The 113,269-nt window shown below is 66.4% G+C and carries 107 protein-coding genes and 11 tRNA genes (2 of these 118 cut by a window edge); 45 read left to right on the top strand and 73 right to left on the bottom strand.

Translation table 11 applies throughout. The features are described from left to right. The 4 genes from L6Q67_RS04845 to L6Q67_RS04830 all read right to left on the bottom strand — a co-directional run. Positions 1–3,498, bottom strand: partial view of a PAS domain S-box protein gene (locus L6Q67_RS04845; protein WP_296566112.1) — the 5' portion only. It extends 765 nt beyond the left edge of the window; only the first 3,498 of its 4,263 coding nucleotides appear in the window; its start codon is at positions 3,496–3,498; its stop codon lies off the left edge, out of view. A gap of 3 nt (positions 3,499–3,501) precedes the next feature. After that, positions 3,502–4,134: a histidine phosphatase family protein gene (locus L6Q67_RS04840; protein WP_296566110.1), complete on the bottom strand. Its 633-nt coding sequence runs from the start codon at positions 4,132–4,134 to the stop codon at positions 3,502–3,504. An 8-nt stretch (positions 4,135–4,142) separates the two neighbouring features. After that, positions 4,143–5,294: an HD domain-containing phosphohydrolase gene (locus L6Q67_RS04835; RefSeq protein ID WP_296566108.1), complete on the bottom strand. Its 1,152-nt coding sequence runs from the start codon at positions 5,292–5,294 to the stop codon at positions 4,143–4,145. 279 nt (positions 5,295–5,573) lie between these two features. Further along, positions 5,574–6,593 (bottom strand): AraC family transcriptional regulator, encoded by a 1,020-nt coding sequence (locus L6Q67_RS04830; protein WP_296566202.1) that lies wholly within the window; start codon positions 6,591–6,593, stop codon positions 5,574–5,576. Between the two features lie 140 nt (positions 6,594–6,733). Here L6Q67_RS04830 and L6Q67_RS04825 point away from each other — a divergent pair, with 140 nt between their 5' ends. From L6Q67_RS04825 to L6Q67_RS04815, 3 genes are all read left to right on the top strand, one after another. Beyond that, complete coding sequence (locus L6Q67_RS04825) at positions 6,734–7,912, top strand: acetyl-CoA C-acyltransferase (RefSeq protein WP_296566107.1); 1,179 nt, start codon at positions 6,734–6,736, stop codon at positions 7,910–7,912. Positions 7,913–7,925: 13 nt separating this feature from the next. After that, on the top strand, positions 7,926–9,062 hold the full coding sequence (locus L6Q67_RS04820) for an acyl-CoA dehydrogenase family protein (protein WP_296566105.1): 1,137 nt from the start codon (positions 7,926–7,928) through the stop codon (positions 9,060–9,062). Between the two features lie 96 nt (positions 9,063–9,158). Beyond that, positions 9,159–10,307 carry a glycerophosphodiester phosphodiesterase gene (locus L6Q67_RS04815; RefSeq protein WP_296566102.1) on the top strand — a complete coding sequence of 383 codons (1,149 nt, stop codon included), beginning with the start codon at positions 9,159–9,161 and terminating at the stop codon, positions 10,305–10,307. An 81-nt stretch (positions 10,308–10,388) separates the two neighbouring features. Here the strand turns inward: L6Q67_RS04815 and L6Q67_RS04810 are convergent. Both L6Q67_RS04810 and L6Q67_RS04805 read right to left on the bottom strand, forming a co-directional pair. Beyond that, a tRNA-Met gene (locus tag L6Q67_RS04810) sits at positions 10,389–10,465 on the bottom strand. 122 nt (positions 10,466–10,587) lie between these two features. Continuing rightward, positions 10,588–10,661: transfer RNA gene (locus L6Q67_RS04805), tRNA-Thr, on the bottom strand. Positions 10,662–10,806: 145 nt separating this feature from the next. Here L6Q67_RS04805 and L6Q67_RS04800 point away from each other — a divergent pair. From L6Q67_RS04800 to L6Q67_RS04770, 7 genes are all read left to right on the top strand, one after another. Then, positions 10,807–12,369: a histidine kinase gene (locus L6Q67_RS04800; protein ID WP_296566099.1), complete on the top strand. Its 1,563-nt coding sequence runs from the start codon at positions 10,807–10,809 to the stop codon at positions 12,367–12,369. Continuing rightward, a complete protein-coding gene (locus tag L6Q67_RS04795; protein ID WP_296566096.1) occupies positions 12,366–13,007 on the top strand; it encodes a response regulator transcription factor in 642 nt (213 codons plus the stop codon). The genes L6Q67_RS04800 and L6Q67_RS04795 overlap by 4 nt, the downstream gene beginning before the upstream one ends. 213 nt (positions 13,008–13,220) lie before the next feature. Beyond that, a complete protein-coding gene (locus L6Q67_RS04790) occupies positions 13,221–14,966 on the top strand; it encodes a diguanylate cyclase (protein WP_296566081.1) in 1,746 nt (581 codons plus the stop codon). Between the two features lie 45 nt (positions 14,967–15,011). Continuing rightward, the gene (locus tag L6Q67_RS04785) at positions 15,012–15,347 is read left to right on the top strand and encodes a hypothetical protein (RefSeq protein ID WP_296566079.1); all 336 of its coding nucleotides are present in this window, start codon (positions 15,012–15,014) and stop codon (positions 15,345–15,347) included. After that, the gene (locus tag L6Q67_RS04780; protein ID WP_296566076.1) at positions 15,344–16,537 is read left to right on the top strand and encodes a hypothetical protein; all 1,194 of its coding nucleotides are present in this window, start codon (positions 15,344–15,346) and stop codon (positions 16,535–16,537) included. Before L6Q67_RS04785 ends, L6Q67_RS04780 begins: the two co-directional genes overlap by 4 nt. Positions 16,538–16,566: 29 nt before the next feature. After that, positions 16,567–17,277 carry a type II secretion system protein gene (locus tag L6Q67_RS04775; RefSeq protein WP_296566073.1) on the top strand — a complete coding sequence of 237 codons (711 nt, stop codon included), beginning with the start codon at positions 16,567–16,569 and terminating at the stop codon, positions 17,275–17,277. A 96-nt stretch (positions 17,278–17,373) separates the two neighbouring features. Then, positions 17,374–18,651 (top strand): adenylate/guanylate cyclase domain-containing protein, encoded by a 1,278-nt coding sequence (locus L6Q67_RS04770; protein ID WP_296566071.1) that lies wholly within the window; start codon positions 17,374–17,376, stop codon positions 18,649–18,651. Positions 18,652–18,663: 12 nt separating this feature from the next. On the opposite strand, the gene L6Q67_RS04765 is transcribed toward L6Q67_RS04770, so the two are convergent. Continuing rightward, positions 18,664–18,867, bottom strand: coding sequence for a SlyX family protein (locus L6Q67_RS04765; protein WP_296566068.1), 204 nt, complete (start codon positions 18,865–18,867; stop codon positions 18,664–18,666). Positions 18,868–19,027: 160 nt separating this feature from the next. Between L6Q67_RS04765 and L6Q67_RS04760 the strand changes: the two genes are divergently transcribed. The 7 genes from L6Q67_RS04760 (at position 19,028) to L6Q67_RS04730 (ending at position 25,377) form a co-directional block, all read left to right on the top strand. After that, on the top strand, positions 19,028–20,965 hold the full coding sequence (locus L6Q67_RS04760; protein ID WP_296566066.1) for a U32 family peptidase: 1,938 nt from the start codon (positions 19,028–19,030) through the stop codon (positions 20,963–20,965). 4 nt (positions 20,966–20,969) lie between these two features. Beyond that, the gene (locus L6Q67_RS04755) at positions 20,970–21,629 is read left to right on the top strand and encodes a hypothetical protein (protein WP_296566063.1); all 660 of its coding nucleotides are present in this window, start codon (positions 20,970–20,972) and stop codon (positions 21,627–21,629) included. 4 nt (positions 21,630–21,633) lie between these two features. After that, positions 21,634–21,891 carry a hypothetical protein gene (locus tag L6Q67_RS04750; protein WP_296566061.1) on the top strand — a complete coding sequence of 86 codons (258 nt, stop codon included), beginning with the start codon at positions 21,634–21,636 and terminating at the stop codon, positions 21,889–21,891. After that, the gene (locus L6Q67_RS04745; protein ID WP_296566060.1) at positions 21,888–22,271 is read left to right on the top strand and encodes a thioredoxin family protein; all 384 of its coding nucleotides are present in this window, start codon (positions 21,888–21,890) and stop codon (positions 22,269–22,271) included. Before L6Q67_RS04750 ends, L6Q67_RS04745 begins: the two co-directional genes overlap by 4 nt. Positions 22,272–22,292: 21 nt before the next feature. Beyond that, the gene (locus L6Q67_RS04740; RefSeq protein ID WP_296566058.1) at positions 22,293–22,703 is read left to right on the top strand and encodes an HIT family protein; all 411 of its coding nucleotides are present in this window, start codon (positions 22,293–22,295) and stop codon (positions 22,701–22,703) included. 106 nt (positions 22,704–22,809) lie between these two features. Continuing rightward, positions 22,810–24,324 (top strand): mechanosensitive ion channel family protein, encoded by a 1,515-nt coding sequence (locus tag L6Q67_RS04735; RefSeq protein ID WP_296566055.1) that lies wholly within the window; start codon positions 22,810–22,812, stop codon positions 24,322–24,324. Between the two features lie 30 nt (positions 24,325–24,354). Further along, complete coding sequence (locus L6Q67_RS04730) at positions 24,355–25,377, top strand: class I SAM-dependent methyltransferase (protein WP_296566054.1); 1,023 nt, start codon at positions 24,355–24,357, stop codon at positions 25,375–25,377. A 9-nt stretch (positions 25,378–25,386) separates the two neighbouring features. Here L6Q67_RS04730 and ylqF read toward each other — a convergent pair whose 3' ends face one another. Continuing rightward, on the bottom strand, positions 25,387–26,328 hold the full coding sequence (gene ylqF / locus L6Q67_RS04725) for a ribosome biogenesis GTPase YlqF (protein WP_296566053.1): 942 nt from the start codon (positions 26,326–26,328) through the stop codon (positions 25,387–25,389). An 86-nt stretch (positions 26,329–26,414) separates the two neighbouring features. Between ylqF and L6Q67_RS04720 the strand changes: the two genes are divergently transcribed. From L6Q67_RS04720 to L6Q67_RS04710, 3 genes are read left to right on the top strand one after another with little or no spacing between them, the layout of a single operon-like run. Continuing rightward, on the top strand, positions 26,415–26,987 hold the full coding sequence (locus L6Q67_RS04720; RefSeq protein WP_296566051.1) for a DUF1415 domain-containing protein: 573 nt from the start codon (positions 26,415–26,417) through the stop codon (positions 26,985–26,987). Further along, entirely contained in the window at positions 26,974–27,840 is an 867-nt protein-coding gene (locus L6Q67_RS04715) for an SAM-dependent methyltransferase (RefSeq protein ID WP_296566048.1), read from the top strand. The genes L6Q67_RS04720 and L6Q67_RS04715 overlap by 14 nt, the downstream gene beginning before the upstream one ends. Further along, positions 27,834–28,454, top strand: a complete 621-nt coding sequence (locus L6Q67_RS04710) for a hypothetical protein (protein WP_296566046.1) — start codon at positions 27,834–27,836, stop codon at positions 28,452–28,454. Before L6Q67_RS04715 ends, L6Q67_RS04710 begins: the two co-directional genes overlap by 7 nt. Here the strand turns inward: L6Q67_RS04710 and L6Q67_RS04705 are convergent. Next, on the bottom strand, positions 28,451–28,897 hold the full coding sequence (locus tag L6Q67_RS04705) for a DUF4124 domain-containing protein (RefSeq protein WP_296566044.1): 447 nt from the start codon (positions 28,895–28,897) through the stop codon (positions 28,451–28,453). The two genes, L6Q67_RS04710 and L6Q67_RS04705, sit on opposite strands and share 4 nt — an antisense overlap. A gap of 252 nt (positions 28,898–29,149) precedes the next feature. Between L6Q67_RS04705 and L6Q67_RS04700 the strand changes: the two genes are divergently transcribed. Further along, on the top strand, positions 29,150–29,686 hold the full coding sequence (locus L6Q67_RS04700) for an LPP20 family lipoprotein (RefSeq protein WP_296566041.1): 537 nt from the start codon (positions 29,150–29,152) through the stop codon (positions 29,684–29,686). 3 nt (positions 29,687–29,689) lie between these two features. Then, positions 29,690–30,859, top strand: coding sequence for a flagellar assembly protein T N-terminal domain-containing protein (locus tag L6Q67_RS04695; RefSeq protein WP_296566037.1), 1,170 nt, complete (start codon positions 29,690–29,692; stop codon positions 30,857–30,859). A 60-nt stretch (positions 30,860–30,919) separates the two neighbouring features. On the opposite strand, the gene L6Q67_RS04690 is transcribed toward L6Q67_RS04695, so the two are convergent. From L6Q67_RS04690 to L6Q67_RS04680, 3 genes are all read right to left on the bottom strand, one after another. Next, positions 30,920–30,995: transfer RNA gene (locus tag L6Q67_RS04690), tRNA-His, on the bottom strand. 52 nt (positions 30,996–31,047) lie between these two features. Next, positions 31,048–31,121: transfer RNA gene (locus tag L6Q67_RS04685), tRNA-Arg, on the bottom strand. Between the two features lie 27 nt (positions 31,122–31,148). Next, positions 31,149–31,225: transfer RNA gene (locus tag L6Q67_RS04680), tRNA-Pro, on the bottom strand. 227 nt (positions 31,226–31,452) lie between these two features. Here L6Q67_RS04680 and L6Q67_RS04675 point away from each other — a divergent pair. The 4 genes from L6Q67_RS04675 (at position 31,453) to L6Q67_RS04660 (ending at position 38,640) form a co-directional block, all read left to right on the top strand. After that, positions 31,453–34,257, top strand: coding sequence for a PAS domain S-box protein (locus L6Q67_RS04675; protein WP_296566034.1), 2,805 nt, complete (start codon positions 31,453–31,455; stop codon positions 34,255–34,257). A gap of 222 nt (positions 34,258–34,479) precedes the next feature. After that, positions 34,480–37,167, top strand: coding sequence for a bifunctional acetate--CoA ligase family protein/GNAT family N-acetyltransferase (locus L6Q67_RS04670; protein WP_296566032.1), 2,688 nt, complete (start codon positions 34,480–34,482; stop codon positions 37,165–37,167). A 2-nt stretch (positions 37,168–37,169) separates the two neighbouring features. After that, positions 37,170–37,772, top strand: coding sequence for a DNA-3-methyladenine glycosylase I (locus L6Q67_RS04665; RefSeq protein ID WP_296566030.1), 603 nt, complete (start codon positions 37,170–37,172; stop codon positions 37,770–37,772). Positions 37,773–37,791: 19 nt separating this feature from the next. Further along, entirely contained in the window at positions 37,792–38,640 is an 849-nt protein-coding gene (locus L6Q67_RS04660) for a D-hexose-6-phosphate mutarotase (protein WP_296566027.1), read from the top strand. A 7-nt stretch (positions 38,641–38,647) separates the two neighbouring features. On the opposite strand, the gene L6Q67_RS04655 is transcribed toward L6Q67_RS04660, so the two are convergent. Beyond that, the gene (locus tag L6Q67_RS04655; RefSeq protein WP_296566024.1) at positions 38,648–39,904 is read right to left on the bottom strand and encodes a hypothetical protein; all 1,257 of its coding nucleotides are present in this window, start codon (positions 39,902–39,904) and stop codon (positions 38,648–38,650) included. Then, positions 39,901–40,059, bottom strand: a complete 159-nt coding sequence (locus tag L6Q67_RS04650) for a hypothetical protein (protein ID WP_296566023.1) — start codon at positions 40,057–40,059, stop codon at positions 39,901–39,903. The genes L6Q67_RS04655 and L6Q67_RS04650 overlap by 4 nt, the downstream gene beginning before the upstream one ends. A 26-nt stretch (positions 40,060–40,085) precedes the next feature. Here L6Q67_RS04650 and L6Q67_RS04645 point away from each other — a divergent pair, with 26 nt between their 5' ends. The 10 genes from L6Q67_RS04645 to L6Q67_RS04600 all read left to right on the top strand — a co-directional run bounded on the left by L6Q67_RS04645 (position 40,086) and on the right by L6Q67_RS04600 (position 48,522). Continuing rightward, the gene (locus L6Q67_RS04645; protein WP_296566019.1) at positions 40,086–42,413 is read left to right on the top strand and encodes a Tex family protein; all 2,328 of its coding nucleotides are present in this window, start codon (positions 40,086–40,088) and stop codon (positions 42,411–42,413) included. 90 nt (positions 42,414–42,503) lie between these two features. Further along, positions 42,504–42,869, top strand: a complete 366-nt coding sequence (locus tag L6Q67_RS04640) for an ArsC family reductase (protein ID WP_296566017.1) — start codon at positions 42,504–42,506, stop codon at positions 42,867–42,869. Next, positions 42,866–43,735, top strand: a complete 870-nt coding sequence (locus L6Q67_RS04635) for an Hsp33 family molecular chaperone HslO (RefSeq protein WP_296566014.1) — start codon at positions 42,866–42,868, stop codon at positions 43,733–43,735. The genes L6Q67_RS04640 and L6Q67_RS04635 overlap by 4 nt, the downstream gene beginning before the upstream one ends. A gap of 91 nt (positions 43,736–43,826) precedes the next feature. Next, positions 43,827–44,615 carry a septum site-determining protein MinC gene (minC, locus tag L6Q67_RS04630; RefSeq protein WP_296566011.1) on the top strand — a complete coding sequence of 263 codons (789 nt, stop codon included), beginning with the start codon at positions 43,827–43,829 and terminating at the stop codon, positions 44,613–44,615. Positions 44,616–44,645: 30 nt separating this feature from the next. Then, positions 44,646–45,461: a septum site-determining protein MinD gene (gene minD, locus L6Q67_RS04625; RefSeq protein WP_296566008.1), complete on the top strand. Its 816-nt coding sequence runs from the start codon at positions 44,646–44,648 to the stop codon at positions 45,459–45,461. A gap of 1 nt (position 45,462) precedes the next feature. Then, positions 45,463–45,723, top strand: a complete 261-nt coding sequence (minE, locus tag L6Q67_RS04620) for a cell division topological specificity factor MinE (RefSeq protein WP_296411854.1) — start codon at positions 45,463–45,465, stop codon at positions 45,721–45,723. A gap of 10 nt (positions 45,724–45,733) precedes the next feature. Next, positions 45,734–45,818: transfer RNA gene (locus tag L6Q67_RS04615), tRNA-Leu, on the top strand. A gap of 214 nt (positions 45,819–46,032) precedes the next feature. After that, positions 46,033–46,281: a type II toxin-antitoxin system Phd/YefM family antitoxin gene (locus L6Q67_RS04610; RefSeq protein ID WP_296566005.1), complete on the top strand. Its 249-nt coding sequence runs from the start codon at positions 46,033–46,035 to the stop codon at positions 46,279–46,281. Next, entirely contained in the window at positions 46,278–46,664 is a 387-nt protein-coding gene (locus L6Q67_RS04605; protein ID WP_296566003.1) for a type II toxin-antitoxin system VapC family toxin, read from the top strand. Before L6Q67_RS04610 ends, L6Q67_RS04605 begins: the two co-directional genes overlap by 4 nt. Before the next feature lie 313 nt (positions 46,665–46,977). Then, positions 46,978–48,522: a serine/threonine protein kinase gene (locus tag L6Q67_RS04600; protein ID WP_296565997.1), complete on the top strand. Its 1,545-nt coding sequence runs from the start codon at positions 46,978–46,980 to the stop codon at positions 48,520–48,522. A 379-nt stretch (positions 48,523–48,901) separates the two neighbouring features. On the opposite strand, the gene L6Q67_RS04595 is transcribed toward L6Q67_RS04600, so the two are convergent. The 5 genes from L6Q67_RS04595 to L6Q67_RS04575 form a co-directional block, all read right to left on the bottom strand. Next, a complete protein-coding gene (locus L6Q67_RS04595; RefSeq protein WP_296565993.1) occupies positions 48,902–49,912 on the bottom strand; it encodes a porin in 1,011 nt (336 codons plus the stop codon). Positions 49,913–49,969: 57 nt separating this feature from the next. Continuing rightward, positions 49,970–50,377, bottom strand: coding sequence for a JDVT-CTERM system glutamic-type intramembrane protease (gene mrtJ, locus L6Q67_RS04590; RefSeq protein WP_296565990.1), 408 nt, complete (start codon positions 50,375–50,377; stop codon positions 49,970–49,972). Beyond that, the gene (locus L6Q67_RS04585) at positions 50,374–52,377 is read right to left on the bottom strand and encodes a choice-of-anchor D domain-containing protein (protein WP_296565988.1); all 2,004 of its coding nucleotides are present in this window, start codon (positions 52,375–52,377) and stop codon (positions 50,374–50,376) included. Before L6Q67_RS04585 ends, mrtJ begins: the two co-directional genes overlap by 4 nt. Positions 52,378–52,617: 240 nt before the next feature. Then, the gene (locus tag L6Q67_RS04580) at positions 52,618–53,937 is read right to left on the bottom strand and encodes an OmpA family protein (protein WP_296565986.1); all 1,320 of its coding nucleotides are present in this window, start codon (positions 53,935–53,937) and stop codon (positions 52,618–52,620) included. A gap of 35 nt (positions 53,938–53,972) precedes the next feature. Next, positions 53,973–56,207: a hypothetical protein gene (locus L6Q67_RS04575; protein ID WP_296565984.1), complete on the bottom strand. Its 2,235-nt coding sequence runs from the start codon at positions 56,205–56,207 to the stop codon at positions 53,973–53,975. Positions 56,208–56,402: 195 nt separating this feature from the next. Between L6Q67_RS04575 and tssJ the strand changes: the two genes are divergently transcribed. The 5 genes from tssJ (at position 56,403) to tagF (ending at position 63,922) form a co-directional block, all read left to right on the top strand. Next, a complete protein-coding gene (gene tssJ / locus L6Q67_RS04570; protein WP_296565981.1) occupies positions 56,403–56,882 on the top strand; it encodes a type VI secretion system lipoprotein TssJ in 480 nt (159 codons plus the stop codon). A gap of 28 nt (positions 56,883–56,910) precedes the next feature. Next, positions 56,911–58,251, top strand: a complete 1,341-nt coding sequence (tssK, locus tag L6Q67_RS04565) for a type VI secretion system baseplate subunit TssK (RefSeq protein ID WP_296565978.1) — start codon at positions 56,911–56,913, stop codon at positions 58,249–58,251. A 65-nt stretch (positions 58,252–58,316) separates the two neighbouring features. Further along, positions 58,317–59,630 carry a type IVB secretion system protein IcmH/DotU gene (gene icmH / locus L6Q67_RS04560; protein ID WP_296565976.1) on the top strand — a complete coding sequence of 438 codons (1,314 nt, stop codon included), beginning with the start codon at positions 58,317–58,319 and terminating at the stop codon, positions 59,628–59,630. Positions 59,631–59,646: 16 nt separating this feature from the next. Beyond that, a complete protein-coding gene (gene tssM / locus L6Q67_RS04555; protein WP_296565973.1) occupies positions 59,647–63,204 on the top strand; it encodes a type VI secretion system membrane subunit TssM in 3,558 nt (1,185 codons plus the stop codon). 46 nt (positions 63,205–63,250) lie between these two features. After that, the gene (tagF, locus tag L6Q67_RS04550) at positions 63,251–63,922 is read left to right on the top strand and encodes a type VI secretion system-associated protein TagF (protein ID WP_296565969.1); all 672 of its coding nucleotides are present in this window, start codon (positions 63,251–63,253) and stop codon (positions 63,920–63,922) included. Between the two features lie 36 nt (positions 63,923–63,958). Here tagF and L6Q67_RS04545 read toward each other — a convergent pair whose 3' ends face one another. From L6Q67_RS04545 to tssA, 21 genes are all read right to left on the bottom strand, one after another. Next, positions 63,959–64,753: a protein phosphatase 2C domain-containing protein gene (locus tag L6Q67_RS04545; protein WP_296565967.1), complete on the bottom strand. Its 795-nt coding sequence runs from the start codon at positions 64,751–64,753 to the stop codon at positions 63,959–63,961. After that, entirely contained in the window at positions 64,753–66,579 is a 1,827-nt protein-coding gene (gene tagH / locus L6Q67_RS04540; protein WP_296565964.1) for a type VI secretion system-associated FHA domain protein TagH, read from the bottom strand. Before tagH ends, L6Q67_RS04545 begins: the two co-directional genes overlap by 1 nt. A 38-nt stretch (positions 66,580–66,617) precedes the next feature. Beyond that, complete coding sequence (locus tag L6Q67_RS04535) at positions 66,618–67,838, bottom strand: hypothetical protein (RefSeq protein WP_296565956.1); 1,221 nt, start codon at positions 67,836–67,838, stop codon at positions 66,618–66,620. A gap of 3 nt (positions 67,839–67,841) precedes the next feature. Beyond that, a complete protein-coding gene (locus tag L6Q67_RS04530) occupies positions 67,842–68,270 on the bottom strand; it encodes a hypothetical protein (RefSeq protein WP_296565953.1) in 429 nt (142 codons plus the stop codon). A gap of 45 nt (positions 68,271–68,315) precedes the next feature. Then, positions 68,316–68,891 (bottom strand): DUF1629 domain-containing protein, encoded by a 576-nt coding sequence (locus tag L6Q67_RS04525; RefSeq protein ID WP_296565951.1) that lies wholly within the window; start codon positions 68,889–68,891, stop codon positions 68,316–68,318. Between the two features lie 22 nt (positions 68,892–68,913). Further along, positions 68,914–69,816: an AHH domain-containing protein gene (locus L6Q67_RS04520; RefSeq protein ID WP_296565949.1), complete on the bottom strand. Its 903-nt coding sequence runs from the start codon at positions 69,814–69,816 to the stop codon at positions 68,914–68,916. 4 nt (positions 69,817–69,820) lie between these two features. Beyond that, positions 69,821–70,147, bottom strand: a complete 327-nt coding sequence (locus L6Q67_RS04515; protein ID WP_296565946.1) for a DUF4150 domain-containing protein — start codon at positions 70,145–70,147, stop codon at positions 69,821–69,823. A gap of 64 nt (positions 70,148–70,211) precedes the next feature. Continuing rightward, complete coding sequence (locus tag L6Q67_RS04510; RefSeq protein WP_296565944.1) at positions 70,212–71,267, bottom strand: beta-ketoacyl synthase N-terminal-like domain-containing protein; 1,056 nt, start codon at positions 71,265–71,267, stop codon at positions 70,212–70,214. Beyond that, positions 71,264–72,280, bottom strand: coding sequence for a DUF2169 domain-containing protein (locus tag L6Q67_RS04505; protein WP_296565941.1), 1,017 nt, complete (start codon positions 72,278–72,280; stop codon positions 71,264–71,266). Before L6Q67_RS04505 ends, L6Q67_RS04510 begins: the two co-directional genes overlap by 4 nt. A 5-nt stretch (positions 72,281–72,285) precedes the next feature. Then, positions 72,286–74,349, bottom strand: coding sequence for a type VI secretion system Vgr family protein (locus L6Q67_RS04500; RefSeq protein ID WP_296565939.1), 2,064 nt, complete (start codon positions 74,347–74,349; stop codon positions 72,286–72,288). A 10-nt stretch (positions 74,350–74,359) separates the two neighbouring features. Beyond that, a complete protein-coding gene (locus L6Q67_RS04495; protein WP_296565936.1) occupies positions 74,360–75,700 on the bottom strand; it encodes a tetratricopeptide repeat protein in 1,341 nt (446 codons plus the stop codon). A gap of 28 nt (positions 75,701–75,728) precedes the next feature. Next, positions 75,729–78,455 carry a type VI secretion system ATPase TssH gene (gene tssH, locus L6Q67_RS04490; protein ID WP_296565933.1) on the bottom strand — a complete coding sequence of 909 codons (2,727 nt, stop codon included), beginning with the start codon at positions 78,453–78,455 and terminating at the stop codon, positions 75,729–75,731. 13 nt (positions 78,456–78,468) lie between these two features. Further along, positions 78,469–79,557, bottom strand: a complete 1,089-nt coding sequence (gene tssG / locus L6Q67_RS04485) for a type VI secretion system baseplate subunit TssG (protein WP_296565930.1) — start codon at positions 79,555–79,557, stop codon at positions 78,469–78,471. Next, positions 79,533–81,407 (bottom strand): type VI secretion system baseplate subunit TssF, encoded by a 1,875-nt coding sequence (gene tssF / locus L6Q67_RS04480; protein ID WP_296565927.1) that lies wholly within the window; start codon positions 81,405–81,407, stop codon positions 79,533–79,535. Before tssF ends, tssG begins: the two co-directional genes overlap by 25 nt. Before the next feature lie 7 nt (positions 81,408–81,414). After that, positions 81,415–81,924: a type VI secretion system baseplate subunit TssE gene (gene tssE / locus L6Q67_RS04475; RefSeq protein WP_296565925.1), complete on the bottom strand. Its 510-nt coding sequence runs from the start codon at positions 81,922–81,924 to the stop codon at positions 81,415–81,417. Further along, positions 81,917–82,750, bottom strand: a complete 834-nt coding sequence (locus L6Q67_RS04470; RefSeq protein ID WP_296565921.1) for a type VI secretion system accessory protein TagJ — start codon at positions 82,748–82,750, stop codon at positions 81,917–81,919. Before L6Q67_RS04470 ends, tssE begins: the two co-directional genes overlap by 8 nt. 59 nt (positions 82,751–82,809) lie before the next feature. Then, positions 82,810–83,304 (bottom strand): type VI secretion system tube protein Hcp, encoded by a 495-nt coding sequence (locus L6Q67_RS04465; RefSeq protein ID WP_296565918.1) that lies wholly within the window; start codon positions 83,302–83,304, stop codon positions 82,810–82,812. A 96-nt stretch (positions 83,305–83,400) separates the two neighbouring features. Next, positions 83,401–83,886 (bottom strand): type VI secretion system tube protein Hcp, encoded by a 486-nt coding sequence (locus tag L6Q67_RS04460; protein WP_296565915.1) that lies wholly within the window; start codon positions 83,884–83,886, stop codon positions 83,401–83,403. A gap of 134 nt (positions 83,887–84,020) precedes the next feature. Then, entirely contained in the window at positions 84,021–85,514 is a 1,494-nt protein-coding gene (gene tssC, locus L6Q67_RS04455; protein ID WP_296565913.1) for a type VI secretion system contractile sheath large subunit, read from the bottom strand. A gap of 54 nt (positions 85,515–85,568) precedes the next feature. Further along, positions 85,569–86,069: a type VI secretion system contractile sheath small subunit gene (gene tssB, locus L6Q67_RS04450; RefSeq protein WP_296565910.1), complete on the bottom strand. Its 501-nt coding sequence runs from the start codon at positions 86,067–86,069 to the stop codon at positions 85,569–85,571. A gap of 51 nt (positions 86,070–86,120) precedes the next feature. Continuing rightward, positions 86,121–87,170 carry a type VI secretion system protein TssA gene (gene tssA, locus L6Q67_RS04445; RefSeq protein WP_296565908.1) on the bottom strand — a complete coding sequence of 350 codons (1,050 nt, stop codon included), beginning with the start codon at positions 87,168–87,170 and terminating at the stop codon, positions 86,121–86,123. 296 nt (positions 87,171–87,466) lie between these two features. On the opposite strand from tssA, the gene L6Q67_RS04440 reads away from it, so the two are divergent. Continuing rightward, positions 87,467–87,889, top strand: a complete 423-nt coding sequence (locus L6Q67_RS04440; protein ID WP_296565902.1) for a DUF1178 family protein — start codon at positions 87,467–87,469, stop codon at positions 87,887–87,889. Between the two features lie 19 nt (positions 87,890–87,908). Here the strand turns inward: L6Q67_RS04440 and L6Q67_RS04435 are convergent, their stop codons facing one another. The 24 genes from L6Q67_RS04435 to rpoE all read right to left on the bottom strand — a co-directional run bounded on the left by L6Q67_RS04435 (position 87,909) and on the right by rpoE (position 104,171). Continuing rightward, the gene (locus L6Q67_RS04435) at positions 87,909–88,718 is read right to left on the bottom strand and encodes a glycosyltransferase (protein WP_296565899.1); all 810 of its coding nucleotides are present in this window, start codon (positions 88,716–88,718) and stop codon (positions 87,909–87,911) included. Between the two features lie 254 nt (positions 88,719–88,972). Continuing rightward, positions 88,973–89,164, bottom strand: a complete 192-nt coding sequence (locus tag L6Q67_RS04430) for a hypothetical protein (RefSeq protein ID WP_296565897.1) — start codon at positions 89,162–89,164, stop codon at positions 88,973–88,975. Positions 89,165–89,430: 266 nt separating this feature from the next. Next, positions 89,431–89,506 (bottom strand) — tRNA-Gly (locus tag L6Q67_RS04425). Between the two features lie 13 nt (positions 89,507–89,519). Continuing rightward, positions 89,520–89,593 (bottom strand) — tRNA-Cys (locus L6Q67_RS04420). 41 nt (positions 89,594–89,634) lie between these two features. Continuing rightward, positions 89,635–89,710 (bottom strand) — tRNA-Gly (locus tag L6Q67_RS04415). A 13-nt stretch (positions 89,711–89,723) separates the two neighbouring features. Continuing rightward, positions 89,724–89,797 (bottom strand) — tRNA-Cys (locus L6Q67_RS04410). Between the two features lie 41 nt (positions 89,798–89,838). Beyond that, positions 89,839–89,914 (bottom strand) — tRNA-Gly (locus L6Q67_RS04405). 57 nt (positions 89,915–89,971) lie between these two features. Then, entirely contained in the window at positions 89,972–90,544 is a 573-nt protein-coding gene (gene pgsA, locus L6Q67_RS04400; RefSeq protein WP_296565895.1) for a CDP-diacylglycerol--glycerol-3-phosphate 3-phosphatidyltransferase, read from the bottom strand. A 15-nt stretch (positions 90,545–90,559) separates the two neighbouring features. Next, the gene (gene uvrC / locus L6Q67_RS04395) at positions 90,560–92,356 is read right to left on the bottom strand and encodes an excinuclease ABC subunit UvrC (protein ID WP_296565892.1); all 1,797 of its coding nucleotides are present in this window, start codon (positions 92,354–92,356) and stop codon (positions 90,560–90,562) included. Between the two features lie 16 nt (positions 92,357–92,372). Continuing rightward, on the bottom strand, positions 92,373–93,410 hold the full coding sequence (nagZ, locus tag L6Q67_RS04390; RefSeq protein ID WP_296565888.1) for a beta-N-acetylhexosaminidase: 1,038 nt from the start codon (positions 93,408–93,410) through the stop codon (positions 92,373–92,375). Further along, positions 93,407–93,784: a holo-ACP synthase gene (gene acpS, locus L6Q67_RS04385; protein ID WP_296565885.1), complete on the bottom strand. Its 378-nt coding sequence runs from the start codon at positions 93,782–93,784 to the stop codon at positions 93,407–93,409. The genes nagZ and acpS overlap by 4 nt, the downstream gene beginning before the upstream one ends. After that, a complete protein-coding gene (locus L6Q67_RS04380; protein WP_296565882.1) occupies positions 93,781–94,542 on the bottom strand; it encodes a pyridoxine 5'-phosphate synthase in 762 nt (253 codons plus the stop codon). The genes acpS and L6Q67_RS04380 overlap by 4 nt, the downstream gene beginning before the upstream one ends. Next, positions 94,539–95,276, bottom strand: coding sequence for a DNA repair protein RecO (gene recO / locus L6Q67_RS04375; RefSeq protein WP_296565880.1), 738 nt, complete (start codon positions 95,274–95,276; stop codon positions 94,539–94,541). The genes L6Q67_RS04380 and recO overlap by 4 nt, the downstream gene beginning before the upstream one ends. Before the next feature lie 21 nt (positions 95,277–95,297). Then, a complete protein-coding gene (era, locus tag L6Q67_RS04370) occupies positions 95,298–96,206 on the bottom strand; it encodes a GTPase Era (RefSeq protein WP_296565877.1) in 909 nt (302 codons plus the stop codon). Further along, a complete protein-coding gene (gene rnc, locus L6Q67_RS04365; protein ID WP_296565874.1) occupies positions 96,203–96,874 on the bottom strand; it encodes a ribonuclease III in 672 nt (223 codons plus the stop codon). The genes era and rnc overlap by 4 nt, the downstream gene beginning before the upstream one ends. 10 nt (positions 96,875–96,884) lie before the next feature. Then, the gene (locus L6Q67_RS04360) at positions 96,885–97,253 is read right to left on the bottom strand and encodes a DUF4845 domain-containing protein (RefSeq protein WP_296565872.1); all 369 of its coding nucleotides are present in this window, start codon (positions 97,251–97,253) and stop codon (positions 96,885–96,887) included. A 2-nt stretch (positions 97,254–97,255) separates the two neighbouring features. Further along, positions 97,256–98,044 (bottom strand): signal peptidase I, encoded by a 789-nt coding sequence (gene lepB, locus L6Q67_RS04355; RefSeq protein ID WP_296565868.1) that lies wholly within the window; start codon positions 98,042–98,044, stop codon positions 97,256–97,258. A gap of 30 nt (positions 98,045–98,074) precedes the next feature. Beyond that, positions 98,075–99,871, bottom strand: a complete 1,797-nt coding sequence (gene lepA / locus L6Q67_RS04350; RefSeq protein ID WP_296565864.1) for a translation elongation factor 4 — start codon at positions 99,869–99,871, stop codon at positions 98,075–98,077. Positions 99,872–99,939: 68 nt separating this feature from the next. Beyond that, on the bottom strand, positions 99,940–100,191 hold the full coding sequence (locus L6Q67_RS04345) for a glutaredoxin family protein (RefSeq protein ID WP_296565860.1): 252 nt from the start codon (positions 100,189–100,191) through the stop codon (positions 99,940–99,942). Then, positions 100,181–101,620, bottom strand: a complete 1,440-nt coding sequence (locus L6Q67_RS04340; RefSeq protein ID WP_296565858.1) for a DegQ family serine endoprotease — start codon at positions 101,618–101,620, stop codon at positions 100,181–100,183. Before L6Q67_RS04340 ends, L6Q67_RS04345 begins: the two co-directional genes overlap by 11 nt. After that, a complete protein-coding gene (locus L6Q67_RS04335; RefSeq protein WP_296565854.1) occupies positions 101,617–102,069 on the bottom strand; it encodes a SoxR reducing system RseC family protein in 453 nt (150 codons plus the stop codon). Before L6Q67_RS04335 ends, L6Q67_RS04340 begins: the two co-directional genes overlap by 4 nt. Further along, positions 102,069–103,034 (bottom strand): MucB/RseB C-terminal domain-containing protein, encoded by a 966-nt coding sequence (locus L6Q67_RS04330; protein WP_296565851.1) that lies wholly within the window; start codon positions 103,032–103,034, stop codon positions 102,069–102,071. The genes L6Q67_RS04335 and L6Q67_RS04330 overlap by 1 nt, the downstream gene beginning before the upstream one ends. Continuing rightward, complete coding sequence (locus L6Q67_RS04325; protein WP_296565848.1) at positions 103,034–103,567, bottom strand: sigma-E factor negative regulatory protein; 534 nt, start codon at positions 103,565–103,567, stop codon at positions 103,034–103,036. The genes L6Q67_RS04330 and L6Q67_RS04325 overlap by 1 nt, the downstream gene beginning before the upstream one ends. A 4-nt stretch (positions 103,568–103,571) precedes the next feature. Further along, entirely contained in the window at positions 103,572–104,171 is a 600-nt protein-coding gene (gene rpoE, locus L6Q67_RS04320; RefSeq protein WP_296565846.1) for an RNA polymerase sigma factor RpoE, read from the bottom strand. A 213-nt stretch (positions 104,172–104,384) separates the two neighbouring features. Here rpoE and nadB point away from each other — a divergent pair, with 213 nt between their 5' ends. After that, complete coding sequence (gene nadB / locus L6Q67_RS04315; protein WP_296565842.1) at positions 104,385–105,971, top strand: L-aspartate oxidase; 1,587 nt, start codon at positions 104,385–104,387, stop codon at positions 105,969–105,971. Between the two features lie 3 nt (positions 105,972–105,974). On the opposite strand, the gene L6Q67_RS04310 is transcribed toward nadB, so the two are convergent. The 9 genes from L6Q67_RS04310 to L6Q67_RS04270 all read right to left on the bottom strand — a co-directional run bounded on the left by L6Q67_RS04310 (position 105,975) and on the right by L6Q67_RS04270 (position 112,477). Further along, positions 105,975–106,406, bottom strand: coding sequence for a protein YgfX (locus L6Q67_RS04310; protein WP_296565832.1), 432 nt, complete (start codon positions 106,404–106,406; stop codon positions 105,975–105,977). Positions 106,407–106,436: 30 nt separating this feature from the next. Beyond that, positions 106,437–107,672 carry a beta-ketoacyl-ACP synthase II gene (gene fabF / locus L6Q67_RS04305; RefSeq protein WP_296565830.1) on the bottom strand — a complete coding sequence of 412 codons (1,236 nt, stop codon included), beginning with the start codon at positions 107,670–107,672 and terminating at the stop codon, positions 106,437–106,439. Between the two features lie 16 nt (positions 107,673–107,688). Further along, positions 107,689–107,928, bottom strand: coding sequence for an acyl carrier protein (acpP, locus tag L6Q67_RS04300; RefSeq protein ID WP_079435598.1), 240 nt, complete (start codon positions 107,926–107,928; stop codon positions 107,689–107,691). An 87-nt stretch (positions 107,929–108,015) separates the two neighbouring features. After that, entirely contained in the window at positions 108,016–108,765 is a 750-nt protein-coding gene (gene fabG, locus L6Q67_RS04295) for a 3-oxoacyl-ACP reductase FabG (protein ID WP_296565827.1), read from the bottom strand. Then, a complete protein-coding gene (gene fabD, locus L6Q67_RS04290) occupies positions 108,762–109,697 on the bottom strand; it encodes an ACP S-malonyltransferase (protein ID WP_296565824.1) in 936 nt (311 codons plus the stop codon). Before fabD ends, fabG begins: the two co-directional genes overlap by 4 nt. 48 nt (positions 109,698–109,745) lie before the next feature. After that, entirely contained in the window at positions 109,746–110,711 is a 966-nt protein-coding gene (locus L6Q67_RS04285) for a beta-ketoacyl-ACP synthase III (RefSeq protein WP_296565821.1), read from the bottom strand. Continuing rightward, positions 110,708–111,721 carry a phosphate acyltransferase PlsX gene (gene plsX, locus L6Q67_RS04280; protein WP_296565819.1) on the bottom strand — a complete coding sequence of 338 codons (1,014 nt, stop codon included), beginning with the start codon at positions 111,719–111,721 and terminating at the stop codon, positions 110,708–110,710. Before plsX ends, L6Q67_RS04285 begins: the two co-directional genes overlap by 4 nt. Positions 111,722–111,799: 78 nt before the next feature. Then, positions 111,800–111,979, bottom strand: coding sequence for a 50S ribosomal protein L32 (gene rpmF, locus L6Q67_RS04275; RefSeq protein WP_079435603.1), 180 nt, complete (start codon positions 111,977–111,979; stop codon positions 111,800–111,802). 21 nt (positions 111,980–112,000) lie between these two features. After that, complete coding sequence (locus L6Q67_RS04270) at positions 112,001–112,477, bottom strand: YceD family protein (RefSeq protein ID WP_296565816.1); 477 nt, start codon at positions 112,475–112,477, stop codon at positions 112,001–112,003. Positions 112,478–112,582: 105 nt separating this feature from the next. Here L6Q67_RS04270 and L6Q67_RS04265 point away from each other — a divergent pair, with 105 nt between their 5' ends. Both L6Q67_RS04265 and L6Q67_RS04260 read left to right on the top strand, forming a co-directional pair. Continuing rightward, complete coding sequence (locus L6Q67_RS04265; RefSeq protein ID WP_296565813.1) at positions 112,583–113,158, top strand: Maf family nucleotide pyrophosphatase; 576 nt, start codon at positions 112,583–112,585, stop codon at positions 113,156–113,158. Positions 113,159–113,160: 2 nt separating this feature from the next. Continuing rightward, positions 113,161–113,269, top strand: the start of a protein-coding gene (locus L6Q67_RS04260) for an SAM-dependent methyltransferase (protein ID WP_296565810.1). The gene runs 605 nt beyond the window's last position; 109 of the gene's 714 nt are visible here — the first part of the coding sequence; its start codon is at positions 113,161–113,163; the stop codon falls past the right edge of the window.

Here is a 113,269-nt window from a genome sequence, read left to right as displayed (position 1 = left end):
GCCGCGGTCTTCCTCGAAGGCGTTGGCGGTCATGGCGAGGATGGGCAGGCTTTCGTGGCCGGGCAAGGCGCGGATCAGGGCAGTGGCTTCCAGGCCGTCCATCTCGGGCATCTGGATGTCCATCAGGATCAGCGCGTAGGTGTTGTGGGTGGCCAGCTCGACGGCTTCGCGGCCGTTGTTCGCCACATCGATCTCCAGGCCCACGTGGCGCAGCAGGTCCAGGGTCACCTCCTGGTTGAGGAGGTTGTCTTCGGCCAGCAGGAGCCGGGTGCCGCGGTGCAGGGCCAGGGCATCTTCGAGTTCGATGGACGGGGGCGCGTCAGTGCTCACAAGGGCATCGCCGAGCACGTTCTCGAGGGCGGTGAGCAAGGCCATGGGGGTGACGGGCTTGGGGAGGAAGGCGCTGAAGCCTGCCGCCCGGAAGCGGTCTTCCGGCGGATCACCGACCGCGCTGATCATGATCATGATGGGCGGCTTGTGCTGGAAGAGCTCGCGGATGCGGATGCCCGCCTCGATGCCGTCCATGCCGGGCATGGCCCAGTCGACGAGGAGGATCTGGTAGGGGTCGCCCTCGGCGTCGGCCTCGCTGACCGCGGCGATGGCGGCGCTGCCGCTCTGGCAGGTGTCGGCCCGGGCACCGAGGCTGCTGAGCATGTCGGCGATGGCTTCGCAGGCGTCGGCGATGTCGTCCACGATCAGCACGCGGGTGCCGTTCCTGAGCTGGTCGGGAATGCTGCGGATGGGGAAGTCCGGCACCTGCTCGAAGGGCGCTTCGATCCAGAAGGTGCTGCCTTCGCCCAGGGTGGAGCTGACGCCGATACGCCCGCCCATCAGCTGCACGAGCTTCTTGGAGATCGCCAGGCCGAGCCCGGTGCCGCCGTATTTGCGGGTGGTGGAGATGTCGGCCTGCTCGAAGGCGTTGAACAGGCGCTCCCGCTGGGCCTCGCTCAGGCCGATGCCGGTGTCGCTGACCTGGAAGCGCACCCACAGGGTCGCGCCCTCCCGCGCCACCACCGATGCACTGAGGAGGATGCGCCCTTTCTCGGTGAACTTGATGGCGTTGCCGGTGAAATTGAGCAGGATCTGGCCGAGGCGCAGCCCGTCGCCGTGGAGCGCCGCGGGCAGGTCGTGAATGTCGACGATGAACTCCAGCCCCTTGGCGTCGGCCTTGTCGCTGCACAGGTCGCAGACGTTGCGGATGACCCGGTCCACCTCGAAGTTGACGGGCTCCATGGAGATCTTGCCGGCCTCGATCTTGGAGAAGTCGAGGATGTCGTTGATGACGCCGAGCAGGTGGTGTGCGGCACCGGCCACCTTGTCGATCTGCTGGATCTGGCCGGGGGTGGTAAGGCCGCGCCGGAGGATGTAGCTCAGGCCGATGATGGCGTTCATCGGGGTGCGGATCTCGTGGCTCATGTTGGCCAGAAAGGCACTCTTGGAGCGGTTGGCGGCCTCGGCGGCGTCCCGGGCGGCGGCGAGCTCGGCGGTGCGCTCGGCGACGATGTCTTCCAGATGGTCCTGATAGCGCAGCAGGTTGCGCTCGCTCTCCTTCTGCACCGAGATGTCGTTGATGACCTCGGCCAGATAGTCACGCCCTTTGAGGTTGATGTGGGCCACGGTGAGCCAGATGTCCACCACCGATCCGTCCTTGCGGCGGTGCTGGTGTTCGAAGGCGACCCGTCCGGATTGCAGGATCTCGCCGATGCGGGCGTCCACCTCGTCACGGGTGTACGCCGCCTGGACGTCGTACAGGGTGATCGCTGCGAACTCCTCGCGGGTGTAGCCGAGCACCGCGCAGGCGGCGTCGTTGAACTCCACGTAGCGCTTGGTCTCCAGGTCGATCAGGACGACGCCGCTGGCGGCCATCTCGACGATGGCGGTGTAGATCTTTTCGCGCTCGCGCAGGGCTTCGGAGGTTTCGTGCAGGTCGTGCACATCCTGCACGATGCCGAAGGCCTTGACGGGCGCTCCGGTGGCGTCCACCTCGATCTCGGCACGCTGGCGGATCCAGCGTTCGGCGCCGTCGATGAAGATGCGGTGCTCGATGTCGAAGGGGCGCTCCGGCCCGGCGGCCCGCCACATCTCCTGAAAGTAGGCGCGGTCGTCGGGGTGCACCAGCGCCAGCAGCCCTTCCAGGCCAACCGTGTGACCCGAGGGCAGCTGAAGCAGGCGGCAGGCCTCCTCGGACCACATCACCAGGTCGAAGCCGAAGCTGTAGCTCCAGCTGCCGATGCGTGCCAGCACCTGGGTACGGCGCAGGGTCGCCTCGCTCTCGCGCAGGGTTTCCTGGGAAAAATGCAGGGGGGTGATGTCGCGCCCGACCCCGAGCACGCCGATCAGCTTGCCGGCGTCATCACGGATCGGCGTCTCGATGGTCTCGACCAGCTCCCGATGGCCGTCACCGGCAAAGGTGACCCACTCCTCGACCACCTGGATCTGCCCGGTTTCCAGAGCAAGCAGGTCATTGGTGCGACGCACGGCCGCCACGTCGGGCGTAGTGAGCTCATGATCCAGACGCCCCATCAGCGCCGCCTCGCTCATGCCGGTGAGGCGCTCGAAGCGGGTATTGCACTGGATGTAACGGCCTTCCACGTCCTTCAGCCAGACCAGGTCGGGCATGCCGCGGATGATGTTCTTGAGGCGCTCCCGCTGGGCGGCGAGGGCCTGCTGGGTTTCCTGCCGCTCGACCAGCGCAGCGTGGAAGCGCAGCACCGACTGGGCCAGGTCGCGGAGCACGCTGTTGCCCGACGCGGACAGGCGCTGGACCTTGTGCAGGTCCGGGTCCGGCGTGCCCGCGTCGCCCAGGCGGGTCAGCGCATCGCTGACCAGGGCGATCTGCCGGGTCATCTGGCGGGCGAGGTAGAACCAGATCAGCGCCACCACGATGAAACCGGCGAGCTGGATCAGGAGTGAATGCCGGACATGGGCGGCCAGCTCGGCCTCCTGCTCGTCCACGTGGGCGGCGGTCTGGCCGGCGAGGTCACCGGAGATGGCCTGGATGTGCTCGGCAAAGGCGATGTAGCGCTCGGCGGCCTGGTTGATGTAGGAGCTCGCCACCTTCACATCGACCGCAATGCTGTCGGTGGCGGTGATGATGGCGCTGCGGTAGCTGAGGAAGTCTTCGAGCGCGCCCTCCACGTTACCTGCCGCGGCAGGGTAAGCGCCCAACTGGGCGCGCAGTGCCTCCAGCACGCGCTGCTGGGCGGCCAGGCTGTCGATGACCCGGGTGTGGATGAAGTAGGCCTGGGCCTCGTCAATCCGGCCAGCGCGGGCATCGTCGAGGGTCTGCGCCACCAGACGCTGCAGCTTGAGCATGTCGTTGCTGACGCGGCTGGCCTGCAGCATGGCGTCCACGTCGGCCTTCTGGGTCTGGTTGGCCTTGTGCTGGGTATCCAGCAGGGACACCTGGATGGCCACGTTGCTCAGGCCGGCCACCAGGGTGGCCAGCACCACCGGCACGAAGAGGACCAAAAAGAAGATGCGTCCGCGCGCCGACATGATCTATCGCAGCAGTTCAGGCCACATGTCGGGGCGGATGCTGCCCACGTATTCAAAGCCGCTGCCCTGGGGAATGAAGATCACCACGGTGCCCTCCATCTTCGGGAAGTAGCCCATGGTGTCGGCCAGGTTGGGCGCATGGGCCAGGATGAAGCGGTTCCTGCCCGGGGAGACGGGGGCGGACATGAGCCGGCGGGTGGCCTCGATGATCGGCTTCTTCTGCTCGCTGGTCTGGTTGGTGGACGAGAAGAGCTCATCCACCACGATCACCCGGGCCTCACGCCCGAACACCAGCTGCGCGGACTCCCGGGTACGGCACATGGGGCTGACGTAGATGTCGGCAATGGGGATCCGCGCCTGGCGGAGGGATCTGCCGATGTCGGCGGCCATCTTGCGGCCTTCGTCGTTGAGCGGACGCTGGGTGCTGCAGTCGTCGAACTTCGGCTCGGGCTGATCGGGGCGGGTCGGGTCGGTCTTGCCGTGGCGCATGTAGATCACGAAACCGCCATCGTCGAGCTTTCTGAACTGCTCGCGGGTGAGCAGCCGCTCTACAAAGGGTGCGGATGTCTGGGCCCGGGCAGCCGGCAGGCATACCAGCAGGGCCACCAGCAGGGAGGCGAAGGTTCTCATCGTCATTTTTTGGTCTAGTCCCGATATTGCTCCGCAATGCCCAGAAATACATCCTCAAGCTGAAGAAAGGCATCCAGCAGACGGGGGTCGAAATGGCTGCCCCGCCCTTCCACCATCATCGCCCGCACCCGCTCGGGGGCAAAGGCCTCCTTGTAATGGCGCTTGCATGAAAGGGCATCGTAGACGTCGGCGATCGCCATGAGGCGGCCCGGCAGGGGGATGGCCTCACCCACAATGCCATCCGGGTATCCCGTGCCGTCCCATCGTTCGTGATGGCAGAGCGCAATCTGCCGGGCAGTTTCCAGAAAGGCCAGCGAACGGCCCGAGGCCTCACGGGCATCGGGGCGGGCGGCCTCCCGGCCCAGCACCCGCTCGATGGCGTCGCCCAGGGCATCGGCGCCGATCTGGCTGTGGGTCTTCATGATCTCGAACTCTGCCGGCGTCAGCCGGCCGGGCTTGAGGAGGATGGCATCGGGGATGCCGACCTTGCCGATGTCGTGGAGGGGCGCGGCCTTGGCGATCAGTTCCTGGGTCAGCGGATCGAGCTGCGGACTAAAGTCGGGGTGACGCTCGAGGTGGTGCATCAGGGCTTCGATATAGGCTTGGGTGCGATGCAGGTGGTTGCCGGTTTCGTTGTCGCGCTTCTCGGCCAGGGCAGCAAGGGCATTCAGGCTGATGGCCTTGATCAGCTCGTTCTCGCGCATGCGCCTTTGCACCTCGCATTCGAGGTAGGCGTTCTGATTCGAGAGCACGTCACGGGCCCCCTTCAGCTCAAGGTGGGTGCGCACCCGCGCCTGCAGGATGGCCGCCCGGATGGGCTTGGTGACGTAGTCCACGGCGCCCAGCGCCAGGCCGAACTCCTCGTCCTCGTCGGCACTCATGGCGGTCACGAAAATCACCGGGATGTCCCGCGTGGCGGGGTCGTCGCGCAGGGCCTTGAGCACGGCATAGCCGTCCATCTCGGGCATCATCACGTCCAGCAGGATCAGGTCGGGCACCGGTGCCATGTGCACCGATTTCAGCGCCCGCTCGCCGGAGTTCGCCACCCGCACCCGAAACTCGGCCCCCAGCACCGCCGACAGGACGGTGAGGTTCTCCTTCGTATCGTCGACGATCAGGATGGTCTTGCGTTCGTCCCGATGGCCTGCGGCCGCCTGCTCATTCATGAATCCCATGTCCGCTCTGTCCGGCCCCCGTTCCACACCGCCACCGGGCACCGTCTCCTGCAAGCCCCCGAATCCGGGAGCGGGGTCTCATCAACCATTACGACCTGCCGCCCCGCACCATTTAGCGCCCCGGAGGCGGCCCTCGGCGCCCCAGATGGCGCGTAACAACTTATAACACTCTCCCGCCCGTCCGTGGGAGCAGCAGACGTGAGCACGAGCAAGGATCGGCGCGCCTTTCCGGGGATTTCCCGGACACCCTGGCCGACCTCCCCGGGCTCATCACCCCGATCGGCCGCCAGGGCGTGACGCTTTGCCGCGATACTCCCCCGGGCTGGCCCCCGTCCAGCGGCGAAAGGCCCGGTAAAAGGCGCTGTGCTCGGCAAAACCGAGGGCAAAGCCGATGTCATCGACAGAGCGGGTCGAGTTGCACAGCAGGTCGATGGCCATGTCACGGCGCAGATCGTCCTTGATGACCTGAAACGACGAACCCTCGCGCTCGAGGCGCCGGCGCAGGGTGGACGGCGCGGTCTGCAGCTCTGCCGCCAGCGCGTCGAAGCCCGGCCAGTCGGCCAGGGGGCGCTCCGACAGCAGCCCCCGGATCCGCGCCACGCCCCCGGCCTGGGTGCGGTATTTGACCAGGAAGTTGGCCGGCGCCTGGCGCAGGAAGGTGCGCAGGGCGGCGGCGTCGCGGATCACCGGGAGGCTCAGCAGCCTGGCGTCGAAGGCCAGCGCGCTGGCGGCCTCACCGAAGCGCAGCGTGGTGCCGAAGACCAGCCGGTACTCGGCCAGATTGGGCGGGCAGGCCTGGCAGAAGCGCACCTCGATCAGCGGCAGACGGCGCCCGGCCAGCCAGCACGCCACCCCGTACAGGATCACGAACAGGGTGCCATGGGCGAACAGGCGGCCAGGTGGCGCCCGGTCGGCCAGCACCACCTCGGCGCGGCCTCCGCTCACCCGGAGCTGGCCGGAAAGCTCATCCAGAACGAGGGCAAAGAAGCCCAGGGCACGCTCGATGGCCCGACCGACCGTCGGGCAGTCGATCAGCGCATGGCACAGGATGGCGAAGCTCCCCCGCCGCATGGGGTGGGCGTCCATGCCGAAGAACTCGTCGTTCATGGCGTCGGCAACGGCGTGCCAGAGCGCACCGTACTGCTCGGGCGTGACCCGCGCCTGGGGCATCTCCAGCAGTTCCGGCGCCAGGCCGGTGCCGGCCACCAGGGCGTCGATGTCCAGCCCGCGCTGCCGGGCAACCCACAGCGCCTCCTGTACGAAATCGATCGATATGGTGCCCTTCTCCATCGTCACATGCCGCCTCCTGGTCGGCCGGGGTGGTAAATCCGCTCACTTATTTTGGGAGTTTTTGGCGTGGGAAGACAGGCGCCGGGTTTCTAGACTACGCCGCGTCACGCCCTTCATAACAAATGCACCAGGAGAACACCATGACAGATCCCGTCGTGATCGTAGCGGCCCGCCGTACCCCCATCGGCGCCTTCCAGGGCTGCCTCACGCCCCTCAGCGCCCCCCAGCTGGCCAGCGCGGCCATCCGTGGTGCTCTCAGCGGCCTCGAAGGCCTCGGCCAGGATGTGGATGAGGCCGTGTTCGGCTGCTGCCTGATGGCCGGCCTCAAGCAGGCGCCGGCCCGCCAGGCCGTGCTCGGCGCCGGCCTGCCGGAATCGGTGCCGGCCACCACGCTGACCAAGATGTGCGGCTCGGGCATGAAGGCCACCATGCTCGTCCATGACATGCTGCTGGCCGGCAGCTGCAGCGTGGGCCTGGCTGGCGGCATGGAGTCCATGTCCAACGCCCCCTACGTGCTGACCCGCGCCCGGAGCGGCTACCGCCTGGGCCACGGCCAGGCCTTCGACCACATGTTCCTGGATGGTCTGGAGGACGCCTACGAAGGCAAGCTGATGGGCTACTTTGCCGACCAGGCGGCAGCCGAGTTCGGCATCGCCCGGGAACGCCAGGACGCCTACGCCGCCGAATCGGTGCGCCGGGCCCAGCATGCGGTGGCCAGCGGGGCCTTTCGCGACGAGATCGTGCCGGTGAGCATCGCCGGCCGCCAGGGCGAGCAGCGCATCAGCGACGACGAGACGCCCGGCACCTGCGACATCGCCAAGATCCCCAAACTCAAGCCGGCCTTCACCAGGGACGGCTCGATCACCCCGGCCAACGCCTCGTCCATCTCCGATGGCGCCGCAGCCCTGGTGATGATGCGTGAATCGGAAGCGCGGCGGCGGGGCATCGCGCCCCTGGCCCGCATCCTCTCCCACGCCACCCACGCCCAGGCACCCAGCCGCTTTCCCACTGCGCCGGCGCCGGCCATCCGCCGTGCCCTCGAACGGGCCGGCTGGGCAGTCGGTGACGTGGATCTGTTCGAGATCAACGAGGCCTTCGCCGTGGTGACCCTGCTGGCCATGGACGAGCTGGGGCTGCCGGCCGAGGTGGTCAATGTGAACGGCGGGGCCTGTGCCATGGGCCATCCGGTGGGCGCCACCGGCGCGCGCATCCTCGTCACCCTGATCCACGCCCTGCGCGCCCGGGGCCTGCGACGCGGGCTGGCCAGCCTGTGCATCGGCGGTGGCGAGGCCACGGCCATGGCCATCGAAGTCCTGTGACGGGAGCCCGGCCATGATCCTCACCCCGGAACAGGAAATGATCCGGCGCACCCTGCGCGATTTCGCGCAGGCGCGCCTGGCCCCCTTCGCCGGCGAATGGGACCGGACCCGGCGCTTCCCGGCCGAAGCACTCAAGGAACTCGCCGCCCTTGGCGGCCTGGGAATCGTGGTGCCCGAGGAATGGGACGGGGCCGGACTGGACTACGTCTCGCTGGTGCTCATCATCGAGGAGATCGCCGCCGGCGATTCGGCCACCTCCACCGTGGCCTGCGTACAGAACTCCCTGCCCTGCGGCATCACGCTGAACTACGGCACGCAGGCGCAGAAGGAGCGCTACCTGCGGCGCCTGGCCAGCGGCGAATGGCTGGGCTGCTTCTGCCTCACCGAACCCCACGTGGGCTCCGATGCCGCGGCCATCCGCACCACGGCCACCCGCGACGGCGACCACTGGGTGCTCAACGGGGTCAAGCAGTTCATCACCACGGGCAAGAACGCCCAGCTCGCCATCGTCATCGCCGTCACCGACAAAGCAGCCGGCAAGAGGGGCATCTCGGCCTTCCTGGTGCCCACCTCCACCCCGGGCTACATCGTCGGGCGGGTGGAGGACAAGATGGGACAGCACGCCTCGGACACCGCGCAGGTCCTCTTTGAGGACTGCCGCATCCCCGCAGACCACCTCCTGGGCAAGGAAGGCGACGGCTACCGCATCGCCCTCTCCAGCCTGGAGCCCGGACGCATCGGCGTCGCCGCCCAGGCCATCGGCATGGCCCGGGCTGCACTGGAGGCAGCCACTGCCTATGCAAAGGAGCGCCAGTCCTTCGGCCAGGCCCTGATCGAACACCAGGCAGTGGCCTTCCGTCTGGCCGACATGGCCACCCGCGTCGAAGCCGCCCGCCAGCTCACGCTGCACGCCGCTAGCCTGAAGGACGCCGGACAGCCCTGCCTGAAGGAAGCGTCGATGGCCAAGCTGTTCGCCACCGAGATGGCCGAGAAGGTGTGCTCCGACGCCATCCAGATCCACGGCGGTGCTGGCTACATCGCCGACTACCCGGTGGAGCGCCTCTACCGGGACGTGCGGGTCTGCCAGATCTACGAGGGGACCTCCGACATCCAGCGCATGGTGATCGCCCGGGCCCTTGAACAGGCCTGAAACCCTCCAGGAACGGTCATGCCAGCTTAATGGCCGGGGAATACAGTGCGGGGCATTCCGCAACACGCCACCCGCATTCTTTCCCTGGAGCCCTCCATGAAGATCAAAGCCCTCGTCCCGCTGCTGTCGCTCGCCCTCCTCCAGGCCTGCGGCGGCAGCGACAACGACGACCCCGCATTCAAGACCCTGTCCGGCGACGCCCCGCTGGTGATCGGGCACCGGGGCTCATCGGGCACCCTGCCCGAACACACCCTGGAATCCTACAAGGCCGCCATCGAACAGGGCGCCGACTACATCGAGCCCGACCTGGTGCTGACCAGGGACGGCGTGATGATCGCCCGCCACGAGCCCATGCTCGACGGCACCACCGACGTGGCCATCAAGTTCCCCGAATCCCGCAAGACAACCCGCAACGTGGACGGCATACCCACCACCGCGTTCTTCGCCAGCGACTTCACCCTGGCCGAGATCCGAACCCTGCGCGCCGTCCAGGCCCGCGCCGACCGCTCCCAGGCCTACAACGGCTTGTTCGGCATCCCGACCCTGGACGAGGTCATAGCCCTGACCAAGACAGAGGGCAGCCGACTGGGCCGCAGCGTCGGCATCTACCCGGAGATCAAGCACTCCAGCTTCCACGCCAACGAACTGCAGTTCGGCGCCAACGTGTTCGAAAACAAGCTGCTCACCACCCTCCACGCCGCCTATGGCAACGTGGCCAGCGCCCCGGTGTTCATCCAGTCCTTCGAGGTCAGCAACCTGCAATACCTCAACACCAAAACCAACATCAAGCTGGTCCAGCTGATCGACGCCGACGACGTCAAGAACGACGGCAGCATGTCCCTGGTCGCCCCGTACCACAAGCCCTACGACTTCGTGCTCAAGAACGACAGCCGCAGCTTCGCCGACCTGCTCACCTCCTCGGGCCTGGATTTCATCAAGACCTACGCCGACGCAGTCGGCCCGTGGAAGCCCTACCTGGTGAAGACCGTGAATGACAATGTCGAGCGCACCGGCGACACCACCCTGAGCATCAACGACCGCCGGGTGGACGGCAGCACCGGCGTCATCGAACTGGCCCACCAGAAAGGCCTGCTGGTGCATACCTGGACCTTCCGCGACGACGCCAGCGGCTACGGCTTCAAGGACCCGAAGGAGGAGATGCAGTACTACATGCGCCTGGGTATCGACGGCGTGTTCACCGACTTCCCGGCCACCGGCGTGGCGGCGGTTCGCGGGATGCGCTGAGCACTTGCCGGCGTGCGCCCATGCTGGGCGCAGAGGAAAAAAGGCCCGATCACCTGAGTGATCGGGCCTTTTTTCTGAATCTGGTTGCGGGGGCAGGATTTGAACCTGCGACCTTCGGGTTATGAGCCCGACGAGCTGCCAGACTGCTCCACCCCGCGTCTGGAGGGGGCGAATACTATGCGCAATTTGCAGAAACACCAAGCTCTTTTTTCGGATCCGGCTGCAGACACTCAAAGCATGAGGGCCAACCCTTGCGGGTTGGCCCTCATGCTGATCATTCTGGTGCCCCCTGACGGAATCGAACCGCCAACTGATGATTACAAGTCAACTGTTATACCACTTAACTAAGGGGGCCTTGCCGGGGTGCTGGCGGCCTTTGACGTGATGCATGCGCATGGACGGAAAAGGCTTGCCTGCACTATCCTTGAAGGAGGCGCAGGCCCGAGCGAGGGCCGGATTATAAACAAACCGACCCTTTCACGCAGCCTTCCTGACGCGCATGCCCCCTGCCATCAAGCCGGACGCCCCCCTGGAGAGCCCGGAAAGCCCCGGCAAACCGCCGATCCGCCTGCTTTTCATCGAGGACTCGGAGAACGATGTCCTGTTGATCCTGCATCACTTCCGCAATGCGGGCTATGCGCCCACCTTCCGTCGGGTGGCCTCCGCGGCCGATATGCGCGAAGCGCTGGAGCGGGAGCCCTGGGATCTGATCCTGTGCGATCACAATCTGCCGGGTTTCAGCGCCCAGGGTGCCCTTTGCCTGACCCGTGAGCTGGCCCTCGACCTGCCCTTCATCATTGTCTCGGGGGTCATGCAGGAAGACGAGGCGATCGCAGCCATGCGTGCCGGCGCCCACGACTACCTCAGCAAGAACAAGCTGGAGCGCCTGATCCCGGCCGTAGAGCGGGAGCTGCGTGAAGTCTGCAACCGCCGCGAGAAACGCCGCGCCGAACACACCCTGCGCCAGAGCGAGGCGCGCCTGCGGGCGCTCACCGACAACATTCCCGGGGTGGTCTTCCAGATGGGTTACACCCCGGAGCGCACCCTGGGTTTCCAGTATCTCAGCGAAGCCGCAGCGATGCTCTTCGGCGCGCCGGCCGAGGAGCTCATCGGCGGCTCGGCCGGCTGGCTCACCTGGCTGCTCGACGAGGACCTGCCCGGCTTCATCGATGCGGCCACCAGCTCGGCCGACAACCTGTCCACCCTCAACTGGGAAGGGCGCATCCAGCTGCCCACCGGCGAGCAGAAATGGATCAACCTGCGCAGCTCTCCCCGCCTGTCCGAGTGCGGCAAGGTGGTGTGGGAAGGCGTGATGTGGAACATCACCCACAGCAAGCACGTGGAGGCCGACTTGCGTGAATCCCGCAGCCAGCTGGCGGCCCTCTCCAACCACCTGCAGCGCATCAAGGAGGACGAGCGGGAGCGCATCGCCCGGGACGTTCACGATGTGCTCGGCGGCACCCTGGTGGCCATGAAGTTCGAGATGTCCCTGCTCGAATCCAAGCTCGACACCCAGCTCGCCCAGGCCCGGGAGCGGGCCCGCAACGTGGGTCGCATGGTGGACGATGCCATTGCCACCGTCGGCCGCGTGACCCGCGAACTGCGCCCCGGCATCCTCAAGGATTTCGGCCTTGCCGCGGCGATCGAAAGCCAGGGGGAGGACTTCGCCCAGCGCACCGGCATCACTTGTAACATTCTCTGCACCGATCACGACCTCGACCCGGACTACGATACGGCTCTGGCCCTGTTCCGCATCTTTCAGGAAGCCCTGACCAATGTCAGCAAGCATGCCCGGGCAAGCGAGGTGAATGTGCGGCTGATGCAGGAGGGCGACGAGGTGGTGCTGGAGATTGCCGACGATGGTTGCGGCCTGGCTGCCGCCGACCTGCAGAAGCCCCGCTCCTTCGGCCTCAGGGGAATCCGGGAGCGCATGAGCAGCCTGAGCGGACGCCTGGAGCTGAGCCCGGTCGAACCCCACGGTACCCGGCTCATGCTACGTGCGCCGGTTCTGCCGGCCCAGGCCGAAGAGCCTTATAACAACAACAGGAGTAGCCCACGATGAGCAAGCCCATCCGCGTCCTGATCGCCGACGACCACGCCATCGTCCGGCAGGGCCTGCGCCAGATCCTCTCCGACACCCCCGACCTTACCGTCTCCGGCGAGGCCGAGAACGGCGTCCAGGCCGTCCAGATGGTGCGCGGCGGCGAATGGGACGTGGTATTGATGGACGTCTCCATGCCCGACCGCAACGGCATCGACGCCCTCAAGCTGATCAAGAAGGAATTCCCGCGCCTGCCCGTGCTGATCCTCAGCATGTACCCCGAGGAACAGTACGCCATCCGCGCCCTCAAGGCCGGCGCGGCGGGCTATCTGACCAAGCAGAGCGCCCCCGACCTGCTCGTCACCGCCATCCGCCAGGTGGCCAGCGGCAAGAAATACGTCAGCCCCTCCCTGGCCGAGGAGCTGGCCAATGCCATCGGCGAGGACACCGAGCGCCCGGCCCACGAGAAGCTCTCCGACCGGGAATACCAGACCCTGTGCATGATCGCCTCGGGCAAGACGCCCACCGAGATCGCCGAGGCCCTGAACCTGAGCGTCAAGACGGTCAGCGTCTATCGCGCCCGGCTGCTCGAAAAGATGCACCTGCGCAACAACGCCGAGCTGACCCATTACGGTCTCAAGCACGGCCTTGCCGAGTAGGCCCCACCGGACACTTCCTCGCCGGGGCCTCTTCCCCCTGCAATGCGTACCAGGCATTTTTTTCCGCTTTGGCCGGCCGTGGGGCTCAAGCCGGGAGCCGAATCGCCGATATCCAGAAGGATTTTCCCAAGAGCCGTTTGTGAGCCTGCACGGCATCGTTTCACAGCAGGACGCCGGATGATTCAACGCTTCCCAGCCCCGCGCCGCCCCAAAATGACCGACACCAGCCAGCCTTCGGAAGTCGCACGCGAAACCCTGCGCCAGCTCGCGCTGCGGCGGATCGCGCCGACCCCGGACAACTATCGTGCGCTCTACCACGAGATTGCCGGCTCGGTGGCCGAAGACGTCTTTCCCGAACGCGCGCTCAAGCTGATCGCCGCCGCCCTGCCCCGCAACAACCACGAATCCCTGCGCCTCGTCCGCGACTTCGAAAGCGCCGTCGCCCAGTCCGACTGGGCCGGGCTGCGCAGCGTGCTCGCCGACGGCTTCACCCGCAGCGAGCAGCTGGATCTCAACTGGGGAACGCTGCTGCGCGACCTGATCGCCGAGTGGGACCGACGCCAGGCTGGCCTGACCCAGGCCCGCAAACGGGACATGCTCGATCGCGTCCTCAGCGCCTCCGGCAACAACCCGGAGAAACTCCATGAACGCCTGCAGGGCCTGCTCCGCGCCTGGTCCCGCAACAGTGAAGAGGAGCTTCCCGGCAACGCGCCCACCGCGGCCCCTGCCGAAGCCACCGAGACCAGTGCTACCGCTGGCAACGCCAGCGTCGATCATGCCTTTGCCGACATGCTGGCCACGCTGCTGGCCAGCCTTGCCGCCCAGATCCGGACCAGCGACCCCGAACTCGCCGGCGAAGCCGAAGCCCTGGCCGATGCGATCCGCTCCAGCCAGATGCCCGCGCCCCTGCGCGAGCGCCTCGACCGCCTGCGTGCCAGCCTCGACTGGGCCGCGGAAGATCAGCATGCCCTGCGTGAGGCCTTGCAGCGGGTACTGCACCTGATCCTCGAGAACATCAGCGAGCTCGTGGTGGACGACCGCTGGCTGCACGGCCAGATCGTGCTGATGGGAGAGATGTTTGACCACCCCCTGGATGTGCGCATCCTCGGCGAACTCGAGAGCAGACTGCGCGACGTGATCAGCCGGCAGGGAGCCCTCAAGTCCGAGCTCAGCGATGCCCAGGCCCGCCTGAAGGAAATGCTGGCCCGCTTCGTGGACCGCCTGGGCGATTTCTCGGAATCCACCGGGGATTATCACGACAAGATCGAGAAGTGCGCCGAACGCATCGTCGGCGCAGCCGACATCACCGAGCTGACCGACGTGATTGCGGAAGTCATGCGCGAAACCCGCACCGTGCAGGAATCCACCCGGCGCTCCCGCGAACAGCTCCATGAGCTGCAGGCCCGGGTCCACGATGCCAACAGCGAGATCAGCAGACTGCAGTCCGAACTCGAGCAGACCAGCGAGCTGATCCGCCACGACCCCCTCACCGGCGTTCTCAACCGCAAGGGGCTGGACGAAGCCCTGTCCCGCGAGACAGCCCTGGCCCGGCGCCGGGGCACCGGCCTGTGCCTGGGTCTGCTCGACGTGGACAACTTCAAGCAGATCAACGACAACCACGGCCACCAGACCGGTGACGAAGCCCTCCAGCACCTGGTCGAGGTCGTCCGCGACAACGTCCGGCCCCAGGATTCGGTGGCGCGTTACGGCGGTGAAGAGTTCGTCATCCTGCTTCCCGACACGGGCCTCGACAGCGCCGTCGCCACCATGGTTCGACTCCAGCGGGCCCTCACCAAGCGCTTCTTCATGGCCCGCCAGCAGAAGCTGCTGATCACCTTCAGCGCCGGCGTGGCCGAGTTGCGTGACAGCGAAACACCCGAAGACGCCATCGACCGGGCTGACAAGGCCATGTACATCGCCAAACGCTCCGGCAAGAACCGGGTTATCTCCGCCCCCTGAACACCCCGGCCCGGGGGAGCCTGTTTATGCTAAATTCGTATCGAAATGACATTCAAATCGATACGGACAGGCCTCGTCCTGCTCAGCTTCCCTGTGGCCACTGCGCTGCAGGCCGCCCCTCTGGGTCGGCTCTTCTTCGCCCCGGCCGAGCGCATCCCTACGAACCAGAAGCCAGTCGACACCCCTCCGCCGTCACCGCCGCCACGGCTCGACGGCATCATTACCCGCAGCGCCGGCGCACCCACCCTGTTCCTTGACGGGCAGGCCACCATCGCCCGGCCCGAACAGGTCCGCATCGAGGACGCGAGCGCCCTGGTGCGGGGCGCTGACGGCCGCCGACACCGCCTTCGGGTAGGCATCCCGCCCCCCGACGCACCGTGACCACCCGCCACCGTCAGCGGGGCATGATCCTGCCCGCCCTCGTCCTGCTGCTCTCCCTGGGCGGGCTGGGCTGGCTGCTCTCAGGGCAGGACAGCCCAGCCGACCGGGCCGCCCGCCAGCTCGCCGCCGACCGCCGCACCGACCAGGCCCTGCAGGTGGCACGGGAGGCCCTGCTCGGCTTTGCCGCCAACTACCGCAACAAGGAACACCCCAACGCCGACTTCGGCTACCTGCCCTGCCCCGATCTGGATGGCGACGGCTCGTCGGAAACCTGCGGCGGCCAGGGGCAGGTCAGCGTCGGCCGTCTGCCCTACCTCACCCTCAACCTGCCCGACCTGCGCGACGGCAGCGGCGAGTGCCTGTGGTACGCCGTATCCGGGGCGTTCAAGAACAATCCCAAGGCCGACACCGTCACCTGGGACAACACCGGCAGCTTCCGCCTGCTGGACGGCGACGCCCGGGTGATCGCCCTGCCCGGTGACCAGGCCGGCCTGGCTGCCGCCCTGATCATCGCCCCCGGCCGCCCCCTCGCCGGCCAGCAGCGCAGCCCTGGCCCCGGGCGCTGCGGCGGTGACCCGGAAGCCCGCCGCATCGACGCCTACCTCGAGAGCATCGTCACCACCGCCGGCACCGGGCCCATCGACGTCGCCACCAGTTCCCCCGACGGCAACGATCGCATGGTGGCCATCGATACCGCGGACATCTATCTCCAGCTGAAAGGCCGCGCCAGCTACGCCTCACATCTGCAGAAGGTCTTCCAGTCCCTGGCCGACTGCGCGCTCACCAGCAAGCTGCCCAGCCCGATCGGCAGCCAGGTCCACGGCCCCGTCGACCTGGGGCGCCTGCCCGCCCTCGACAGGCTGCAAGGCCCCTGTCGCAACGCCGATCTGCGCGATCCCGCCGCCAACTGGGCCGGGATGGTGCGCTATGCCCGCTGCAGCAGCGGCACCGCCTGCCTGGCGGGGGCCGGTCAACGCTGCCGCGGCGCCCTCATCTTTGCCGGGGAACGCCAGCCCACCCAGCGCCGGCTCGGCCCCCCTGAGCAGCAGGGCATCGACGCCTACCTCGAAGACAGCACCCTGGCCGCCCTCAGCACCGGCCAACTCGGTGCGTTGCCGACGCAGATCACCCTCCCCTTTGCCGCCCGCCGCCAGCCGGCCGCCGCTGACGTGGCCCTTTGTTTGCCCTGAATCTGCCCTGAATCTGCCTCGAGCCTGCGATGCCGAAGAGTCCAGACCTGCCCTCCCGTGCCAGCCCCGGCTTCACCCTCATCGAAATGGCGGTGGTACTGCTCATCCTCAGCCTGCTTGCCGGCAGCCTTGCCACCGGATTGTCCAGCCACCTTGCCCGGCGGGCCGAGCGGGCCACCGACGACGCCCTCGACGAAGCCCGTGACACCCTGCTCGGCTATGCCCTGCGCAAGGGCCACTTTCCCTGCCCCGCCAAAGGTCCGCAGGATGGCACCGAAGATCGCAGTGGCGGCAGCTGTGCCCGGCATGCGGGCCTGCTGCCCTGGGCCACCCTCGGCATCCACGGCGTGGATGGATGGTCCCACCGCCTGCGCTACGCCATCACCCCCGCCTACACCCGCAGCATCACCAGCGTGGACGACGGCAGCATCGAACTCGTCACCCGCAATCTGGACGGTACGGAGCTCAAGCTCACCACCACCGGCGGCCTCACCCCGGTGGTCATCCTGTCCCACGGTCCCAATGGTCTGGGCGCGGTCGCAGCCGATGGCAGCCTGCAGCCCCCACCCGTGCCCGGCAGCGACGAAGCCCGCAACACCGACGCCGGCGCCCGCCTGTTCGTCAGCCGGGGCCTGTCCGAAAACCCCGGCGCACCGGGCGGTGCCTTTGACGACCGGGTCAGCTGGATCTCCCCCAACCTCATCGCCCACCGCCTGATCGGCGCCGGGCGCCTGCCCTGAAGACACAAATTTCCACACACCGGGTGCCAGCCAGCCTTGACCCCCGTCGCCCGGGGGCATGACACTCGGGCCGGTTCAATCACCGCGTGTCATGCCATGCCGGTCATCCGGTCCCTTGCCCTCCTCAGCCGCCTGATCCATGCCGGCGTACGCCCGGAGGACGATGAAGAGCGGCGCCTGCGCCTCTCGCTGCTCAATCTGGCCAGCCTGCTGTTCGGGCCCGCCGCCCTGCTCTGGCTCTTCATCGGCCATCAACTCGACAACGCCTTCTCCGCCGCGCCCGCCACCCCTGTACCGCTGCTGGTCCTACTCAACTACGCGCTCTTCCCCCGGCATCGGCGCTTCGCCCGCTACCGGAGCAGCCAGCTCGGGCTGATGCTGGTGTTTCCGCTGCTCAACCTGGTCAGCCTGCCCCCCACGCCGGCCACCTCGGGCCTGGCCCTGTGGGCAGTCATTGCCCCGGCCTGTGCCTTGCTCACCGTCGGCAATGCCGCCTCCAACCTGTGGTTCATCGGCTTTCTGGGGCTCACCGCCCTGTCTGCCGGCGTCGGCCCGCAGGCCGGCAGCCCCGTGTTCATGGCGCTCCACGTCACCCTGGTGTCCGGCGTGCTGTACCCGCTGCTGCGTTTTGCGTTACGCCAACGGGGCAAGACCCGCGCCCGTCTGGCCGCCGCCCACCGCCAGCTGCGCCGCGAGCAGGAGCGCTCCGAGCGCCTGCTCCTCAACATCCTGCCAGCCCCCATCGCCGCACGCCTGAAGGAGCAATCCGGAACGATTGCCGACGGACACCCCGAAGTGGTGGTGATGTTCGCCGACATCGTCAATTACACCCGCATCGCCAGCGACATGCCGCCGAAGAAGGTCTTCGCGCTGCTCAACCGGATCTTCTGCCGTTTCGACGAACTCACCGAGGAGCGCGGCCTGGAGCGCATCAAGACCATCGGCGACGGCTACATGGTGGCCGGCGGGCTCAACGCCCACCCGCGGGAGCCTCACGCCGCGGCCGCGTCCCTGGCCATTGCCATGCAATCCACCCTGCGTGACCCGGCCATCACCGACGGCCTGGCCCTCGAACTGCGCATCGGCATCGCCTCCGGCCCGGTGGTGGCCGGCGTGGTGGGACGGGGGAAGTTCATCTACGACCTGTGGGGCGACACCGTCAACCTGGCCTATCGCCTCTGTACCGAAGGCGAGCCCAGCGTCATCCAGTGCGACGGGCAGATGTTCGAGCGCCTGCGCAACCGCTTCGTCTTTGCCAGCCCCCTGCTGCTGCTGCTCAAGGGCAAGGGCTACGTTCCCGTGTATCAGCTGCGCAGCCCGCGCATTCTGGGCGTCGCCCCGGCCAGCCAACGACGCGGCACAAAGGCCGCCTGAGCCCCGCCCCGCTCAATAGTGGGGCGGGATCTCATCCCGCAGATCGCGGGATTCCGCCGCTGGCGAGGCGGCCTGAACCTGCCGCGCCAGGGCCAGCAGCTGGCGCTGCAGGGCGTCGATCTGCTCCTGCTGGCGGTGCACCGTGAGGTTGAGGGTATCCACCAGGTCTTCGGTCAGGGCAAGCTTGATCTCGATTTCCATCAGTCGGGATTCCATGTTTCGGCCCATGTATGAGTAAGACCCCGATTGTCCCACGCCTCCGCCCCGCGCCAGGCCTTGCTTTGCCGGCCATGGTCGACGCTCCCCCCGCGACCGGGGATAATGCAGGGTTGCAAGCGGCCGACCGAGCCGCACACCCACCCCCGAGAGCATCACCATGAGCCATTCCCGCAAGCAACTTGAACTCCTCGCGCCCGCCCGCAACGCGGACATCGGCATCGAGGCGGTCAATCACGGCGCCGACGCCGTGTATATCGGCGGCCCCGCCTTTGGCGCCCGGGCCAACGCCGAGAACACGGTGGCCGACATCGAGCGCCTCGCGCGCCACGCCCACCGCTTCGGGGCGCGGGTCTTCGTCACCTGCAACACCATCCTGCACGACGCCGAGATCGACAGCGCCGTGCAGCTCATCCGCCAGCTCCACGAAGCCGGTGCCGACGCCCTGATCGTGCAGGACATGGGCCTGCTCGAGCTCGACCTGCCGCCCATCCAGCTCCACGCCAGCACCCAGACCGACATCCGCCACCCCGAAAAGGCGCGCTTCCTGCAGGACGTGGGCTTCTCCCAGATCGTGCTGGCCCGGGAGATGACCCTCACCGAGATCAAGAAGGTGGCCGCCGCCACCGACTGCACCCTCGAGTTCTTCATCCACGGCGCCCTGTGCGTGGCCTTCTCCGGCCAGTGCTACATCAGCCACGCCCACACCGGCCGCAGCGCCAACCGGGGCGAGTGCTCCCAGGCCTGCCGCCTGCCCTACGACCTGTCGGACAAGGACGGCAACCTGGTGGCCAGCAACCAGCACCTGCTGTCCATGAAGGACAACAACCAGAGCGCCAACATCCGCGCCCTGGCCGACGCGGGCATTTCCAGCTTCAAGATCGAAGGCCGCTACAAGGACATGGCCTACGTCAAGAACATCACCGCCCACTACCGCCAGATCCTCGACGGCATCATGGACGATGCCCCCGAATATTCCCGCACCTCCGCCGGGCGCAGCACCTTCCTGTTCACGCCCCTGGCCGACAAGACCTTCAACCGGGGTGCCACCGACTACTTCGTCAATGGCCGGACCGCCGACATCGGCGCCTTCGATTCGCCCAAGTTCGTCGGCGAGCCCGTGGGCAGCGTGATCCGCCTGGACGGCAAGCAGCGCCGCCATTTCGACACCACCAGCGCCGTCGAGCTGCACAACGGTGACGGCCTCAGCTTCTACGACCGCAAGGGCGAGCTGGTGGGCCTGCGGGTCAACCGGGCCGAAAAGATCGGTGAGGATTTCCGCATCCACACCGCCGACCCCCTGCCCGCCGACCTCTTCCCCGGCACCGGCCTGTCCCGCAACCGGGACCACGAGTTCGAGAAGATGCTCGAGAAGAAGTCCGCCGAGCGCCGTATCGACGTGGACGCCCTGCTCACCGAGACCCCCGACGGCTTCCGCCTGACCCTCACCGACGAGACCGGCATCTCGGCCTCGGCCGAGCTCACCCACGCCCGGGAAGCCGCCAAGGACACCGAGCGGGCCCTCGGCGGCCTGCGTGACAACCTGGCCAAGCTCGGCGCCACCATTTTCAACGCCCGCAAGGTCGAGCTGCAGCTCAGCCAGGCCTGGTTTCTGCCGGCCGGCGCCGTCAACGCCCTGCGCCGCGACGCCGCCGAACGCCTGGAGGCAGCCCGGATCGCAGCCCTTCCGCCGCTCCTGCCCCGCACCGCCGTCGAGCCCCCCGTGCCCTACCCGCAGACCGAGCTCTCCTACCTCGCCAACGTCCTCAACCAGAAGGCCCGGGATTTCTATCACCGCCACGGCGTCGACCTGATCGAAGCGGCCTACGAGGCCAACGAGCACACCGACGACGCCTCGCTGATGATCACCAAGCACTGCCTGCGCTACAGCTTCAACCTGTGTCCCAAGGAAGTGAAGGGCATCAAGCCCGACCCCATGACCCTGATCAACGGCAAGGAAAAGCTCACCCTGCGCTTCGACTGCAAGCGCTGCGAGATGCACGTGGTGGGCCGCATCCGCCAGTCGGTGCTGGACATGCCCGCCCAGCCGGTGACCTTCCACGCCAAGGTCCCCGACCACTTCCACGCTCCCCATTGACCTGATGAAAAAAGCCATCGCCATCACCCTGCTCGGCCTCGCCGTGCTGGTCGGGCCCGTCGTCTGGCAGTTCCTCAACTTCGACCCCAAGGCCGTGCCCACCTCCGGCCTGCCCTGGCAGATCGAGACCCTGCCCGGGGGAGAATCCCGGGTGTTCGACCTGACCCTGGGCAAGAGCACCCTCACCGACGCCCGCGCCCGCTTTGGCCGGGAGATGGAGCTGGCCATCGTCGCCACCCCCACCGAGGCCGGCAACGTCGAGGGCTACTACGAAACCCTCACCCTGGGCTTCGTGGCCGGCAAGATGATCGTCACCGCCGACCTGCCCCAGGACGTCATCGAGGGCATGCGCGAACGCGCCCCCAAGACCGAATACATGCAGAGCACCACCCGCAAGGCCACCCTGGCCGAAGCCGATCGGGCCCGGGCCCTGGCCGCGCCCATCCGCGCCATCGCCTTCATCCCCAGCGCCCAGCTCGACGAGGCCGTAATCCTGGAACGTTTCGGCCAGCCCGCCGAACGCATCCGCGTCGGCGAAAACCTGGAACACTTCCTCTACCCCACCAAGGGGCTGGACGTGGTCCTCGACAGCAAGGGACGCGAGCTCTTCCAGTACGTCGCTCCGGCGCGCTTCGACAGCCTGCGGGCCCCGCTCCGGCACTGACCCCATGGCCACCCAGTCGGTCGAGCGGCGTCGCTGCCTGAGCTGCAACCGCTGGGGCGGCGAGCGCACCCCGGGAGCCGAGCCCGACACCGTGGACTACGACAAAGACAATGACCGCGGCCTGTGCCAGGACGGCCCCTGGCACAACTCCCTGCGCCGGGGCCCCCGCAATGCCTGCGGCCAGTGGGTCATCTGGGTGGCCCTGGCGCGCCCGGCCCCTGTCGCGGATGCCTCTGCTCCGCCTGCTCCCACTGCACCATGACCCCCGACACCTCAGAGTTTCTCGTCGCCTGCCTGTGCGCCGCCTGGTGCGGCACCTGCCGGGACTACCGGGCCGGCTTCGACGCCATGGCCGCCCAGTTTCCGAAGGCCCGCTTCCTGTGGCTGGACATCGAGGACGACGCCGAGCTGGTGGATGACTACGACGTGGAGAACTTCCCCACCCTGCTCATCCAGCGCCACGACAGCGTGCTGTTCTTCGGCACCCTGCTGCCCCATCACGACATCCTGCGCCGGACCCTGGAAAATTTTCATGCCCAGACGCCGGACGAGAGCCGCTACCATGCCGGGTCCGACCCCGAGCGCCAGCGCTGGCAGACCGAACGCAACCTGCGGCGCGCCCTGGCCGCCCGCCACACCTGACAACAATAAGGAGACACACCCATGGATGACTGCGTTTTCTGCCGCATCGTACGCGGCGAACTGCCCGCCTCGAAGATCCACGAGGACGAACACACCCTGTCCTTCCTCAACATCGTCGCCGCCCACCCGGGCCACGCGCTGGTCATCGTCAAGGCCCACGTCGCCAACATCTACGATCTGGACGAAACCCAGGCCGCCGCGGTCTTCCAGGCCACCACCCGGGTCGCCAAGGCCGTCAAGGCCGCCACCGGCTGCGACGGCGTCACTCTGTTCCAGGCCAACGAAGTGGCCGGTGGCCAGACCGTCTTCCACTTCCACATCCACGTGCTGCCGCGCTTCACCGACGACAAGCTGCTGCCCTTCTGGCCCGCCAGCTCCCCCGGCCGCGAAGCCCTCGACGCCATGGCCGAGCGCCTGCGCGCCGCGCTCTGATCCGCCGGCAATCCGCGCCGCTGCCCGCCCCTTCATCCGGGCGGGCACCGTCCGTTAAGGGTATTACCCTCACTCGCCGGCAGTCCGCCCGCCTGCCCGATCCGTCATGAGCCTGCTCAGCCCAGAAGCGCCCTTCGCCATCCTGCTGATGATCGTGAGTGGCGCCCTCATCCTGCGCCCCCTGCAGGCCTGGCGCCGCTCCCTGATGAATACCGGCGTGTTCTTCAGCGCCTGCCTGCTGGGCGATCTGCTCGCCGGGGTGCTGGCCGGCGAGGTCCAGCCCGCCGCCCTGCGCTGGCTGCGCGAGATGGCCGTGTTCGGCGAAGGGCTGGCGGTCATCCGCTACCTGGGGCTGGCCCTCTTCAACGTGGTGCTGCCGCGCATGCGGGTGTACATCTCGGGCATCCTCGCCGACATCCTGGTGATCGTCGGCTACATCGCCTGGGCCTTCCTGCGCCTCAACCTGGCCGGGGTGGAGTTTTCCCACCTCTTTGCCACCTCGGCCGTGCTCACCGCCGTGGTGGCCATTTCGATGCAGGACACCCTGGGCAACCTGCTGGGCGGGCTTGCGCTGCAGATGGACAACTCCCTGGAGATCGGCGACTGGATCCAGATGGGCGACATCGGCGGGCGGGTCAGCGACATCCAGTGGCGCTACACCGCCATCGTCACCCGCAGCGGCGAGCGGGTGGTGATCCCCAACAGCCACCTGATGAAGAACCGCTACGCCGTCATCTGCAACAGCCGTCAGGCGGTGCCCAACCAGCGCCGGACCATCGCCTTCAACGTGGACCTGTCGGTGCCCCCGGCCCGGGTGAGCACCGCCGTGCTCCACGACATCCAGACCGCACAGATCCCCAACGTCAGCATCCAGCCCCCGCCCCAGTGCCTGCTGGTGGACTTCGGCCCGGGCTTTGCGCGTTACCAGCTGCGCTACTGGCTGCTCGACCCCGGCCCCGACGAAGCCACCGACTCCGACGTACGCCATCACGTACTGGCCGCCCTGCAGCGGGAAGGCATCCGCCTGGCTGTCAGCGACCAGACCATCCACCTGGTCCAGGAAGGGGAAACCCACCGGGGCGAGGTCCGCGCCCGGGAGCTCAACCGCCGCCTGCAGGCCATCGCCCAGATCGACCTGTTCTCACGCCTGTCCGAGGCCGAGCAGCTCGAGCTGGCCGGCCGCCTGGTCAACGCCCCCTTTGCGCGCGGCGACATCGTCACCCGCCAGGGCGCCATTGCCCACTGGCTCTACATCATCGTCAGCGGCGAGGCCGAAGCTTGGTGGCAGCCTCCCGACGGCAGCCCCCAGCGCCTGCTGGAAAAACGCGGCCCCGGCAGCGTCTTTGGCGAACTGGGCCTGATGACCGGCGCCCCGCGCCGGGCCACCGTGATCGCCGTCACCGACGTGGAGGCCTACCGGCTCGACAAGGCCGGCTTCGAGCACATCATCCGTGCCCGCCCGGAGCTGGCCGAGGGCATCTCGGCCATCCTGGAGCAGCGCCTCGCCCACTTCCAGGCCCTGGAACGGGGCCACGCCGAGGGCCGCGCCACCCCATCCACCAGCCCGGGCTCCGAAGTGGCCGCCCTGGGCAAGAAGATCCGCGAATTCTTCGGGCTGTAAGCCCGCCCCTTCACGAAAGCACACCCGCACATGTCCGACACCCCCACCCTGATCACCGCCCTGGGCCGCGCCCTTGAGGCCCGCCAGGGCCTGATCGCCCGGCTCCACGCCGAAGACACCGACGCCTACCGGCTGTTCCATGGCACCGTCGAGGGCCGCCCGGGCCTGACCGTGGACCGTTACGGCAGCCTGATCCTGGTGCAGAGCTTCCACGGCCCCCTGGCCGCGGCTGACGAAAGCGCCGTGGAGGCCTTCTACCAGGGTGCCTTTGCCGGCACCGACGTGGTCTACAACGACCGCAGCCACGCCAACTCCCGGGTCAGCAACCCGCTGCCCCCCGAACAGCTGGCCAAGGCGGAAGCCCTGCGGGAGTTCTCCGAGATGGGGGTGAAGTTCAACGTCCAGGCCCGCCACGCCGGGCAAGACCCGTGGCTCTTCCTGGATCTGCGCGCCGCCCGCCGGCGCATCATGGCCGAGGCGCCGGGCAAGTCCTTGCTGAACGTCTTTGCGTACACTTGCGGCGTGGGTATCGCCGCAGCCAAGGCAGGCGCGCGGCATGTGGTGAACGTGGACTTCGCCGAGTCCAGCCTGTCGGTGGGCAAGGCCAACGCCCGGCTCAACACCCTGGCCACGCGGCCCCGCTTCGTGAAGAGCGACGCCTTTGCCGCCATGCGCCAGCTGTCCGGCATCGGCCAGCCGAAGATGGTGCGCGGCAAGCACCTGCCGCCCTTCCCGCCCCTCGAGAAGCACAGCTTCGACCTGGTCTTTCTTGATCCGCCGCGTTATGCCAAGAGCGCCTTTGGCGTGGTGGATCTGGTCAACGACTACCCGGCCCTGTTCAAGCCCGCCCTGCTGTGCACCAGTGAAGGCGGCACCCTCGTGTGCTGCAACAACGTGGCGCAGGTGAGCCGCGACGCGTGGTCAGACCAGCTGGTGCGCAGCGCCAAAAAAGCGGGCCGGGAAGTGCGGGAGCTGGAGTGGATCACCCCTGAAGAGGACTTCCCCAGCAGCGACGGCAACCCGCCCCTGAAGACGCTGCTGCTGCGGGTGTAAGGGCCGCCCTTACTCCTCCCGCTCGGCGTCGCTCTCCCGGTCTTCTTCCAGCCCGGCCTCCCGGGCGGCGAGCTTTGCGGCCTCGGCTTCGGCGTGGGCCAGCAGCATGGCGGCCCGGCTGTCGGGCGTCTCCAGGCTGACCCGGCCGATGGCGCCGTCCCGGTAGTCCTGGAGCAGGATGAGCGAGGCCTTCTCGATATCGAGCCCGCCACCCTTCAGCAGACAGCCCCGGCGCCGGGCAATCGCCTCGACCAGCCCCGGCCCGTCCAGCCCCTCCACCGGGGTCTTGTAGCGCGCCGCCAGCAACGCCGGGTAGCGGGCCAGCAGCACGTCCCCCAGGAAGTTCGCCACCGCCTCGTCGATCACCGCATTGCGGCCGATGGCGTGGCTGGCCGCCAGCATGTAGCCGTCGGAGTCATGGGCGATCTTGGGCCACATCATGCCCGGGGTATCGATGAGGGTTGCCGTGGGCGACAGGTCCAGCACCTGCTGGCTCTTGGTCACGGCGGGCTCGTCACCCACCTTGGCCACCCGCTTCTTGAGCAGGGCGTTCATCAGGGTGGATTTGCCCACGTTGGGGATGCCCATGATCATCATGCGCAGGGGCTTGAGGCGATCGTTGCGGTGGGGCGCCAGAGGGCGGCACAAGCCCACCACCTTGGCCACGTCGCCCTGCTTCTTGCACGACAAGGCCACCGCATGCACGCCTTTCTGGGCGTTGAAGTGGGCCAGCCACTGGGCCGTGACCGCCGGATCGGCCAGGTCGGCCTTGTTGAGGATCTTCAGGCAGGGGCGCTGGCGATGCACCCGCAGCTCCCGGATCATCGGGTTGCAACTGGCCTCGGGCAGGCGGGCATCGAGCACCTCGATGACGACGTCGATCCGCTCCATGCTCTCCGCCGCCTTCTTGCGGGCGGAAGTCATGTGACCGGGAAACCACTGGATGGACATGGGCGTGCGCTGAATCAATGTAAGCCCGCCATTATCAGGGCAAAATGTCGCCCTCTTGAAGGAAACTCTGCCGGAAACCCCGCACCATGGATCACGAAGAAGTCATCGCCGCCACCCGCGAATGGGTCGAAAAGGCCGTCATCGGCCTCAACCTGTGCCCCTTTGCCAAATCGGTCTACGTCAAGAACCAGGTCCGCATCGTGGTCAGCGACGCCCGCCACCTGGACGGCTTCCTGGAAGACCTGGACCGGGAGCTCGACCACCTGGCCGAGGTCGATCCCGAGGTCACCGACACCACCCTGCTGGTGCACCCCACCCTCTTCCCCGACTTCCTGCTCTTCAACGACGTGCTCGAGATTGCCGACGAGGCCATCACCGAGCATGAGCTGGAGGGCGTGCTGCAGATCGCCAGCTTCCACCCGGACTTCCAGTTCGAGGGCACCGAGCCGGACGACATCACCAACTACACCAACCGCTCCCCCTACCCCACGCTCCACCTGATCCGCGAAGCGAGCATCGACCGGGCCGTGGAGGCCTTCCCCGAGGCAGAGGACATCTACGAGCGCAACATGGAAACCCTGCAGAAGCTCGGCATTGCCGGCTGGAAGGCCCTGGGCCTGTCGGAGTCCGGTGCCGGCAAGAAGCATGGCGAAGAATAAGCCCCCCGCCGGGGCCCACCCCACCGACAAGCCCGCCGTCCATCCCGACATCCGCCCCGGCCAGTCCATCGAGCTCCTCAAGGCGCTGCACATCCTCACCCGGGACGGCCAGCTCAACCAGGACAGCCGGCGCAAGCTCAAGCAGGTCTATCACCTCTACCAGTTCATCGAGCCCCTGCTCGCCGAGGTGCTGGCCGACACCGGCGATCTGACCCTGGCCGACCACGGCGCTGGCAAGTCCTACCTGGGCTTCATCCTCTACGACCTGTTCCTGAAGGACAAGCAGGCCGGCACCCTCTACGGCATCGAGACCCGGGCCGAGCTGGTGCAGCGCTCCCGCGAGCTGGCCGAGCGGCTGGAGTTTCCGCGCATGCGCTTTCTCGATGTGAGCGTTGAAGAATCGACCCGCTCCGAGGTGCTGCCCGAGCGCTTCGACGTGGTCACGGCGCTGCACGCCTGCAACACCGCCACCGACGACGCGATCCAGTTTGCCTTTGCCAAGGACGCCCGCTTCGTGGTGCTGGTGCCCTGCTGCCAGGCCGAAGTGGCCAGCGTACTGCGCCAGAACAAGAACGCCAGCTTCGGCAAGACCCCGCTGTCGGAGATCTGGCGCCACCCCATCCACACCCGGGAGTTCGGCAGCCAGCTCACCAATGCCCTGCGCTGCCTGCAGCTGGAGGCCCACGGTTACCAGGTGACGGTGACCGAGCTGGTGGGCTGGGAGCACTCCATGAAGAACGAGCTGATCATCGCCCGCCGCACCGGCCAGCCCCGCAAGAACGCCATGGAGCGCATCGAAGCCATCCTGGATGAACTCAACCTCGCCGAACTGCGGAGCCGCTTCGCATGTTAGGCGCCGCCCTGGCGGGGCTCGCCGGGCTGTCCCTCGTGGCCTTGTGGCCACGCCTGTCACGGCTGCGCCGGCGCTATGACGACGCAGCCCTCAGCCCCTTGCGCCTGCAACCGGGCGACAGCCCCGATCCGGCCCTGACACCCCGCCTCCACGCCTGGGTGCACGATGGGGCCGGCAATGGCGCGAGCATCCTGCCGTGGCAACTGCCGCGCCCGCCGAAGCCCCTCACCACGCTTCACCTGCCAGCCAGCCAGGCCCCCGCCGTGCGCCACTTCGGCTACCGGCTGGCGGGCTATCACCAGTTGGATGATCGCAGCCGCCTGGGCGGGCTGGCCTATCGCGTCGGCGTGCAGTTCAGACCGGTTCTATGGTTTGTGCCCAGCGAGACAGGCGCAAACAGCAACACGCCCTGGGACGACGCCTGGCTGGAAGAGGTGGACGATGCCCGGCTGGCTTCCCTGCGAGCCTGGCAGCCCAGGCGCCCCACCCTCATCGTGCTGCAGCACCTCCCGGCCCCGCGGGCCAGCGCGACGCTGGAGGCACTGACCGGCGCGGCCGTCCGTACCGAACACGCGATACGTGTGATCGTGCTGGAAGAAGATCTGCCGGCTTAACGGAAGGGATAGGGCCGCATCTGGGCTGGCGCCGGGGGGGGTGCTTGCGGCCTCAGCGGCACCGGCACAACAATCGGCGGCCGATATCTGGGGTACACCGGATAAATCGGTGCGGCATACATGGGCACGGCAGCCATGCGGGCAGCGTGCTCGGTCTCTTCACGCTCGATCTGCCGCTGGCGCATCGCCTCCTGCTGGCGCAGTTCCTCGTCCTGCAGCCTCCGCAACTCCTGCTCCCGGGCACGCCGGGCGTCCAGCGCCCGCGCCTCGCCCACCAGGCGCTCGCTCCGCCACATGGCTGCCGCCTGCTCGGCCCGGCTCAGGGGAGGCGGGGTCTCGATCCGCTCGGCACGCACGGCGCCACCGCAAGGCCCATCGGTGTAGGTGATCCGGCCATCGGCACCAATGCACTTATTCACTGCGGCCGCGTGTCCGGCCGCCATGAAAAGCCCCACGCAGGCCAACAAGCGCCACCCGCGAGGCTGGACGAAGCTTCGATTTCCCGTTTCATTCGCACTGACATTGGCGCACATCATGACATCTGACTTATCTGATCACTCTGTCTCAGCTTAGGCCGCATTGCAGGCGGACGCCAGCCCTCGCGGCAGTCCGCCAGGCAAATACATCAAATTCTCTAAAGAATTATTTTTTATTGTCGAAATCATTAAAATCGACAAATTCAAAGGAGAGTAGTGATGTCGCACCTGAAACTCGCCACGCTTGGCCTCACCCTGTCTGTTCTGCTGGGCGGCTGCACCACTGTCACCGCGCCGTGCTGCACCCCGGTCGCCCCCCGCTCCGCCGTCATGGCTCCGCAGAAGGTCCTCGCCGTCGGCTACGGCGCCCTGGGCAGCACCTCCTCCCAATACACCCTCGGCCAGCAAAAGCTCATGGCGATGCGGGCTGCCCGGGTGGATGCCTACCGGGCGCTGGCCGAGCAAGTGTATGGCTTCCGCGTGTGGGGCAACACGGCGGTATCGTCCTTTGCCACCCAGAACGACAACATCCGGACCTACGTTGACGCCTTCATCCGGGGCGCACGCCTGGTGAACATGACGGCCGTCGCCGATGGCAACTTCGAAGCCACCGTGGAACTCGACCTCACCCCGCATTTCTTCTCCTGCATCGCCAGTGCCGGACAGTCGCCGTGCGCCCCACCCGTTGCCAGCGAAGGCTACTGCGGCGTCTCCGGCTGCGTTCAGCCCAGCGCCTATTACTACTCCCCGCAATAAGGCATGGGACGACACCTCCTCCACCACCTGCCCGTCTTCGCCCTGCTGCTGGCGGCCGCGGGCGTCTCCGCCGAGCCCGTGATCACAACAGGCTCGGCGCCGATCCATGGCGAGCGCACCGCCGCTGCCCGCGAGGAGGCGATCCGCAATGCCCTGGCGGACGCCAGCCGACAGTCCGCGCTTCAGGTCGAAGCCCGCCTCGGAACATCCGGCCAGGCCATGGCCTTCGATCAGGTCATGGTGAGATCTTCCGGACGCGTTCAGCAGCATCGCATCCTGCAGGAAGGTGTGCAGGGTGACCACTACCAGGTCACCCTGGGGGTGGAACTCGCCAGCGACGCCCCCTCGCCCTTCGACCAACCCGCCTGTCGCGAAAGCCACGCCAAGCGCGTGCTGATCATCGGCTTTCCGGTCAGTCACCCCGAACACCTCAAATTCAACGAGCTGTCCGGCTATGCCCAACTGACCGCCGGCGAGCTGGCCCGTCGCCTTTACGGTGGCAAACTGCTCGCCGACCACGACGGCGATCTGATGCTCGGAAGCAGCGCACCGGAGCGGGTGGGCACAGCTCCGCCACCCGAGCAGCAGGCCTGGCACCTGATCCGCCAGGCGGCGCGGAAGCACCGGGCCCAGTACCTGATCACCGGCCATTTCCGCTCCCTGTCCGCGAGCGCCGACGAAACCCGGCGCGAGCTTGACCTCGACGTGCAGATCCTCGACGCATCCACCGGAAGCTGCGTGGCTCGAAGGCGCTTCACCCACAGCGCCCGGGGCCGGGTTCGCGTTCCCGAGAGCACGGTGTTCGGCAGCCCCGGCCATTACGCCAGCGCGTTCGGGCAGGCCTACGCGGCCGCCCTCGACGAGATGGCCGAGTGGACCCGGCGCAGCATCAGCTGCCTGCCTTTTTCCGCGCGGGTGCTCAAGGTCGAGGGTGAACGCATCTATCTGGACTCGGGCGCCGAGCAGGGCCTCAGCGCCGGCGACACCTTCTCCGCCTTCAAACCGGCCCCTCGCCCAGTACTCAGCAGCGACGGGGAAACCCTGGGGGTGGAAAAGACTGCGCTTGGAGAGCTGGTGATAACAACGGTCTACCCCCGCTTCGCCATCGCCGAAAGACGCGACGCGGCCAGCGCACAGCCGGTGGAGGCCGGCGACGAAGCCCATGAACATTGAACAGGGGTAAGGCAGAAATGCAGAAAGCCCTGATTTCTCAGGGCTTTCTGCTGTAGTGCTTGGGGCGACATACCGGGTTCGAACCGGTGACCACTGGAATCACAATCCAGTGCTCTACCAACTGAGCTAATGCCGCCACTGCAGGTCATCGATTTTCATCGCCAACCTATAAACCAAATTTTTCAGAGCCTGCCCGACAGGAATCGAACCTGTAACCCCCGGCTTAGAAGGCCGGTGCTCTATCCAGTTGAGCTACGGGCAGATTGCCGCGGGCACCGGGGTCAAGCTTTGGTCGGGGTGGAGAGATTCGAACTCCCGACATCTTGCTCCCAAAGCAAGCGCGCTACCGGACTGCGCTACACCCCGAGAGGCGCGAATAATACATAGCCCTTTCGATCTCGTCAAACAAGATCGCAACAATTTTTACTTGCCCTCGAAAAACCGGGCACAGGAACATATTCTTGTTGTCTCCGTGTCATGGCACATGGTCGGCACCGTTGACCCTGCACCAAATCCATCGGCTCGAACGATAATAGGATTCGATGCTTCCTCGCCCTACCTCCTCGCGGCCGCGCCGGACCGTTCTCGCATGCATGCTTTTCGCGGGCGGTATCTGCGCGCCCCTTGGCGCGCTGGCAGGCCCCGACCTGGGCAGCCTGATCGACGCGGCGCTCGCCCCCTACCTGCTTGGCGGGGTGGGTGGCCTGGCAGCGGGACTGATGTTCAGGCGTCTGCTGCACCCGCCCCAGACGCACGGCATCGCCCGAGCGGCCGCAGAACCCCTGTGGCGGGATTTCATCGAGATCTCGGGCGACTGGCTCTGGGAGACCGATTCCGAACTGCGCTTCGTCGCCATTCCCGACGCTCCCCCGGCACCCAGCATTGCGCCGCAGGACGTGATCGGCCGCCACTGGAAGGATGTGATCCTGCCGGAGCTGCCCGCCGACTTTGCCGTGGCCCTGGAAGAGACCATGGCGCGTCACGGCCCCCTTGCTGCCACCTTACCGCGTCGCACTCCGGGCAGCGAGACGCGCCACCTGGAACTGAAGGGCCGACCGACGTTCGATGCGGACGGCCATTTTTCCGGCTATCGGGGGATTGGCCGCGAAGTCACCGAACGGGCACGTCTTGCTGCCGACCTCGAACGCAGCGAAGAGCGCATCGCCGCACTGATCGCCTATGGTCACGACGGCTACTGGGAACAGGACGCAGACCTGCGCTACACCACCCTCACGGCCAGTTCCGGGCATCTCGCCGACCTGGCCGCCGAGGACGCCATCGGCAGCCGGCGCTGGGACCTGCCCGGCGTGTCCCCCACGGCGCCCCCCTGGGCCGCCCACATCGCGCGGCTGCGCCAGATCGAACCCTTCTCGGACTTCCTGTTCTGCCGCCCCGGCCCCCAGGGGCGCCCGGTGTGGCTGAAGGAGTCGGGCATCCCGGTGTTCGACCGGCGAGGCGTGTTTGCAGGCTACTGCGGCACCACCCGCAACGTGACCGCTGAGATCGAATCCCGGCACCAGCTCCACAGTGACGAAGCCCTCTTCCGCAGCCTGTTCGCCGAGGCGCCGGTCGGCATCGGCCGGATCTCCGCCGACGGTCATCTCGTGCAGGCCAATCCGGCCCTGGCGGCCATGCTGGGGCGGCCGGCCACCGAGCTGATCATGCAGCCTGTCGCCACTGCCCTGGCGGAGGACGACGCGGCAGCCAGCCAGTCCCTGCGCCAGCGCTGTCTGGCTGGCGAGATGGCAGAGTTCTCCCGCGAAACCCCCTATCGGCGCGCCGATGGCAGCCAAGGCTGGAGCCTCGACACGGTACGGCGCATCGACGCCCCGGACGGCGGCCCGCCGAGCCTGTTGCTCGTGCGCCAGGACATCACCCCCTTGCGTGCAGCCCTCGCCAATCGGGAGGCCGCCGGAAAGCGCCACCAGGCGCTCTTTGAACACTCCCCCGAGGCCACCCTGGTGGTGGTTGGCGGGCAGATCCGGCTGGTCAATGCCGCCTGCCGGCAGCTGTTCGGCGGCGACAGGCCCGCCGAGCTGGAGGGGGTCGAACTCCTCAACCTGATCCACCCGGATGATCGGGCCATGGAGGCCGCGCGTCTCGCGGATTTCGATGCAGCGCCCCGGCAGCAGCGCCTGGCACCGCTCCCCCTGCGCTACCGCCGGCTCGACGGCGAGACGATCAATGCCGAGGCCACCGGCGTACGACTCGACTTCGAAGGCCGCCCGGCCATGCTCTATGTGCTCCGCGACGTGGCCCGCTGGCTGCTCGCCGAACAGGTGCTGCGCGAGAGCCAGGCCATGTACCGGGACGTGGTCGAATCGGTCAATGAGATCCTCTTCCAGACCGATGCAGAGGGCCGCCTCACCTTCCTCAACCGGGCCTGGCGCAACACCACCGGCTTCGACACCCGCCTGAGCATCGGCCAGAACCTGCTCGATTTCGTGGCGGAGGATGACCGGGGCCGGGTGGGCCATTGCCTCGGAGCGATCCGCGAAGGTTACGAAGAGATCGGCCAGTTCGAGTTCCGCCTGCGCACCCAGGCCAGCGGCCCACGCTGGGTCGAAGCCACAATCCGCCCCCTGCGGGACACTTACGAGCGCATCGTGGGCAGCTCCGGCACCCTCGACGACATCACGGCCCGCAAGGAAACCGAGCAGACCCAGCGCAACCTCAACCGGGAGCTGGAGTCCCGGGTGCGGGTCCGCACCGCCGAGCTGGAGGCCTCCAACCGTGAGCTCGAGGCCTTCTCCTACTCCGTCTCCCACGACCTGCGCGCGCCCCTGCGGGCCATCGACGGCTTTGCCCAGATCGTCGCCGAAGACTACGCCCCGCGCCTGGACGACATCGGCCGTGAATACCTGCAGCGCATCCGCGTGGCCACCCAGCGCATGGCGCGCCTGATCGACGATCTGATCGACCTGGCACGCCTGACCCGCCAGAGCATGCGGCGGGAGTCGGTGAACCTCAGCCAGCTGGTGGAGCAGATCCTCGGCGAGCTGCGCCAGGAAGACCCGGAGCGCAATGTGGAGACCAGCGTCGAACCCGACCTCGTCGTGGCCGCCGACCGGGCGCTGATGCGGGTGGCCCTAGACAACCTGCTGCGCAATGCCTGGAAGTTCACCAACCGCCGGGAGGTGGCCCAGATCCGCTTCCATGCCGAGATGCGCGACCGGCAGATCGTCTACTGCGTGTCAGACAACGGCGCCGGCTTCGACATGAGCTTCGCCTCCAAGCTGTTCCTGCCCTTCCATCGCCTGCACGGCATCAGCGAGTTCGATGGCACCGGCATCGGGCTGGCCACCGTCCAGCGGGTCATCCAGCGCCATGAAGGCAAGGTCTGGGCGGAATCCACTCCGGATGAAGGCGCCAGCTTTTTCTTCACGCTCAGCCACTGATCCGTTGTGCCCGCACCAAACCGTTGCTGCCGTGCAACACTTTGAATTAAAAAGCCTTGATATATGTCACAGCGGGGATTGTGCATCGCAATACGTCAGTACTCTTCCCGACACGCAGGCAAGGCCCTCAGGGTAAAATCCGCCCCGACCCCAAATCGATCGACGTCCCCGTGACAACGGCAGAAAAATAGCCGCACGAATGCACTCAGCCGAGTACCCATCATGAACGAACAGCATTACCTCACGCCCCTCTTCGAGCCCCGCTCAGTGGCCATCATCGGCGCCAGCGAAAGGGAAATGTCCCTGGGCAACATCCTCGTCCGCAACATGCTGGAGGCAGGATTCAAGGGCAAGCTGTTCGCCGTGAATCCCAAGTACGAACAGGTACTGGGTGTCCCCTGTTACAAGAGCGTCGAAGAAATCCCCCAACGGCTTGATCTGGCGGTCATCACCACCAAGGCCGACCGGGTCCCGGCCATTGTCGACGCCTGTGGCCGCGCCGGCACCAAGTCGGTGGTGGTACTGCCCTCCGGCTTCTCCGACGCCGGCCCGAGAGGCCGCATGCTCGAAAAGAACACTTTCGAGAACGCCCGCCGCCACCGCATTCGCCTGCTCGGCCCCAACTGTCTGGGCGTGCTCCGCCCCGAGCTCGGCCTCAACGCCAGCTTTGCCGACGGCGGCGCCATCAAGGGCTCCATCGGCCTGATCTCCCAGTCCGGCGCCCTCTGTTCGGCCATCCTCGACTGGGCCCGCCCCAACAACGTGGGCTTCTCGTCGGTGGTGTCCCTGGGCACCTCGGTGGATATCGACTTCGGCGAAGTCCTCGAATACATGGTCTCGGACTCCCGCACCGAGAGTATCTTCCTGTATGTGGAAGGCATCAAGGACGCCCGGCGCTTCGTCAGCGCCCTGCGCGCCGCGGCCCGGGTCAAGCCGGTGCTGCTGATCAAGGTGGGCCGTCACCCGGCCGGTTCCCAGGCCGCCCTGCTCCACTCCGGCGCCATGGTGGGTGAGGACGCGGTGTTCGACGCCGCCCTGCGCCGTGCCGGCGTGATCCGCCTGTACAACATGGGCCAGCTGTTTGCCGCCGCCAACGCCCTGTTCTCCCACTTCCGCCCCCGGGGCAACCGCCTGGCCGTGATCACCAACGGTGGCGGGCCCGGCGTGATGGCCGCCGACCGTGCCGCCGACCTGCGCATCCCCATGGCCCAGCTCACCGACGGCACCGTCGCCAAGCTCAACGAGATCCTCCCGCCCAACTGGTCCCACTGCAACCCGATCGACATCATTGGCGACGCCGATCCGGAGCGCTATGGCAAGGCCCTCGAGATCGTCCTCGCCGACGAGAACGTGGAAGGCGTGCTCACCGTACTGACACCCCAGGCCATGACCCGGCCCACCGAGGTAGCCCAGAAGGTCATCGAAATCGAACGCGCCGCCGACAAGCCGGTGTTCACCTGCTGGATGGGTGAGGAGCAGGTCCGCGAGGGGCGCAAGCTCTTCGAAGCGGCCGGCATCCCCACCTTCCGCACCACCGAGCCGGCCGTCGAGCTCTTCGGTCACATCTCGGCCTACTACCGCAACCAGAAGCTGCTGGTGCAAACCCCCAGCTCCCTGTCCTCCGACCTGAACCCCCCGTCGGTCGAGAGCGCCCGCCTGGTCATCGAGACCGCCCTCTCCGAGCGCCGCAAGAACCTCAACGAGATGGAGTCCAAGGCCCTGCTGGCGGCCTTCCGCATCCCCATCGCGCAGACCGTGGTGGCCCGCTCCGCCACCGAGGCCATGGTGCTGGCCGAAGAGCTCGGCCTGCCGGTGGCCATGAAGATCGACTCCCCCTCCATCACCCACAAGGCCGAGCTGGGCGGCGTTCGCCTCAACCTGCGCGGCCTCGCCGCGGTGCGCTCCGCCTACCAGGAGATCCTGGAAGAGGTGAAGAAGAAGCGCCCCGACGCCATCATCAACGGTGTCGCCATCGAGCCGATGATCATCAAGCCCTACGGCCGCGAGCTGATGGTCGGCGCCTTCCGCGACCCGGTCTTCGGCCCGGTGATCACCTTCGGCGAGGGCGGCGCCCACGTGGAGATCCAGAAGGACCGCGCGGTGGCCCTGCCGCCCCTCAACAACTACCTGGTGCAGGATCTGATCAAGTCCACCCGCGTGGCCACCCTGCTCGGCGAATACCGCAACATGCCGCCGATCAACATGGAGTCCCTGGAGTTCGTGCTGCTGCGCATCTCCGAGATGGTCTGCGAGCTGCCGTGGATCCGCGAGATGGACATCAATCCGCTGATCGTGGACGAACACGGCGCCGTGGCCGTGGATGCCCGCATCGTGGTAGACAACATCGCCCCCACGGCGGACCGCTACGACCACATGGCGATCCACCCCTACCCGTCGCACCTGATCACCAAGATCTCGATGCCCGAGGGCGAGATCGTCATCCGCCCGATCAAGCCCGAGGATGCGGACCTGGAAATCGAGTTCGTGCGCAAGCTGTCGCCCGAAACCAAGTACCTGCGCTTCATGAACACCATGCGCGAGCTGCCGCCCGCCATGGTCGCCCGCCTCACCCAGATCGACTACGACCGGGAGATGGCCTTCGTGGCGACCATCGAGGAGGAAGGCGCCGAGGTGGAGATCGGGGTGGCCCGCTATGCGGTCAATCCCGACGGGGAGACCTGTGAGTTCGCCATCGTCGTGGCCGAAGACTGGCAGCACCGGGGCCTCGCCCGCCGGCTGATGGGCGTGCTCATCGAAACCGCGCGCAACCGCGGCCTCCACGCCATGACCGGCATCTTCCTGTCCAACAACGACCGCATGCTCAAGTTCGTCCAGAGCCTGGGCTTCGTGCTCACCAACGACCCGGAAGACAACACCATCAAGCACGGCGCCCTGATGCTGCAGGGCTGATGATGAACGACACACCCAGCAAGGCCGTGCGCTGCGCCTGGTGCGGGGATGACCCCCTGTACCAGGCCTACCATGACACCGAGTGGGGCGTGCCGCTCCACGACGACCGGGCGCTGTTCGAGCTCCTGACCCTCGAAGGCGCCCAGGCCGGGCTGTCGTGGATCACCGTGCTGCGCAAGCGCGAAACCTATCGGCAGGCCTTTGCCGGCTTCGACCCGGCCGTCGTCGCCACCTTCACCGAGGCCGACCAGGCCACGCTGATGCAGAACCCGGGCATCGTCCGCAACCGCCTCAAAATCTCCTCCACCATCGACAACGCCCGCGCCTTCCTGGCCATCCAGGCGGAGTTCGGCAGTTTCGATGCCTGGCTGTGGCAGTTCGTCGGTGGTCAGCCTATTCACAACAGCCTGCGCAGCCTGGCCGACGCCCAGGCCAGCACGCCCCTCTCCGACGCGCTCAGCAAGGCCCTCAAGAAGCGTGGTTTCCGCTTCGTCGGCAGCACCATCTGCTATGCCTTCATGCAGGCCGCCGGCCTGGTGAACGACCACACCATCGACTGTTTCCGCCATCGGGAAGTGACCGCGCTATCATCGCGCCCTCTGTAACCCCGCCCCCTCCGGAATCATGACCGACCAGATCGAAATGGCCGAGCTGCACGGCCAGCCCGTCATCAAACTGCAAACCCCCGACGGCGCCGTCGCCCTGATCAGCCTGTTCGGCGCCCAGCTGCTGTCATGGACACCGGCCGGCGGCGAAGACCGCCTCTACCTCAGCCCGAAAGCCGTCTTCGATGGCCAAACGGCCATTCGTGGTGGCGTCCCCCTGTGCTTTCCCCAGTTTGCCGGCGAAGGCCCCCTGCCCAAGCACGGCTTCGCCCGCAACAAACAGTGGGCAGTCAGCGGCAGCCGCGCCGGCAAGGATTTCGCCGTCACCACCCTGCAGCTCGTGGATGACGCCGACACCCGCGCCCTGTGGCCCCACGCCTTTGCCGCGGAGATGAGCATTTCCATCGGCGGCGGACGCCTGGACATGGAGCTGGAAGTCACCAATACCGGCGACGCCCCCTTCAGCTTCACGGCTGCCCTGCACACCTACCTCAAGGTGCGCGAAGTGGAAGCCCTGCGCATCGAAGGTCTGCGCGGGCTCGACTACCGGGACTCGGCGGACGACAACAGGATCAAGAAGGAAAGCGGCGTCGGCGTGCTCATCGAGGACGAGACCGACCGCATCTACCACGGCACCCCCCCCACCCTGCTGGTGCGCGAAGACCACCGGGCGATGGGCATCCACGCCGAGAACTTTCCCGACGTGGTGATCTGGAACCCCTGGGAAGAGAAGTGTCGCCAGCTGGCCGACATGCCCGCCGACGGCTTCCGGCGCATGCTCTGCGTGGAAGCCGCCGCCGTGCGTCAGCCTGTGGAACTGGCTGCCGGCGCCTCCTGGTGGGGCCGGCAGACCCTGGTAGCGATGTAAACCGGAATCAGTTGGTCGATGCCCGCACGGCATCGGCCACGTTCCGGCCGTTCACCCGCACCACCGCCACGGTGTGGCCGGAACCATCCACCTCCACCGGCTCCACCGACACGCTGCCCGCATCCAGCGCCCGTTGCAGGCGCTGGGTGGCATGCTCGGAGCTCATCCCCGGCTCACGGGCATCCAGCCCCTGGACGCGGATCTTGCGACCACTCTGATAGAAGGTTGCCCCATCCATCGCATACGCCCGCGCCACCCCGCGCCCCGGACGGGACTGGGGTTGAGCCGGCACCGCCACCGGCGCTGCGGCAGGCTGCGCGGGCACGACGGCCGGACTGGCCGGCACCACGGTGCGCTCAACCGGCGCCGGCGCTGCCGGCGGAGGAGCAGCCGGACGGGCCGCTTCGGCGGCGCGTGAGGTATTCAGGGCAGCCGCCGCTGCGGCAGCCGCCTCGGGGCCGGACAACTCGGAGGTCGCCGGCGTATAGCGGGCCACCGGTGCCACCGGCCTCTGCAGCTCGCTGGTCGCCTGCAGGGGCGCCTCCGCAGCAGCAGCCGAACGGGATGCAGCCCGGGAGACCTCCACCGCCGGGGGCGGGATGGTCAGGGCCGCACGCGGAGCGACAGGCGCCGCGGCCGGCGCAGCGACCCTGCCCTGCAGCTGGCGCACCGCCTCGGCACGGGAGATCGGGGGTGAACTCGGAACGAAGGCCTCACGCCCGATGGGGGCGGCCCCGCCCCTGACCACGGGCTGGCGCTCCACCACTGGTGCGGGAGCCGGCGGCTCGCCCCGGCCACGCCGTTGGGCGCGAGGTTCGCGGACAGCCGCCACGACGGGCTCGGCCCGGCCCTTGCGGCCCCGGGTCACCACCTCGACAGGCGCCGCCTGCACAACAGCCTTGGCACCGCGTCCGGCCTTGCCGGTGGCGGCCATCTTGCCGGCAGACTGCTTGCCGATTGCAGCCGCGGCCTTCGCCGGCGCCGGCTTTGCCGGGATCGACTTGGTGGCGCCCCCCTTGATCACGACCGCCTTGGGCGCAGGGGCCTTGGCCGGCGCCGCGGCACGGGCAGGCGCAGCCTTGGGTGCCGCCTTGGCAGCGGGCTTTGAAACAGGCTTCGAAACGGGCTTGGCGGCCGCCTTGGCCGCCGGTGCTGCCTTGCGGGCCGGAGCGGGATGGGATGGCTGGGGCGCCGCCGAGACATCTGCCCCGACCACGGTCAAGCCAAACGCCACCGCTGCCAACGCAGCGAAAAATGGATTCATTCGGTGTTATCTCCTGCTGGGCCGGACTCGCCGAGAATGGCGGCCAGGCTGGATGTGCGCGGAATCAGACCGCATCGCGACACGGACAATTGATTGATTTTACCGGAAACCGGGTCGGCCACGGGCTTGCAGGCGCGGCCAGCTTTCTGCACCATGCGGCCTTTTTTGCGCCAGCCCGTCCATGCTTCTGCCGATCGAACAACGCATTGCCGCCGAATTGGGTGTACAGCCCCGTCAAGTTTCCGCTGCCGTGCAGCTTCTCGACGAAGGCGCCACGGTGCCCTTTGTTGCCCGCTACCGCAAGGAGGTCACCGGCGGCCTGGACGACACCCAGCTGCGCAACCTCGAAGAGCGCCTCGGCTACCTGCGTGAGCTGGAAGACCGCCGCGCCGCCGTGATCGCCAGCATTGCCGAGCAGGGCAAGCTCGACGCGCCCCTGCGCGAGGCCATCGAGAACGCCGAGACCAAGCAGCGCCTCGAGGACCTCTACCTGCCCTTCAAGCAGAAACGCCGCACCAAGGCCCAGATCGCCCGGGAGGCCGGCATCGAGCCCCTCGCCAATGCCCTGCTGGCCAACCCGAACCTTGTCCCCGAGACCGAAGCCGGCGCCTACCTCAACGTCGACGCCGGCTTTGCCGACACCCGAGCGGTGCTGGATGGCGCACGCCAGATCCTGATGGAGCGCTTTGCCGAGGATGCCGAGCTGATCGGCAAACTGCGCGACTACCTGGCCGACCACGGCGTCGTCGCCTCCACCGTGATCGCCGAGAAAGAGAACGATCCCGCCGCAGCCAAGTTCCGCGACTGGTTCGATTTCCGCGAATCCATCGAGACCGTACCCTCCCACCGCGCCCTGGCCCTGTTCCGCGGCCGCAACGAAGGCTTCCTGCGCCTGCAGCTGGGGCTGGACTCCGACCCCACCGACGGCAGCGCCCCCGGCCCCAACCCCTGCGAGGGGCGTATCGCCGGCCACTTCGGCATCCGTGACGAAGGGCGCGGCGCCGACACCTGGCTGCGCGAAACCGTGCGCTGGGCCTGGAGCGTCAAGATCTCCCTGCACCTCGAACTGGAGCTTCTCGGCCAGCTGCGCGAGAAGGCCGAGGAAGAGGCCATCCGCGTATTCGGCCGCAACCTGAAGGATCTGCTCCTCGCCGCCCCTGCCGGCCCCCGCGCCACCCTGGGCCTCGACCCGGGCCTGCGTACCGGCGTCAAGGTGGCCGTGGTGGACCAGACGGGCAAGCTCCTCGACACCGGCGTGATCTACCCCCACGAGCCCCGCCGCGACTGGGACGGCAGCCTGCATGCGCTGGCGAAGATGTGCGAGAAGCACAACGTGTCGCTGATCGCCATCGGCAACGGCACCGCCAGCCGCGAAACCGACAAGCTCGCCGCCGATCTGATCAAGCTGCGCCCCGAGCTGCACATGACCAAGATCGTCGTCTCCGAAGCTGGCGCCTCGGTGTATTCGGCCTCGGAGCTGGCGGCAAAGGAATTCCCGGATCTGGACGTGAGCCTGCGCGGTGCCGTGTCCATCGCCCGCCGCCTGCAGGACCCGCTGGCCGAACTGGTCAAGATCGACCCCAAGTCCATCGGCGTCGGTCAGTACCAGCACGACGTCAACCAGACCCGCCTGGCCCGGGCCCTGGATTCGGTGGTCGAAGACTGCGTGAACGCCGTCGGTGTGGATGTGAACATGGCCTCCGCCGCCCTGCTCACCCGCATCTCCGGCCTCAACCCCACCCTGGCCGCCAACATCGTCGCCCACCGGGACGCCAACGGCCCCTTCCCGAGCCGCGAGGCGCTGCTCGATGTCCCCCGCCTCGGCCCCAAGACCTTCGAACAGGCCGCCGGCTTCCTGCGCATCAGCAACGGTAGCAACCCCCTGGACGCCTCGGCCGTGCACCCGGAAGCCTACCCGCTGGTGGAACGCATCCTCGCCGACATCCGCAAGGACGCCCGCGAGGTGATGGGCGACTCCCGCACCATCGGCCAGCTCAAGGCCGAGCGCTACACCGACGAGCGCTTCGGCCTGCCCACCGTGCAGGACATCCTCAAGGAACTCGACAAACCCGGCCGCGACCCGCGCCCGGAATTCAAGACGGCCAGCTTCAAGGACGGCGTCGAGCAGCTGAAGGATCTGGAGGTCGGCATGATCCTCGAGGGGGTGGTCACCAACGTCACCAACTTCGGCGCTTTCGTGGACATCGGCGTGCACCAGGACGGCCTGGTCCACGTCTCGGCCCTGGCCGACCGCTTCGTGAAAGACCCGCACAGCGTCGTGAAGGCCGGCCAGGTGGTCAAGGTGAAGGTCATCGAAGTGGACCTGCCGCGCAAGCGCATCGCCCTGACCATGCGCATGGGCGACCAGCCCCAGGGCGGTGGCAAGCCGGCCGGGGAGCGCCGCGATGCCCCCCGGAGCAATGCACGCCCCGCCGCCGCCAAGCCGAACCGGGAGCCGGCCATGGCGGGCTCCCTGGCCTCGGCCTTCGCCAAGGCGCTCAAGAAATAAGCCCGGGGACACCCACGGGCGGCTAAAATCCGCCCCATCTCCTTGATTTTCCAGCGACGCCTCCCGGGGCGTCGCGCTGCTTCCAGCCCCATGACGACGATTTACGGCATCAAGAACTGCGACACCATGAAGAAGGCCTTCGCCTGGCTCGACGAGCACGGCGTCGCCTTCACCTTCCACGACTACAAGAAATCCGGCATCGACTCCGCCCGCCTGCACGCCTGGAGCAAGGCCATCGGCTGGAAGAGCCTGATCAACACCCGCGGCACCACCTGGCGCAAGCTGCCCGCCGAGCGCCAGGCCATCGACACCCAGAGCGCCGCCGTACAGCTGATGCAGGAATTCCCCAGCGTGATCCGCCGGCCGGTCATCGAGACGGACAGCGGACAACTGCTGGTCGGCCTCGACACCGCCCTCTACACCAGCTTTCTCAGCCCTGCGGGGACGACAGAATGAGCACCTCCACAATCCAGCGCTTCCTCCTTGAAGACCTCGACATCCGCGGCGCCATCGTGCGCCTCGACGACGTCTGGCAGGCCCTGCTCGTCAATCGTGACTACCCCGCCCCGGTGCGCGACATGCTGGGCGCCATGAGCGCCGTGGCCAGCGTCATCGGCGGCAACCTCAAGCAGTCCGGCCGCCTCACCATCCAGCTCCAGGGCCACGGCCCGGTGAGCCTGCTGGTGGTGGATGTCACCGAGGGCCTCAACCTGCGCGGCTACGCCAAGGCCAGCGTCGAAGCCGCCGGCAAGGCCGGCATCGCCGACCTGGTGGGTGACGGCCAGCTCCTCCTGACCCTGGACATGCCTGGCCTGCGCCAGCCCTACCAGAGCTACGTGCCCATCGAAGGCAACTCCGTGGCCGAAGTCTTCGAGCACTACCTCACCCAGTCCGAGCAACAGCCCGCCGCCCTGCACACCGCAGCCTCGTCCCACGGCGCCGCCTGCCTGTTCCTGCAGAAGCTCCCCGACGCCGACCGCAAGGACCCGGACGGCTGGGACCGGATCACCCGCCTGGCCGCCACGATCCGCGAGGATGAACTCCTTGGGCTCTCTGCCGAAGACATCCTGATCCGCCTGTTCCACCAGGAGACCGTGCGCCTCCTGGATGCCCGCGAGGTGACCCACGAGTGGCCCCAGGACTGGGACAAGGTGCGCGACATGCTGCGCTCCCTGGGCCGGGCCGAGCTCGACGCCATGCTGGCCGAGCACGGCGAGATCCTGATCCACGACGACCTGTCGAACCACGAATACCGCTTCGATGCCGACGACGTGGCCGCCCTGTTCGCCGAGCCCCCCGCCGAACCCCGCACCCTGCACTGATCTTCAGGCATTTGGCACGCGGACTTGCCCGAAACCCTGCTGAAAAGTAGACTTCACCGGTTTTAGTCCGCTAACCCCTCACCCGATATCCATGGCCGACGCTTCCCTGCAGGGCAAACTGATCGAGTTCAAAGGCGCCAGCCTGGCGGTAATGACCGCCCACGTCCGTGAAACCGAAGCCGTGCGTCTCGCCGATGCCCTGCACATGATGCTGGGCGGCATGCCGGACTTCTTCGCCGGCGAACCCGCCGTGCTCGACTTCGCCCAGCTCGCCAGCACCCCGGACCGGGTGGACTGGACCGCCATCATCAGCCTGCTGCGCCGCTACCAGGTGCAGCCCATCGGCGTGCGCAACCTGCCGGACTACCTGCACGACGGTGCCCGCCGGGCCAACCTGGCCATCCTCGGCCCGGAGGGCATCTCCGCCGAGCGCCCCATCGCCCCGCCCAAGCCCCAGACCCCGCCGCCGCCCGCTCCTGCCGAAGCTGCACCGGCACCCCAGCCGGCCGCGGCAGCAAGCACAGCCCCCCCCTCCACCATGGTCGTCGAGCGCCCCCTGCGTTCCGGCCAGCAGGTCTATGCCAAGGGTGGTGACCTGGTGCTGCTGGCCGGCATGAGCCCGGGTTCCGAGGTCATCGCCGACGGCTGCATCCATTGCTATGGCCCCCTGCGCGGCCGCGCCCTCGCCGGCGCCCGGGGCGACACCAGCGCCCGCATCTTCAGCACCAATTTCGGACCCGAGCTGGTCTCCATCGCCGGGGTGTACCGCACCTTCGAACGGGGCATCCCGCAGGCCGTCGCCGGGCGCAGCGCCCAGGTGCGGCTGAGCGGCTCGGACAACCTGCACACTCTCGAAATCATGCCGCTTCAGAACGACTGAAGCAGCGACTCACAGACTTAAGGGGACATCGTGGCACGCGTCATCGTAGTAACGTCCGGCAAGGGTGGCGTCGGCAAGACCACCACCAGCGCAAGCATTTCCACCGGTCTGGCCCTGCGTGGCTACAAGACCGCCGTCATCGACTTCGACGTGGGCCTGCGCAACCTCGACCTCATCATGGGCTGCGAGCGCCGCGTGGTGTACGACCTGATCAACGTGGTGAACGGTGAAGCCAACCTGCACCAGGCCCTGATCAAGGACAAGCACTGCGAGAACCTCTTCATCCTGCCGGCCTCCCAGACCCGCGACAAGGACGCGCTGACCGAAGAAGGCGTCGAGAAGGTGCTCAAGGAGCTCGAGCACATGGGCTTCGACTACGTCATCTGCGACTCCCCCGCCGGCATCGAACGGGGCGCCGTGATGGCCCTCACCTTCGCCGACGAGGCCATCGTGGTCTCCAACCCCGAAGTCTCCTCCGTACGCGACTCCGACCGCATCCTCGGCATCCTGCAAAGCAAGAGCCGTCGCGCCATGGAAGGCCGCGAGCCGGTCAAGGAACACCTGCTGGTCACCCGCTACGCCCCCAAGCGTGTCGAAGACGGCGAGATGCTCTCCTACAAGGACGTCCAGGAACTGCTGCGCGTGCCCCTGATCGGCGTCATCCCCGAATCCGACGACGTGCTCCAGGCCTCCAACCAGGGCACCCCGGCCATCCACCTGAAGGACAGCGACGTGGCCACCGCCTACCAGGACGTCATTGCCCGCTTTCTCGAAGAAGAACGGCCCCTGCGCTTCGTCAACTACGAAAAGCCCGGCCTGCTGAAGCGCATCTTCGGAGGCAAGTGAGATGTCCCTCCTCTCCTACTTCTTCGGCTCCAAGCAGAAGACTGCCTCCGTCGCCAAGGAACGCCTGTCCCTGATCATCGCCCACGAGCGCGGCACCAACCGGGCACCGGATTTCCTGCCCGAGCTGCAGCGCGAACTGATCGCCGTGATCTCCAAGTACGTCAATGTCGGCCCCGACGACATCAAGGTCCAGCTCGAAAAGCAGGACAACTGCGAGATCCTCGAGGTCAACATCACCCTGCCGGAGCAGCCCCAGCGCTGAAGCCCTCCCCGCCCGGATGGTGAAATCGGTATACACAGCGGACTTAAAATCCGCCGGCGCAAGCCTTGCGGGTTCAAGTCCCGCTCCGGGCACCAGAAATAGCTATTAGAAAACAACGCTCTGCGATCACTGACCGCAGGGCGTTTTTCTTTGGTGGTGAGGGGGTGACAACACCATCCGCCGCATCGCCACATCCTCGAACTTCGGCCTTTTCTTCTTGACCTTCACCTGCTCTTGGATGGAAGCCCCCTTTGCTTGTCCTTGGCAGTTAGCTAGACTAGGCTAACTACACTGTTTCTGGAGCATGCCATGCAATCTGTCAATATGCTGCAAGCCAAGTCCTCGCTGTCCCGTTTGGTGGAAGCCATCGAGCAAGGTCAGGAGCGTGAAATCGTCATTGCCCGCAATGGTCGTCCCGCCGCCAAGCTGGTTCCAATAGATACGGTGCCGGTCGGGCAGCGCATCGGGGTTGCCAAGGGCAAGTTCGAGGTGCCGGATACCATCGACGCCCATAACGAAGAAGTGGCACGGCTGTTCATGGGCGGGGAGCAATCTTGAACCTGCTGCTGGACACCCATGTTGCCCTGTGGGCGATCACAGACAGCCCGAAACTGCCGCAGAAGGCACGGGAACTGATCCAGTCTCCGAAGACGACCGTCTGGATCAGCGCCGCCAGCGTGTGGGAAATCGCAATCAAGCACGCGTTAGGCCGGGGCGACATGCCCGTATCCAGCCAGGACGCCGTGCGCTACTTCGGCGAGTCCGGCTATCGCTTCCTGGCAATCGAGGCAGAACATGCAATGGCGGTTGAAGACATCGCTGCGCACCACCAGGACCCATTTGACCGCATCTTGGTGGCTCAGGCGCTTGTCGAGCCCATGCGGCTGATGACCCACGATCCCCTTGTGGCGCTCTACAGCGACACCATCATCAAGATTTGAAACGTTACAACCCTAAGCCATTGATCTGACCAACAAAGGGCAACAATGGCAGACCTTGAAACGGACTTAAAATCCGCCGGCGCAAGCCTTGCGGGTTCAAGTCCCGCTCCGGGCACCAGAAAGCACTGAAAATCAACACCCTGCACTCTCCGGATGCAGGGTGTTTGCTTTTCCGGCGGAGAGACGGACAGGCACCGAAGCCACCACCCGGGCATGCTACGATGGTTCGGGTGTGGCCCCCGCACCGTTCAGCCGCCACCTTCCCTCGCCCGAACGCACAAGACTGACGCATTTCCCAGCCCCCTGATCGGCCATGAGCAACGCACCGGAAGAAGACGACCGCACCATTCTCTCTGCTGCCGGCGATGACACCTCGGCCACACCGGGGGGTGCCCCGCGGATCAACGATGAAGGGGACGGGCAGGCGCTGCCTGCGGGCACCCTGATCGGCGAATTCGAGTTGCGGGCGAAAATCGGTGAAGGCGGCTTCAGTATCGTCTATCTGGCCTGGGATCACTCCCTGGAGCGCAAGGTGGCGCTCAAGGAGTACATGCCCGCCTCGATCGCCTCGCGCAAGGGCCCGGCAACCGTGGCGCCCCGCTCCGAGCGCCATCGGGGCACCTATGAGGCCGGCCTCCGGAGCTTCGTGAATGAAGCAAAGCTCCTGGCCCAGTTCGACCATCCCTCGCTGGTCAAGGTGTATCGCTTCTGGGAGGCAAACGGCACGGCCTACATGGTCATGCCCCTCTACGAAGGGGAGACCCTCAAGGACCACATCCAGGCAGGCCGGACCAAGGTCAGCGAGGCCTGGCTGACCGGGATCCTCACCCCCCTGTGTGACGCCCTCCGGCTCATTCACGGCGAACAGTGCTTCCACCGGGACATCGCCCCGGACAACATCATCCTGCTGGAAGGCACTGGCCGCCCCCTGCTGCTCGACTTCGGGGCGGCCCGCCGGGTGATCGGCGACATGACCCAGGCCCTCACCGTCATCCTCAAGCCCGGTTACGCGCCGGTCGAGCAATACGCCGAACTGCCCGACATGAAGCAGGGGCCGTGGACCGACATCTACGCCCTGGCAGCCACCATGCACTGGGCCATCACCGGCAGCACCCCGCCGCCCTCGGTGGGTCGGCTGCTCAATGACCAGTACCGCCCTCTGGCGGAGCGTGCGCCGGCGGGCTTCAGCGCGGGCTTCCTGGAAGCCATCGACCGGGCCCTGGCTGCCCGACCCGAGGCCCGTACCCAGACCATCGCCGACCTCGTCCACGACCTGGAACGGCGATCATCGCACCCGGACAAGGCCAGCGCCCCGCCCCCGGGCAGCCCGCCCGCGCCCGGCGTCAGCCCGCTGCCGGCCGAGGCCACTGCGGCATCCCCACGCCGTGCCTCCCCCATCGCGCTGGCGGGCGGTCTGGCCCTCGCCTGTGCCATGGCGGCAGCCTGGTGGCTGAGCACCAGGGAACGTCCGGTGGAAGCGACGCCCCCCACTGCAGCGCGCCCCACCCCATCCGCAGCACAAGAAGCCGCACCCCCGCCTTCACGCCCGGAGCCAACCGAAGCAGCGGCAAAACCGGCCCCGTCAGTCACCCCATCGACGCCCCCGACCATCGCTCCAGGGGCAGCACCATCCCCGGCCCCGGTCGCCCGCCCCGCTCCCAGAGAGACACCGGCCACGCCCGCCCCCGTGCGCAAGGCACCGGTCGAAACCGCAGCCACGACAACCGCCAAACCGGCCAAACCCGAAAAAGCGGCCGCCCCCCGCTCCGCCGAGTGCGCCAGCATCCTGCAGCGCATCTCCCTCGGCGAGAGCTCACCCGAACTCCTGGCCCGCTTCGACAAGGCGCGCTGCCGCTAGCCCCACACGCCGACGCCAACCAAAGTCCGAGGTCGAGTGAATTCGCCCCCGGGCGAGGGCACCCATCAAGCCAGGATGACGGCCTGCAGCCCGCTTCAGGAAGCCGCCACGCTGCGCAGGAAGACCTCGATTTCTCCGTCCGCCAGGGCCTCACTGTGCTTCATCTTGGTGCGGGAGATGACGCTGACCGCTTTCCTGGTCAGCGATCCTCTCATCAGCCACATCCGCCCGCTGGACGAACCGGAAGAGCACCGTACCGGGCGAAAAATCGTTCACCCCCTCGACACGCATGCCACGTTCGGCATGCTCCCAAACGCCCTGATCCACGTAACAGCTGTTCAATGCCGTCATCTCTGCTCCCCTGGGGCCGCCCGCCCCGTCAGAACTTGAAACGCACCCCCAGGGCCACCGACTGCCCGCTGGACTGACCGCGGACCCGGTCGTCCATGCCGATCACGTAGACATCCGTCGTGCTGTCGTATTCATACAGGTAGGCCGAGCTGATGGTGGTGTGCTTGCGGTCGATCGCAGCCCCTTCGGTGGTGGACGACCCGACCTGGAACAGCAGTGAGCCCGGGCCCAGGGGCAGACTGACCCCCGCCGAGGCCAGCTTGCTTCTGGCATCCAGGGCACGGTCCCGCACCTGGGAGTAAAGGCCGAACACCCGGGCAAAGCCGAAGTTGTAGCTGCTCCCCAGCTGCCAGGTGGTCTCCCTGGTCGGGTCCTTGATGCCGTCATTCACATGCACGTTCTGGGCCGCCGCCTCAAGGGACAGCAGGCCCACGGACCACACCACGCTGCCCCCCTGGTAGCTGCCCCGTTCGTCGTGCTTCTGGACTGCGTGCATCAGGTTGAAGCTCAGTCCGTCGAAGTTGGGGCTGGTGTAGCCGACGGCGTTGTCCCAGTAGAAATCCCCGTCCACCCCTTCGATGTTGCCGCTGAAGAAAAGCTGGCGGATCGCCGGTGACAGGGGCGAATTGCCCAGCGCGTTGAAGCGGTTGGTGGTGTCGAAGATCAGGGTCTGCAGGCGGCCGAAGCGCAGGGCGCCGTAGTCATTGTTGCGCAGGGCGATGAAGGCGTTCCTCGACAGCAGGGGGTCGGAGTCACGCCGGCCGGTCTTGAAATCATGGAAACGGATGAAGGTCTCGGCCACCGCCGCCACGCTCCACCCCTCTTCAAAGCCGTAGCTGCCGGTGAAGCCGACAAAGCTCGGCGACAGGGAGTTGCTGTTGAAGCGCACATCCCTGGCCAGCCCGCTCTGCCCGAAGGCGCCGTAAGAGAGATCGGCAACGCCATAGACGCTGTAATCCACCTGGGCCCGGGCCGCGTCGGCCCCGATGAAGAGCAGGCCGCCCAGGACTGCCGTCAGGATCGTGGATGTCTTTTTCATGGTGTTCAGCCTGTGTCTGCTCCTGAGTGTCGGCGGGACGCAATGCCTGGGGTCGATTCAAGGGAGGGTCGGTACAGCCAGCAGCCAGATGCCATTCATCAGGGCATGGGCCAGCACGCAGGGTGCCAGCCGCCGCCACCGCCCGTAGAGGGCGCCAAGCAGCAGGGCCGGAAGCACCACGGCAACGGCTTCCACCTGGCCCCTCAGGGCCCAGTGGGCCAGGGCAAACAGCAGCGCCACGGCCAGGTTGGCCTGCCAGCGGGGCCAGCGGCGCGACAACAGCGCCTCCTGCAGCCCCCGGCGGAAGATGATCTCCTCGACCACGGGGGCAAACAGCAGCAGGACAAGCCCCCGCCACGCCGTGCCGCTCAGGCCCGCGGCACCGACGGCCAGGGCGAGCACCGCGGCAGACTGCAGCAGCAGGCCCGCTGCCGGCCGGACGGCAAGGTCTGGCAAGCGGCTCATGCCCTGCGCCCACGCCACCACAGCACGCCCAGGGCGGCAGCGGCCAGCAGCCACAGGGTCGGATCGACGGGTGAATCGCCCTGCGCCAGGGAGCAGCCGCCGCCCCCCGAGGTCTTGGGCGCCGGGTCGGCCGTGCCGCTCAGGCTGACCTGCCATTCCGCAGGGTCTGCCGCGTTGGAGGCGATCTTCACGCTTCCCGCAAGCACGCCTTCCGTGGTGGGCTTGAAGCTCACCGAGAGGGTGCACTCGAAGCCCGGTTCCAGGCTGAAAGGCGGTGCCGCACAGGTCTGCGCGCTGATCACGAAGGCACCGCTGACCGCAATATCGTTGATCTGCAGGGACGCCGAGCCATTGCTGCGCAGGGTGATGAGCTGCGGTGCCGAACTGGAGCCGACCCGGACCGCCGTATAGCTCAAGGCCGTCGCAGAGAGCGCGGCCCGGGGCTCCGGCCCGCTGAGCCCGATGCCCGTGACCGTCAGCAGGCCCGGTGCGCTCCCCGTCGTGCCGGCCTGGACATCGGCGACCTTGGTGCCGGACGAACCGGGCTTGAAGCTGAGCCTGAACTTGCAGGACTGCCCTGCGGTGAGATAGTCGCCGAACTGGCACGAGACCGGCACCACGAGGAAGGACTGAGCCTGTGCACCAAGGATGTTGGCGACCCGGAGTATCACCGCCGCCGGCCCCGGGTTGGTGAGCGTCACCTCCAGATCGCGGCTCGCGCCGACCGCAACAGCGCCGAAATCGACCGCGCCACCGGCGGCAGACCAGGCCAGCACGGGGGTCGGCTCATTCACCCCGCGACCGCTCAGGGTGGCCTTGTGGGGCGCGCCGTCGGCGTTACTCGCCACGCTCACCACACCCGCGTAGCTGCTGTCCGCCAGCGCAGGCATGAACTGCACGTCGATATTGCACTTGGCCCCCGGCGCCAGCGTGGCCGGGCAGGCGGGGCTGAGCACCGAGAAGCCCTCGCCGGAGATCGACACGGCAACATTGGCGATCGTGACCACTCCGGAGTTGGTGTAGGTGAGCCGCCGGGGCGGATACACGTTACCAACCCCCTGGCTGCCGAAGTCGGTGGACGCGGTGAAAGTGGCCGTGGGCTTCGGCGGGACGATGCCCCTGAAGTTCATCACCACCGGCAGGGAGAAATTCTGCGTCGGCGTACCGCCCGAGTAGCTGACCACCACGGAGCCCTCCCGAACCCCCAGGGCTGTGGGCTTGAAACTGATGTGGACCGCGCAGGTCTGGACACCACCGGGCGCCGGAGGATTCGTGGAGCAGTCTTCGGTGAAGGTGTAATCGGCCGCGGCAGCCCCCTGGATGGCGACGGCCAGTTGGGTGACCGGAGCGTTACCGACATTGGCCAGTGTCAGATCTGCGGTGCTGCTCTCCCCCACCGGACGATCCATCAGCGCGGCAATGTTGCCGGAGCTGAGGATGGGGACAGGGATCGGCGGCGGCGCGCTCCCCGTCCCCGACAACGCAATGCTTGCCACCTTCGGGGTGGGGTCACCACCGGCTGGGGTGAGCGGAACCTCGAGGGTGGCGGATTTCAGGCCGGCGCTCGCCGGTTTGAAGGAAACCGAAAGGGTGCATGAGTCGCCCGGATTCAGGCTCGGCTGACTAAAGCAGGTGCTCGACGCCGGATTGATCAGGTAATTCGTCGCGTCAGTCACGCTGACCGACCCCGTATTGACCACCAGATTGCTTGCCCGCAGGTTCGTAATGGTGACGCTGTCGGTCTTTGCAACATTGATGTCACTGCTGCCGAAACTGACACCCATCTTGTCGAAGGCGCCATCCAGGGCGGCCAGCAGGAAGACACGCAACTCATCCACATCGGTCGTGCCACCAACGATGTAGGTGTCGTAATACGACTTCATGGTGGAGGTCGACGTGGCGACACTCGCGATGTGGGCCTGCAAGCCGGCCAGCGAATCCAGCCAGGTATAGTCAAGTCGATCGGCCGAGTTGAGGATCGGCGGGTAGGTGACCGTCAAGGGAGGGTTCGACGGCGTGGACACAAAGCCGGGGTGGTCCTTCCCCTGGTGGCAGGTCTGGCAGACGGTCGTCCAGAGTGCCGAGCTTGGGGTGCCTGCGGACAGGGCCGCACCCGCCATGGCAAGTCCGGACAAGGCCAGCGCGACCCGTCCTGCATTCCGAAGATTCCTGAACATGCCGATGTGCCCCCCAAGAATGCGCGTATCCGGCCCTTGCCGGGCCGGCTGTGAGACCGACGCCTAGATGCAGTCGACGACCCGAAACTCCACCCGCCTGTCCAGTGCATCCCGCTGATCGTCCGTACCCAGCCCGATCAGGGCCTCCCGGGAGCCGACGCCGCCTACCGACAGCCGGGACCGCAGCGAACGGTCACGCCCTTCCAGCAGCTTGCTCACCGCCTCGGCACGGCGCAGGGACAGACGCTCGTTGGCACTGGCACTGCCGGTACGGCTGGTATGCCCGACCACCTTCATGCAGGCGGGCGTCTTGCCGGCTTCCCTGGCCATGGTGGCGAGCCACAGCTGGTACTGGGTGGGAAGGTCGCCCAGGTCGTTGAAGTTGACCGTGCCGGGCTTGAAAAGCAGCTTCATGGGCAGGCGCTTGGCCTCCAGACCCGAGGCCACCAGCCGGCCGAAGGCGTCCTGCGCCGCGTCCCGCTGGCCCAGCTGCCAGCTGGTCAGGTAAAGGCCGTTGAGGACGCGCAGGTCACCCCGGTCGGCCAGTTGGGATGCCTCCTTGTAGAGGGCGTTGGCATCGCCGATCTTGCCGTCGTTGTAGGCCAGCATGGCTTCGTTGATGACGGCGGCGGCGGGCAGGCGGGACAGGTAGTCCGGGTCTGCCGGGTCGCCAACCTGGGTATTGACCTGGCAGGAGTTGATGTAGCCCATCACCGTCTTGTCCTTGTGCCAGCTGGGGCTGTCACGGAAGTAAGGCAGCGGCTCGGGATTCACCGAGCCCACGGTGGCCCGGTCGATCTGCTTGGCGACCACCCGCCGGGTCTTAAGGTCGATGACCGTGAGCCAGACCCGGAACGCATCGGGAGGCGTGTCGACGGCCCGCTCGACATTGACCGGCGTGAGGGTGCCGATCAGCAGCAGGGGCTGCTCCGCCAGGGTCTGCCGGGTCAGCGGCTTGACGGTGAAATTGTTGTAGCGGCGCTGCTTGAGCAGGGCCTGGAGCTGCTGCCCCATCTTGACCGTGCTGACGGTCTGGGCACCGGTATTGGCATCGATCAGGGGGTCGATGACCACGGCCCGCTTGCCGCTGCCCACCTCGGCCAGGGCATCCTCGAAGAGCTTGTCGCCAGCCCGGGTGATGGCGTCCTCGAACTTGATCGGTGACGGTGCGACCAGGGGCTTGCGCGGAGACCGGGGGGTCGATTGCGGGGCAAGCTCTGCGGTGTAGTCCGGATCGCCACCGCCGGCTGCGCCCTGGGCCGCCTCCGGAGCGTTACGGGCACCGCCCGCAGCGGCGGGCCCCTTGACGCTGCTGCACGCGGCGAGCCCCACGCTCAGCAGCAGCGCGGTCAGGATCTTGAGGGTGGGGGTGGATGATTTCATCGGGTTTTCCTGGGGTCCGGCGGGATGTTCGGGGATCAGCGACGGGGATAGACCGGATCCGGGGCGGGGGTGATGCAGCCCAGGAAATCCTTCACCAGCGTCGCCAGGGAGGGGTCGGCCTGGATGTGGGCCTGGAGCTTGTCCAGGGACATCAGGGCGTTCGGCATGGAGGCGTTTGCATACAAGTCGGCCTTGCCGCCGCAGACATGGGGCAGGGCCACGCGGCTCAGCAGCAGGGGTTGGGCCGCCCCTGAATCCCAGTCGAAGTCGTCCTGCATGGAGGCGTGGCAAGTCCGGCATGAGGTGCCCACCACTTCCCGGTAGAAGCGCGCGGCACCGGGCCTGACCGTGTCGTAGCTGACCCAGGCCGGCGGCACGTAAGCCTTGTCCAGGTTCAGGGCCGACTTGGCGTACCAGCCCTGGACCAGCTTGCGGGTGGCGGTGGCGGGCTGGGTTGCGACGACCAGATCGTTGAGCTTGCGGATGGCGGCGGCCTGCTCGGCCTCGGAAAAACCCCGGCGGGTCGAGAACAGGTAGTTGCCCGTATCGAAGGGCAGGAAGTTCGCTTTCAGGTCCGGGCTGGGATGCCCCGCTTCCGGGAAGCGCCCCAGGTAATTTGCCCCACCGTGGCAAGCCACGCAGGCGCCAGGCATGTATTTCTCGCCGCGCCCGTCCAGATTGACCGACAACACCAGCTTGCCGTCAGGGCCGAAGGTCAGGAACTTGGTGAAGGGCTTGCCATCGCTCCGCCCCGCGGCCGGCGAATACTCCATGGCGACGCAGGCAACCTGCTTCTCGTCGGCAAGGGCCGTGTCGATCACCTCATTGGTCTCGCGCTGGGTGTCACCGTCCGGGCCGGGGTGGTTGCAGACGACAAAGGCGATCCGGTCCGGGGCGCTCTGCGTGGCCACCATGCGCCGGACCAGGTTGAGGTCGCGCTGATTCACATAGGTGGCCGAGACCTCCTCGTTGCCGGCCCGGTAGCTGCCTATCCTGTTCTCGCGCTTCCAGTCCTCCAGGGTGATGGCGCCCACCATGTTGCCCTGGGCGTCACAGTCCTTCACCGCCCCGAAGGCCCGGTAATAGTTGCAGGCCCCTACCCGGCTGTCGGCGCCCTTGTAGGTCAGGAAGTGGTCGGAACGGGGCTGTGCCACCGAAAAGGCCCCCGCCACCGGCACCACCATCTGGCCCCGCACATTGCCGTCCGGGCCGTTGGCCAGCATCCTGACCATGGCCGGCCGGCTGTTGGGAATGACGTGGGAGAACTCGATGGCATTGCCCAGATAGCCCCCCGTCGGGGTGGGCAGGTCGAGGGTCGCCGAGTAAGCCTCGCAGCGGATGCGGAGCTTGAGGCGGGCATTCACCAGCACCGCAGCGTCCAGCACGTAGTCACCAAAGCGGTTCACCCGGACCGGCGCGGTGATGCTGCTGCCATCCGCCTGCAGTGCCTGGACGGTGGCGGTGGACTGGGCCCCGAAAAACGCGTTGTCCACGCCGCAGAGGCCACCATCCGCCAGCCCGACATGCCCGTACAGGCGCAGGTTGTGCACGTTCGACGGCGCCTTGACGGCCAGTTGCAGCCCTTGCGAGACCGCCGCGCCCGTCAGCGTGCTGCAGCCCTCGAGGATGTTTCCCTGGGGGCCGCTGCAGACGATGTTGAATTGCTCGCCCCCGTTCAGGGCCGGAAGCGTCAGCTCGCCGCCGAGGTTGCTGGTACCGGAATACACCGCCTCACCCGTGCCGGCCCTGGTCACGCTCACCCGAACGTCGGGCAGATAGACGTTACGGGCCCCCGAAGCGGCCCCGTCGTGGAAGGTGGTGTCGAAATCCGCGATGAAGCGGAGCCGCACGGTTCCGCCCTTCACCTCATCACTGGCCGCCACGGCCGGCGCGGTATAGCTTGCCGGCGCAGCCTGCGGGGCGGGGATGCGGAAGGCATCGCTGGAGACGGCGTATTGCTGCTCGACGTAGCCCCCTTTGCCATCGCCGACCAGCACATAGGCGAAGTGCATGCCGGGGCCGTCGGGAAGGGTCCAGGTGGTGGCGCTGGCATTGCGGTTGTCGATGCTGCCGGCCGTCACCCGCCACTGGTAGTTCAGGCTGTCGCCATCCCCGTCGCGCCCCTCCACCTGCAGGGAGGTGAGCGTTGCGCCCGTGCCTTTCTTGACACCATCGGCGCTGCCCGAACCGCCGCAGCCGGCAACAAGCACCATGACAAACGAGCAGACAACAGACGCGACGGACACTTTCGAGACAAGCGAAACGCGCATGTGAGGCTCCCTCTGCGGTGATGACGTTGTGGCTTGATGCCTGGTCGCGCCCAACCCTGGGAGGGCACCGCGCGCCGACGTCCTTATTCGCTCACCTTAGCAAAAATGATAATGCTTCGTGGCCTTTTATCCGGCGCTCAAGCGCTGTGGTTACAGGATAAACTGCTGCGGTCGTCGACTCGCGGACCCCGATTCATGTGGAAGCCATTCAAGACCAGTTGCTGGGCAGGCCTGTGCATTGCGCTGGCCGCCTGTGGCGGCAGCAAGCCGCAAGTTCCGGAGCTTCCGCCCACGCTGGTTCAGCTGACACTCCAGGCAGATACGACCGTCAATCAGGACAGCCGCGGCCGCTCCACCCCGGTGGTGGTGCGCTACTACCTGCTGTCCCACCCGGCCTCCTTCGAGGCGGCCGATTTCTTCTCGCTCTTCGATGCCGACGAGAAGACCCTCGGCGCCACCAGCGTGCAGCGGGAGGAGATCACCCTGCGGCCGGGTGAGAGCGTCAAGACGCTCCTGCGACCAGGCGCCGAGGTCAAGTCCATCGGTGTCTTCGTGGCCTACCGTGACCCCAATCGAACAGTCTGGCGGGCCGTGGCCCCCATCCAGCGAAACACGCTCAATACCCTGCAGGCGAAAGTCGGGCGGGATACGGTCAGCATCGCTCCCCAACGCTGACCGGCCTCCGGCCCTGGAGATCATCACAATGTCTTGGTTCAGTCGGGTTGTCTGGTCGGAAGGCCTGTTTCTCCAACCCCAGCATTTTCAGCAGCAGGACCGCCACGCCGCCTGGTGGGTCGAATCCCGCGTGGCGCCCCTGTTCGGCAACCATTGGGGCTTCTCCCACCTGGTCATCGACGAGGCCGCCCTGCTGGCCGGCAAGCTCGCCATCGTCGAAGCCCGGGGCGTGCTGCCCGACGGCACCCCCTTCGACATTCCGGGCATCGACCTCCCGCCGCCGGCACTGGATTTCCCCAAGGACGCCAAGGACCAGATCGTCTGCCTGGCGCTGCCCCTGCGACGGGCCCAGGGCCTCGAGGTCAGCCCCGATTCCGCCGACGCCACCGCCCGCCTGGCCCGCTATGAGCCGGTGGATTTCGAACTCAGCGACGCCCACACCGAAAAAGGCGGCACCGTCGGCATCCAGGTGGGGCAGCCCAAGCTGCGCCTGGCCCTGAGCGACCCGCTCACCGATGCCTACACCCGGATCGGCGTGGTCCGTGTCACCGAAAAGCGCGCCGACAACAGCCTGCTCCTCGACCGGGGCTACATCCCCCCGGTACTCGACAGCGCCACCTCACCGGTGCTCGAGGGCTACATCAAGGAAGTCAGCGCCCTGCTCCACCAGCGCGGCGACGCCCTGGCCTCGCGACTGGCCCATCCGGGCGCCGGTGGCGTGGCCGAGGTGGCCGATTTCCTGTTCCTGATGACCGTCAACCGCTACCAGCCGCTGTTCGACCAGTTCCGCTCCGACCGCCCGCTGCACCCCCACCACCTGTTCGAGCGCCTGCTCGAAGTGGCCGGCGAGCTGTCCACCCTCGCCACCACCGAGCGCCGTCCCGGGGATTTCCCGGTGTATTGCCACGACGAACTCGACCTGTGCTTCCTGCCCCTGATCCGCGCCATCCGCCTGGGGCTCACCACCCTGCTCGACCAGAACGCCATCGCCATCGACCTGCAGGACCACAAGCAGGGGCGCTACGTGGGCCACATCATCGACCGCAGCCTGCTGCGCAACGCCGGCTTCATCCTGGCCGTCAATGCCCAGCTCCCCGGCGAGATGCTGCGCACCCGCTTCCCGGCCCAGGCCAAGCTCGGCCCGCTGGAGCGCATGCGCGACCTGGTCAACCTGCAGCTGCCCGGCATCGCCCTGCGTCCGCTGCCGGTGGCCCCGCGGCAGATCCCCTACCACGCGGGTTTCTCCTACTTCGAACTCGACAACACCGGCGACCTCTGGCAGCAGCTGGATGCCTCCGGCGCCCTCGGCATCTATGTCACCGGCGACTTTCCCGGCCTTGATCTTTCCCTGTGGGCCATCCGCGCCTAGGCGCGGGCCCCGGCGCAATCGTTCCACTCCCGCCGGCGCGGGGGTGCCATTGAGAGGTTTGCCCCATGGCACACGATGATCCGTTCGGGCAGATGCCCGCCGATCGCACCCTGATCATTCCGTCCCCGGGCGCCCGCCCGGCCCCCCAGGCCGGCTCGCCCCCGCCGCCGCCCGGCGGAGGGCGCTTCGAACACACCGACCTGAGCGCCCTCGACTGGGAAACCGGGCTCAACCCCCTCGTCGCAGCCGCCAGCCCCCTGCTCAACCTCGCCCCCCAGCTGCGCCAGGTGGCCCCGCCCGACCCCAGCGGCCTGCGCACCACCCTGGCCCAGGCGGTACAGGAATTCGAGCGGCGCGCCCGCGCCTCCGGCAGCCCCAACGAGCACGTGGTGGCAGCCCGCTACGCCCTGTGCACCTTTCTCGACGAAGCCGCCGCCAACACCCCCTGGGGCGAACGGATCTGGGCCCAGAACAGCCTGCTGATCCAGTTCCACAACGAAGCCTGGGGCGGTGAAAAATTCTTCCAGCTGATGGGCAAGGTGGCCGAGCAGCCCGACACCCACCGCCACCTGCTGGAGCTCTTCTATCTCATCATCAGCCTCGGCTTCGAGGGCCGTTACCGCGTCCTGCAGAACGGCGCGGCCCAGCTCGAACAGGTGCGCGAGCGCCTTTACGCCATGCTCAGCCGGGTGCGCAGCGAACCCGACCGGGAGCTCTCCCCCGACTGGCGCACCAGCGCCAGCCAGCGCAAACCCCTGCGCGACAGCCTGCCCGTGTGGGCGGTGGCGGCCGTGGCCGCAGCGCTCACCGGCCTGGTGTATGTCGGCGCCTCCTTCGCCCTCAACCGCCAGTCCGACCCGACCTTCTCCGACATCCTGGCCCTCACCGTGACGCCCCGCAGCGCCGTCGCCAAGGCGCCGCCGCCCACCGCCCCGGCCCCCGACCGGCTGGCCGGCCAGCTGGCCGCCGATGTGCGCTCGGGCCGCCTGGTGGTGCAGGACCTGGCCGACCGGAGCATCGTGCTCACCCAAGGCGACGGGCTCTTCGACCCGGGCAGCGCCACCCCCTCGGCCACCTTCATCGAACTGCTCGACCACATCGGCACCGCCATCGGCAAGCTGGGCGGCAGCGTGGTGGTCCGCGGCCACACCGACAACCAGCCGATCCGCTCGGCGCGCTTCCCGTCCAACTGGCACCTCTCCAAGGCCCGCGCCGACGCAGTGGCGGCCCTGCTGGCCGCGCGCCTGCCGGGCAACGGCGGCATCAAGGCCGAGGGCATGGCCGAGAGCGTGCCGGTCGCCTCCAACGACTCGCCCGAAGGGCGCGCCCGCAACCGGCGCGTCGAGATCGTCGTGTTCCCCCCGGCTCCGGGCAACTGATCCGCTGGACACCCCCATGAAAAGCTTTTTCAAGGCCCTCCTTCACCCCGTCGCCATCACCATCGTCGGCCTCATCGCCCTAAGCCTGGTGATCTGGTACGTGGGGCCCCTCATCGCCATCGCCGGCCATGCCCCCCTCGAGTCGGACACCGCCCGGCTGGTGCTCATCGTGCTGTGCGTGCTGGCCATCGTCGGCCACCTGGCCTACCGGGGCTGGAAAGCGCGCAAGAAGAACGCCGAACTGATCGACGGCATCGCCGGCAAGCCCGCCCAGAAGGAAGAATCCCCGGAGCTGCAGATCCTGCGCCAGCGCTTTGCCGACGGCACCGCCGTGCTCAAGCAGCGCCGGATGGGCGGCGAAACCAAGGGCGGCGCTCTCGACAAGCTCGCCGCCATGGGCTCGAGCCGCTATCTCTACGAGCTGCCCTGGTACGTCTTCATCGGCGCCCCCGGCTCCGGCAAGACCACCGCGCTGATCAACTCCGGCCTGCGCTTTCCCCTGGCCGAAGGCAGCGGCGGGCATCAGGTCAAGGGCGTGGGCGGCACCCGCAACTGCGACTGGTGGTTTTCCGACGAAGCCGTGCTGCTGGACACCGCCGGCCGCTACACCACCCAGGACTCCGACCGGGAGACCGACAAGGGGGCGTGGCGTGAATTCCTGGCCCTGCTCAAAAAATCCCGCCCCCGCCAGCCCCTCAACGGTGTCCTGCTGACCATCTCCCTGAGCGACCTGCTCACCCAGAACGAAGCCGCCGCCAGCGCCCACGCCGCCGCCCTGCGCGAGCGCATCCACGAGCTCTACACCGAGCTCGGCGTGCGCCTGCCGATCTACGTGCTGGTCACCAAGTCCGACCTGATCGCCGGCTTCCAGGAGTTCTTCGGCAACCTGGGCAAGGACGCCCGCGACCAGGTATGGGGCACCACCCTGCCCCTGGACGATGACGCCAAGCCCCTGGCCGGCCTGGGTGCGCGCTTTGCCGGCCTCCAGGCACGCATCGATGGCCAGCTGCTGGAGCGCCTGCAGACCGAGCGCGACCTGTCCCGGCGCGAGGCCATTGCCGCCTTTCCCCACCAGTTTGCCGGCGCCACCCGCCTGCTCGGCAGCTTCATCGAGCAGATCTTCGCCTCGTCGGGCTTCAAGCACGACGCCCTCGTGCGCGGCGTCTATTTCACCAGCGGCACCCAGGAAGGCAGCCCCATCGACCGCGTGCTGGCCACCCTGGGCGGCGCCTTCAGCCTGGAGCGGCGTGTCCTTCCGCCCCAGTTCGGCTCGGGCAAGAGCTTCTTCATGACGCGCCTGCTGCGCGAGGTGATCTTTGCCGAGCAGGGCATCGGCAAGGCCAACCTCGCCTGGGAGCGCCGCCGCGGGCTGATCCGCCTGGCCGCCTTTGCCGCCATCGGCCTGGTGTCGGTGGGGCTGCTGCTGGCCTGGACCCTCTCCTACATCGGCAACCGCGGCTACATCGACGAGGTGAATGCCCGGGTGGCCGAGCTGAAGCCCGTCACGGTCCAGGCCTCGGACCTACCCCTCGACGATCTGCTCGGACTGCTGCCGGTGATCGATGCGGTGCAGGGCGTGTCCGTCACCGCCGCCCGCCCCAATGGCAACACGCCCATATCCCTGGGCTTCGGCCTGGCCCAGGATGAAAAGCTTGATGCGGCGGCCGGGCAGGCCTATCACAACCTCCTGCGGGACGCGCTGATGCCCCGCATCGCCCAACGCATTGACACCCAGCTGCGCGACAGCCTGTCCCGGGGCAACCTGGAGTTCACCTACGAAGCCCTCAAGGCCTACCTCATGCTCCAGGACCCGGCCCGCTTCAACGCCGAGGCGCTGAAGGCCTGGATCACCAGTGACTGGGAGCGGACCCTCCCCGCCGGCGCCACCACCGACCAGCGCAGCGCCCTCAACCAGCACCTGGACAATCTGTTCGCCGATGGCGCCGTCAATTCGCCGGTGGCCACCGACAGTGCCCTGGTCGCCCAGGCCCGCAACCAGCTGCTGCGTTTCTCGCTGCCGGCGCGCGTGTATAGCCGCCTCAAGCGCCAGGGCGTTGGCCGGGACATCCCCGACTTCGCCCTCGACCGGGCCGCCGGGCCGTCCGCCGCGCTGGTCTTCGTGCGCAAGAGCGGCCAGCCCCTGACCAAGGGCATCGCCGGCCTGTACACCCACGACGGCTACTACAAGGGCTTCGACCGGGAAGTCGGACGCGTCACCAAGCAGCTGGCCGGCGAGGAGACCTGGGTACTGGGCAGCGCTGCGGGCACCCCGCCCGACGCCGCCCGCCTCATCGAGGACGTCCGCCGGCTCTACCTGGCGGACTACATCGCGGTGTGGGACGAGTATCTGCGGGACGTGACCCTGATCCGCTCCGCCAGCCTGCAACAGAGCATCCAGCAGGCCCGCACCCTGTCGGCCCCGGACTCGCCCCTGCCGCGCTTCCTGAAGGCGGTGGCCCGGGAGACCTCCCTGAGCCGCAAGCCCGAGGACAAGACCGTGGTGGACGCCGCCAAGGAGAAGATCTCCGGCGCCCGCCAGGAGCTGGGCAAGATCCTCGGCTTCGACCCCGTCGCCAGCGTGCGCGGCCCCCAGGGCCCGTCCCAGGAGAGCATGGTGGACGAGCACTTCGCGCCGATCCGCAACCTGGTGGACAGCGGCGACGGCAAGACCGCCCCCATCGACGGCGTGATGGCCCTGCTCAACGAGGTCTACGTCAATCTCACCGCCACCGAGACCGCCCTGCGCGACAAGGTGGCGCCACCGCCGGGCGGCACCGCCGCCAAGGTGAAGGCCGAAGGCGCGCGCATGCCCGAGCCCCTGCGCTCGATGCTGCAGCAGATCTCCAGCGCCGGTGTCAGCCAGGCCCTCTCGGCCACCCGCGAAAACCTGTCGGCCAATGTGGGCGGCCAGGTCGGCCAGTTCTGCCAGCGCGCTATCGAGGGCCGCTACCCCTTCACCCGGGGCAGCAGCCGCGATGTCACCCGGGAAGACTTCGCCCGCCTGTTCGCCCCCGGCGGCGTCATCGACGACTTCTTCCAGAAGAACCTGGCCCAGTACGTGGACACCTCCACCCGCCAATGGACCTTCAAGAAGGTCCAGGAACAGTCCCTGGGCGACCCGGGCAGCCTGGTGCAGTTCCAGCGGGCAGCCGTCATCCGGGACGTGTTCTTCCGCAGCGGCGGCACCCTGCGCCTCGACTTCAAGCCCCTCGAGATGGACCCGGCGCTCACCCAGATCACCCTCGACGTGGATGGCCAGCTGATCCGCTACGCCCACGGCCCGCAGGTGCTCCAGTCGGTGCAGTGGCCCGGCGCCAAGGGCGGCCTCAGCGCCCGGGTGCAGGTCAATCCGCCCTCTGCCGGAGGCAACTCCGGCTTCTCCACCGAAGGCCCGTGGGCGCTGTTCCGGCTCTTCGACAAGGCCCGCATCGAAAGCCTGGGGGCGCCGGAGAAATTCCGCGTGAGCTTCGACGTGGACGGCCGCAGCGCAAGTTTCGAAGTCACCGCGGGGAGTGTCCAGAACCCCTTCCGGCTGCGCGAGCTCGCCGAGTTCCGCTGCCCCGGGGGCCTCTAGCCCCGCAGGGGCGGGATAACCGGAACCGTCACACAGGAGCCCGACGATGACCGCAGGCTGGTACGGGAAGCTGCCCGCGCTGGGTGATTTTGCCCAGCGCCGGCTGGAACAGGAATTCATCACCGGCTGGGACACCTGGCTGCAGGGGGTGATCGTCGACAGTCAGCGCGCACTGGGAGGAAACTGGCTGTCCGCCTACCTGCGGGCGCCGGTCTGGCGTTTCGTGCTCGCCCCGGGGGTGGTGGACGGCCGCAGCTGGAGCGGCATCCTGCTCCCCTCCGTGGATCGGGTCGGGCGCTACTTTCCGCTCACGGTATGCACAGCACTCCCACCCTTCAGCTGGTCCGCACCCCACGCAGCGGCGCTGGACGCGTGGCTGAACCGCCTTGAGGATGCCGCCCGGGCCTGCCTGACCCACGAGGCCACGGTGGCGGGCTTCGAGGCCGCCCTGACGGCGGCCGGCCCCCTCGACCTGGGGCCCTCCCCCGCCGGCGGCGCAGCCCTCGCCATGCTGAAGGCCCGCAACCGGGCCTGCCCGCTGCCCCGCCACCCGGGCCAGGCGCCGGCCCTGGACGGGCTGGCCGGCGAAGCGCTCAATGAACTGCTGGGGGGGTACAGCCTGTGGTGGGACAGTGACGGACAACAGGCCATCGCCCACACCCATCTGCCATCCGGTCCGGCCTTCGTGGACATGCTCCAGGGCAGTGGCGGAGCCTGACCGGCCGCGCCCTCAAGGCCACGCGCAGGCCGCCGCTCACTGGCCCGAAGGATAGGGCCGGATGACGGTGGTGGTGGCAGGCCGGGCTCCGTAGAACACCCCCACCGCACTGAAGTTGTCGTTCTCGGCCTTGGCAACCCGCTCCACCTGCAGGGCCATGCTCACCAGCCAGTCATTGGCCTCGATCGACCCCGCCAGCTGGGACAGCATGCAGTTCTCGTCCACATACTCCCACCATCCATCGGTGCAGATCAGGAAGGCGTCGCCCTGCTTCAGCCCCACCAGCGACCCGGCCACCGACAGCTCGATGGTCTCGGCGGAGCCGATGGCGGAGGTGAGCAGACTGCGCTGGGGATGGGTGCGGAGATCGCTCGGGCTGCTGTAGCCCGCATCGATGAAACTCTGCACCAGGCTGTGGTCACGGGTGCGGTAGGCAATGTCGCCGTCGCGGAACAGGTAGATCCGGGTATCCCCCACGTGCCCCCAGATCGCCGATTCCGTGGCCCGATCCACCATCAGCAGGGCCACCGTGGCGTGCATGTCGTCCTTGGTCACGCCGCTCTGCTTGGCGTTGATCACCGCGTCATTGGCGTGGCGCAGGAGCTCGATGGCCCGGTCCGAACTGACCGACGGGTTGGCGGAGAACGCCTCGAGGATGCTGCTGACCACCAGCCGCGACGCGATGTCACCGCTGCCATGCCCCCCCGCCCCATCCGAGACGACCCAGCAAGCCGCACTGTCGTTGCTCCAGAAGCCGCAGGCATCCTCGTTATAGCCCCTGCCGCCGGGCTTCGAGAGATAGGCCGTTTCGAGGGCGATAGACCGGTCCATCACTGCTCCTCCGCCTCGTCCCTGAGACGCTCGATCTGCGCCTCGTAGGCCTTCAGAAACTCCCGTCCGAACAGCGCATCGAAATCGTCCTCGGCCTCCTGGGAAATCGCCGCATAGTGCTGCTCGTAGAGATCCCACAGGCGGGCCTTGCGCGCCCCCGGCAGCACGCTGGCCAGGAAGCCGCCATGGCTGATGCGCTTCTCCAGCACCTCGGGCTTGAAGCGCTCGATCAGCCCGCCGATCGCCGCCCGCATGCCGGCCAGAAAGCCGAACTGATGGGAACGCAGGTCGAGATAGGCGTCGCGCATCGCCGGCTCCGCCGCCAGGAAGCCGCCGCCCTTGGGCTCGAGCAGCTGGAACAAGGCGAACTCCAGGTCCGGCGCGAACTTGAGGGGGTTGTTCTCGCGGCTGACGATCATCGTCATGTCGGCCCGGAACTCGCGTTTGGTCAGGGCCCTGGCCTTGAGCAGGCCCATGGTGCCGGCCACGGACTCCCGCACCACCACCCCCAGTTGCTCCATGCGCTCGGGGGTCAGCCCCCCGTGGGCGTAGATCGGCATGCCCAGACCGCGCTGGAAGGCGGCCAGCAGCGCCGCCTGGATATCCGGTGCGGCGGGCGCAACGGGCGCGGCAGCAGCGGGCGCAGCCGGCTCGGGTATCGGATCAGTGGGCGCGGCGGCCGGCGACAGGGACGGCGGCGGCGTGAGGACCACGTCAAAGGCCTGCGCACCGGCAGCCCGCGGCGGGCGGGGCGTCGAGGGCGGCGCATCCTTGCGGCGCTCGTAGATCTCCGTCTGGGGCAGCGCCCCCATCTCCCGGGCCGGTGCAGGTGCGCCATTGGCGCCTTCACTGGCGGACCAGGACAGCACGATGCCCGCCCCCGGTGGCGTGGCGCCGGCCACATCACGCACCGGCGGCTCGGGCGAGAGCGTCACTGCCGCAGGGGCCTGGGCCGGCGCAGGCGGCACTTCCGCAACCCGCTCGGGAGCCGGAGGCGACACCGGCGTGGCAAGGGGCCGGGGCAGCCCGATGTTCTCGGCGAGCAGCGACGCATCGTCGCGCACCGGGTTGGGTACTGCTTCCCGGACCGCACCACCAAAAAGCGCCAGGGGATCATCGACGACGGACGCCTGACCCAGGGACGGCGCAGCATTGCCCGAAAGGGAGGTGCCCGCGAAAGGGTCCTTGCCGCCCTCTCCCGTGCGGATGCCGAACAGGGTGTCGACGCTCGCATCCAGCCCGGGCACGCTCCCCATCACGGCAGGAGGCGGGGCCACCGGACGTGGCGCCGGGGCAAAGGGATCGGGCAGGGACGCAGCGGACCGCGGCGGCTCGGGCGGGGCTGCCGCCGCATTGAAGAACACCCCGAACGGATCCTCGGCCGGAGGAGGCATCAGGGACGGGCTGCGGGGCGGCGCCCCGAAGGGGTCCAGGCCACCCGACGAAGCCCCGCCAAACAGCCCGAGCGGGTCGCTGCCGGCAGACCGGACGCCCTCGCCGGCTGCAGCCTGTTGGGCACGGCTCTGATCAACGCGCATCTCATACTGCCCGACGCAGACCCGGTCACCATCGTTGAGCCGCACACGGGTTCCACGCCCCACGGGGCGATCATTGACGAGGGTCGGATTGCCCCCCAGATCCTCCAGCATGTAGCTCCCGCCTTCGACGAGAACCCGCGCCTGGACCCGGGAGATGTGGCGCTCGGGGTCAGGCAGCATGAGACGGTTCCCCGCCTCGCGCCCGATGGTTCCGCCGCCGGCACCGAACTCCGCCTGGATGGGCTCAGCCAGCGGAGCGCCCTTGAAAGTCGTCACGACGATGCGCATAAGCAAATGCTCGATTAATCCTGATAGATCCGATTGTGTCAGACAGACGGCGGCGGCGGAATGACCCCCTGCCCTGCCAGTGCGGCCCGGGCACCAAAATCCCAGCGGGCTTCGAGGTCGATCCAGCGCTGGGCCTCACGGCTCAGGCTGTCCCGGATGTCGTGCCCCCGGCACCAGCGTACTCCACCCTGCCAGCGTTTGCCGTGCTCGTCCCGGTGCTGGCGGACCCTGGCAAGGTCGGGCAGGACGAGTTCCTCGCGGAGATCCTCCAAGGCCGGATCGTCCCCTCCGGCGGCGGGGGCGGTGATCCGGGTGCCATCCGCACTCAGGCCCGTCATCCGGCTCCACCCGCGCAGGGCCGACGCGGCCAGCACGGGGTCGTCCGACGCCATCCAGGCGTGCACACTCTCCAGCGCCGGCCAGGAACCCAGGCGTGCCGCCAGCGGGCCCCGCTGCACGGCGGGCTGCGCGCCGATCCGGGCAAGCACGGCCGCCTGCCCCTCGGCGGGCGCCAGCGCCGCAAGCCAGCCCAAGGCCCAGGGCTGTCGCTCCGGCACCTCGGCGAGACGCCAGAGTGAGTCCAGCACCCAGGGCTGCCCGGTCCAGATGGCCGCTTCGACAGCCGCCTCGACCACACCCGGGTCCGCGTGGCGGAGCGCCTCGGCATAGGGCCGCGGCCTTGCCGCATGACGGGTGTCGACACACCGGACCGCCCGCCAGGCCACTTCGGCCACGCCGCCCTGGTCATGGACCAGCAGGCCGGCCAGCCCGGCCGCATCGGCGTCAAGGCGCCCTTGCTGGGCCAGGGCAAGGTTGGCCCACGCCATCTGGTGTGCATTCCCGTGGGAGAGCGCGGCGCGCAAGGCGGCCTCCGTCGACGCCAGGGGCACGAGGGTGAGAGCCTCCCCGAGCCCGGCCAGGGCAGGCCCCCTGGCCTGCTGAAAGGCCTCGAGCACGCGGGCGACCTGGTGATCGGCGGCGCAGCGCAGGAGCGCCCACGCAATGGCAAAGACCTCGTCCCGGTCAGCGGACTCCAGCCCGCCCCCGGCAATGTCATCGAGGGCATCGCCGGCCACCATGGCCCCCTGCCCATGCGCCTCGATTCTCTCGGTGAGGTAGGCGAAATCCTGCAGGGTCAGGCTGTCGGAGCGCAGCGACGCGCGGCGCCGTTGCCACAGGTAGGCCAGCTCTTCCAGATGGATGAGGGCCCGCTCCGGGATGAAGCGCCAGGCGCGGGTGAGAGGAGCGACGGCGGGCATCGCCTAATTGATGGAAACGCTGCCGGCCTTGATGCGTTGCAGGCCCCGGGCACGGATCAGCACGTCCTCCCCGCGCAGCACGGCCTTGCCATCGGCGCGCAGATCAAGCACGGCATCGCCGCACTTGAGGGTCAGCACCTCGGTTGCCTCAAGACACAGCCGCGCCGGCGGCGCCGGAGGGCTGTAGGGGCCGATGCGCCCCATCACCACGGCGGGATGCCCGCCGGCGGGGGGTAGCACGATGACCCAGTCATGGACTGCCAGCGCCACCGAGCCGTTGCTGCCCGCCTGGAGCCAGGCCGCATCCCATTCGCGCCCCCCCGACAGGCGCACCCGTATCAGCCCCCCTTCCAGCAGGGCGGCCACTTCGGCCCGCTGGGGCTGCGGGTCGACTTCATGGGGCAAGGCCAGGACACGTGCGGCTTCAGACATGGGCAACTCCAGACAGCAAAACGGATACGGGCCGATGAGCCAGGCTCAACCGACCCAGTCCTCCGGCAGAATGAACTCCAGGGTGGTGATGCCGGCATCGAGGATCGCCTGCCGGACACGCCGGCTCACCACGATGCCATTCACCGACTCGGCGAGGCGAAACATGTCGGCCGCCCCCACCCTGGCGGGGTCGATGGCCAGGCCGTCAAAATCCACCGACAGCAGCGGGCCGTCTGGCGCCGAGAAGGTGGAGCGGGACAAATCCGCCGCGGCCACCAGGCCGATGAGGTTGAAGGCCAGCAGCCCGTCGTGGCTGCGCCCGCTGGCCTGCTCGGTCACCCGGGCGGGGTAGAAGTCGATGTTGGACACCCCCGCCGCCGTCAGGCATTCGGCCAGCCGGCGCGACATGAGGGGCAGCGGCACGTCGGTCAGCTCCGGCTGCAGGCCTTCCTCACCGCGCTCGATGCTCACCGGCACCGGCACGGGAGGCGGCTGCTCGAAGGGCAGGCCGATGATCCAGCTGCGCTCCTCGTCATCGGGCTCGTAGGTGTATTGGGCATGGTCGCCCTCATCGGGGCTGTAACAGGCCAGCATGAAATACGCAGCGGAGGCTTCGGTCATCGGCGTCTCCGGATATGGTGACTCAGCGTTTGCCAATCAGCTTTCCCCAGCGCGACGTGAACACCATTGCATGCCCACGCCGGCCCTTCAGGTAGGACCGCAGGCGCGCCGACACGCCATCCAGGCGCTTGATCAGGCTGAAGGGTGGGGGGATGCCATATTCGGCGATCTTCTCCTCGCGCTTGGCACATTTGTGGCAGGAGAGACCATCAACGTTCTTCTTCTTGCGCTCCTGCAGGGACGCGCCAATCTTGTTGAGGATGCCCAGCACGAACTTGTTGTAATCCACGTGGGCGTCGTGGAACTGGGCATTCACGAGGCGCGTCGCCTTGTCCACGTAAAGCCACTTGCGGTTGTCCGGATCGATCTCGTGGCGCAGGCCGTCGAGCTTGGTGCTCGACGCGCTGCGGCGGGCCGCCCGGCGGCGCACGCTGGCTTCTTCGGAATCCCCGTCCATGGCGCTGGGCGCGCCCACCCAGTCCCCCGTGCCCATGCCGCCCACGGCATAGTTGCCCGGCAGCCAGACGCCGTTCTGCAGCCCGTTAACGTCGTAGCCGATATCGCTCCACAGCTTGCTGGCGCCACTCCCCTTCTGCATGAGGCGCTTGAGCTGGGTGGCTTTCTTGAGGGAGGCTTGGGCCGGGATGAGGTGATGGGCCGCGCACCATACCGGATAGCTGTGCTCGCCGACCGTGACCTCCCGCTCCGCCTGCTCGGGATAGGGCACGGGCCTGAGCTTGCGCTTCAGCGGTGGATACAGGGCCGTGCCTGTCCCCGCCTCCATGCAGTCACCGAGGGTGCCGCCGTTGCCGACCAGCTGGTTATTCACCTTCTCGGGGGCGGGGGCATCGTGATCGAAGGGGCAAGGCACATCGCCGCCATCGGCAATCAGGCCGATCATCACGGATTCTGCGAGCTCGGTCATGCCCTCACCCGAGGATGTTCTTCTTGTTGTGCCAGAGGGGGTCGCCAAGACGGCAGACGTTCTTCCCGTCGAGCATCACATTGAAGGAGTACATCAGAAACTCGCACTCCTGCTTGAAAGTGCTGCTGATGACCCCTCCCAGCGTCCCCGGCTCGTCCCCCGAGCTCATCATGTACTTGGCCCCCTTCACCATCACCATCGAGCCGTCGGCCTTGACCGTGGTGGTGCCGGAGATGGTGTCGGACGACTTGCCGATGTTCGGATAGGGAATGGGCACCGGCGGCGCCGACGGCACCGGAGTCTTGCAGACATCGGGAAAGACCATGCTCATGCCGCCGCTGGTCTTGTGCGCAAATCCGGCAATATTATGAACACTGCATGGCATCGATCGACCCTCAGGTGCTGCGCTCGAAGATGACCGCGGCCCGGTCTCCCTTGTCGGAGGAAGCATAGACCAAAGCCGGGCCGGGTCGATAGCCCCCGGCCAGGCCGTGACAGGCCAGCGCCGCCAGCGCCACGCCGTGGGCCGCCCCGAGATCGCCAAAGCACTCGGCCGGATGCTCCATCCGGGCCTCGTCGGCAAAGGCCGCCGCATTGCGGATGCGTGCAACGCCAAACTCCCGCGCCCAATAACGCTCGCCGTTGAAACTGCAATAAACGCTCTGCAGCGGCGCGGCCAGACCGGCGCTGTCGAGGCAGGCCGAGACCACGCCCGCCAGGCCGTCCCCGAGGTAGGGCTCATCGGCATACAGATGCCCCGGCTCGAAGCCGATCCCCGTCGCCGCAACCCGCGCCAGCACGGGCAGGCCATGGCGACGGGCCTCCGATTCACTGGCCACCAGCAGGAAGGCGGCGCCCTCCGCCGGGCTGAAGCCATCACTGACCGTCTCCCCACGGACCCGCCCGGCTCGGTCCAGCGCCGCCAGTACGTAAAGATCGACCAGGGAATCCAGCCCGCCCACCAGGATCAGGCCGGCCTCCCCCGCGGCAATCCGCGCCGCCGCCTGGGACAAGGCCATCAGACCGCTGGCCCGACCGCGGGGCGCGGCGATGCTGAGCGCCGGGTCGAAGCACGCCCCCGCCTGATTGGCCAGCAGCTTGAGAAAGCGTTCGGGATCGATCGGCCGGGTGGTGTGGTGTTCGGGCAGGCCAAGGAGCAACGGCGGCGCGGGCAGATCGGCGGGCAGCCCCGCGTACATATCGGCCAGGGCGGCATGGGCCAGGCGCAGCATGCGCCCCTCCCGGGCCTGCAGGGGTGCAGCAGCCAGCGCCGGCGCGAGGACCGGCAAGCCCTGGTCGGGCACGCTGCCGACGATGAAGCGCTCCAGGCGCCGGTCGCACCAGTCGATCTCACGCAGGGCCGACAGCCTGGCCCGGGCACCGGCCGTACTCTCCGCCAGCCCGAGACCTGCCGGGCATACCAGTCCGGCGGCGGCGATGACGGCGCTCACGGGGCCTGCTCCCCGTGGCCGGACACATGCAGGGCACGCAGCTTGAGCAGGTGCTTGTCCACCGCCAGCTCCGCCCGCCACACCATCTGCAGGCGGGCCATGTCCGGCTCGATGAGAACCGTATCCAGCAGCGGCGCGGCCGCCATGTGACGCCCGGCAAAATCGAAGGCCATCTGGAGATCGGGGCGAGGCAAGGCAAAGCCGACCCGCCCTCCTCCGGTCACCCCCTCCAGTTCGACATCCTCGCCCCCGGTCAGGCGCACCGGCGCAACCAGCCCGGGCGGCGCGACCTGGAAGAAGCGGGGGTCGAAGTCGAGGGGAAGATAGGGGGCCCGCGTTTTCTGCCAGGCGGCATCGTAGGTGCCGGCATGGCGGGCGCGGCCCAGCCAGCCCGCCGCCACCGGCGCCATGCCGGCCGGCTCGGGGCGCTCATGGGGGTGGCGCAGCAGGGCGTCCGGGTCTTCGATGCAGGGCAGCGGCAGGCCTGCCGGATCGGTGTCCCAGCTCGCCACAAAGCCGCGCCCCACCGGGTTGCGCTGCTCGCATTCGGGTGGGTGTTCGGGATGGGCCCGGGACGTCCCGCCGAAGGCCAGCTCCCAGCGCAGGGGCAGGCGTTCGAAGGGCTGGGGTGCGCTGGGCCGCCAGCCTTCCCCCTCCCGCTGCCAGGTGCGCTCGCCAAAGATGCGCAGGCGCCGGCTCAACGTACCGACGCGCAAGGCCACCTCCATGGACGGCACCGGCCCGGCGGGCGCCACCGCGCGGCCAAGCAGCAGCACGTCGGTGGAGGGCTTGAGCAGGGTCAGATCCGCCGCGGCGCGCAGGGACGTGCTGGCCGGATCGCCCCAATACACGTCACTGGCGAGGAACATGGCCTGGCTGGCGGCCAGCTGCGGCACGCCGGTGGACAGGTCGTAGCTGATCTTCACCGCGGCGTAGGCGCACTCGACCCCGCTCGGCGAGGGAAAGACCGCCAGCGTGGCCGGATAGGGAGTGGTATTGACGACCTGGAGCATCGGGCTCAGTTGCTGGCGATCTTCGAACCCTTGAGGACCACATCGCCCGAGGCCTTGACGCTCACCTTGCCACTGCCCTTGAGCGTGATGTCGCGCCCCTGGATGGTGATGGTGCCGTCTTTCTTGAGGGTGATGGAGGCATCACCGGTCTTGAAGGTGATGGCGTCGGCGGCCTCGAGGTAATAGGTCTTGCCGAGCTGGACCCGCCCGTCCTTGCCCACCGTAACCGACTGGTTCTCGCCGATGCTGAGGGTGACGCTCTTGCTGATGGTCTCGTTGAGATTGGCGCCGATATCCACGCGCTCGTCCCCGCCCACGCTGCGGGTGCGGCGCCCGCCCACATCATGGCTCTCGTTGGCCCCCACGGTGATGCTGCGGTTGGAGCCCACGGCGGTGCTGGAATCGGCCCCCACAGTCAGATCCCGATTGACGCCGATGGTGATGGATTCGTTGTTCTGCACCGACTCGCTGCGGTCGTGGCCCACCGACACGGTCTCGTCATGGCCGACGGTCTTGGACCGGTCCACCCCGATGGAGCGCGTCTCGCAGTTCTCGATGACGCCGTCGAAATTGCGCTCGGCGTGCACATAGACCTGCTCCTCGCCCTTCTTGTCCTCGAAGCGCAGCTCGTTGAAGTTGGCCGGGGAGCCGCCCTTGCTGGAGCGGGTCTTGATACCGGTCTGGGTCATGTTGGCCGGCAGGGCGTAGGGCGGCATCTGCTCCGCGTTGTAGACCCGGCCGGTGATGATCGGCCGGTCCGGGTTGCCCTCCAGGAAGTCCACGATGACCTCCTGGCCGATGCGCGGCAGCGCCACCATGCCCCAGTTCTTGCCCGCCCAGGGGTGGGACACCCGCACCCAGCAGGAGGCGTTCTCGTCCTTGCGGCCAAGGCGGTCCCAGTGGAACTGGACCTTCACCCGCCCGTACTTGTCGGTGTAGATCTCCTCGCCGGCCGGCCCCACCACCACCGCGGTCTGGGGCCCCCGCACGATGGCCCGGGGCGTCCGGCGCTCCGGGCGGAAGACTTCGGCGGTGGGCATCACGGTGAAGCGGCAGCTATGGCTTGAGCCACGCCCCGGGCCGGTTTCGTGGCCCCCGTGCACCATGTCGTACTCCGCCGACACCACCAGGTATTCCCGGTTCTGGTCATCGCGGGGGTGCTCCTGCAGCGTAAAGGTGGCGCCACTGGCGATCTCCACCACGCCGCTACGCCCCTCCATCAGCTCGTAGGGGACGCGCAGCGCCTCCAGGCGGGTCTTCACATAGCGCTCGCCATCGGCGGTGCGCAGATAGTCGCCCGGGTAGTCGTAGACCTCGAACTTCGCGCCCCCGTCGCTGGAGGACACCTTGCTGGACTTTTTCAGGTCCAGGGAAGGACGCTCGAAATCATAGTCATCCAGCTCGGTCATGCCGGTGCGGATCTCGCGCGCGCTCATCCACTGGCCGATGGTCTTGTTCTCGGCCCGCCCCCGGCCACCTTCGGGCAGGAAGCGGATGGACGGGTGCCCGACGACCGGCTTGTGGGCGCTGATGGAGTCACACAGCACCACCGTGTGCTTGCCCGGCGCGTGCTTGAGAAAATAATAGATGCCCTCGGTTTCCAGCAGCCGGCTGACGAAATCGAAATCGCTCTCCCGGTACTGGACGCAGTACTCCAGCGGCGCGTAACTGCCGGTCAGGCGAAGCTCGAAGCTCGCATCCGGGTACTTGCCGAAGATCTCCTTGACGATATCGGGCACCGACTTGTTCTGGAAGATCCGGCAGTCGGCGCTGCGCGTCAGCAACCACAGCCAGGCATGGGCCACGATGCGGTAACGGAAATAGCGCCCTTCCACACCAACCAGCCCGAAGCGGGTCACGCAGGCATTGAAATGCCGCGGACCGGCCTCCAGGCCGTTGTGGATCACCGTCACGCCCTGCCCGAGGATGTCCTTGGGCAGCAGGGTTTCCTTGGCGGACAGCACCGTGATGTCGTACTCCGCCAGACGCCCCAGCTCTTCCCGGGCCTGCATCGTCTCGAAGCGCACGGCGTCCCCGAAGGGGGACGTGATCTCCATCAGTTGTTCCATGACATCTCCCTCAAGGCTTGCGGGCCACCACGACCAGCCCCCGCACCGGCTTGCCTCCTTCGGTCCGCAGGCTATCCTCGCCCGCCTCGAGCAGATCGAGCCCGGCGGCCCGGATCACTTCCTGCACGTGCCTGCGGGTATGGCTGTAGCGGCCATGGGGATTGATGCGGAAGCCGTCGGGCGCGGCCTCATCGTCCGCCTGCTCGACGGTGAACACCAGCAATCCCTCTTTCTTCAGCGCCCCCGCGGCGGCCGCGGCAACCTGCTGCAGGTCGCCGAAATAGCACAGGGTGTCGGCCGACATGATCACGTCCCACACCGCTGCCTGCCCGAGCAGGAACTGGGTCAGCTCGGCCTTTTCCAGCTCGGTATAAACGCCCTTGGTGGCGGCCAGATCCAGCATGCCGCCGGAGAGGTCCACACCGGCCAGACGAGCACACAGGGGCGCAACCAAGGGGCCGCACAGGCCGGTACCGCAGCCCGCATCAAGCAGATCCAGGCCGCGACGAGCCCCCACGTGACGGCTCAGCGCCGCGGCACACAGCTGGGGGGCCTGGTAAGACAGTTTGAGATTGAGCTGCTCCTCGAAACTCGAAGCGAAGCGGTCGAAGGTGTATTCCACGTAGTCGTCGGCAGCGCGATCCGGCACCCCCTGCCCCGAACACGCCGCATGCAGGTGCCGCGCCACCGGATGGTCGGGCGCCACCTCGACCCACTGCCGGAACACTTCGGCCGCTTCCTCGTGACGGCCGAGGGAGTAGTAGGTCAGGCCCAGCAGCTTGTGCGCTTCCGGGTGCCCCGGAATCCGGTTGATCGACTCGCAGTAATAGCGGATCGCTTCCGCGGTCTGCCCCAGGGCAGCGTGCAGCAGCCCCATGTTGTTGTAGGCCCGGGCATTGTGCGGATCGAGGGCCATGGAATGCCGAAAGCGGGCGGCAGCCTCTTCGAAGCGCCCCTCGGCCTTGAGCAACGCACCGTAGTTGTTGTGGAGGTTGGCGTCATCCGGAGCGAGCTCGATGGCACGCCCGTAGCAGGCCGTGGCCTCACCCAACTGCCCGCACTGGACATGGATGTTGCCGAGGTTGTTGTAGAACCCAGGGAAGTCGGGCACCAGCTCGATCGCCCGCCGGATCATGGCCACCCCCTCGGCGCTGCGACCACGCTCATGGCACAGCACGCCAAGGAAATGATAGGCATCCGCCATGTCGGGAGCCGCCTCGATGATGCGCCGATACAGCGCCTCGGCCCCCTCATGGGCTTTCTCCCGATGCAGCTGCAGGGCGAGGCCCAAGGCCTCACCCAGGCTCAGCTCGGGGGTCTCCTCCAGCGCCGTCTGAATGTCGTCAGTCATGGTTCTCCGGATTCACGCTCGCAGGTGTTCATTCAAACGCGTAACTGAAGCCACCATCCGCCACCCCGATCCGCACGGCCGCCACGGGGCGGCCTTCCATGGTGCGGGTCAGGAATTCCCGGCTCAGGTCGGGCAACAGTGTGTTGGTGAGGATGGCATCGATCATGCGGCCGCCCGACTCGCTCTCGGTGCAGCGCGACACCACCAGCTTGCGCACCTCGTCGGTGTACTCGAAGGGGATCTTGTAGCGCGCCTCGACCCGGGCCTTGATGCGCTTGAGCTGCAGGCTGACGATGCGCCCGAGCATTTCGTCCGACAAGGGGTAGTAGGGAATCACGACCAGGCGGCCGAGCAGGGCCGGCGGGAAGATCTTGAGCAGTGGCTCACGGAGGCTCTTGGCCAGGCCGTCGGGCTCGGGCATCAGTTCCGGATCGCGGCACATGGATGCGATCAGCTCGGTGCCGGCGTTGGTGGTGAGCAGGATCAGGGTGTTCTTGAAATCGATGAAGCGCCCCTCCCCGTCTTCCATGAAGCCCTTGTCGAAGACCTGGAAGAAGATCTCGTGCACGTCCGGGTGGGCTTTCTCCACCTCGTCCAACAGCACCACCGAATAAGGTTTGCGCCGCACCGCCTCGGTGAGGACGCCGCCCTCGCCGTAGCCCACGTAGCCCGGCGGCGCGCCCTTGAGGGTGGAGACGGTATGCGCCTCCTGGTACTCGCTCATGTTGATGGTGATGAGGTTCTGCTCGCCGCCGTACAGGGCCTCGGCCAGGGCCAGCGCGGTTTCGGTCTTGCCGACCCCGGAGGTGCCGGCGAGCATGAAGACACCGATCGGCTTGCTCGGGTTGTCGAGCCCGGCGCGGGAGGTCTGGATGCGCTTGGCGATCATCTCCATGGCGTGATCCTGGCCGACCACCCGTTCGCCCAGGGCGGAGGCCAGCTTGAGGATGGTCTCGACCTCGTTGCGGGCCATGCGCCCGACCGGGATGCCCGTCCAGTCACCAACCACGCTGGCGGTGGCCTGGTAGTCGACAGTGGCGAGGATCAGCGGATTTTCGCCCTGTACCTCGGCCAGGGCGGTCTGCACTTCGCCGAGCCGCGCCAGCAGCTCGCCCCGCTCGGCCTCGTCCGGCGCACCGGCCTGGGCCGCCGGATCGGCGTCGGCCACTTCGCCGGCTGCCGCCTCCAGGGCGCTGCCGGTGCCTTCGACCGGCTGGGCGCCTCCGCGCAGACGGGCGCGCAGGGCCAGCAGCTCGTCCACCAAAGCTTTCTCGCGGGCCCAGCGTGCTTCCAGTTCCCCCAGACGCGCCCGCTCCGTCTCGAGGGCACCATTCACGTCCGCTTCGCGCAGGCCCACCTCGATGCCCACGGCCTTCTCCCGGCCGATGATCTGCGCCTCGGTTTCGAGGGCCTCGATACGCTTGCGGCAGTCGTCCACCTCGGCGGGCGTGGCGTGCAGGCTGATCGCCACTCGGGCACAGGCGGTATCCAGCAGGCTGACCGACTTGTCGGGCAGCTGCCGCGCCGGAATGTAGCGATGGGACAGGCGCACCGCCGCCTCCAGGGCCTCGTCGAGGATCTGCACCTTGTGGTGCTTCTCCATGGTGGAGGCGACCCCGCGCATCATCAGGATGGCGCGGCGCTCATCCGGCTCGTCCACCTGCACGGCCTGGAAACGCCGGGTCAGGGCCGGGTCTTTCTCGATGTATTTCTTGTACTCGGCCCAGGTGGTGGCACCGATGGTGCGCAGCTGGCCACGGGCCAGGGCCGGCTTGAGCAGGTTGGCCGCATCGCCGGTGCCCGCCGCGCCCCCGGCGCCGACCAGCGTGTGGGTCTCGTCGATGAACAGGATGATGGCCTTGGGGCTGGCCTGGACTTCGTCGATCACCGCCCGCAGGCGCTGCTCGAACTCGCCCTTCATGCTGGCGCCGGCCTGCAGCAGGCCCACGTCGAGGGCACGCAGCTCCACGTCCTTGAGGGACGGCGGCACGTCGCCACGCACGATGCGCTGGGCGAAGCCCTCCACCACCGCGGTCTTGCCCACACCGGCCTCGCCGACCAGGATGGGGTTGTTCTGGCGCCGCCGCATCAGGATGTCGATGAGCTGGCGGATCTCCTCGTCACGCCCGACGATGGGGTCCATCTTGGCCTCCCGCGCCTGGGCGGTGAGGTCGGTGGTGAAGCGCTTGAGGGCCTCCTGCTTGCCCATGGAGGCCGGCGCCAGGGCGTCGCTGGCCTCGCCGGGCTGACCCGTGCTGCCGGACACGGACAGGGCCTCCTCGGCAGAGGACGCGACGATGGCGGCGAACTCCTCGGCCAGGGTGTCGGCGCGGATGCGCTCGAACTGGCGCGAGATGCCCAGCAGCACGTTGAACAGGCGCGGCGTCTTGAGGGCACCGACGATCAAATGGCCGGTGCGGATGGCGCCTTCACCGTACATCAGCGAGCCATAGACCCAGCCCCGCTCGCAGATGTCCATCACGTGTTCGGAGAGATCCGAAATGGCGGTCGCCCCCCGCGGCAGCTTGTCCAGGGCCGCGGTGATGTCCGCCGACAGGCGCGACGCATCGATCTCGAAGTGGCGCACGATGCAGTGGATGTCGGTGTTTTCCGCCTGGACGATCTGGGCGATCCAGTGCACGAGCTCCACGTAGGGGTTGCCCCGCAGCTTGCAAAACACGGTGGCACCCTCGATGGCCTTGTAGGCCACGCTGTTGAGTTTGCCGAATAGCGCAACACGACTGATCTCGCTCATACCGACCTTTCAATTAGGCTGACTGGGCTGCAGGGATTCGATCGGTGGCGGCACTGCGTGGACTGCTGCCACCGGACGGCGAAGCGGGGCGCCCCAGCACCCGCTCCACGTCCAGCACGAGGTCGTCGGCATCGCGGGAGGTGTCCCGTCCGCCCAGCCAGGCCGTGTAGCCCAGACGCACCCGACCATCGAGCTGCGCTTGCGGGACGTCCGCGGCGGCGAGCACCAGGCGGACATCCCAGAAAAACTCCAGATTCACGTAGTTGTGCACACAGGCCGCCAGCGCCCGGATGCCGTTACCGGCGGGCAGCAGCGATCCGTAAACCTCACCGGTCAGCGGGCCGATGCGCAGGCGAAACTTGTGCTGCCTGTCCCACACTCGGCAGCCCACCACTGCACCGCGGCCAAGGGCCTGGCGCCCGGCGCCGAGGGACAGTCGATCGCCCTCCTCGAGCACGATCCAGTGGCCGACGAACTGCTCGACCTGCACCTCGCAGCGGAAGTAGGCCGCCACCAGCTTGGCCAGCCCTTCGGCGTTGCGGATCTGGCGACTCAGGTGGCCGGTATGGGCCAGCTTGGCAAAGTCGGGCAGCGCATCCCGGTCGCGCAGTTCGGACAGGCCGATACCGGCCAGGGCGCCGAGGTAACGCCCGAAGGGGTCGTCGTCGGGCCGGTCGAGGCTGACGGTGGGCTGGGCCTGCGCCCAGGCGCGGTAGAAAAGGCTCAGGAAGCGGTGATGGAAGACGTCCAGGAAACGCGCGAAGCTCGCATCACCACCGTGCAGCAGACGGTTGCGGGCGTGCTCGGTGAGGTGTCGCGGCAGGGGGCCATTGGGGCCGAGCATGCCGAAAAACCGCACCTCCAGACGATTCGGCCGCCGCCCCTTGGGCGGGGCCACCGCCGCCAGCGACGCGGGCGCAAAGCTGAGGTCGGGGTCCTGCCCCAGGCGTATCGGCTCGTCGGCGGGGCTGCGCCCGAGGCCGATGCGTGGCGCGTCTCCATTGGCCGCATCGAGACGGCGCAGCGCCTGGTAGAAATCCCACGCCCAGGGCTCCCGGGTCATGGACTCCAGCAGGGTCAGAAGATCGGGCGAAGCCCGCATCGGACCTCCCAGCTCATGACCTCACCACGGGTCAGAGTTCGCAGCCTGGTCCGCGTGAAGCTGTTGATGGATACGTATCGGGCAAAGAAATGCTCAAGCACCGAGCCCAGCAGGAAGGCGCTGCCGCCCTCGAAGGCCAGTTCATCCACCTCGACGGAGATGTCGATGCCCCGCCCGAAACAGGGCGGCCCGGCCATCGGGAGCCGTGTGGAAAAAGGCACGGCCTGCACCGAGCGCAACCCCTCGATCTGCCGGCGGACGCTGAGATCGTGGCTGCCGCCGTACAGCCCGAGCATCTCCCGCAGGGCTGCCGCGCCCTGGGCGCTGTCGCTGTCCAGCAGAGAAAGGTAATTGAGGGAGAGCAGACTGATGCACTTCCAGGCCCGGGCCCCGTCGGCCACCGGCGCGGTGGGCATGGACGGCCCGCGCACGCAGCGCACGCCCTCGATGGGGGCCGACACGTCCAGGGCGAAATCGCTGGCCTGCCCACCCAGGTTCAGCAGGATGGGCAGATCCCGGTTGGTACACAGGATGCTCGCCGCCAGCTGGCGCAGATCCGGACTGTAGGGCGCTTCGGCGGAGTCGACGATGGAAACGAAGGTCTCGCTGCCCGTATAGCGGGTCCGGGTGCCAATGCGGCGCTGCCGCTCGGACAGCAGCCGTGGCTCGCGCCGGAGGGTGAAATAGCCCTGGGTGCCCGCCTCCCAGCCATGATGGCTTTCGTAGAAGCTGACGAAGTTCTGCTCCCTTTCCGCACCGGAGCTGTAACCGGTGAGCGACAGCACGTCGTAGACCTCGAAATCCATGGCCCGGGTCCGATCGGGCACCACATGGAACTCGTATTCACCCGTGGTGACATGAATCCGGTCGGCCCGCCGCTTGAAGAGATTGATGACCGGCGTGGCGTTGAGCAGGAAATGGCCGGCATCGACCTGGCTTTCGAGGGAGGCATCCCCCTTCGAGAAGAGCAGGTGCAGCTCCAGTTCGCTCACCGGCATGCGTGACAGCACCGCGGCAAGGCCCGAGATATCGAAGAACAGGAAGCGCTGGGGGAAGGCGAAATATTCGTGGATCAGGCGATGACCGCTGAAGCCCCTGGGCGTCGAGGGCAGCAGGGCTTCATCGTCTGCGTAACCCGCCAGGGTGATACAGGAGCCCGGCAGAAAATGGCGGGTGCGGATGGGGCGGTCGACGCCCGTGACCATGACGCCCAGCGGCTTGCCTCCGATGCACTCCAGGAGCCGGTAGGCCGTTTCGTCGGTGCCGCCCAGACAGAAACGCAGGCGCTCCACCCCAAGCTGATCGAAGCGCAGGCCGGCGGTGCAGCGCAGGCGGAGGCGCACACCGCCGCGGAACTTGCGGGCGATATCCGGGGATGCCAGGGGCAAGTCGGTGGCGGCACTGAAATAGCGTGCCTCCGCCACCTCGATGGGCCACAGGCTGACATCCTGGGCCGTGGTGAACGTACAGGCGCTGCCATCCCGTGCGGCCGAGGCGGTCTGCAGCGCACTCCCCCGCTTGATGACGAAGCCCTCGGCCAGATTCGCGTCGGACAGGATAGGCTGGAACTGGGCAATCGCCATGGCCGGCGTCGGCGACAGGAAATGCGGATGCACCATCTCCAGCAGGTGATGGGTGAAACGCGGAAATTCAGCCTCCAGCTTGAGCTGGACACGCGCGGCAAGGAAGGCCGCCCCTTCGAGCAGGCGCTCGACGTAAGGGTCTGCAACCTCGATGCCATCCATCGACAGACGGCTGGCAATCTTCGGGAATTCCTCCGCGAACTCGCTTCCCATCTCCCGCAGATGCCGGAGTTCCTGATTGTAGAGATGCAGCAGGCGAGGATTCATGCGGACTTCATTTGCTCAGTTCGAACAGTTCAACCTGTCCGGTTTCCAGATCCAGCGTGGTCCTGATGAGCATCTCGAGGGGGACGGGCTGGGCCCACAGGAGACCCGAAATCTTCAGGCTGACGAGGTTGTGCCAGTCGAGCATGTTGTCGTCGAGAATCGCCGTGACCGACAGGGAGTCCGGCAGGATGCGCGGCTCGAAACGGACAATGGCGTCCCTGACGGCCCGTTCAATGTCACTGACCTCAATGGAGGCCGCCGTTTCTCCGGAGAACGAAGGCACGCCGTAGTTGAGTACCGAGTTCCCGGCATGGGGCGCAGCGGCGAGAAGCTTGTCCTTGTCGCTCAGGCGGGTGCAATTCAACAGCGCCGTCAGATCCCGCAGGACGGCCGCACGCATCTGGCTTCTGCTCAGCACACGGCGCTCGACCGGCTCCTGTGCGTTCCCCGGATCGTCATCGCTCAGTCGATCCAGCAAGGACGGCTGGAGCCGCTCCCGCGGAACCAGTTCAGTCATCCGCCGGCTCCGCACCCTCTTCCGGCACGGCCGCAAACTCGATCAGGCGCACATCCATCAGGGCCTTGTCACCGCCATCGGTGCTCAGGATGCGCTGACCGCTGCCATGGAACACGCCCGGCAGGGCTTCAATCCATTCGGTGCGACGGGCAAGCTGGACGAGGGGCTCGGCGGACAATTCACTGCCCGGGTAGCGGGTCGGGATCAGACCGACGCTTTCGCCGCCATTGACGAACTCGAAATGAACCGGCGTCCACACCACGTCACGCAGGTCGGCCGGTGCCTCGAACTGGATGCGCCGAAGATTGGCAAAGGGCAGCCAGTAATAGCGGCCATTGATGACGGCCTCGCACACCGGCCCCAGCCGCATGTCGGCATCGGCCAGCCAGCTGAAAGCCTCACCATCAAGGCTGCCCGCACTCGCCGGTGCGGCGTCAAACGCCTGTTGCCGCAAGCGCTCGGCCCCCGCCTGATCCCCCTTGCCGGCGGTGAGCAGGGATTCGATCAGCAGTGCCAGCCAGGTATCGGGCTGGCCGAAGATCATCGGCACCTTTCGCCCCGCGAACACCTCGTTGCGCAAGGACTCGCACTGGATGGCCTCCCGGTAGGTCTGGGCCATGGGCAAGGCCGCCGCATCCAGCTCGGCCGCCACGCTCAGCTGATTGAGCGCCCGCTCCCACTGCCCGAGAACGGACAGGAGCTGAAACAGGAAAACACGCAGGCGCGGGTCGGCAGGATTGGCGCGGACACCGTCCTGCAACAACTTGAGCGCCTGTGCCGGCTCTCCCTGATGAAGAGCACTCTCGGCATTCTTGACTGCATTCATTGAGGCGCTCCTGAAATATGAACGATGACGTCGGCAGAAAACCGAGCCTCCAGGCAGGCTCAGGCCTGGTCGATCTCGGTTTCGAAGGTGCAGGTCCCCTTGCCGGAGCCGCCGCGATCCTGCTGCCGGTATTCCACATTGACCTTCTGAAAGGCGAAGCGGACCTCTTCAATCAGCTCCGGCGAGCCGGAGCCGACAATCCGGTGCGAAGTGACACGCCCCCGCTCGATGGTGACGGTGAGGTAATCCAGGCCGGTTTCGCCGGATGCCTTGCGCACGCTCAGCACCGCCTTCTTGATCGGATCGTTCTTGCGCAGGGCGGCCATCAGGCCGGTGGAAGCCGTATCCACGCGCTTGGTGATCTGCAGCTCATGGATGGTTGTACGCCCCCCTTCCCGGGAAGCCTTGTTCTGGTACCAGTCCCCCTCGCACTCCATGCCCCAGGACCAGGCGATCACCTCGATCTCTCCAGCGTGCTTCGAGTCGCCGCTTTCACCCTTGATCGGCCCCTGACGGGCAGACTCGACCTTCAAGAACATGTCGCAGATGGCCATGGCCGCTCCCACACTCTGGTCTGACTACTGAAGCTATGGAGCGGCCGCAATGACCGCCGGTCGAGCCCCGGATCAGATTGAACCGGGGCAACCCGATCAACCAACCGGCTTGTTGGCGGGGATGTCCCAGGCCGCTGTCTTGGTGCTTCCGCCGCCGCCCTTGGCATCCTGCGGAGTGTATTCAACCTTGAACTTGCCGAAGTTCAAGGTCACGTTTTCGGTCAGACGGTCTTCTCCACCGCTGCCTCCCGTCTGCACGGAAGACACCAGCACATCATTGAGGGTGATCTTGATGTACTCGAGGGGCTGATCCCCCGCCTTGCGCACCGTAAGCTTGGCTTCCGTGATGTGAGTGCCCTTGCAGCAGGAAATGATGAGCGGCGTGGATGCCGAGTCCACCCATTTGGTGAAGCTCAGGTTCTGTACATTCACCTTGCCGGCACCGCTGCCGGTACTCACATGGGTGTTGCCACTCTGGGAAAGGCCCCAACTCCATGCCAGCACGTCGATTTCCTTCTCGTGCTTGGAATCCTTGGACTCACCCTCGATGCCAGTGAGTTTGAAAAACATATCAACTGCCATGATCTACCTCCGCGCTCCGCTAAATTGTGATCCACAAAAAGCCAGGATGCAGACGGAACCCGCTTTCCGCCCGATCCGGCATCCGCCTCTCGCTTCACCCCTTGGGCGGGGACGCCCCCGCCTCTCGAGTTCGGTCAAGCCGCCTTTTGTGAGGGCAGCTTGGACACCAGCCTGAGGGATACGGTCAGGCCTTCCAGCTGGTAATGCGGACGGAGGAAGAACTTAGAGGTGTAGTAACCCGGATTGCCCTCCACCTCCTCCACCACGATCTCCGCCGCAGCCAGGGGGCGCCGGGCCTTGGTCTCCTCCGACGAATGGGCCGGATCGCCATCCACGTAATTCATGATCCAGTCCTTCAGCCAGCGCTCCATGTCGTCGCGCTCCTTGAACGAACCGATCTTGTCGCGCACGATGCACTTCAGATAGTGGGCAAAGCGACAGCAGGCGAACAGATAGGGAAGACGCGCCGCCAGATTGGCGTTGGCCGTGGCATCGGGATCGTCGTATTCGGCCGGCTTGTGCAACGACTGGGCGCCAATGAAGGCGGCAAAGTCGGAATTCTTCTTGTGCACCAGCGGCATGAAGCCGTTCTTGGCCAGCTCCGCTTCGCGCCGGTCGCTGATGGCGATCTCGGTGGGGCACTTCATGTCCACGCCGCCGTCATCGGTGGGGAAGGAATGCACCGGCAAGCCCTCGACCGCCCCACCGGACTCGATGCCGCGGATCCGCGAACACCAGCCGTAGTACTTGAACGAGCGGTTGATATTGACCGCCATGGCATACGCCGAATTGGCCCAGGTGTACTTGCTGTGATCGGCGGCCCCGGTATCTTCCTCGAAGGCGAACTCGTCCACCGGATTGGTCCGTGCGCCATAAGGCACCCGGGCCAGGAAACGGGGCGCGGCAAGGCCGATGTAGCGTGCGTCGTCACTTTCGCGCAGGGAGCGCCAGGCGGCATATTCGGGGGTGCCGAAGATCTTGGTGAGATCCCGGGGGTTGGCCAGCTCCTGCCACGAATCCATCTGCATCAATGCCGGGCTGGCAGCGGCGATGAAGGGGGCGTGGGCGGACGCCGAGATCTTGGCCATTTCCCCGAGCAGCTCCACATCGGGCGGCGTCTGGTCGAAATAGTAATCGCCGACCAGGCAGCCAAAGGGCTCACCGCCAAACTGACCGTACTCTTCTTCATAAATGCGCTTGAACACCGGACTCTGGTCCCAGGCCGTACCCTTGAAGCGCTTCAGGTTTTTATGCAGTTCCGACTTGGTGATGTTCATCACCCGGATCTTCAGCATCTCGTCGGTTTCGGTGTTATTGACGAGGTAATGAAGCCCGCGCCATGCCCCCTCGAGCTTCTGGAAGCTGGGGTTGTGCATGATCAGGTTGATCTGTTCCGAGAGCTTCTTGTCGAGCTGGGCAATCATCGCCTCGATGGACTTGACGACATCGTTGCCCACCAGTTGGGTCTGGGAGAGCGCCTGTTTCGCGAGGGTCTCGACGGCCTTGACGACGGCATCCCGTGCTTCTTCGGACTTCGGCTTGAATTCCTTCTGCAGCAGCGATGAGAACTCGCTGCCTTCTGCCCCGGCAACGCCCTTGGCGTCGGCCTGAAGTTGCGGATCGACCATGCTCATATTCTCCGGTTGTTATTGGTAGTGACGCGCGGCGGGGTTGTCACCCGCTCAGCCTTCGGAAGGCTTGGGCGCCGAGGCAAGGGTCTGCAACAAGGCAGGGTCGTTGAGCAAGCGCCCCACCAGCTCTTCCGCGCCGGTCTTGCCGTCCATGTAGGTGATCAGGTTGGACAATTGCTGACGGGCCTCAAGCAGCTTGTTAAGCGCATCGACCTTGCGGGCAATGGCCGCCGGCGTAAAGTCGTCCATGCTTTCAAAAGTCAGCTCGACATTGAGATTGCCCTCGCCCGTCAGGGTATTGGGAACCTGGAAAGCCGCCCGTGGCTTCATCGACTTCATGCGGCTGTCGAAATTATCCACATCGATCTCGAGAAACTTGCGCTCGGCAATCGGCGCCTGGGGCTCGGCGGGGTTACCGGACAAATCCGACAGCACCCCCATGACGAAAGGCAGCTGGATCTTCTTCTCGGCACCATACAGCTCCACGTCGTATTCGATCTGAACCCGCGGCGCCCGATTACGGGCAATGAACTTCTGACTGCTGTCTGCCATCTTGTGCCTCCTTGTGGGGGTGGCGATATTGCACTGCGCAATTCGCCGATATCACGACTCCGGATATTCGAAACGCGCTCCGACGACCTTTTCTGCCTGGCTCAGGCCATCAGGCGCAAGATCATTCATGAGCTCGAGGAAATTCATGTTCATCATTTTTTGGGCCCGCCGCAAGACCATTGGAACCGGGCTGCCCGGTTCGGTACGGGCCAGGAAATCGCATAGCCGGTCGAGCGTCTGGAGCACGTCGGCACGGGAGCTGATTTCGCCTGGAGCGGCTGACGCCTTGAGTGGCCCCGCGCCGGGGACAGCAGCGTCGGGTAGTGCATCATCGATGGGTGTGGCGTTGTCTTGAACGCCCCCCGTGCAACGCTCGACGAACTGCCGGACCGGGTACAGGACGGTCTGAAGCGGCTTGAAATCGATGCCCTCACCCGCGCCAACCCGCTCGGAGACAAGCACGTCGATGCTCTTGAGCAGGCCTTCGACGCTCCGTACCCGGAAAGCAAGCCCGGGGTCCTCCCCCAGGCCGGCCGTGATCAGCCCGATGACCTGCCCCTCTGAAAGGGCCTCGGTACCGCTCCTCGGCTGCAGCCGCCCCGCGGCCACCTCCACGTCACGGACGGCAAGCGTGCCGATCTGGCGGGAGCGCAGCACCCAGGCATCGCGAACGGCACCCACCATGCCCTCAGAGGCCAACCCGGCCAGGGCGTTGATCCGCTCGGTGGGGTCGTCGTTGTCATCCCGATCAAGCATGGGGTGAACGTGGTCCCAGAAACGCTCGAGGAGGGAGAGAGTGAGCTGCAGCCCGGTCTCCAGACCGGCCAGGCCGTCAGAATGCGTCAGCGCCCGGGTCAGGAAGACGGCAACGCGGAGATCCTTGCTGCGGGAGAAGAGCGCCTCCGACAGCTTGCGCACCTTGGCCCAATCCGGCCCCACGCCCTCGATTCGGGTGACACCATCACCGTTGCCGGCACCGAACTCCAGTTCGGGGGTGCCATTCGCGGCCTTCTCCAGCTCACGAAAATCGTCGTCGTATTCCAGATTCGGACCACAAGGCAGATCGCCCGGCGTGGGTTCCAGCAATACGTCCAGATTCACACTCACCCCCACCGCCCCATCACCCGGATTGGGCAAAGAATCGTCGTCAAGACCTTTCCTCTGAAAGCAGGAAAGGGGAAAGAATATCTTGGATCAAAAGAAAACAGACTACACTTTTGCAGGCGGCCGCAGGCCTGCTTGTGAGGCTGGATTGATAACATATCCGCTTCAGATTTCATAGCATTCACGACGCGCATCGATTTCCATACGATCCTGCGGCCCGCCGGGCCAGTATTGGCAATACGCGCGCCCTCGCCTTCATTCCATGCCCAGCTGAACGATGCAAGCTCTTCACCATGATCGTCCTCGACCTGTGCTGTGACAGGGAGCACCGCTTCGAAGCCTGGTTTGCCTCCAGCGAAGCCTTCGAAACCCAGCGCTCCACCCACCTGGTGACCTGCCCCCATTGCGGCAGCAGCGACATACGGCGCCTGCCCTCAGCCCCTTACGTGCAAACCTCGTCCCATTCCGCCCCTGCCGCCCCCGCATCTCCCGACCCGCAGGCCATTGCCACCCGCCTGATGGAAGCCCTGCGCAGCGCCGCTGCCAGATCCGAAGACGTGGGGGAGCGCTTCGCGGAGGAAGCCCGCCGCATCCACTACGGCGACAGCGAGGAAAGGGCCATCCGGGGCAAAGCCGGCCGGGAGGAGATGATCGAGCTGATCGACGAGGGCATTCCCATCCTGCCGGTTCCCCCGGACAAGGACGACATGCACTGAAGCCTGCGGCCCGCAGGGGCTAATCCGGCGAGCCGGAGCGCCGGGGGTCAAAGCGCGACAGCAGACGATAGACCGGGTGGCGCAGAGGCGTGGGCAGCACCGCACGGATCAATGGCACAAAGCAGGCCAGGCGCTTCCAGAGGGGCATACCGAGCAGACAGGCTCCCCGGTAGCCGCTCAAGGCCCGCTCCAGGGCATCCCGGAAAGCATGGCGCAGGTGGCTGGTTTCATCGAAACGATGGAGGATCAGCGCCTCCGGCAGATTGCCGAAGCGCATGCCGGCCTTGGCGCAGCGAAACCACAGATCGTAGTCCTCACTGCGCCGCAGATCGGTGCGGTAGCCGCCAATGGCCAGAATCCGGCTACGCCGGTAGGCCACCGTGGGGTGAATGACGGGACAGGCCCACAGCTTGGCGAGAATGTCCTCGTGGGACACCGGCATCGAACGGATCCGCCCCATCCTGCCAGTGCTGTCCATCTCCTGGGCAAAGCCGCCCACGACATCCACCGCCGGACTGGCAGCGAAGGCGGCGATCTGTCGGGCGAAGCGTTCCGGCAGTGCCAGGTCGTCACTATCAAAGCGAAACACAAGCTCGTGACGGCAGCGCTGCAGCCCGGCGTTGAGGGAGGTCGCCAGGCCGACATTGCGGGGCATCACCACTGACTGGATGTTGAGCGCGGCACGGTAGCGCTCGATCACGGCCCGCGCCGCCTCGCCGATCGGGCCGTCTTCAACCAGCACCACTTCCGAAGCCGCGAGGGTCTGGCTGGCCAGACTCGCCAGAGCCTGCTCGAGATGCGTCGCATCGTCGCGCCCATAGGTCGCCATCAGAACCGAGAATTCCGTACCGCTCAAACCAGACCTTTCAACCCTGCCAGCCCCGCGCCGACGCGGAGAACGCGTAAAGGCCCGATCCCCTCGGGAATCGGGCCAGACCGATGCGGACATCGGCGTAAACCGTTGAATGGTACTAGAAAGCAGCCGGAACAGTCACACCCGGCCCGAGCCGGGCAGGCCAGCCGGACAGATCAATGACCCAGGCTTGAGAGAAGGGAGGAGCAGAAAGACGCCTGCCGCGGGCCTCAGCAGCGGAGAAACTCCGGCGTGCCAGCGACAATTTCGGGGAGTTCAAGCACACCACGCTCCGCCGCGTCCAAGGTATCCGGCACAAACAGGGGAGCCTGCCACTGACCATCCATGAGAAAAGCCGTCACCTCCGGACCAAAGGCGGTGTGGCACAGCTTTCTGGCGAGCGCATCGAGAACTTGCTTCATCCGGATCTCCCGTCGGTCCGGCCCAGGGTGGGCCGACATCACTGTCGACGGGGCCAATCCTGAGTCAGCACCGTGACACGCTGACGACAACAGCTTGTCACGCAGGCTACACCGCGGGGGAACGGGATTCGGACACCCGGGGCGGTGCGCGAAGAGAACGAACAGAAGCGAAAACGGAACCGTCACACCAGGGAAGGGCAGATGGGCCGGAAAAACAAAACGGGGAAAACGGATTCTTTCGAATCATCGTTTTCCCCGTCGCATTCTGGAGCGGCAGAAGAGTCTCGAACTCTCGACCTCAACCTTGGCAAGGTTGCGCTCTACCAACTGAGCTACTGCCGCTTGGATCTACACCTGGAGGCGCGAGCCGGAGTCGAACCGACCTACACGGATTTGCAATCCGGTGCATAACCGCTTTGCTATCGCGCCGTAAATCTAAACGGGGAAGCTAGGCTTCCCCGGGAATTCTTTGGAGCGGCAGAAGAGTCTCGAACTCTCGACCTCAACCTTGGCAAGGTTGCGCTCTACCAACTGAGCTACTGCCGCTTGGATCTACACCTGGAGGCGCGAGCCGGAGTCGAACCGACCTACACGGATTTGCAATCCGGTGCATAACCGCTTTGCTATCGCGCCGTAAATCTAAACGGGGAAGCTAGGCTTCCCCGGGAATTCTTTGGAGCGGCAGAAGAGTCTCGAACTCTCGACCTCAACCTTGGCAAGGTTGCGCTCTACCAACTGAGCTACTGCCGCTCGACAGACCGCCATTATAGGCAAAAATTTCGGGATGTCAAATCCGGATTGCCGCTTTCAACGGCTGCGCTTCATCAGCTCGGGCCAGGCACAGCGCATGTAGTAACCCATGGACCACAGGGTCAGCACTGCAGCCACGTAGATCAGCACGGTGCCAAGGGCCATCCCGTCAAAACCGAACACCGGCGCCTGATAGAGCAGCAGGGGAATCGCCGACATCTGGGCCGCCGTCTTGAGCTTGCCGACAAAGGCCACGGCCACGCTGCCCGCCGCCCCGACCTTGGCCATCCACTCACGCAGGGCCGAGATGGTGATTTCGCGACCGATGATGACCAGCGCAATCAGGGAATCCACCCGGCCCAGGTGCACCAGCACGATCAGGGCGGCGGCCACCATCAGCTTGTCGGCCACCGGATCGAGGAAGGCGCCGAAGGCCGAGGTCTGACCGAGGGTGCGCGCAAGGTAGCCATCAAACCAGTCGGTCACCGCGGCGGCGATGAAGGTCAGCGTGGCCACCAGGTTCTTGTCTTCCGCAGAAATGGTGGAGTCCGGAAGGTAGTAGATGCCGACGAAAAAGGGGATCAGGGCGATGCGCGCCCAGGTCAGGGAGTTGGGGATATTGAAAAGCATGTCGGCGTTTGCGGGCTATCGCATCGCATTGTATATCTGTTCGGCAAGGTGCCGGTTGATGCCTTCCACCCGGCACAGGTCCTCGATCGTGGCCTTTCGCACACCGTCGATGCCGCCAAAGGCCGCCAGCAGCTTTTTCCGCCGCGTCGGCCCGACCCCGGCGATGTCCTCCAGGCGCGAGGTGTTGCGGGTCTTGGCCCGCCGGGCCCGGTGGCCGGTGATGGCAAAGCGGTGCGCTTCGTCACGGATCTCCTGGATCAGATGCAGGGCCGGTGCATCGGGACGCATGTGCACCGGCTCGCGCCCGTCGGGAAAGACCAGCTCTTCCAGCCCCGGTTTGCGGCTCTCGCCCTTGGCCACACCAAACATGGTGATGGCCTCCAGCCCCAGCTCTGCCAGCACCTCCCGAGCCACGCCCATCTGCCCCTTGCCACCATCGATGAGGATCAGGTCGGGACGCACCCCCTCCCCCGCGGCCACCTTCTCGTAGCGCCGGGTCAGGGCCTGGCGCATGGCGGCGTAGTCATCACCGGCGGTAATGCCGGCGATGTTGTAGCGCCGGTACTCCGATTTCTTCATGGCCTTGCCGTCCCACACCACACAGGAGGCCACAGTGGACTCACCCATGGTGTGGGAGATGTCAAAACATTCGATGCGGTTCGGCGTGTCGGCCAGGCCGAGGGCGTCCCGCAGCGCCTCGAGGCGCTGCTCGCCGCGGCTGGACTCCTGCTCCCTCACCATCAGGGCCAGGCCGGCATTGTTCTCGGCCATGCCCATCCACGCCCGTTCGTTCTCGTAACGGGCAGCCATCACGCCGACCTTGCCCTCAACCACCTCGTCGAGGGCCTCCTTGATGGCAGCCGGGTCTACGTTGACGAGAATCTTGCCCGGCAGGGGGTGATCCAGGTAGTGCTGCTCGACGAAAGCCACCAGCGCGTCCAGGGGCGTGCAGCCCTGGGCATTGCTGGGGAACAGCGGCCGATCACCCAGGTGGCGCCCGCCGCGGATCATGGCGAGGTTGACGCACACCAGCCCTCCCCGCTCCACCGAAGCCAGCACGTCCACGTCCTCGGCCCGGGCGCTTTCGACGAACTGCTTGTGGAGTACCGCCTGCAGGTTGCGGATCTGGTCGCGATAGACGACGGCCTTCTCGAAGGCCAGCGCGTCGGAGGCCTCCTGCATGCGCCGGGACAGATCGTCCACCACGTCCCCATGACGCCCGTTGAGGAACAGGCTGGCGAGCTGCACGTCGGCGGCGTAAGCGTCCTTGTCGATCAGGCCGACACAGGGCCCGGTGCAGCGCTGGATCTGGTGCAGCAGGCAGGGCCGCGAACGGTTGCTGAAAGTGCTGTCCTCACAGGTGCGCAGACGGAAGATCTTCTGCATCAGGTGCAGGCTTTCGCGCACCGCCCAGCTGTTGGGAAAGGGCCCGAAATAGCGCACGCCCTTCCGGAAGCCACCCCGGTGATAGTAGATCTGCGGAAAGTCGCCCCCCGACAGGGCGATGTAGGGGTAGGACTTGTCGTCCCGGAAGAGGATGTTGTACTTCGGCCCGAGACTCTTGATGAGGTTGTTCTCGAGGATCAGGGCCTCGGCCTCGGAGCGGGTGGCGGTGATGTCCACCCGCTGCACCTGCCCCACCATGATGGCGATGCGGGGGCTGAGCTGGGTGCGCTGGAAGTACGAGGACACCCGGCGCTTGAGGTTCTTGGCCTTGCCCACGTACAGCACCACATCGTCGGCCCCGATCATGCGATAGACGCCGGGCTCCTCGGTGAGGGTGCGCAGGAAGGCTTTGGCGTCGAAGGCCACGGCTGCGAACTCCCGCTCAGCCGAGGGCCAGCACGCTGTCGCGGGCCACGCAGTAAGGCGCCCAGCCGGCAAGGGTGACGGGGTCGGCCGGCGCCGTACCCGGCCTGGGTCGCAGGGCTACGATGCGCTCACAACTGCCCGTACGAGCCTGGGGACGCCAGTTGTCGAGGAGGTCTACGGCCATGTCCGGGCGGTTGCACACCAGCACCATGTCGCACCCGGCAGAGTGCGCCGCCTCGGCCCGGGCCACGATACCACCCGCCACGCTGGCCCCTTCCATGGTCAGGTCGTCGCTGAAGATCACGCCCTGAAAACCCAGCCTGTCGCGCAGGATGTCCTGCAGCCAGAAGCGGGAAAAGCCCGCCGGACGGGCGTCGATGTTCTCGAAGATGACGTGGGCCGGCATGACGCCCCCCAACCGGGGAGCGAGCAGGCGGAAAGGCACGATGTCCTCCGCCCAGACGGCCTCGAAGCTGCGCCCATCCACCGGTATCGCCACATGGGAATCCGCCTCGACGGCACCATGTCCGGGGAAATGCTTGCCCACCGCACACAACCCGGCATCGGCCAGGCCGGCCACGACTTCGCCAGCCAGTTCGGCCGCCACCTGGGGATCGCGATGAAAGGCCCGATCACCGATCACGCTGCTGATGCCGTAATCCAGATCGAGCACCGGGGCATAGCTGAGGTCCACACCGTGGGCGCGCAGCTCGGCGGCGAGCACAAAGCCGGCCTGGCGGGCACAGGCCCTGCCGACCGCCGGATCGGCCGCCCTGGCCTCCCCCAGGCGGCGCATCGCCGGAAGCCGGGTGAAACCTTCCCGGAAACGCTGCACGCGCCCCCCCTCGTGATCAACGGAGATCACCAGTTCCGGCCGCGCCGCACGGATGGCGCCGGTAAGGGTGCGCAACTGCTCCGGCTCGGCATAGTTGCGGGCAAAAAGGATCACGCCCCCCACGAGGGGATGCTGCAGGATCTCCCGTTCTTCAGCAGTGATTTCGTGGGCCGCCACGTCGAGCATGACGGGGCCGGGCAAGGCAGGAGAGGACTTCATGATCTTTCGATGACGGCAAAGGCGACAACATACTCGGCCTCGTCGGACAAGCTGAGATGGGCGCTGAGGCCCCGCTCCGCCATGTAATCGGCAAGGCTGGGTGAATACTCGAAGTGGGGCTTGCCCAGCGCATCGTGACCGACCCGCAGGGCGTGCAGCGTGGCCGGCACGGCAACACCGGTACCGAGGGCCTTGCCGAAGGCCTCCTTGGCCGCAAAACGCTTGGCCAGAAAGCGCTCAGGGGCAGCGGCCGAATGAAAGGCGGGCAGCTCCGAGACATCCAGGATGCGCTCGGCAAAACGCGCCCCGTGCCGGGTCAGCGCGTCGGCCATGCGGGCCACTCGCACGATGTCGGTGCCAACCCCGTAAATCACACCGATTCGCCGCGCTCGGCGGCTTCCCGCATGAGGCGCTTCATCTCGCGCACGGCCTCACGCAGACCGGTGAACACCGAGCGGCTGACGATGGCGTGGCCGATGTGCAGCTCCCGGATCCCCGGCAGGCGGGCGATGGGCTGGACGTTGTAGTAGTTGAGGGCATGCCCCGCATTGAAACGCAGCCCGAGCCCCCTTATGGCGGCGCCGGCCTGGCGGATCTTGTCGATCTCGGCGAGCACGGCAGGGCTCTCCGCGTCGCGCCCGGCGCTGTGGAAGACATGGGCGTAAGGACCGGTGTGGATCTCGCAGACCTTGGCACCGATGCGCGCGGCAGCTTCCACCTGGGCGATCTCGGCATCGATGAAGACACTGACGATGATGCCCTGCTCGGCCAGGCGCGCCACCGCATCCTTCAGCCGGGCTTCTTGGGAGACGATGTCGAGGCCGCCCTCCGTGGTCACCTCATGGCGCCCCTCGGGCACGAACATGGCCATCTGGGGCTTCAGGGCACAGGCGATGCCGACCATCTCGTCGGTCGCCGCCATCTCGAGATTGAGCTTGATCTGGGTGAGCTCGCCGAGCTTGCGCACATCGGCATCCTGGATGTGGCGACGATCCTCGCGCAGATGCACGGTGATGCCGTCCGCCCCACCCAGGTGGGCCTCCATGGCTGCCCAGCAGGGGTCAGGCTCCCAGGTGCGGCGGGCCTGACGCAGGGTGGCCACGTGGTCGATATTGACGCCGAGTTCGATCAAGAGGGGTCTCCGGGATAGGCAAACAGTTCGGTGAATACACGGCGGGACTGGAGCACCTGCCCGCCGAGGTAATGCTGGATGAGCCGGCGCATCAGGGCCTTGCTCTGGGCCAGGGTTTCGGGATCGCGCAGATCCTGGTGGGCCATGTCGATGAGGGTCTTGCCGCGGACCACCGCCGGATCGTCAATCCCGTGTTCGTCCAGCGCCACCGCGCCGCGCTCGATTATATAGGCGTAGTGGCTGTCGGGCCGGACGGGCAGGCCGTCGCAATCCGACTCGAGCTCGAGGCCGTAGCCCAGCTCCTGCAGTAAGGCCAGCTCGAAACGCCGGAGCACCACTTCCTGGGGATCTCCCACGGCCAGCGCCCGCAGAGCTTCACCGTAGGCCTGATAGAGGGCTGGATGGGCATCCTCCCGGGGCATCAGCCGCAGCAGGAGTTCGTTCAGGTAGTAGGCACACAGCAAGGCCTGGCCGCCAAGAAGGGGTTGCCCCCCCTGCCACTCGGCCCGAACGAGAGTCTTCATCTCGCCACCACCACTCCAATCGATGAACAGGGGCTGGAAGGCCATCAGCACACCGCGGAGCTGCGACATGGGGCGCCGGGCGCCCTTGGCCACCAGGCCGATGCGGCCGTGGTCGCGGCTGAACACCTCGACGATCAGGCTGGTTTCCCGGTAGGGATAGCTGTGCAGCACGAAACCGGGCTGCTGGTCGATGCGCTGCCTGGCGCTCACGGCGGGCAGTTCCGGAGAGGTTTATTCGTAGCCGAGGCTCTTGAGGGCCCGCTCGTCGTCGGCCCAGCCGCTCTTGACCTTGACCCAGACCTCCAGGAAAACCTTTGAGTCGAAGAGCTTTTCCATCTCGAGCCGGGCTTCGGTGCCGATGCGCTTGAGGCGCTCGCCGCCCTTTCCGATCACCATGGCCTTATGGGCGGACTTATCGACGATGATGGCTGCATGGATGCGACGCAGGCCGGGCTCGGCCTCGAACTTCTCGATCTCGACGGTCATGCCATAGGGCAGCTCCTCGCCAAGCTGACGGAACAGCTTCTCGCGCAGGAACTCAGCCGCCAGGAAGCGCTCACTGCGGTCGGTGATGTCGTCCGCATCGAAGATCGGATCTGCTTCGGGCAGGTAGGGCCGGGCAGCCTTGACGAGCTGATCGGTATTGCGGCCCTTCTCGGCGCTCACCGGGACGATCTCGGCGAAGGGATAGACCGCACTCATCTTCTGCAGGAAAGGCAGCATGCGGGCCTTGTCCTCGAGCAGATCGACCTTGTTGACCACCAGAATGACCTTTGCCCCCTCGGGCAGCAACTTCACGACCTGTTCGTCATCGGGGCCATAGCGGCCGCTCTCGATGACGAAGAGCACCAGGTCCACGTCTGCCAGCACCTGGGTGACGGTGCGGTTCATGGCCCGGTTGAGGGCGTTCTTGTGGCGGGTCTGGAAACCCGGCGTGTCGACAAAGATGAACTGCGTCGCCCCTTCGGTCAGCACCCCGGTCACCCGGTGACGGGTGGTCTGGGCCTTGCGCGAGACGATGCTGATCTTCTGGCCGATCAGGCGGTTGAGCAGGGTGGACTTGCCCACGTTGGGGCGTCCGACGATGGCAACGAAGCCCGTGCGAAAGGCTTGGTCGGCGGCAGATTGGGTGTCGGTCATTGCTTGGGGAGAAGTTCCAGCGCCCGCTGGGCGGACTGCTGTTCGGCAGCGCGGCGGCTGACGCCTACGCCCCGGGTCTTGAGGCCGAGGCCGGCGATCTCGCACTCGACCTCGAATTCCTGCTGATGGGCCTCGCCGCGGGTATCGGCGAGGGAATAACGGGGCAGCGCCATACGCCGTCCCTGCAGCCATTCCTGCAGGGCGGTCTTGGGATCTTTCAGGGCACGGGCCGGGTCAAGCGCGGCGAGTGAGGATTCGTAGAGCCGATCGATGACGGCCTTGGCAGCCTCGAAACCCGCGTCGATGTACACCGCCGCAAAGATGGCCTCCAGGGCATCGGCGAGAATCGACGGGCGCCGGTGACCACCGCTCTTCAGCTCACCTTCGCCCAGACGCAGGTATTCACCGAGATTCAGGCCGTCGGCAAGCCGGTGCAGCGCTTCCTGGCGCACGAGATTGGCCCGCAGACGGGACAAGTCGCCTTCACGCAACTCGCCAAAACGCCCAAACAGGGCCAGGGCGGTGACACAGTTGAGGACACTGTCTCCCAGAAACTCGAGCCGCTCGTTGTGGGGCGACCCGAAACTGCGATGGGTCACGGCCTGCTCAAGCAGCTCGGGGCGGGCAAAGCGATGGCCGATGGCCCGCTGCAAACCTTCCAGCTTCATGTCGGTCGGATCAACGGGAAGACCCGGTGGTCGCTGAGAAATCGATGACCAGGCTCACGTTGGAAAACAGGTGGACCTTGCGGGAGTAATCGACTGAAATCACGATCCGGCCATCTTCCTTGGTAATGTCGAGGTCGGAAGCCGAAATGCTGGTGATGTCGTCCACGGTGGCACGCTTGGTAAACGCATTGCGCAACTGGGGTACGCTGGCGTTTTGCGGGTCCGCTTCGCTGGCGACCGCATATATTGAGCGCTTCACACCGTAATACTCGGTCAATACCGGCACCAACTTCAGGCCCACGAGGAGGAGCGAACCGACTATGGCGCCTACAAACATCACACCAATGAGGCTGAGGCCAGACTGACTTTTTCGCGTCATGATCAATGGAAGCTGCCGATGCGTTTCAGGTCGCTGAAATTGAACCAGATGAAAAATGCCTTACCGACGATATTCTGCTCGGGTACAAAGCCCCAGCCACGGCTGTCGAAGCTCCCGTCCCGGTTGTCACCCATCATGAAGTAATGGCCGTCGGGCACCGTGCAGCTCACGCCACGGCTAGTATAGGTGCAGTTGTCGCGGTAAGCGTACTGGGTAATCTGCGAAACGAAGGCAGGTGCGTCATTTTCCACGATGATGCTGTGCTCGACCTCACCCAGCTTCTCGGCCCGGCGCGGCGAATAGTAGAGGCGATCGGCGTGGAGGTAATCGCCCTCCTCGCGCTGGGTCATGGCCACACCATTCACGCTGAGCTTCTTGTCGATGTACTCGACCTTGTCGCCGGGCAGGCCGACCACACGCTTGATGTAGTCGAGGGACGGATCGGCCGGAAAGCGGAAGACCATGACGTCGCCACGCTTGGGCTGATTCACCTCGATGACCTTCTTGTTGATGACCGGCAGGCGGATGCCGTAAGTCCATTTGTTGACGAGGATGAAGTCGCCCACCAGCAGGGTCGGAATCATCGAGCCGGAAGGAATCTTGAAGGGCTCGACGACAAACGAGCGCAGACAGAAGACCACCAGGATCACCGGAAAAAAGCTGGCTCCGTACTCCACCCACCAGGGCGACTTGGCGCCCACCGAACGCCGCTTGCTTGCAACAAATCGGTCTAAGGCCCACAGGGCGCCACTCACGACCAGCAAGCCGAAAAGAATCAGGGCGAAATTCACGCACGCACTCCTGCTGCCGGATACTCCGGCTTATTTACCTTCGTCGACCCGCAGCACAGCCAGGAAGGCTTCCTGCGGAATCTCCACGTTACCCACCTGCTTCATCCGCTTCTTGCCCTCTTTCTGCTTCTCGAGGAGCTTCTTCTTCCGCGTGATGTCACCGCCATAGCACTTGGCCAGCACGTTCTTGCGCAGCGCCTTGATGGTCTCGCGGGCCACGATGTTCGAGCCGATGGCTGCCTGGATGGCCACGTCGAACATCTGGCGCGGGATCAGCTCGCGCAGCTTGGCCACCAGCTCGCGGCCACGATACTGGGAGTTGGCCCGGTGCACGATGATGGACAGCGCATCCACCTTCTCGCTGGACACCAGCACATCGAGCTTGACCAGATCGGCAGCGCGATATTCCTTGAACTCATAGTCGAGGGAGGCATAGCCCCGCGACACGGACTTCAGCTTGTCGAAGAAGTCCATCACGACTTCGTTCATCGGCATGTCGTAGATCAGCTGCACCTGCCGACCGTGGTAGAGCATGTCCACCTGGGCACCGCGCTTCTGGTTGCACAGGGTGATCACCGAACCCACGTACTCCTGGGGCAGGAAGATGATCGCCTTGATGATCGGCTCCCGCACCTCCTCGACCTTGGAGAGATCCGGCAGTCGCGACGGGTTGGAGATCTGCTCGACCGTGCCGTCCTTCATGAGCACCTCGTAGACCACGGTGGGCGCCGTGGTGATGAGGTTCATGTCGAACTCCCGCTCCAGGCGCTCCTGGACGATCTCCATGTGGAGCAGGCCAAGGAAGCCACAGCGGAAACCGAAACCCAGGGCCTGGGAAACTTCGGGCTCGAACTGCAGGGACGCGTCGTTGAGACGCAGCTTTTCAAGCGATTCGCGCAGCTGGTCGTATTCGTTCGACTCCACCGGATACAGACCGGCGAACACCTGCGGCTTGATCTCCTTGAAGCCGGCCAGCGGCTGCTCGGCCTTGCGGTTGGCCAGGGTGATGGTGTCACCCACCTTGGCGGACTTCAGCTCCTTGATGCCGGCGATGATGAAGCCCACCTGGCCGGCGGACAGCGAGTCGCGCTGCAAGGACTTGGGGGTAAACACGCCAACCTGCTCGCACAGGTGCTGGTTGCCGTTGGACATGAAGAGAATCTTGTCCTTGGGCTTGAGCACGCCATCGACCACCCGCACCAGCATCACCACACCCACGTAGTTGTCGAACCACGAGTCGATGATCAGGGCCTTGAGAGGTGCTTCCGGATCCCCCTTGGGCGGCGGGATGCGGGCAATCACAGCCTCAAGGATGTCCTCGACGCCCATGCCGGTCTTGGCCGAACACGGAATCGCATCGGTCGCGTCGATCCCGATCACGTCCTCGATCTCCTGCTTGGCGCCGTCCGGGTTGGCCTGGGGCAGGTCCATCTTGTTCAGGACCGGCACCACCTCCACGCCCTGCTCCAGCGCCGTGTAGCAGTTGGCCACGGTCTGGGCCTCAACGCCCTGAGAGGCATCCACCACCAGCAACCCGCCTTCGCAGGCGGCAAGGGAGCGGGAGACTTCATACGAAAAGTCCACGTGCCCCGGGGTGTCGATGAGGTTGAGGTTATAGATCTGACCATCCTTGGCGCGGTAGCTCAACGCTGCCGTCTGGGCCTTGATGGTGATGCCACGCTCACGCTCGATATCCATCGAGTCGAGAACCTGACTCTCCATCTCCCGGGCGGAGAGGCCGCCACACAGCTGGATGATCCGGTCGGCCAGGGTGGATTTACCGTGGTCGATATGGGCAATGATCGAGAAGTTTCTGATGTGTTGCATGTGGGCCATGAAAAAGGGTGCCGGAGGGCACCCTGATAAATTTTGTTTGCCTGGCAAAGACTTGCATTCTAACCGATACGCTGGAAATGAGCACGAACGGCAGATTCATCAAGGAAGTGGTGGCAGATCTCGGTCTCGCCATCGAGCACCACCGGCACCCACTCGCTCCATCGAGCCTCAAGTGCCTCGTGGGCATCCACGTCCACCACAGTCACCCGAAAACCCAGCTCGTCCTGCAGGGGCCTGAGGGCATCGAGCAGTTCGTGGCACAAATGGCACCACTCCCGGCTCAACACGGTGAGTTCACGATCAGCGCTCAAGGGAACGCACCGGCACGAAAGTCTGTACGTCGCCGCGCACGACCAGCAGGGTTACCGCCTGACCGGCATCCAGGCCCGCCACAGCCCGATTGAACTGCTCCACGGAGCGGGTCTCGATACGCACCCCCTTGCTGACCAGAGCGAGAATCCCGTCACCTGTCTGGATCTCGGAGGCCCGGGCCGAAGCGCTGCGCAGGGCCTCCACCACCACTCCGCCCGCCGCAAAACGCCCATCCCGACGCTGTTCGGCGTTGGGCTCAACCACCGTGATCCCGAGCTTGTTGGGCGATGCCGGCTCCGGCTTGGGCAGGCGTGCTGCCACCTTGCGCGGCTTCTCCTCGGGCAGTTCGGCCACGAGCACGGTCAGGGTCTTGACCCCTCCCTTGCGCCAGACCTGAACCGGCACCTTGCTTCCCGGGCGCGTCCCGCCAACCAGCCGCGGAAGATCAGCCGACACATCCACTGCACGGCCATCAAAACTCAAAACGATATCGCCCTGCTCGAAGCCCGCCTTGTCCGCCGGACTGCCCTTCTCGACGGAACTGACCAGCGCACCAGCGGGCTTGCCCAACCTGAAGCTGTCCGCCAGATCACGGGAAACCTCCTGGATGACCACGCCCACCCGGCCACGCTGGACGCGGCCCGCAACCCGGAGCTGCTCCTGCACGTTCATCGCCACATCAATGGGGATCGCAAAGGACAGGCCCATGAAGCCCCCCGTGCGACTGTAGATCTGGGAATTGATCCCCACCACCTCCCCCTTCATGTTGAAGAGGGGGCCGCCGGAGTTTCCGGGGTTGATGGCCACGTCAGTCTGAATGAAGGGGACGAAATTCTCCTGAGGCAGGGAGCGCCCCTTGGCACTGACAATCCCTGCAGTCACTGAATTCTCGAAACCGAAGGGCGAGCCGATGGCCACCACCCAGTCCCCCACACGCAGCTTCGATGGATCCCCCAGGCTCACTCGGGGCAAGCCTGTCGCCTCGATCTTCAGCAGGGCCAGATCGGTACGGGCATCGGTTCCCATGACCCGCGCCCGAAACTCCCGCTTGTCGGTCAGTTTGACGATGATCTCGTCGGCACCGTCCACCACGTGGGCATTGGTCAGGATGTGGCCATCGGCAGACACGATGAAGCCCGACCCCAGGGAGCGGTTATCCGGCTCGCTCCCCCGGGGAGCCCCCGGATGACGCGGCACAAAGCGGCGGAAGAAGTCGAACATGGGGTCGTCCTCTTCCAGGCTGGGGATACCCGGACGTGCCTGCCGCATGGCCTGGGTGGTGCTGATATTGACCACTGCTGCCCCCTGGCGCTCGGCCAGCCCGGCAAAATCGGGAAGATCCCGTGCAGCGACCGGCGCAGACAAGGCCACACAGAAGAGCACCGTCAGGCCGCGTGAGGCCACTCGCACAAACAGGGAAGCGATCATCGGCCACAACCTCCGGCCGACGGGCCGGCAACGCGCTCGATCTTCATGGGGACAGCTCCGCCCCCCCCGCTGCGGGCACGCCCAAAGAGATACATCAGCACACCGCCCGCACCCGCGCCCAGCGCTGCCAATAGATCAGGATTGCCATCCGCCGCCAGCGAAGTACCCAGCGCGGCGCCCACGAGCACCCCGACAACGGGCGCTCCGTAGGTAAGCAAAGCAGCCCTGAGGGGAACAGCGTCATCCACGATGACGCTCACCCGATCACCGGGCAGGGCATCGACATCATTACGTAGCCGCAACTCGCGGAGCGCCTTGCCTAAGGGCCGGGCGATATTCACGCCACCGCAGCCACCAGCCTCATGACAGCGCCCGCAACCACCGGAGACAGAAACCTCGACCCACACATGATCACCCTCGACACGACTCACCACGCCCTGCGCACGCATCACCGCTTCCGCATTTCCACGCCGTCGGCGATCCGCACCAGTGCCTGGGCGGGAACCTCGCCGAGTGCCGTTATCCGGTGATCCGCGACGGTACGCCGGAAGATGTTGAAGGAGCCGGACGCGCTCAGGCCACTCTGGGCCACCCCCTTGCCCGACTCCGGCTCGATGAACACCGAGATGGCGGCGAGCCCGTCGGAGAACACGACGTGATACGCCTCCCCCCGCTCCTTGCGCGCCTGGCGCGCCACCGAAACGACCTGCCGGAAGCCTGGAATGGAGTGTTTGAAGACCCAGCCGATGTCCTCGATCCTGACATCGCTCCCCCGGGCATTCACCACCTTCCAGTCTGCGGAACGGGTAAAGCGGGAGCGGACTTTCTCCTTGTCGAAGGGCGCACCGATCTGCACCTCGGTGAACACGAACTGCTCAATGCTGTCGCCTTTCTCACTCATCAGGCGGGCACGCAGCAACAGCCCCGTCGCCACGTCGGCCCACAGGTGATGGCCAAAGCGCATGTCGTCCCGGGGCTCCAGAATGATCTGCTGGCTTTCCATCCCGGCAATTCGCGAAACCTCACCCTTGCGGATCCGGTAGTTCTCGGCGAGCGCGCTGGGAGACTGGGGCAGACGTGCTGGAAAGCTGCGCCGGGCACCAAACTGATCGACGATCAGCAGCTTCTGTTCCGGGAGAAAGCACTGGACCTCGTCATTGTTGCGCACCACCTCCCGCGGGCTGCCATCCAGCGCCTCAAGCTTCTCGTACTCGCCATTGGCATCCACCAGATGGGTGATGCGCGACGTTTCCATGTGCTTGCCGCTCTGATAGGTGAAGGTACCCGTGTAGTTGAGTTTGTGCGCCGCGCTGGAAATCCGTCCGAGCCAGCTCAGGGGATCATTGGGCACCTGGGCCAGCGCCGGTCCGCAACCGGCAAAAACAAGCGCCAGGGCGCACAGGAAGCGCGTCATCACTCGCCGGCCACTCGCGTATCGGAAACGGAGCGCACATACAACGCGACCCCCGGCATGGCGGCGGAGGGCGCCATCGCCTGGTGGGCGATCAGGTATTCACGCTCGGAAGGCTCGGCGGCCACAAGCCGGGCCGACTTCGATGCATCGGCAACCGCAACGGCGGGAACCGGCTTCTTGAGCGCAGCCAGCGGAGTCGATGCCGACCCGGGCGCATTGAGCGTCATGGCCACCCAGCCGACGGCAGCCACGCCCATCACCGACGCGGCGATCGGCATGAAGTGACGAGCCCAGCCGGAACGGGGCTCGACGCGGGCCGGAGCCAGCACGGTAGGCTCATCGTCCAGCCGCAGCATGAGGCGGCTCGTAAAATCTGCCGACATCACCGGCTCATCCCGCAACACATCTCCGATAAGACTGTAGTGATCCCATTCCCGCCGCAAGCCACCATCCCGTTTCAGGGAGTCCAGCATGCGGGCAGATGCCGCCTCGTCGAGGGCGCCATCCAGCAGGGCAGAAACTTTCTCTTTCATCGTCTTACCACCTCTTGTTCGGAGCCGTATCGAGCAACGGCTTGAGCTTTTCTGAAATTGCTTCACGTGCGCGGAAAATCCGCGAACGCACCGTGCCTATCGGGCACTCCATGATCGTGGCGATCTCTTCGTAGCTCAAACCTTCGATCTCTCGCAGCACGATCGCAGTCCTCAGCTCCTCGGGCAGGGCCTCCATGGCCACATTCACCGTATCGCCGATCTGCTTTGTCATCAGCAACCGTTCAGGCGTATTGATATCGCGAAGCTGATCGCCCTCCTCGAAGGTTTCGGCCTCCTCGGAATCGAAATCCGTGGACGTAGGGGCTCTGCGCCCTTGGGACACGAGGTAATTCTTTGCAGTGTTGATCCCGATCCGGTACAGCCATGTGTAGAAAGCACTGTCACCACGGAACGCCGGCAAGGCCCGGTAGGCCTTGATGAACGTTTCCTGGGCAACATCCTCCACTTCGGCGGGATCCCGGATCAATCTCGACAGCAGACGGCCGAGCTTGCGCTGGTACTTGGAGACGAGCAGCCCAAACGCCTGCTTGTCTCCACGCTGCACTCGCTCGACCAGCAACTGGTCAATTTCGCGATCACTCATGGTCGGGGAACGTGATCCTTCGTAGTCGTGACCGGGACGGTCACCGACCGCGGAGTATACCGCGAGACATCCTCATTCCTCGCCGAAGTAATCGCTAGACTGCAGGGCGCACGTATAGTTCAGTCACACGCAGGGTCTTGGGCGTTCAGCGCGGCGGAGTGCCCATGCTATAGTCGGCCCTCCGTAATATCGCCCTTCGCGGCAACTCCAGAAGTGATCGCTTTCGATGTCCTCATCCTGGGCAGCGGCCTTGCCGGACAGTCCCTCGCATTGCGTCTTGCCGACAAGCTCAAGGTAGCCCTCATCACCAAGCGAACCCTGGAGGACAGCGCCAGCGCCTGGGCCCAGGGAGGCATCGCCGCCGTCCTCGACCCGGCCGACAGCACCGAAGCCCACGTGGCCGACACGCACACCGCGGGTGCCGGGCTATGTTCCGACAAGGCCACCCGCTTCGTCGTCGAGAACGGCCCCAAGGCGATACGCTGGCTGATTGATCACGGCGTCCCCTTCACCCCCGACGCCAACTCCTCGATCGGCTATCACCTCACCCGGGAGGGTGGCCATGGCCAGCGCCGGGTCATTCATGTGGCCGATGCCACGGGGGCCGCGGTACAAGCCACCCTGACCGAGCAGGTCCGGGCCCATCCGAACATTTCGATTTTCGAGCAGCACATTGCGGTCGACCTGATCGTCGGCGACAAGATCGGCAGACCCGGTGATGGCTGCCTTGGCGCCTATGTGCTGGACATCGCCAGCGACGAGGTCCGTACTTTTGCCGCCCCCCACACGGTGCTCGCCACCGGCGGCACCGGCAAGGTCTATCTCTACACCACCAACCCGGACACCGCCACCGGCGACGGGGTTGCCATGGCCTGGCGCGCGGGATGCCGGGTGGCGAACATGGAGTTCATCCAGTTCCACCCCACCTGTCTGTATCACCCCCAGGCCAAGTCCTTCCTGATCTCTGAAGCCGTTCGAGGCGAAGGCGGCCTGCTGCGCCGCCCCGACGGTTCGCGCTTCATGCCGGAACACGACCCCCGGGAAGAACTGGCCCCCCGGGACGTCGTGGCCCGGGCGATCGACTTCGAGATGAAGAAGCACGGTCTTGACTGCGTCTTCCTGGACATCAGCCACAAACCGGCCGATTTTCTGGAAGCCCACTTCCCGAACATCCTGGCCCGTTGCGCCGAACTGGGCATCGACATCACCCGCCAGCCGATCCCTGTCGTCCCCGCCGCCCACTACTCCTGCGGCGGGATCGTCACCGATCTGCAGGCACGTACCGACGTACCCGGGCTGCATGCCGTCGGCGAATCAGCCTGTACGGGCCTGCACGGCGCCAATCGACTGGCCAGCAATTCGCTGCTGGAATGCCTGGTCTTCAGCGAGGCTGCCGCCGCCGACATTCTGGACAATCCCCGCCGCTGCCCGGACAGCCTGCCCCAGTGGGACGAAAGCCGGGTTACGGATGCCGATGAAGCCATCGTGATCTCCCACAACTGGGATGAATTGCGTCGCTTCATGTGGGACTACGTGGGCATCGTGCGTACCAACAAGCGCCTCCAGCGCGCCCAGCACCGCATCCGCCTGCTCGCCAGGGAAATCGACGAGTTCTACAGCCATTTCCGCATCTCGAACGACCTGATCGAACTGCGCAACCTTGTCGTCACCGCAGACCTCATCGTCCGCAGCGCATTGAAACGCAAGGAAAGCCGCGGCCTGCATTTCAGCCGGGATTATCCGGCAACCCAGCCCAAGGCCAGGGACACCGTGATTCGCCCGGGCAAGGTCCGCAACTGAGATTCACGGATCGCCGGAGACCGACATCGCCCCGGCAACCCGAAGACGCAACCACACCTGGAACTCGCGCCACGCGGCCGGGGCCATCTGATCCTCCAGGAGCAGGAGCGCCCTACCGTGGCCGCCTTGCACCTCGCGCCACACCAGCCACACCGCAGAATGACTCACCACGGTAGCGGGCAGTATCGCGACCATGTCCTCATCGCTGGCAAGACCTGGCGCGAACTGCAGGTGCCCATCGTCCCCAAGCCCTATCCGGGGCAGTCCTCCTCGATTCGCGCGGAGGACGCCGAGCAGCGACACGGCGACAAGCCCGAAGCCCGTCCAGCTCTGCCAGTATTGCGGGAGAAACAGACATGAAAAAGCCGCCAGGGCATGCCCGCCTGCCAGAAGCAGAACAAGGCGCCGTGACGGCCTGACTTCAATGACGTTCAAGATGCACGGCCTCCCGTGCCCTCCCGGCAGTCAGATCTTGCGAAACACCAGCGTGCCGTTGGTGCCACCAAAACCAAAATTGTTCTTCATGGCCACATCGATCTTCATCGGACGGGCCACGTTTGCGCAGTAGTCCAGATCACACTCCGGATCCTGCTCGAAGATGTTGATGGTCGGGGGGGAAACCTGGTGATACACCGCCAGGGTCGTGAGAACCGACTCAAGCCCGCCGGCCCCGCCAAGCAGGTGCCCGGTCATGGACTTGGTGGAGTTAACCACCAGGGACTTGGCCACATCCGCACCAAAAGCCAGCTTGATGGCCTCGGTCTCGTTCTTGTCACCCAGCGGCGTGGAGGTGCCGTGGGCATTGAGGTACTGCACCTGATCGCCATTGATGCCGGCATTACGGAGGGCATTGACCATGCTCCGCCGCGGGCCATCGGTATCCGGGGCAGTCATGTGATAGGCATCGCCACTCATGCCGAAACCAGCCAGCTCGGCATAGATGCGCGCACCGCGCTTCACTGCATGCTCGTACTCTTCCAGCACCAGCACACCGGCACCTTCGCCAAGGACAAAACCATCCCGATCCTTGTCCCACGGACGGCTTGCGGTAGCAGGATCGTCATTGCGGGTGGAAAGGGCCTTGGCCGATGCGAACCCACCGACTGCCAGCGGCGTGACCGTAGATTCGGCGCCACCGCAGACCATCACATCCGCATCCCCGTATTCGATCATGCGGGCACTGGTGCCAATGGCGTGCAGACCCGTGGTACAGGCCGTCACCACCGCGATGTTCGGCCCCTTCAGACCAAACATGATCGACAGGTTGCCGGAGATCATGTTGATGATCGTGCCCGGAATGAAGAAGGGGGAAATCTTGCGCGGACCACCGGCGAGGAAATCGTCGTGGGTCCCTTCGATCATCGGAAGTCCGCCGATGCCCGAACCGATATTGACACCGATCCGTTCAGCGTTGGCCTCGGTGACTTCGATTCCGGAATCACGGAAAGCCTGAATGCCCGCAGCGAGGCCGTAGTGGATGAAACCATCCATACGACGCGCTTCCTTCGGCGAGAGATAAGCCGCAAGATCAAACCCCTTCACTTCACCGGCAATCTTCACCGGAAAGGACGAGGTATCAAAACGGGTAATCTCACCGATGCCGGAACGCCCGTTGGTAATGGCATCCCAGGCTTCAGACACGGTATTACCGACCGGCGAAACAACGCCAAGGCCGGTGACGACGACTCTGCGACGGGTCAAGGCAGGCTCCGGGGAATTACTTCTTGAGGTGAGCGGTGACGTAGTCGATCGCCTGCTGGACGCTGGTGATCTTCTCAGCTTCTTCGTCGGGGATCTCGCACTCGAACTCTTCTTCAAGGGCCATCACCAGCTCGACGGTGTCGAGGGAGTCGGCGCCCAGATCGTCCACGAAGGAGGATTCGTTCTTGATTTCGGACTCATTCACGCCGAGTTGTTCGGCAACAATCTTCTTGACGCGCTGTTCGATGTTTTCCATGTGTGTAACTCCTTCCCAGTTTGGAGGGTGAATTCAAAAACCCCCGCATTCTACCAAAAACGCGCACCCCCGCCAGCACGGCGAGATTTACGCCATATACATGCCGCCATTGACGTGCAGGGTCGCGCCCGTCACGTAGGCAGCGGCGGGAGAGGCCAGAAAGCCCACCACGCCTGCAATCTCTTCGGGTTTGCCAAGACGGCCGAGGGCAATCTTGCCGGCCAGCTCCTTGCGCTGGGCCTCCGGCAGATCCTTGGTCATGTCGGTATCGATGAAGCCCGGCGCCACGCAATTGACCGTGATGTTGCGGCTGCCGAGCTCCTGGGCCAGGGCCCGGGTCATGCCTGCAACACCCGCCTTGGCGGCAGCATAGTTGGCCTGACCGGCATTACCCGAGCTCCCCACCACCGACGTGATGTTGATGATGCGGCCGGTACGGGCCTTCATCATGCCGCGCATCACCAGCTTGGACATGCGGAAGACAGCCTTCAGGTTGGTATCGATGACAGCGTCCCACTCGGCATCCTTCATGCGCATCGAGAGGTTGTCGCGGGTGATGCCGGCGTTATTGACCAGAATGCCCACGGCACCGAAAGCCTTCTCGATCTCGCCGAGGACGGCCTCACAGGCCTCCGCACTGGTCACATCCAGCGCCAGGCCGCGCCCGGCCACACCGGCAGCTTCAAGCCCAGCCTGGATGTCGGCTGCACCGGACTCGGAGGTGGCCGTTCCAATGACGGTCGCCCCCAGGCGCCCAAGCTCCAGGGCAATGGCGCGGCCAATGCCGCGGGACGCGCCGGTAACCAGCGCAATCTGACCTTCCAGAACCTGACTCATGCTTCCCCCGTGGTCTTCAGCGTTTCTTCCAGAGTGGCCGCATCGGCAATGGCGCCGCCGAGCAGGCTACCCTCGATGCGCTTCGTCATGCCGGCCAGCACCTTGCCGGGACCGCACTCGAAGACGTGGGTGACACCCCGGCCGGCAATCGCCTGAACGGTCTCGATCCAGCGCACCGGCGAATAAGCCTGGCGCACCAGCGCATCCTTGATCCGGGCGGGCTGATCCTCGACCGCCACATCCACGTTGTTGAGCACCGGGATGCCCGGCACCCGCAACTCGATCTCGGCAAGCCGCTGGGCCAGACGCTCGGCAGCGGGCTTCATCAGGGCGCAATGGAAAGGCGCGCTCACCGGCAGCAGCACAGCGCGCTTGGCGCCCCGTGCCTTGGCCGCCGTAATGGCACGCTCCACGGCGGCCTTGGCGCCGGCAATGACGATCTGCCCCGGGCTGTTGAGGTTGGCAGCGGAGACAACCTCGCCCTGAGCCGCTTCGGCGCAGGCTTCGGCAGCAGCGGCTTCATCCAGCCCGAGCAGGGCCGCCATGGCACCTTCACCGGCCGGCACTGCCTCCTGCATGGCTTGGGCGCGCAGGCGCACCAGCTTGACGGCTTCGGCAAAATCCAGGGCACCAGCGGCCACCAGGGCGGAATACTCGCCCAGGCTATGACCGGCAACCAGGGCCGGAACAGCGCCTCCCCGGGCGATCCACTCGCGATAAACGGCGATACCGGCGGTAAGCATCAGCGGCTGGGTATTGACGGTCTGGGCCAGCACCTCGGCGGGGCCTTCAGCCACCATCTGCCAGAGATCCTGCCCCAGGGCATCGGAGGCCTCCGCGAAGGCCTGACGAATCACGGCGGACTCACCATAGGCGGCCATCATGCCGACCGACTGGGAGCCCTGCCCCGGAAACACGAAAGCAAAATTCATCGTTCCCTACCTTTGAATTGGCTTGCTAAGCGAAGCGGGTTGAACTGCTTAGAACTGGAGGAGCGTGGCGCCCCAGGCGAAGCCACCACCGATGCCTTCGAGAATGACCTTCTGCCCGCGCTGGATGCGGCCATCCCGCACAGCCTCGTCGAGGGCCAGGGGAATGGATGCCGCCGAGGTGTTGCCATGCCGGGAGACCGTGGCAATGACCTTGTCCATGGAGAGGCCGAGACGCTTTCCGGTGGCCTGGATGATGCGGATGTTGGCCTGGTGGGGAATCAGCCAGTCCACCTCATCGAGGGACACGCCCCCGAGATCGGCAACCTCGCGGGCCACATCGGCCAGCACCTTGACCGCAAACTTGAACACTGCCTGCCCGTCCATGCGCAGGAAGGGATCGCCGGTGACCTCACCGCGATTGATCTGCCCCGGCACGCAGAGAATGGGATTGTGGCTGCCATCCGCATGGATCGCCGACGCGAGGATGCCGGGGGCCTCCGAGGCTTCGAGCACCACCGCGCCGGCACCATCGCCAAAGAGCACACAGGTGCCGCGATCATTCCAGTCGAGGATGCGGGAGAAGACCTCCGCCCCCACGACCAGCGCACGCCGGGTGCCGCCGGAGCGGATGAACTTCTCGGCCGTGCTGATGGCGTAGGCAAAGCCGGCGCACACCGCCTGCAGGTCGAAGGCCGGGCTGCCATTGACGATGCCCAGGCGCGCCTGAAGCAGGGTTGCGGTACTCGGGAAGATGAAATCGGGCGTCGAGGTGGCGACGATGATCAGGTCGATATCGCCCGGCTTGCACCCCGCCGCCTCGATGGCCCGCAGACTGGCCTCATAGGCCAGCTGGCTGGAGGTGACATCCGGTGCCGCCAGATAGCGGGACCGGATCCCGGTGCGCTCGACGATCCACTCGTCGGAGGTCTCGATGCCGCGGGCGACCAGGTCATCGTTGGTAACAGGATTGCCGGGGAGGTAGCTCCCCGTACCGGCCACTCGTGCATAGATCATGCGGCAGACCTTTCGCGTTCCATGCGCTCGCTGATGCGCTCGATGAGTCGATTGCGGGCAGCCTCGGCAGCCCGCCAGATAGCCTGCTCGAAAGCAAAGGAGTCGGCCGCACCATGGCTCTTGACGACCACCCCGCGCAAACCGAGGAGCGCCGCGCCGTTGTAACGGCGGGAATCGAGCTTGTGCTTGAAGCCCTTGAGAGCGGACATAGCAAAGACCGCGGCCAGCTTGGTCAGCCAGTTGCGGGAGAACTGCTCGCGCAGGAAGGTCGCCATCATCTGGGCAAGACCTTCGGACGTCTTCAAGGCCACGTTGCCGACAAAGCCGTCGCAGACGACCACATCGACCGTACCCTTGTAGATGTCGTTGCCTTCAACATTGCCGTAGAAGTTGAGCCCACTCTTGCGCAGCAATTCACCGGCCTGCTTGACCGTCTCGTTGCCCTTGATCTCTTCTTCGCCGATGTTGAGCAGACCGACGCTCGGACGTTCGTTGTGTTCGACAGCCGCCACCAGCATGGCGCCCATGATGCCGAACTGCAGCAGGTGTTCGGGCGAGCAATCCACGTTGGCCCCCAGGTCGAGGACATGGGTCTGACCACGCAGGGTGGGCAGGGTGCTGCAGATCGCCGGCCGATCGATTCCGGGCAGAGTCTTGAGAACAAAGCGGGAGATCGCCATCAGCGCCCCCGTATTGCCCGCAGACACGGCAGCCTGGGCCTCGCCAGACTTGACGAGATCCACCGCAACCCGCATCGACGAATCTTTTTTGTTGCGCATGGCCAGCGCGGGCGGCTCATCCATGCCCACCACCTCAGAGGCACGCTGGATGCGCAGACGCTCGCCGAACTCGGCCAGGGCCGTCCCCAGATGAGGCTCGATGGCCTCCGACCGCCCGACCAGCACAATCCGGGTATCGCGGTCGCTCCGCATGAAATGCAGGGCAGCGGGGACGGTCACCGAGGGGCCGTGATCGCCCCCCATGCAGTCAATCGACAGGGTGACAGTCATTCGGCGCAGTGATATGGAGACATGTGTAAAAACGGCGCGAGCGCCCGAAGGCGCCGCGCCGCTTCCAGACCGGGGGGATTACTCGCCCTTGGCCTTTGCAACCTTCTTGCCACGATAAACGCCGGAGGGCGAAACGTGGTGACGCAGGTGCACTTCACCGGTGGTCGGCTCGACGGCCAGCGGGGGCGCAACCAGGAAATCGTGGGAACGGTGCATACCGCGCTTGGACGGGGACTTTTTGTTCTGTTGGACAGCCATGAAACACTCCTAGAGGAATACTTAAACCTTGCCGCGCAACTGGCGCAGAACGGCGAAGGGCGAAATCTCTTCATCATCGCCGGTCTTCACCGGCGGTTCGCAATCATCGTGACGCGGAACCAGGGGCAGGGACAGCAACACCTCGTCCTCCACCAGGGCCAGCAGGTCGGTCAGCGGTTCCACCTCAAGGGCGTCCACCTCGTCATTCTCGAGCTCGTCATCCGGCAGTGCTTCACCGGCGCGCAGCAAAAGTAGACGATTCCTGACCTCACACGGCCACACCAGAGCTTCGAGACAGCGCTGACACTGCAACACCAGCTCTGCCCGGACCAGCAATTCGACGTAAAGCTTGCCTTCGTCGTCCCGCTCGCCCTGAAACTCGAACTCCACCGAACCCACCGGCTCCAGCAGGGATCCGGCCAAACGGCCGAGACGCTCCACCGGCACCGCGCTCTGCACGCGACGTCCGTCTTTGGCCAACGCCCGCAGGTCAATCACGAAGCTTTCTTGCGACATAAGCGCGGCATGATATTATTTTCGGCTGCCTGTGTCAAAACTCTGCAAAGCCCGCGCCAAGTACGCCGGCACCGCCGGACCCCGATCATGAAACTCGTCCTCGCCTCCACTTCGGCCTACCGCCGGGAGCTGCTCAGCCGCTTCGGCCTGCCCTTCGAAATCGCCCGCCCGGACATCGACGAATCCCCCTTGCCCGACGAACCGCCCCGCGCCACCGCAGAGCGTTTGGCCATCGGCAAGGCGAAGGCCGTTGCCGGGCAGTTCGACGACGCGCTGATCATCGGCAGCGACCAGGTGGCCAGCATGGGCAGTCAGCGCTTCGGCAAACCCGGCACGATCGAGCGCGCCGTGGCGCAGCTCCGTGCCATGAGCGGACGCACAGTGATCTTCGACACGGCCCTGGCCGTATTCAACACCCGCAGCGGCCATCTCCAGATAGAAACCGTCCCCACCGAAGTCCGCTTCCGCCCCCTGTCCGACGACGAAATCGTTCGCTACGTGGAACGGGAGCGCCCCCTGGACTGCGCCGGCAGCGCAAAATCCGAGGGGCTCGGCATCACCCTGCTCGACGCCCTGAGCGGCGACGACCCGAACGCACTGGTCGGCCTGCCGCTGATCGCCCTGGCGCGCATGCTCCGCAACCAGGGTCTGGCCCTGCCCTGACGATGCACAAAGGCACGCTCTACCTGATCCCCGTCAGCCTGGGCCCGAGCCCCAGCAGCCTCACAACCCCGGCAGACGTCGCAACCCGGGCACACCAACTGGGCTATTTCG

Source organism: Zoogloea sp. (assembly GCF_023150065.1).
Lineage (GTDB): Bacteria > Pseudomonadota > Gammaproteobacteria > Burkholderiales > Rhodocyclaceae > Zoogloea.
This window is presented reverse-complemented; position numbering and strand designations above follow the sequence as displayed.

Coding starts and splice junctions, on each gene's coding strand:
- L6Q67_RS04635 (WP_296566014.1), top strand. CDS start 42,866: ATGAGCACCTCCACAATCCAGCGCTTCCTCCTTGAAGACCTCGACATC.
- pgsA (WP_296565895.1), bottom strand. CDS start 90,544: ATGCTTTTCAATATCCCCAACTCCCTGACCTGGGCGCGCATCGCCCTG.
- L6Q67_RS04670 (WP_296566032.1), top strand. CDS start 34,480: ATGAACGAACAGCATTACCTCACGCCCCTCTTCGAGCCCCGCTCAGTG.
- L6Q67_RS04830 (WP_296566202.1), bottom strand. CDS start 6,593: ATGGAGAAGGGCACCATATCGATCGATTTCGTACAGGAGGCGCTGTGG.
- L6Q67_RS04495 (WP_296565936.1), bottom strand. CDS start 75,700: ATGACTGACGACATTCAGACGGCGCTGGAGGAGACCCCCGAGCTGAGC.
- L6Q67_RS04430 (WP_296565897.1), bottom strand. CDS start 89,164: ATGAAGCAAGTTCTCGATGCGCTCGCCAGAAAGCTGTGCCACACCGCC.
- L6Q67_RS04575 (WP_296565984.1), bottom strand. CDS start 56,207: ATGCGCGTTTCGCTTGTCTCGAAAGTGTCCGTCGCGTCTGTTGTCTGC.
- L6Q67_RS04465 (WP_296565918.1), bottom strand. CDS start 83,304: ATGGCCATCTGCGACATGTTCTTGAAGGTCGAGTCTGCCCGTCAGGGG.
- L6Q67_RS04730 (WP_296566054.1), top strand. CDS start 24,355: ATGTCCGACACCCCCACCCTGATCACCGCCCTGGGCCGCGCCCTTGAG.
- tssE (WP_296565925.1), bottom strand. CDS start 81,924: ATGACTGAACTGGTTCCGCGGGAGCGGCTCCAGCCGTCCTTGCTGGAT.
- L6Q67_RS04440 (WP_296565902.1), top strand. CDS start 87,467: ATGATCGTCCTCGACCTGTGCTGTGACAGGGAGCACCGCTTCGAAGCC.
- tssM (WP_296565973.1), top strand. CDS start 59,647: ATGAAAAGCTTTTTCAAGGCCCTCCTTCACCCCGTCGCCATCACCATC.
- lepA (WP_296565864.1), bottom strand. CDS start 99,871: ATGCAACACATCAGAAACTTCTCGATCATTGCCCATATCGACCACGGT.
- tssG (WP_296565930.1), bottom strand. CDS start 79,557: ATGCGGGCTTCGCCCGATCTTCTGACCCTGCTGGAGTCCATGACCCGG.
- L6Q67_RS04745 (WP_296566060.1), top strand. CDS start 21,888: ATGACCCCCGACACCTCAGAGTTTCTCGTCGCCTGCCTGTGCGCCGCC.
- L6Q67_RS04460 (WP_296565915.1), bottom strand. CDS start 83,886: ATGGCAGTTGATATGTTTTTCAAACTCACTGGCATCGAGGGTGAGTCC.
- L6Q67_RS04785 (WP_296566079.1), top strand. CDS start 15,012: ATGACATTCAAATCGATACGGACAGGCCTCGTCCTGCTCAGCTTCCCT.
- L6Q67_RS04750 (WP_296566061.1), top strand. CDS start 21,634: ATGGCCACCCAGTCGGTCGAGCGGCGTCGCTGCCTGAGCTGCAACCGC.
- icmH (WP_296565976.1), top strand. CDS start 58,317: ATGGCACACGATGATCCGTTCGGGCAGATGCCCGCCGATCGCACCCTG.
- L6Q67_RS04665 (WP_296566030.1), top strand. CDS start 37,170: ATGAACGACACACCCAGCAAGGCCGTGCGCTGCGCCTGGTGCGGGGAT.
- L6Q67_RS04515 (WP_296565946.1), bottom strand. CDS start 70,147: ATGAGCATGGTCTTTCCCGATGTCTGCAAGACTCCGGTGCCGTCGGCG.
- L6Q67_RS04610 (WP_296566005.1), top strand. CDS start 46,033: ATGCAATCTGTCAATATGCTGCAAGCCAAGTCCTCGCTGTCCCGTTTG.
- L6Q67_RS04660 (WP_296566027.1), top strand. CDS start 37,792: ATGACCGACCAGATCGAAATGGCCGAGCTGCACGGCCAGCCCGTCATC.
- tssK (WP_296565978.1), top strand. CDS start 56,911: ATGTCTTGGTTCAGTCGGGTTGTCTGGTCGGAAGGCCTGTTTCTCCAA.
- fabD (WP_296565824.1), bottom strand. CDS start 109,697: ATGAATTTTGCTTTCGTGTTTCCGGGGCAGGGCTCCCAGTCGGTCGGC.
- L6Q67_RS04720 (WP_296566051.1), top strand. CDS start 26,415: ATGGATCACGAAGAAGTCATCGCCGCCACCCGCGAATGGGTCGAAAAG.
- L6Q67_RS04790 (WP_296566081.1), top strand. CDS start 13,221: ATGACCGACACCAGCCAGCCTTCGGAAGTCGCACGCGAAACCCTGCGC.
- L6Q67_RS04535 (WP_296565956.1), bottom strand. CDS start 67,838: ATGCCCGCCGTCGCTCCTCTCACCCGCGCCTGGCGCTTCATCCCGGAG.
- L6Q67_RS04530 (WP_296565953.1), bottom strand. CDS start 68,270: ATGTCTGAAGCCGCACGTGTCCTGGCCTTGCCCCATGAAGTCGACCCG.
- L6Q67_RS04775 (WP_296566073.1), top strand. CDS start 16,567: ATGCCGAAGAGTCCAGACCTGCCCTCCCGTGCCAGCCCCGGCTTCACC.
- rpmF (WP_079435603.1), bottom strand. CDS start 111,979: ATGGCTGTCCAACAGAACAAAAAGTCCCCGTCCAAGCGCGGTATGCAC.
- L6Q67_RS04285 (WP_296565821.1), bottom strand. CDS start 110,711: ATGATCTATGCACGAGTGGCCGGTACGGGGAGCTACCTCCCCGGCAAT.
- L6Q67_RS04820 (WP_296566105.1), top strand. CDS start 7,926: ATGATCCTCACCCCGGAACAGGAAATGATCCGGCGCACCCTGCGCGAT.
- L6Q67_RS04675 (WP_296566034.1), top strand. CDS start 31,453: ATGCTTTTCGCGGGCGGTATCTGCGCGCCCCTTGGCGCGCTGGCAGGC.
- tssB (WP_296565910.1), bottom strand. CDS start 86,069: ATGGCAGACAGCAGTCAGAAGTTCATTGCCCGTAATCGGGCGCCGCGG.
- L6Q67_RS04650 (WP_296566023.1), bottom strand. CDS start 40,059: ATGGTGCAGAAAGCTGGCCGCGCCTGCAAGCCCGTGGCCGACCCGGTT.
- tssJ (WP_296565981.1), top strand. CDS start 56,403: ATGTGGAAGCCATTCAAGACCAGTTGCTGGGCAGGCCTGTGCATTGCG.
- tssF (WP_296565927.1), bottom strand. CDS start 81,407: ATGAATCCTCGCCTGCTGCATCTCTACAATCAGGAACTCCGGCATCTG.
- era (WP_296565877.1), bottom strand. CDS start 96,206: ATGACCGACACCCAATCTGCCGCCGACCAAGCCTTTCGCACGGGCTTC.
- L6Q67_RS04640 (WP_296566017.1), top strand. CDS start 42,504: ATGACGACGATTTACGGCATCAAGAACTGCGACACCATGAAGAAGGCC.
- L6Q67_RS04360 (WP_296565872.1), bottom strand. CDS start 97,253: ATGACGCGAAAAAGTCAGTCTGGCCTCAGCCTCATTGGTGTGATGTTT.
- L6Q67_RS04580 (WP_296565986.1), bottom strand. CDS start 53,937: ATGAAATCATCCACCCCCACCCTCAAGATCCTGACCGCGCTGCTGCTG.
- tagH (WP_296565964.1), bottom strand. CDS start 66,579: ATGCGCATCGTCGTGACGACTTTCAAGGGCGCTCCGCTGGCTGAGCCC.
- plsX (WP_296565819.1), bottom strand. CDS start 111,721: ATGACTGTCACCCTGTCGATTGACTGCATGGGGGGCGATCACGGCCCC.
- L6Q67_RS04735 (WP_296566055.1), top strand. CDS start 22,810: ATGAGCCTGCTCAGCCCAGAAGCGCCCTTCGCCATCCTGCTGATGATC.
- L6Q67_RS04770 (WP_296566071.1), top strand. CDS start 17,374: ATGCCGGTCATCCGGTCCCTTGCCCTCCTCAGCCGCCTGATCCATGCC.
- acpP (WP_079435598.1), bottom strand. CDS start 107,928: ATGGAAAACATCGAACAGCGCGTCAAGAAGATTGTTGCCGAACAACTC.
- L6Q67_RS04710 (WP_296566046.1), top strand. CDS start 27,834: ATGTTAGGCGCCGCCCTGGCGGGGCTCGCCGGGCTGTCCCTCGTGGCC.
- L6Q67_RS04435 (WP_296565899.1), bottom strand. CDS start 88,718: ATGGCGACCTATGGGCGCGACGATGCGACGCATCTCGAGCAGGCTCTG.
- L6Q67_RS04265 (WP_296565813.1), top strand. CDS start 112,583: ATGAAACTCGTCCTCGCCTCCACTTCGGCCTACCGCCGGGAGCTGCTC.
- L6Q67_RS04655 (WP_296566024.1), bottom strand. CDS start 39,904: ATGAATCCATTTTTCGCTGCGTTGGCAGCGGTGGCGTTTGGCTTGACC.
- L6Q67_RS04740 (WP_296566058.1), top strand. CDS start 22,293: ATGGATGACTGCGTTTTCTGCCGCATCGTACGCGGCGAACTGCCCGCC.
- L6Q67_RS04595 (WP_296565993.1), bottom strand. CDS start 49,912: ATGAAAAAGACATCCACGATCCTGACGGCAGTCCTGGGCGGCCTGCTC.
- L6Q67_RS04505 (WP_296565941.1), bottom strand. CDS start 72,280: ATGCTCCAGGTCGTCAATACCACTCCCTATCCGGCCACGCTGGCGGTC.
- L6Q67_RS04800 (WP_296566099.1), top strand. CDS start 10,807: ATGCCCCCTGCCATCAAGCCGGACGCCCCCCTGGAGAGCCCGGAAAGC.
- L6Q67_RS04645 (WP_296566019.1), top strand. CDS start 40,086: ATGCTTCTGCCGATCGAACAACGCATTGCCGCCGAATTGGGTGTACAG.
- L6Q67_RS04825 (WP_296566107.1), top strand. CDS start 6,734: ATGACAGATCCCGTCGTGATCGTAGCGGCCCGCCGTACCCCCATCGGC.
- L6Q67_RS04325 (WP_296565848.1), bottom strand. CDS start 103,567: ATGAAAGAGAAAGTTTCTGCCCTGCTGGATGGCGCCCTCGACGAGGCG.
- L6Q67_RS04700 (WP_296566041.1), top strand. CDS start 29,150: ATGTCGCACCTGAAACTCGCCACGCTTGGCCTCACCCTGTCTGTTCTG.
- mrtJ (WP_296565990.1), bottom strand. CDS start 50,377: ATGAGCCGCTTGCCAGACCTTGCCGTCCGGCCGGCAGCGGGCCTGCTG.
- L6Q67_RS04525 (WP_296565951.1), bottom strand. CDS start 68,891: ATGACCGAAGCCTCCGCTGCGTATTTCATGCTGGCCTGTTACAGCCCC.
- L6Q67_RS04840 (WP_296566110.1), bottom strand. CDS start 4,134: ATGACGATGAGAACCTTCGCCTCCCTGCTGGTGGCCCTGCTGGTATGC.
- L6Q67_RS04470 (WP_296565921.1), bottom strand. CDS start 82,750: ATGAATGCAGTCAAGAATGCCGAGAGTGCTCTTCATCAGGGAGAGCCG.
- L6Q67_RS04335 (WP_296565854.1), bottom strand. CDS start 102,069: ATGCGTGCGCAGGGCGTGGTGAGTCGTGTCGAGGGTGATCATGTGTGG.
- minE (WP_296411854.1), top strand. CDS start 45,463: ATGTCCCTCCTCTCCTACTTCTTCGGCTCCAAGCAGAAGACTGCCTCC.
- minC (WP_296566011.1), top strand. CDS start 43,827: ATGGCCGACGCTTCCCTGCAGGGCAAACTGATCGAGTTCAAAGGCGCC.
- rnc (WP_296565874.1), bottom strand. CDS start 96,874: ATGAAGCTGGAAGGTTTGCAGCGGGCCATCGGCCATCGCTTTGCCCGC.
- L6Q67_RS04795 (WP_296566096.1), top strand. CDS start 12,366: ATGAGCAAGCCCATCCGCGTCCTGATCGCCGACGACCACGCCATCGTC.
- L6Q67_RS04695 (WP_296566037.1), top strand. CDS start 29,690: ATGGGACGACACCTCCTCCACCACCTGCCCGTCTTCGCCCTGCTGCTG.
- L6Q67_RS04340 (WP_296565858.1), bottom strand. CDS start 101,620: ATGATCGCTTCCCTGTTTGTGCGAGTGGCCTCACGCGGCCTGACGGTG.
- L6Q67_RS04500 (WP_296565939.1), bottom strand. CDS start 74,349: ATGGAACAACTGATGGAGATCACGTCCCCCTTCGGGGACGCCGTGCGC.
- nagZ (WP_296565888.1), bottom strand. CDS start 93,410: ATGAAGTCCTCTCCTGCCTTGCCCGGCCCCGTCATGCTCGACGTGGCG.
- L6Q67_RS04755 (WP_296566063.1), top strand. CDS start 20,970: ATGAAAAAAGCCATCGCCATCACCCTGCTCGGCCTCGCCGTGCTGGTC.
- L6Q67_RS04520 (WP_296565949.1), bottom strand. CDS start 69,816: ATGACCGAGCTCGCAGAATCCGTGATGATCGGCCTGATTGCCGATGGC.
- L6Q67_RS04815 (WP_296566102.1), top strand. CDS start 9,159: ATGAAGATCAAAGCCCTCGTCCCGCTGCTGTCGCTCGCCCTCCTCCAG.
- L6Q67_RS04705 (WP_296566044.1), bottom strand. CDS start 28,897: ATGGCGGCCGGACACGCGGCCGCAGTGAATAAGTGCATTGGTGCCGAT.
- L6Q67_RS04835 (WP_296566108.1), bottom strand. CDS start 5,294: ATGAATGAGCAGGCGGCCGCAGGCCATCGGGACGAACGCAAGACCATC.
- L6Q67_RS04715 (WP_296566048.1), top strand. CDS start 26,974: ATGGCGAAGAATAAGCCCCCCGCCGGGGCCCACCCCACCGACAAGCCC.
- L6Q67_RS04330 (WP_296565851.1), bottom strand. CDS start 103,034: ATGACGCGCTTCCTGTGCGCCCTGGCGCTTGTTTTTGCCGGTTGCGGA.
- tssC (WP_296565913.1), bottom strand. CDS start 85,514: ATGGTCGATCCGCAACTTCAGGCCGACGCCAAGGGCGTTGCCGGGGCA.
- tagF (WP_296565969.1), top strand. CDS start 63,251: ATGACCGCAGGCTGGTACGGGAAGCTGCCCGCGCTGGGTGATTTTGCC.
- L6Q67_RS04765 (WP_296566068.1), bottom strand. CDS start 18,867: ATGGAATCCCGACTGATGGAAATCGAGATCAAGCTTGCCCTGACCGAA.
- ylqF (WP_296566053.1), bottom strand. CDS start 26,328: ATGTCCATCCAGTGGTTTCCCGGTCACATGACTTCCGCCCGCAAGAAG.
- rpoE (WP_296565846.1), bottom strand. CDS start 104,171: ATGAGTGATCGCGAAATTGACCAGTTGCTGGTCGAGCGAGTGCAGCGT.
- L6Q67_RS04760 (WP_296566066.1), top strand. CDS start 19,028: ATGAGCCATTCCCGCAAGCAACTTGAACTCCTCGCGCCCGCCCGCAAC.
- tssH (WP_296565933.1), bottom strand. CDS start 78,455: ATGAGCGAGATCAGTCGTGTTGCGCTATTCGGCAAACTCAACAGCGTG.
- L6Q67_RS04545 (WP_296565967.1), bottom strand. CDS start 64,753: ATGGACCGGTCTATCGCCCTCGAAACGGCCTATCTCTCGAAGCCCGGC.
- L6Q67_RS04600 (WP_296565997.1), top strand. CDS start 46,978: ATGAGCAACGCACCGGAAGAAGACGACCGCACCATTCTCTCTGCTGCC.
- fabG (WP_296565827.1), bottom strand. CDS start 108,765: ATGAGTCAGGTTCTGGAAGGTCAGATTGCGCTGGTTACCGGCGCGTCC.